Annotated in this window: 84 protein-coding genes and 2 pseudogenes (1 of these 86 cut by a window edge); 51 read left to right on the plus strand and 35 right to left on the minus strand. The window is 71.0% G+C overall.

The annotated features are described in order from the left end of the window. Together ACZ58V_RS24285 and ACZ58V_RS24290 are read left to right on the plus strand one after the other, a co-directional pair. Positions 1 to 531 carry the 3' portion of a PadR family transcriptional regulator gene (locus tag ACZ58V_RS24285; RefSeq protein WP_468198654.1) on the plus strand. 39 nt of this gene lie to the left of the window's left edge, so only the last 531 of its 570 coding nucleotides appear in the window; its start codon lies beyond the left edge, outside the window; it ends in the stop codon at positions 529 to 531. An 85-nt stretch (positions 532 to 616) separates the two neighbouring features. Continuing rightward, complete coding sequence (locus ACZ58V_RS24290) at positions 617 to 1,159, plus strand: bacterial proteasome activator family protein (protein ID WP_189727119.1); 543 nt, start codon at positions 617 to 619, stop codon at positions 1,157 to 1,159. Between the two features lie 80 nt (positions 1,160 to 1,239). On the opposite strand, the gene ACZ58V_RS24295 is transcribed toward ACZ58V_RS24290, so the two are convergent. Further along, positions 1,240 to 2,886, minus strand: a complete 1,647-nt coding sequence (locus tag ACZ58V_RS24295; protein ID WP_471292179.1) for a protein kinase domain-containing protein — start codon at positions 2,884 to 2,886, stop codon at positions 1,240 to 1,242. A 355-nt stretch (positions 2,887 to 3,241) separates the two neighbouring features. On the opposite strand from ACZ58V_RS24295, the gene ACZ58V_RS24300 reads away from it, so the two are divergent. From ACZ58V_RS24300 to ACZ58V_RS24315, 4 genes are all read left to right on the plus strand, one after another. Further along, entirely contained in the window at positions 3,242 to 4,828 is a 1,587-nt protein-coding gene (locus ACZ58V_RS24300; RefSeq protein ID WP_471292181.1) for a protein kinase domain-containing protein, read from the plus strand. A 430-nt stretch (positions 4,829 to 5,258) separates the two neighbouring features. Then, the gene (gene pdhA / locus ACZ58V_RS24305) at positions 5,259 to 6,461 is read left to right on the plus strand and encodes a pyruvate dehydrogenase (acetyl-transferring) E1 component subunit alpha (protein WP_468198662.1); all 1,203 of its coding nucleotides are present in this window, start codon (positions 5,259 to 5,261) and stop codon (positions 6,459 to 6,461) included. A 1-nt stretch (position 6,462) separates the two neighbouring features. Next, the gene (locus ACZ58V_RS24310; protein WP_468198664.1) at positions 6,463 to 7,440 is read left to right on the plus strand and encodes an alpha-ketoacid dehydrogenase subunit beta; all 978 of its coding nucleotides are present in this window, start codon (positions 6,463 to 6,465) and stop codon (positions 7,438 to 7,440) included. Between the two features lie 10 nt (positions 7,441 to 7,450). Then, complete coding sequence (locus ACZ58V_RS24315) at positions 7,451 to 8,854, plus strand: dihydrolipoamide acetyltransferase family protein (RefSeq protein WP_468198666.1); 1,404 nt, start codon at positions 7,451 to 7,453, stop codon at positions 8,852 to 8,854. 161 nt (positions 8,855 to 9,015) lie between these two features. Here ACZ58V_RS24315 and ACZ58V_RS24320 read toward each other — a convergent pair whose 3' ends face one another. After that, positions 9,016 to 9,915: a D-alanyl-D-alanine carboxypeptidase family protein gene (locus ACZ58V_RS24320; protein WP_468198668.1), complete on the minus strand. Its 900-nt coding sequence runs from the start codon at positions 9,913 to 9,915 to the stop codon at positions 9,016 to 9,018. A gap of 218 nt (positions 9,916 to 10,133) precedes the next feature. Here ACZ58V_RS24320 and ACZ58V_RS24325 point away from each other — a divergent pair, with 218 nt between their 5' ends. Both ACZ58V_RS24325 and ACZ58V_RS24330 read left to right on the plus strand, forming a co-directional pair. After that, positions 10,134 to 10,784, plus strand: a complete 651-nt coding sequence (locus ACZ58V_RS24325) for a GntR family transcriptional regulator (protein WP_468198671.1) — start codon at positions 10,134 to 10,136, stop codon at positions 10,782 to 10,784. Continuing rightward, positions 10,781 to 12,076, plus strand: a complete 1,296-nt coding sequence (locus tag ACZ58V_RS24330) for an MFS transporter (RefSeq protein WP_471292186.1) — start codon at positions 10,781 to 10,783, stop codon at positions 12,074 to 12,076. Before ACZ58V_RS24325 ends, ACZ58V_RS24330 begins: the two co-directional genes overlap by 4 nt. A gap of 6 nt (positions 12,077 to 12,082) precedes the next feature. On the opposite strand, the gene ACZ58V_RS24335 is transcribed toward ACZ58V_RS24330, so the two are convergent. Both ACZ58V_RS24335 and ACZ58V_RS24340 read right to left on the minus strand, forming a co-directional pair. Then, complete coding sequence (locus ACZ58V_RS24335) at positions 12,083 to 12,820, minus strand: SAM-dependent methyltransferase (RefSeq protein ID WP_471292189.1); 738 nt, start codon at positions 12,818 to 12,820, stop codon at positions 12,083 to 12,085. Between the two features lie 221 nt (positions 12,821 to 13,041). Next, a complete protein-coding gene (locus ACZ58V_RS24340; RefSeq protein WP_468198679.1) occupies positions 13,042 to 13,866 on the minus strand; it encodes a maleylpyruvate isomerase family mycothiol-dependent enzyme in 825 nt (274 codons plus the stop codon). A gap of 193 nt (positions 13,867 to 14,059) precedes the next feature. On the opposite strand from ACZ58V_RS24340, the gene ACZ58V_RS24345 reads away from it, so the two are divergent. Next, a complete protein-coding gene (locus ACZ58V_RS24345; RefSeq protein WP_468198681.1) occupies positions 14,060 to 14,857 on the plus strand; it encodes a carbon-nitrogen family hydrolase in 798 nt (265 codons plus the stop codon). A 27-nt stretch (positions 14,858 to 14,884) separates the two neighbouring features. Here ACZ58V_RS24345 and ACZ58V_RS24350 read toward each other — a convergent pair whose 3' ends face one another. Together ACZ58V_RS24350 and ACZ58V_RS24355 are read right to left on the minus strand one after the other, a co-directional pair. Further along, entirely contained in the window at positions 14,885 to 15,376 is a 492-nt protein-coding gene (locus ACZ58V_RS24350) for an LURP-one-related/scramblase family protein (protein ID WP_471292193.1), read from the minus strand. After that, on the minus strand, positions 15,373 to 16,365 hold the full coding sequence (locus tag ACZ58V_RS24355; RefSeq protein ID WP_468198685.1) for a GlxA family transcriptional regulator: 993 nt from the start codon (positions 16,363 to 16,365) through the stop codon (positions 15,373 to 15,375). The genes ACZ58V_RS24350 and ACZ58V_RS24355 overlap by 4 nt, the downstream gene beginning before the upstream one ends. Positions 16,366 to 16,417: 52 nt before the next feature. On the opposite strand from ACZ58V_RS24355, the gene ACZ58V_RS24360 reads away from it, so the two are divergent. Together ACZ58V_RS24360 and ACZ58V_RS24365 are read left to right on the plus strand one after the other, a co-directional pair. Then, complete coding sequence (locus tag ACZ58V_RS24360; protein ID WP_468198688.1) at positions 16,418 to 16,810, plus strand: cupin domain-containing protein; 393 nt, start codon at positions 16,418 to 16,420, stop codon at positions 16,808 to 16,810. Between the two features lie 29 nt (positions 16,811 to 16,839). Further along, complete coding sequence (locus ACZ58V_RS24365) at positions 16,840 to 18,657, plus strand: NHL domain-containing thioredoxin family protein (RefSeq protein WP_471292196.1); 1,818 nt, start codon at positions 16,840 to 16,842, stop codon at positions 18,655 to 18,657. A 12-nt stretch (positions 18,658 to 18,669) separates the two neighbouring features. Here the strand turns inward: ACZ58V_RS24365 and ACZ58V_RS24370 are convergent, their stop codons facing one another. The 3 genes from ACZ58V_RS24370 to ACZ58V_RS24380 all read right to left on the minus strand — a co-directional run bounded on the left by ACZ58V_RS24370 (position 18,670) and on the right by ACZ58V_RS24380 (position 22,264). After that, positions 18,670 to 18,924, minus strand: a complete 255-nt coding sequence (locus tag ACZ58V_RS24370) for a DUF6458 family protein (protein ID WP_189727104.1) — start codon at positions 18,922 to 18,924, stop codon at positions 18,670 to 18,672. An 87-nt stretch (positions 18,925 to 19,011) separates the two neighbouring features. Then, on the minus strand, positions 19,012 to 20,361 hold the full coding sequence (locus tag ACZ58V_RS24375) for a M18 family aminopeptidase (RefSeq protein WP_468198693.1): 1,350 nt from the start codon (positions 20,359 to 20,361) through the stop codon (positions 19,012 to 19,014). Positions 20,362 to 20,437: 76 nt separating this feature from the next. Beyond that, a complete protein-coding gene (locus ACZ58V_RS24380; protein ID WP_468198695.1) occupies positions 20,438 to 22,264 on the minus strand; it encodes an acyl-CoA dehydrogenase in 1,827 nt (608 codons plus the stop codon). Between the two features lie 191 nt (positions 22,265 to 22,455). Here ACZ58V_RS24380 and ACZ58V_RS24385 point away from each other — a divergent pair, with 191 nt between their 5' ends. Beyond that, a complete protein-coding gene (locus ACZ58V_RS24385) occupies positions 22,456 to 22,923 on the plus strand; it encodes an SseB family protein (RefSeq protein ID WP_189727101.1) in 468 nt (155 codons plus the stop codon). Between the two features lie 12 nt (positions 22,924 to 22,935). Here the strand turns inward: ACZ58V_RS24385 and ACZ58V_RS24390 are convergent, their stop codons facing one another. Then, positions 22,936 to 23,673, minus strand: coding sequence for a TetR/AcrR family transcriptional regulator C-terminal domain-containing protein (locus ACZ58V_RS24390; protein ID WP_471292201.1), 738 nt, complete (start codon positions 23,671 to 23,673; stop codon positions 22,936 to 22,938). A 145-nt stretch (positions 23,674 to 23,818) separates the two neighbouring features. On the opposite strand from ACZ58V_RS24390, the gene ACZ58V_RS24395 reads away from it, so the two are divergent. Both ACZ58V_RS24395 and ACZ58V_RS24400 read left to right on the plus strand, forming a co-directional pair. Beyond that, positions 23,819 to 25,318 (plus strand): MFS transporter, encoded by a 1,500-nt coding sequence (locus tag ACZ58V_RS24395; RefSeq protein ID WP_471292203.1) that lies wholly within the window; start codon positions 23,819 to 23,821, stop codon positions 25,316 to 25,318. Between the two features lie 170 nt (positions 25,319 to 25,488). After that, positions 25,489 to 26,460, plus strand: a complete 972-nt coding sequence (locus ACZ58V_RS24400) for a pirin family protein (RefSeq protein ID WP_471292206.1) — start codon at positions 25,489 to 25,491, stop codon at positions 26,458 to 26,460. A gap of 108 nt (positions 26,461 to 26,568) precedes the next feature. Here the strand turns inward: ACZ58V_RS24400 and ACZ58V_RS24405 are convergent, their stop codons facing one another. After that, a complete protein-coding gene (locus ACZ58V_RS24405; protein ID WP_471292209.1) occupies positions 26,569 to 27,837 on the minus strand; it encodes an ATP-binding protein in 1,269 nt (422 codons plus the stop codon). 309 nt (positions 27,838 to 28,146) lie between these two features. On the opposite strand from ACZ58V_RS24405, the gene ACZ58V_RS24410 reads away from it, so the two are divergent. Continuing rightward, complete coding sequence (locus ACZ58V_RS24410) at positions 28,147 to 29,241, plus strand: AI-2E family transporter (RefSeq protein ID WP_468198706.1); 1,095 nt, start codon at positions 28,147 to 28,149, stop codon at positions 29,239 to 29,241. On the opposite strand, the gene ACZ58V_RS24415 is transcribed toward ACZ58V_RS24410, so the two are convergent. Next, complete coding sequence (locus tag ACZ58V_RS24415) at positions 29,196 to 31,334, minus strand: SpoIIE family protein phosphatase (protein ID WP_471292212.1); 2,139 nt, start codon at positions 31,332 to 31,334, stop codon at positions 29,196 to 29,198. The two genes, ACZ58V_RS24410 and ACZ58V_RS24415, sit on opposite strands and share 46 nt — an antisense overlap. Before the next feature lie 157 nt (positions 31,335 to 31,491). On the opposite strand from ACZ58V_RS24415, the gene aspS reads away from it, so the two are divergent. From aspS to ACZ58V_RS24430, 3 genes are all read left to right on the plus strand, one after another. Next, on the plus strand, positions 31,492 to 33,255 hold the full coding sequence (aspS, locus tag ACZ58V_RS24420) for an aspartate--tRNA ligase (protein WP_468198710.1): 1,764 nt from the start codon (positions 31,492 to 31,494) through the stop codon (positions 33,253 to 33,255). 123 nt (positions 33,256 to 33,378) lie between these two features. Next, positions 33,379 to 34,341, plus strand: coding sequence for an intradiol ring-cleavage dioxygenase (locus tag ACZ58V_RS24425; protein ID WP_471292215.1), 963 nt, complete (start codon positions 33,379 to 33,381; stop codon positions 34,339 to 34,341). A gap of 174 nt (positions 34,342 to 34,515) precedes the next feature. Then, positions 34,516 to 35,865: an MFS transporter gene (locus ACZ58V_RS24430; RefSeq protein ID WP_468198713.1), complete on the plus strand. Its 1,350-nt coding sequence runs from the start codon at positions 34,516 to 34,518 to the stop codon at positions 35,863 to 35,865. Positions 35,866 to 35,937: 72 nt separating this feature from the next. Here the strand turns inward: ACZ58V_RS24430 and ACZ58V_RS24435 are convergent. Beyond that, positions 35,938 to 36,573 (minus strand): annotated as a pseudogene (locus ACZ58V_RS24435) (helix-turn-helix domain-containing protein); the annotation flags it as partial. Between the two features lie 143 nt (positions 36,574 to 36,716). Here ACZ58V_RS24435 and ACZ58V_RS24440 point away from each other — a divergent pair. Together ACZ58V_RS24440 and ACZ58V_RS24445 are read left to right on the plus strand one after the other, a co-directional pair. Next, positions 36,717 to 36,845 (plus strand): annotated as a pseudogene (locus ACZ58V_RS24440) (transcriptional regulator); the annotation flags it as partial. 2 nt (positions 36,846 to 36,847) lie between these two features. Then, positions 36,848 to 37,057: a DUF397 domain-containing protein gene (locus ACZ58V_RS24445; RefSeq protein ID WP_468198820.1), complete on the plus strand. Its 210-nt coding sequence runs from the start codon at positions 36,848 to 36,850 to the stop codon at positions 37,055 to 37,057. Here ACZ58V_RS24445 and ACZ58V_RS24450 read toward each other — a convergent pair. The 5 genes from ACZ58V_RS24450 to ACZ58V_RS24470 all read right to left on the minus strand — a co-directional run bounded on the left by ACZ58V_RS24450 (position 37,054) and on the right by ACZ58V_RS24470 (position 42,899). Continuing rightward, entirely contained in the window at positions 37,054 to 37,419 is a 366-nt protein-coding gene (locus tag ACZ58V_RS24450; RefSeq protein WP_399021967.1) for a PH domain-containing protein, read from the minus strand. The two genes, ACZ58V_RS24445 and ACZ58V_RS24450, sit on opposite strands and share 4 nt — an antisense overlap. Before the next feature lie 22 nt (positions 37,420 to 37,441). Then, on the minus strand, positions 37,442 to 37,882 hold the full coding sequence (locus ACZ58V_RS24455; RefSeq protein WP_468198716.1) for a hypothetical protein: 441 nt from the start codon (positions 37,880 to 37,882) through the stop codon (positions 37,442 to 37,444). A 13-nt stretch (positions 37,883 to 37,895) separates the two neighbouring features. After that, entirely contained in the window at positions 37,896 to 38,825 is a 930-nt protein-coding gene (locus ACZ58V_RS24460) for a hypothetical protein (protein ID WP_468198718.1), read from the minus strand. A 230-nt stretch (positions 38,826 to 39,055) separates the two neighbouring features. Next, on the minus strand, positions 39,056 to 40,771 hold the full coding sequence (gene metG, locus ACZ58V_RS24465; RefSeq protein ID WP_468198720.1) for a methionine--tRNA ligase: 1,716 nt from the start codon (positions 40,769 to 40,771) through the stop codon (positions 39,056 to 39,058). 148 nt (positions 40,772 to 40,919) lie between these two features. Then, a complete protein-coding gene (locus ACZ58V_RS24470) occupies positions 40,920 to 42,899 on the minus strand; it encodes a VWA domain-containing protein (RefSeq protein ID WP_471292220.1) in 1,980 nt (659 codons plus the stop codon). Between the two features lie 279 nt (positions 42,900 to 43,178). Here ACZ58V_RS24470 and ACZ58V_RS24475 point away from each other — a divergent pair, with 279 nt between their 5' ends. Beyond that, positions 43,179 to 45,266, plus strand: a complete 2,088-nt coding sequence (locus ACZ58V_RS24475) for a PhoX family protein (RefSeq protein ID WP_471292222.1) — start codon at positions 43,179 to 43,181, stop codon at positions 45,264 to 45,266. 21 nt (positions 45,267 to 45,287) lie between these two features. Here ACZ58V_RS24475 and ACZ58V_RS24480 read toward each other — a convergent pair whose 3' ends face one another. Beyond that, positions 45,288 to 46,274: a LysR family transcriptional regulator gene (locus ACZ58V_RS24480; protein WP_471292225.1), complete on the minus strand. Its 987-nt coding sequence runs from the start codon at positions 46,272 to 46,274 to the stop codon at positions 45,288 to 45,290. A 173-nt stretch (positions 46,275 to 46,447) separates the two neighbouring features. Between ACZ58V_RS24480 and snpA the strand changes: the two genes are divergently transcribed. Next, entirely contained in the window at positions 46,448 to 47,122 is a 675-nt protein-coding gene (snpA, locus tag ACZ58V_RS24485; RefSeq protein WP_471292228.1) for a snapalysin, read from the plus strand. Here snpA and ACZ58V_RS24490 read toward each other — a convergent pair. Continuing rightward, positions 47,098 to 48,111 (minus strand): endonuclease/exonuclease/phosphatase family protein, encoded by a 1,014-nt coding sequence (locus ACZ58V_RS24490; protein WP_471292230.1) that lies wholly within the window; start codon positions 48,109 to 48,111, stop codon positions 47,098 to 47,100. The genes snpA and ACZ58V_RS24490 overlap by 25 nt on opposite strands. Positions 48,112 to 48,154: 43 nt before the next feature. Next, the gene (locus tag ACZ58V_RS24495) at positions 48,155 to 48,982 is read right to left on the minus strand and encodes an alpha/beta fold hydrolase (protein ID WP_471292232.1); all 828 of its coding nucleotides are present in this window, start codon (positions 48,980 to 48,982) and stop codon (positions 48,155 to 48,157) included. A gap of 78 nt (positions 48,983 to 49,060) precedes the next feature. Between ACZ58V_RS24495 and ACZ58V_RS24500 the strand changes: the two genes are divergently transcribed. After that, positions 49,061 to 50,416: an aminotransferase-like domain-containing protein gene (locus tag ACZ58V_RS24500; protein WP_471292235.1), complete on the plus strand. Its 1,356-nt coding sequence runs from the start codon at positions 49,061 to 49,063 to the stop codon at positions 50,414 to 50,416. A 137-nt stretch (positions 50,417 to 50,553) separates the two neighbouring features. On the opposite strand, the gene ACZ58V_RS24505 is transcribed toward ACZ58V_RS24500, so the two are convergent. Both ACZ58V_RS24505 and ACZ58V_RS24510 read right to left on the minus strand, forming a co-directional pair. After that, complete coding sequence (locus tag ACZ58V_RS24505) at positions 50,554 to 51,513, minus strand: hypothetical protein (RefSeq protein WP_471292238.1); 960 nt, start codon at positions 51,511 to 51,513, stop codon at positions 50,554 to 50,556. 94 nt (positions 51,514 to 51,607) lie between these two features. After that, positions 51,608 to 52,057 (minus strand): hypothetical protein, encoded by a 450-nt coding sequence (locus ACZ58V_RS24510; RefSeq protein WP_468198739.1) that lies wholly within the window; start codon positions 52,055 to 52,057, stop codon positions 51,608 to 51,610. Positions 52,058 to 52,229: 172 nt separating this feature from the next. On the opposite strand from ACZ58V_RS24510, the gene ACZ58V_RS24515 reads away from it, so the two are divergent. The 5 genes from ACZ58V_RS24515 (at position 52,230) to ACZ58V_RS24535 (ending at position 58,384) form a co-directional block, all read left to right on the plus strand. Then, complete coding sequence (locus ACZ58V_RS24515; RefSeq protein ID WP_468198741.1) at positions 52,230 to 53,291, plus strand: hypothetical protein; 1,062 nt, start codon at positions 52,230 to 52,232, stop codon at positions 53,289 to 53,291. Positions 53,292 to 53,414: 123 nt separating this feature from the next. Further along, a complete protein-coding gene (locus ACZ58V_RS24520; protein WP_468198743.1) occupies positions 53,415 to 53,750 on the plus strand; it encodes a hypothetical protein in 336 nt (111 codons plus the stop codon). Between the two features lie 4 nt (positions 53,751 to 53,754). Continuing rightward, on the plus strand, positions 53,755 to 56,394 hold the full coding sequence (locus ACZ58V_RS24525; protein ID WP_471292241.1) for a substrate-binding domain-containing protein: 2,640 nt from the start codon (positions 53,755 to 53,757) through the stop codon (positions 56,392 to 56,394). Further along, on the plus strand, positions 56,394 to 57,797 hold the full coding sequence (locus ACZ58V_RS24530) for an extracellular solute-binding protein (RefSeq protein ID WP_468198822.1): 1,404 nt from the start codon (positions 56,394 to 56,396) through the stop codon (positions 57,795 to 57,797). Before ACZ58V_RS24525 ends, ACZ58V_RS24530 begins: the two co-directional genes overlap by 1 nt. 155 nt (positions 57,798 to 57,952) lie before the next feature. Continuing rightward, positions 57,953 to 58,384, plus strand: coding sequence for a hypothetical protein (locus ACZ58V_RS24535; protein ID WP_468198748.1), 432 nt, complete (start codon positions 57,953 to 57,955; stop codon positions 58,382 to 58,384). A 406-nt stretch (positions 58,385 to 58,790) separates the two neighbouring features. On the opposite strand, the gene ACZ58V_RS24540 is transcribed toward ACZ58V_RS24535, so the two are convergent. Further along, complete coding sequence (locus ACZ58V_RS24540; protein WP_471292244.1) at positions 58,791 to 59,408, minus strand: TetR/AcrR family transcriptional regulator; 618 nt, start codon at positions 59,406 to 59,408, stop codon at positions 58,791 to 58,793. Between the two features lie 122 nt (positions 59,409 to 59,530). Between ACZ58V_RS24540 and ACZ58V_RS24545 the strand changes: the two genes are divergently transcribed. Both ACZ58V_RS24545 and ACZ58V_RS24550 read left to right on the plus strand, forming a co-directional pair. Beyond that, on the plus strand, positions 59,531 to 59,935 hold the full coding sequence (locus tag ACZ58V_RS24545; protein ID WP_471292247.1) for a Dabb family protein: 405 nt from the start codon (positions 59,531 to 59,533) through the stop codon (positions 59,933 to 59,935). A gap of 28 nt (positions 59,936 to 59,963) precedes the next feature. After that, positions 59,964 to 60,866, plus strand: coding sequence for an SDR family oxidoreductase (locus ACZ58V_RS24550; protein ID WP_471292249.1), 903 nt, complete (start codon positions 59,964 to 59,966; stop codon positions 60,864 to 60,866). Positions 60,867 to 60,968: 102 nt separating this feature from the next. Here ACZ58V_RS24550 and ACZ58V_RS24555 read toward each other — a convergent pair whose 3' ends face one another. Further along, a complete protein-coding gene (locus ACZ58V_RS24555; RefSeq protein WP_468198755.1) occupies positions 60,969 to 61,121 on the minus strand; it encodes a hypothetical protein in 153 nt (50 codons plus the stop codon). A gap of 134 nt (positions 61,122 to 61,255) precedes the next feature. Here ACZ58V_RS24555 and ACZ58V_RS24560 point away from each other — a divergent pair, with 134 nt between their 5' ends. Next, the gene (locus ACZ58V_RS24560) at positions 61,256 to 62,599 is read left to right on the plus strand and encodes a helix-turn-helix domain-containing protein (protein ID WP_471292252.1); all 1,344 of its coding nucleotides are present in this window, start codon (positions 61,256 to 61,258) and stop codon (positions 62,597 to 62,599) included. Positions 62,600 to 62,637: 38 nt separating this feature from the next. Continuing rightward, positions 62,638 to 62,793, plus strand: coding sequence for a hypothetical protein (locus ACZ58V_RS24565; RefSeq protein WP_471292254.1), 156 nt, complete (start codon positions 62,638 to 62,640; stop codon positions 62,791 to 62,793). 24 nt (positions 62,794 to 62,817) lie between these two features. On the opposite strand, the gene ACZ58V_RS24570 is transcribed toward ACZ58V_RS24565, so the two are convergent. After that, positions 62,818 to 63,486, minus strand: a complete 669-nt coding sequence (locus ACZ58V_RS24570; protein ID WP_471292256.1) for a GntR family transcriptional regulator — start codon at positions 63,484 to 63,486, stop codon at positions 62,818 to 62,820. 110 nt (positions 63,487 to 63,596) lie between these two features. On the opposite strand from ACZ58V_RS24570, the gene ACZ58V_RS24575 reads away from it, so the two are divergent. The 7 genes from ACZ58V_RS24575 to ACZ58V_RS24605 all read left to right on the plus strand — a co-directional run bounded on the left by ACZ58V_RS24575 (position 63,597) and on the right by ACZ58V_RS24605 (position 68,131). Next, positions 63,597 to 64,028: a VOC family protein gene (locus ACZ58V_RS24575; protein ID WP_471292259.1), complete on the plus strand. Its 432-nt coding sequence runs from the start codon at positions 63,597 to 63,599 to the stop codon at positions 64,026 to 64,028. 52 nt (positions 64,029 to 64,080) lie between these two features. Further along, positions 64,081 to 64,731 (plus strand): NAD(P)H-binding protein, encoded by a 651-nt coding sequence (locus tag ACZ58V_RS24580; RefSeq protein ID WP_468198766.1) that lies wholly within the window; start codon positions 64,081 to 64,083, stop codon positions 64,729 to 64,731. Between the two features lie 52 nt (positions 64,732 to 64,783). Beyond that, positions 64,784 to 65,185: a RidA family protein gene (locus ACZ58V_RS24585; RefSeq protein ID WP_468198768.1), complete on the plus strand. Its 402-nt coding sequence runs from the start codon at positions 64,784 to 64,786 to the stop codon at positions 65,183 to 65,185. Beyond that, on the plus strand, positions 65,185 to 65,619 hold the full coding sequence (locus ACZ58V_RS24590; RefSeq protein ID WP_471292262.1) for an SRPBCC family protein: 435 nt from the start codon (positions 65,185 to 65,187) through the stop codon (positions 65,617 to 65,619). Before ACZ58V_RS24585 ends, ACZ58V_RS24590 begins: the two co-directional genes overlap by 1 nt. A 63-nt stretch (positions 65,620 to 65,682) precedes the next feature. Then, complete coding sequence (locus tag ACZ58V_RS24595) at positions 65,683 to 66,792, plus strand: NADH:flavin oxidoreductase/NADH oxidase (protein WP_468198772.1); 1,110 nt, start codon at positions 65,683 to 65,685, stop codon at positions 66,790 to 66,792. Between the two features lie 78 nt (positions 66,793 to 66,870). Beyond that, a complete protein-coding gene (locus tag ACZ58V_RS24600; RefSeq protein ID WP_471292265.1) occupies positions 66,871 to 67,614 on the plus strand; it encodes an SDR family oxidoreductase in 744 nt (247 codons plus the stop codon). Positions 67,615 to 67,744: 130 nt separating this feature from the next. Next, positions 67,745 to 68,131 carry a site-specific integrase gene (locus ACZ58V_RS24605; protein WP_468198824.1) on the plus strand — a complete coding sequence of 129 codons (387 nt, stop codon included), beginning with the start codon at positions 67,745 to 67,747 and terminating at the stop codon, positions 68,129 to 68,131. Positions 68,132 to 68,201: 70 nt separating this feature from the next. On the opposite strand, the gene ACZ58V_RS24610 is transcribed toward ACZ58V_RS24605, so the two are convergent. After that, the gene (locus ACZ58V_RS24610; protein ID WP_471292267.1) at positions 68,202 to 68,657 is read right to left on the minus strand and encodes a nuclear transport factor 2 family protein; all 456 of its coding nucleotides are present in this window, start codon (positions 68,655 to 68,657) and stop codon (positions 68,202 to 68,204) included. Between the two features lie 14 nt (positions 68,658 to 68,671). On the opposite strand from ACZ58V_RS24610, the gene ACZ58V_RS24615 reads away from it, so the two are divergent. The 4 genes from ACZ58V_RS24615 (at position 68,672) to ACZ58V_RS24630 (ending at position 70,903) form a co-directional block, all read left to right on the plus strand. Then, positions 68,672 to 69,472 (plus strand): helix-turn-helix domain-containing protein, encoded by an 801-nt coding sequence (locus tag ACZ58V_RS24615; RefSeq protein ID WP_468198779.1) that lies wholly within the window; start codon positions 68,672 to 68,674, stop codon positions 69,470 to 69,472. 102 nt (positions 69,473 to 69,574) lie between these two features. After that, positions 69,575 to 69,748 carry a hypothetical protein gene (locus ACZ58V_RS24620; protein ID WP_468198825.1) on the plus strand — a complete coding sequence of 58 codons (174 nt, stop codon included), beginning with the start codon at positions 69,575 to 69,577 and terminating at the stop codon, positions 69,746 to 69,748. After that, positions 69,745 to 70,053: a hypothetical protein gene (locus ACZ58V_RS24625; RefSeq protein ID WP_471292694.1), complete on the plus strand. Its 309-nt coding sequence runs from the start codon at positions 69,745 to 69,747 to the stop codon at positions 70,051 to 70,053. Before ACZ58V_RS24620 ends, ACZ58V_RS24625 begins: the two co-directional genes overlap by 4 nt. Before the next feature lie 82 nt (positions 70,054 to 70,135). Continuing rightward, complete coding sequence (locus tag ACZ58V_RS24630; protein WP_468198782.1) at positions 70,136 to 70,903, plus strand: GAF and ANTAR domain-containing protein; 768 nt, start codon at positions 70,136 to 70,138, stop codon at positions 70,901 to 70,903. A 68-nt stretch (positions 70,904 to 70,971) separates the two neighbouring features. On the opposite strand, the gene ACZ58V_RS24635 is transcribed toward ACZ58V_RS24630, so the two are convergent. Continuing rightward, complete coding sequence (locus ACZ58V_RS24635; RefSeq protein ID WP_468198828.1) at positions 70,972 to 71,757, minus strand: hypothetical protein; 786 nt, start codon at positions 71,755 to 71,757, stop codon at positions 70,972 to 70,974. Between the two features lie 423 nt (positions 71,758 to 72,180). Here ACZ58V_RS24635 and thrS point away from each other — a divergent pair, with 423 nt between their 5' ends. Next, positions 72,181 to 73,410: a threonine--tRNA ligase gene (thrS, locus tag ACZ58V_RS24640; RefSeq protein ID WP_468198785.1), complete on the plus strand. Its 1,230-nt coding sequence runs from the start codon at positions 72,181 to 72,183 to the stop codon at positions 73,408 to 73,410. A gap of 7 nt (positions 73,411 to 73,417) precedes the next feature. On the opposite strand, the gene ACZ58V_RS24645 is transcribed toward thrS, so the two are convergent. Next, a complete protein-coding gene (locus ACZ58V_RS24645) occupies positions 73,418 to 73,975 on the minus strand; it encodes a pyridoxamine 5'-phosphate oxidase family protein (protein WP_471292272.1) in 558 nt (185 codons plus the stop codon). 159 nt (positions 73,976 to 74,134) lie between these two features. Between ACZ58V_RS24645 and ACZ58V_RS24650 the strand changes: the two genes are divergently transcribed. Both ACZ58V_RS24650 and ACZ58V_RS24655 read left to right on the plus strand, forming a co-directional pair. After that, complete coding sequence (locus ACZ58V_RS24650) at positions 74,135 to 75,091, plus strand: nucleoside hydrolase (protein ID WP_468198789.1); 957 nt, start codon at positions 74,135 to 74,137, stop codon at positions 75,089 to 75,091. A gap of 134 nt (positions 75,092 to 75,225) precedes the next feature. Continuing rightward, positions 75,226 to 75,450 (plus strand): hypothetical protein, encoded by a 225-nt coding sequence (locus tag ACZ58V_RS24655; protein WP_471292275.1) that lies wholly within the window; start codon positions 75,226 to 75,228, stop codon positions 75,448 to 75,450. Positions 75,451 to 75,586: 136 nt separating this feature from the next. On the opposite strand, the gene ACZ58V_RS24660 is transcribed toward ACZ58V_RS24655, so the two are convergent. Continuing rightward, the gene (locus tag ACZ58V_RS24660; RefSeq protein WP_468198794.1) at positions 75,587 to 76,534 is read right to left on the minus strand and encodes an LAETG motif-containing sortase-dependent surface protein; all 948 of its coding nucleotides are present in this window, start codon (positions 76,532 to 76,534) and stop codon (positions 75,587 to 75,589) included. 306 nt (positions 76,535 to 76,840) lie between these two features. Between ACZ58V_RS24660 and ACZ58V_RS24665 the strand changes: the two genes are divergently transcribed. Next, positions 76,841 to 78,502, plus strand: a complete 1,662-nt coding sequence (locus ACZ58V_RS24665) for a glycoside hydrolase family 13 protein (RefSeq protein WP_471292276.1) — start codon at positions 76,841 to 76,843, stop codon at positions 78,500 to 78,502. A 188-nt stretch (positions 78,503 to 78,690) separates the two neighbouring features. After that, complete coding sequence (locus ACZ58V_RS24670; protein ID WP_471292279.1) at positions 78,691 to 79,515, plus strand: Ig-like domain-containing protein; 825 nt, start codon at positions 78,691 to 78,693, stop codon at positions 79,513 to 79,515. A gap of 35 nt (positions 79,516 to 79,550) precedes the next feature. Here ACZ58V_RS24670 and ACZ58V_RS24675 read toward each other — a convergent pair whose 3' ends face one another. Together ACZ58V_RS24675 and ACZ58V_RS24680 are read right to left on the minus strand one after the other, a co-directional pair. After that, a complete protein-coding gene (locus ACZ58V_RS24675) occupies positions 79,551 to 80,039 on the minus strand; it encodes a hypothetical protein (RefSeq protein ID WP_468198802.1) in 489 nt (162 codons plus the stop codon). Positions 80,040 to 80,087: 48 nt separating this feature from the next. Next, positions 80,088 to 80,462 (minus strand): DUF6479 family protein, encoded by a 375-nt coding sequence (locus ACZ58V_RS24680; RefSeq protein ID WP_468198804.1) that lies wholly within the window; start codon positions 80,460 to 80,462, stop codon positions 80,088 to 80,090. A 128-nt stretch (positions 80,463 to 80,590) separates the two neighbouring features. Between ACZ58V_RS24680 and ACZ58V_RS24685 the strand changes: the two genes are divergently transcribed. Both ACZ58V_RS24685 and ACZ58V_RS24690 read left to right on the plus strand, forming a co-directional pair. Further along, complete coding sequence (locus ACZ58V_RS24685; protein WP_471292281.1) at positions 80,591 to 81,442, plus strand: hypothetical protein; 852 nt, start codon at positions 80,591 to 80,593, stop codon at positions 81,440 to 81,442. 141 nt (positions 81,443 to 81,583) lie between these two features. Then, entirely contained in the window at positions 81,584 to 81,997 is a 414-nt protein-coding gene (locus tag ACZ58V_RS24690) for a DUF5994 family protein (RefSeq protein WP_471292284.1), read from the plus strand. A 31-nt stretch (positions 81,998 to 82,028) separates the two neighbouring features. On the opposite strand, the gene ACZ58V_RS24695 is transcribed toward ACZ58V_RS24690, so the two are convergent. From ACZ58V_RS24695 to ACZ58V_RS24705, 3 genes are all read right to left on the minus strand, one after another. Continuing rightward, a complete protein-coding gene (locus tag ACZ58V_RS24695) occupies positions 82,029 to 82,391 on the minus strand; it encodes a DUF1304 domain-containing protein (protein ID WP_468198810.1) in 363 nt (120 codons plus the stop codon). Between the two features lie 229 nt (positions 82,392 to 82,620). Further along, entirely contained in the window at positions 82,621 to 84,015 is a 1,395-nt protein-coding gene (locus ACZ58V_RS24700) for a glycoside hydrolase family 43 protein (RefSeq protein ID WP_471292288.1), read from the minus strand. A gap of 153 nt (positions 84,016 to 84,168) precedes the next feature. Then, positions 84,169 to 84,744, minus strand: a complete 576-nt coding sequence (locus tag ACZ58V_RS24705; RefSeq protein ID WP_471292290.1) for a TetR/AcrR family transcriptional regulator — start codon at positions 84,742 to 84,744, stop codon at positions 84,169 to 84,171. A 74-nt stretch (positions 84,745 to 84,818) separates the two neighbouring features. Between ACZ58V_RS24705 and ACZ58V_RS24710 the strand changes: the two genes are divergently transcribed. Then, positions 84,819 to 86,627 carry an ABC transporter ATP-binding protein gene (locus ACZ58V_RS24710; protein ID WP_471292293.1) on the plus strand — a complete coding sequence of 603 codons (1,809 nt, stop codon included), beginning with the start codon at positions 84,819 to 84,821 and terminating at the stop codon, positions 86,625 to 86,627. The last annotated feature ends 252 nt before the right edge of the window (positions 86,628 to 86,879 follow it).

Consider the following 86,879-nt stretch of genomic DNA (forward strand, 5'->3'; position numbering starts at 1 on the left):
GGCCCCCGCTACGGGTCACGCCTGCGCACCGACTTCGAGGCCCGCACCGGCGGGACCTGGCCGCTGAACATCGGGCAGGTCTACACGACGCTGGGCCGCCTCGAACGGGACGGCCTGGTGGCCCAGGAGGGCGTCGACGAGGCGGGGCGGGCGCTGTACGCGCTCACCGAGGCCGGCCGGGCCGAGCTGCGCGCCTGGTACGCCCGCCCTGTCGAACGCGCGAGCCCGCCGCGCGACGAGTTGGCCATCAAGCTGGTGATGGCCGTCGGAGCGGACGGCGTCGACGTACGGGAGGTCGTCGAGGCCCAGCGCCGGCACGTGACGCAGGCGCTCCACGACCACGTCCGGCAGCGGGCCGAGGCCCTGGCCCGCGCACCCGGGCACCCCCACGAGATGGCCCGGCTGCTCGTCCTGGAACAGCTCGTCTTCCAGGCCGAGGCCGAGGTCCGGTGGCTGGACCACTGCGAAGCCCGACTGCTGCGCCTCACCCGTGAGGTGGAACCCCCCTCCGGGGAGCAACCCGGGCCCTGACCGATACGTCTGTCGAAACAGGGTGGATCAGCTTCCCGTGGGGGCACCACGGAGGTGAGGTGCAGGCGTGCGAGAGAATGGCGACATGGAGATGCCGAGAAACGAACGGTCGCCGGAGAGCCCGCAGATCCTGGTCGTGGGCCAGGACGGCATGGCGCTCGGGGGCGGCAGCGGAGACGAGGACTCCCGCGAGATCCCGGTCACGGAACAGGTCGAGCAGCCCGCCAAGGTCATGCGGATCGGCAGCATGATCAAGCAGCTGCTCGAGGAAGTGCGCGTGGCGCCCCTGGACGAGGCCAGCCGGGTCCGCCTCAAGGAGATCCACGCCAGCTCGGTGAAGGAGCTGGAGGACGGTCTGGCGCCCGAGCTGGTCGAGGAGCTGGAGCGGCTCTCCCTGCCCTTCACGGACGAGACGACCCCCAGCGACGCGGAACTGCGCATCGCGCAGGCCCAGCTGGTCGGCTGGCTCGAGGGACTCTTCCACGGGATCCAGACGACGCTGTTCGCCCAGCAGATGGCGGCCCGCGCCCAGCTGGAGTCGATGCGCCGCGCCCTCCCGCCGGGCGTCGGTCACGAGGGCCTCGACGAGCAGCACCCGGGCGCCCGTTCCGGCGGGCCGTACCTGTAGGCCCGCTACAGACCTCCCTGAACAGAAACAGGAAGGGCCCCGCGGCCGAAGCCGCGGGGCCCTTCCTCGTGTCCGGGGCGTCAGGACGGCGGGTTGCCCGTCGAGACGTTGAGCTCGATGATCGGCATGTCGTCCGGGTCGACATCGGTGCCCTTGGACGGGAACTGGTTCATGACCGTGCCCTGGCCGTAGGTGTTCTCGTCCACGTTCTTGGTGCTGACCTGCCAGCCGGCCGCCTGGGCGCAGGACTTGACCGACGCGATGTTCATGAACTTGAAGTCCGGGATCTGGATCTTGTCGGGGTCGTTGTACGACTCCTCCGGCTCCGTGCACTCCTCGGAGTCGATCGTCTTCGACGTGTCCGGCCCGCGGTAGCCGGCCTTCTTGGAGGCCGAGGCCGAGGCGCTCGCGCCGCTGCCCCCGCCGCCCTTGTCGTCCTCGCTTCCGCCGTTCATCAGCAGGGCCGCGACCAGCCCGCCGACGGCCACGACGGACACGATGACGGAACCGATGATCACCGGCTTGTTGCTCTTGCCACCGCCCTGCGAGCCGGGCGCGGTCTGCGGCGTGAGGTTGTACGGCGGCGGGGTCGACGGGCCCGGCTGCGGGGAGTACCCGGCCGGGTGCGGCGTCTGGTAGCCGCCCTGCTGCGGATAGCCGTACGCCGGGGACGGCGCCGACGGGGCGGGGGTGCCGTACGGGTTCGGGGGCGGGGTCGGCTGGTACGGCGTCTGGACCTGGCCCGAGGCGGCCGGGGGCGCCTGGTCGACCGGCGGGAACACGGCCGAGCCGACACCCGCGCCGCTCGGCGCCTGCGTGCCCGGGACGATGCTCGGCGGGGCGGCGTGGAAGGACGCCGCCACGCGCAGGCACTCGTCGCGCATGGCCTCGGAGCTGGGGAAACGCTCGTTGGGGTTCTTCTTCAGCGCCCGGGCGATCAGCGCGTCCACGGCCGGCGGCAGCGCCCGGTTGATCGTGGACGGAACCGGCGGCTCCTCCTGGACGTGTGCATACGCGATGGCCAGCGGCGAGTCCGCCTCGAACGGCAGCCGCCCGGTGACCAGTTGGAACAGCATGACGCCGACCGAGTACAGGTCGGAGCGGGCGTCCACGCCACGGCCGAGGGCCTGTTCCGGTGAGAGGTACTGCGGAGTGCCGACGACCATGCCGGTCTGCGTCATCGACGTCACACCGGACTGCATGGCGCGGGCGATGCCGAAGTCCATGACCTTGACCACGCCGCGCTTGGTCATCATCACGTTGCCCGGCTTGATGTCGCGGTGGACCAGGCCCATCTCGTGGCTGATCTCCAGCGCGGCCAGCACATCCGCGGTGATCTTCAGCGCCTTGTCGGCGGGCATCGCGCCCTGCTGCCGTACGTCCTCGTCGAGGACCGAGCCGAGCGGGCGGCCCTCGACGTACTCCATGACGATGTACGGCGTCGTCATGGAGTCGAGGGTGTCCTCGCCGGTGTCGAAGACCGAGACGATGTTGGTGTGCGTGAGCTTGGCCACGGACTGGGCCTCGCGGCGGAACCGCTCGCGGAAGGCCTGCTCCCGGCCGAGCTCGGTGTGAAGTGTCTTGATCGCGACCTGTCGGTCGAGCACGCTGTCGTACGCGAGGTGCACCGAGGCCATGCCGCCCTGGCCGAGGAGGTCACGCAGCTGATAGCGGCCACTGGCGAGCGCCCGCCCCGTGTACTGCCCCTGTGCGCCGTCCTGGCTCATGTTCCGTGTCCCCCGTAGCTCCCCTGGGAGCTGCCGACTGCCGCTGATCCGTCTGATCCGTCGTTGATCCAAACCGCCATTCCCGGCCAAGTCTGCCCCAGGGCACGGACACGTCAAGCTCGGTGCCCGTTCCGTGACCGTACGCGAAAGAAGCGTCGCGGAAGCGTTACCGGGGGTGTGCGGCCGGTACGCAGAATTTGCACGAGAGTGCTGAGTAAAGGTTTCATGGCGCGTCCGTCCCGTGCCGGTCCTGGCACCCGTCTCGGACCGGCGGCTTGCGCGGAGGCTGTAGCGTGGCCGACGGAGACCGTAACAACACCGCGCGCACCGCGGGCAGAAACGACGGCGAGGACTGATGGCACAGCAGCAGCGCGCTCAGGGCCCGTCCGAACCCGAGGCGACTGGCGGCGGCATGTCGGACGCGCCGGAGGTCTGGGGTAACGGCGGGTTGGTCGGGGACGGCCGGTACCGGCTGACCCACAGACTCGGCCGGGGCGGCATGGCCGAGGTGTTCGCAGCCGAGGACGTCCGCCTCGGACGCACCGTGGCCGTCAAGCTGCTCCGCTCCGACCTCGCCGAGGACCCGGTGTCCAAGGCGCGCTTCACGCGCGAGGCCCAGTCGGTGGCCGGCCTCAACCACCACGCGATCGTCGCCGTGTACGACTCCGGCGAGGACATCGTCGGCGGCCAGCCGCTCCCCTACATCGTCATGGAGCTGGTCGAGGGCCGCACCATCCGCGACCTCCTGCTGAACGCCGAGGCACCGGGCCCCGAACAGGCCCTGATCATCGTCTCGGGCGTCCTGGAGGCGCTCGCCTACTCGCACCAGCACGGCATCGTGCACCGCGACATCAAGCCCGCCAACGTCATCATCACGCACAACGGCGCGGTGAAGGTGATGGACTTCGGCATCGCCCGCGCCCTGCACGGCGCGCAGTCCACGATGACGCAGACCGGCATGGTCATGGGCACCCCGCAGTACCTGTCCCCGGAGCAGGCGCTCGGCAAGGCCGTCGACCACCGCTCCGACCTGTACGCCACGGGCTGCCTGCTCTACGAACTCCTCTCGTTGCGCCCGCCGTTCACCGGCGAGACCCCGCTGTCGGTGGTCTACCAGCACGTCCAGGACATCCCGACGCCGCCGTCCGAGGCCTCCGACGTCTGTCCGCCGGAGCTGGACGGCATGGTCATGCGCTCCCTCGCCAAGGAGCCCGACGACCGTTTCCAGACGGCCGAGGAGATGCGCGGGCTGGTCCAGTACGCGCTCCAGATGCTCTACGACCAGGGCGGCCACACCGGCACCTGGAACACCGGCCCGGTCGACATGCACGAGGGCCGGCACACCCCGTCGGGCGGCTTCGCCCACACGGCCGTGATGGGCCACCCCGGCGATGTCTCCGGCACCGCGCAGATCCCCTCGCCGATACTTCCCGCCGGCTATGGCGGCGGGGACGACGGCGGCTTCGAGGGCCGCGGCAACAAGGGCAGCGGCCGCGGCAAGCTGTGGATCCTCGCCGTGCTCGCGGTGATCGCCGTGGCGGCGGGTGTCGCCCTGGCGCTGCAGAACACCGGCGGCGACACGAAGGGGCCCACCGACAACAAGAAGTCGCCGACCACCTCACAGACGGAAGACAAGAAGACTCCGAGCGAGACGCCGAGCGACGAGGCGACGGACGAGCCGACCGACACGTCGACGGACGACGGCACCGGCACGAGCTCCGGCGGCGGCGGATGGACCCCGTCGTACACCCCGTCCTACACGCCGTCCCCGAGCACTCCCGAGACGCCGACGGACCAGCCGACGGACCAGCCGACCACCGCGGAGCCGACCGGCGAGCCGACGGACGAGGAGCCCTCGGACCCGGAGACTCCTCCGGAGGAGGAGACGGGCGGTGCCGACGGCGGCGCCACGGGCAGCGTCGTCGGAGGCGCGGGCGGCTGACCGACCTGCTCGGACGGCCGAATCGGACCGCCGAATCGGACAGCCGAAGAAGAACACATCACGCGCGCGTGGGACCCGGAAACGGGATCCACGCGCGCGTGCCGTTTCGCCGCGCCGACAAGTTGGCTCTTCCCGTGACCTGGGTCACCGGGTTAACGTGCGGTTGCTCCGGCCTCCTGCAAGGCTGTGACCAGGGCCCCTTTCCCGCCTTCCCGATTTACTTGGAAATCCAAGCAAAATCGCAGGTCAGATGGGGTTTCACAGAAATGTGGAGCACTGGGTAACGTGCTTGTTGCAGGGCGCTCGCCGGGGCACCTGTCACGCCTGTTCCCGGCCGAGTGGCACCCACCCCGTGCCCCGGTGGCCGAGAACAGGTGAGCCGCACTGGCCTACCGGCAACCCCGGGGGCCGGACCGACGGAGGAGCACACGTGACCGTGGAGAGCACTGCCGCGCGCACATCGCGACGCAGCGCCGGAAGCAAGGCCGGCACCACCGGCACCAAGGGCACCACCCGCACGCCTGCGAAGAAGGCAGCCGCGAAGAAGGCCGCCGAACCCCAGCTCGTGCAGCTGCTGACGCCCGAGGGCAAGCGCGTCAAGAACGCCGAGTACGACAAGTACGTCGCCGGTGTCACCCCGGAAGAGCTCCGCGGCCTGTACCGCGACATGGTGCTCACCCGCCGCTTCGACGCCGAGGCCACCTCCCTGCAGCGCCAGGGCGAGCTGGGCCTGTGGGCCTCGCTGCTCGGCCAGGAGGCCGCCCAGATCGGCTCGGGCCGGGCCCTGCGCGACGACGACTACGTCTTCCCCACCTATCGCGAGCACGGCGTCGCCTGGTGCCGCGGGGTGGACCCGACCAACCTGCTCGGCATGTTCCGCGGCGTGAACAACGGCGGCTGGGACCCGAACAGCAACAACTTCCAGCTCTACACGATCGTCATCGGCTCCCAGACGCTGCACGCCACGGGCTACGCGATGGGCGTCGCCAAGGACGGCGCCGACAGCGCGGTGATCGCCTACTTCGGCGACGGCGCCTCCAGCCAGGGCGACGTCGCCGAGTCGTTCACCTTCTCCGCGGTCTACAACGCCCCGGTCGTGTTCTTCTGCCAGAACAACCAGTGGGCCATCTCCGAGCCGACCGAGAAGCAGTCCCGCGTCCCGATCTACCAGCGCGCGCAGGGCTTCGGCTTCCCGGGCGTACGGGTGGACGGCAACGACGTGCTCGCCTGCCTCGCGGTCACCCGCTGGGCCCTGGAGCGGGCCCGCTCCGGCGAGGGCCCGACCCTCGTCGAGGCGTTCACCTACCGCATGGGCGCCCACACCACCTCCGACGACCCGACCCGCTACCGGGGCGACGAGGAGCGCCAGGCCTGGGAGGCCAAGGACCCGATCCTGCGCCTTCGCCGGTTCCTGGAGACCTCAAACCACGCGGACGAGGGATTCTTCGAGGAACTGGAGGCCGAGTCCGAGGCGTTGGGTAAACGAGTGCGCGAGGCGGTCCGTGCCATGCCGGACCCGGACCACTTCGCGATCTTCGAGAACGTCTACGCGGACGGACACGCGCTCGTCGACGAGGAGCGCGCCCAGTTCGCCGCGTACCAGGCGTCGTTCGCCGATGAGGGGGGCAACTGACATGGCCGACAAGATGGCACTCGCCAAAGCGATCAACGAGTCGCTGCGCCACGCCCTGGAGGCCGACCCCAAGGTCCTGATCATGGGCGAGGACGTCGGCAAGCTCGGCGGCGTCTTCCGGGTGACGGACGGTCTGCAGAAGGACTTCGGCGAGAGCCGCGTCATCGACACCCCGCTGGCCGAGTCGGGCATCGTCGGCACGGCGATCGGCCTGGCCCTGCGCGGCTACCGCCCGGTGGTGGAGATCCAGTTCGACGGCTTCGTCTTCCCGGCGTACGACCAGATCGTCACCCAGCTCGCGAAGATGCACGCCCGCTCCCTGGGCAAGGTCAAGCTCCCGGTCGTCGTGCGCATCCCCTACGGCGGCGGCATCGGCGCGGTGGAGCACCACTCGGAGTCCCCCGAGGCGCTCTTCGCGCACGTCTCGGGCCTGAAGGTCGTCAGCCCGTCCAACTCCTCGGACGCGTACTGGATGATGCAGCAGGCCATCCAGAGCGACGACCCGGTGATCTTCTTCGAGCCCAAGCGCCGCTACTGGGACAAGGCCGAGGTCGCCACGGAGGCGATCCCGGGCCCGCTGCACAAGGCCCAGGTGGTCCGCGAGGGCACCGACCTCACCCTCGCCGCCTACGGCCCGATGGTGAAGCTCTGTCAGGAGGTCGCGGACGCGGCCGCCGAGGAGGGCAGGAACCTCGAGGTCCTGGACCTGCGCTCGGTCTCCCCGCTCGACTTCGACTCCATCCAGGCGTCGGTGGAGAAGACGCGCCGGCTGGTCGTGGTCCACGAGGCCCCGGTGTTCTTCGGCTCCGGCGCGGAGATCGCCGCGCGGATCACGGAGCGCTGCTTCTACCACCTGGAGGCCCCGGTGCTCCGTGTCGGCGGCTACCACGCGCCGTACCCGCCGGCCCGCCTGGAGGAGGAGTACCTGCCGAACCTGGACCGGGTGCTGGATGCCGTCGACCGCTCGCTGGCGTACTGAGGAGAGGGTCGTGACGACGATGACGGAAGCGTCCGTACGCGAGTTCAAGATGCCGGACGTGGGTGAGGGGCTCACCGAGGCCGAGATCCTCAAGTGGTTCGTCCAGCCCGGCGACAAGGTCACCGACGGCCAGGTGGTGTGCGAGGTCGAGACGGCGAAGGCGGCCGTCGAGCTGCCCATCCCGTACGACGGCGTGGTCAGGGATCTGCACTTCCCCGAGGGCACCACGGTCGACGTGGGCACGTCGATCATCGCGGTCGACGTGAGCGGAGGGGCCGCGCCGGCCGAGCCGCGGGCGGAAGCCCCCCAGGCCGCTGAAGAACCGAAGGCGGAGGGCTCGGGCCGCCAGCCGGTCCTGGTCGGCTACGGGGTGGCGACCTCGTCCACCCGCCGTCGCCCCCGCAAGGGCCCGGAGGTCCCGGTACAGCAGGCCTCGACCGCGGTCCAGACCGAGCTGAACGGCCACGGTGCGGCGCCCTCGGCCGCCCCCGCCGTCAAGGAACGCCCGCTGGCCAAGCCCCCGGTCCGCAAGCTGGCCAAGGATCTGGGCGTCGACCTGACGACGGTCGTCCCGACCGGTCCGGACGGCATCATCACCCGCGAGGACGTGCACGCGGCGGTGGCCCCGCCGCAGGCACCGCGGCCGGAGGTCCCCGCGGTCCCCGCGACCGCCGCCCCGGCGCCCGCGCCGGCGGCGGTGTCGTACGACACCGCCCGCGAGACCCGCATCCCGATCAAGGGCGTCCGCAAGGCGACGGCGGCGGCGATGGTGGGCTCGGCGTTCACGGCGCCGCATGTCACGGAGTTCGTGACGGTCGACGTGACGCGCACGATGAAGCTGGTCGAGGAGCTGAAGGAGGACAAGGAGTTCGCGGGCCTGCGCGTGAACCCCCTCCTGCTGATCGCCAAGGCCCTGCTCGTCGCGATCAGGCGCAACCCGGACGTCAACGCGTCCTGGGACGAGGCCGCCCAGGAGATCGTGGTCAAGCACTACGTGAACCTGGGCATCGCGGCCGCGACCCCGCGCGGCCTGATCGTCCCGAACATCAAGGACGCCCACGCCAAGACGCTGCCGCAGCTCGCCGAGTCGCTGGGCGAGCTGGTGTCGACCGCCCGGGACGGCAAGACGTCCCCGGCGGACATGCAGAACGGCACGGTGACGATCACCAACGTCGGTGTCTTCGGCGTCGACACGGGCACGCCGATCCTCAACCCCGGCGAGTCCGCGATCCTCGCGGTCGGTGCGATCAAGCTCCAGCCGTGGGTCCACAAGGGCAAGGTGAAGCCCCGCCAGGTCACCACCCTGGCCCTGTCCTTCGACCACCGCCTGGTCGACGGCGAGCTGGGCTCGAAGGTCCTGGCGGACGTGGCGGCGATCCTGGAGCAGCCGAAGCGTCTGATCACCTGGGCGTGAGCCGACCGCGGCGGCCCCTTGCCCTCGGGCGGGGGGCCGCCGGCGTCTGTCCGGAGAGTTGGCCGACCGTGTGCCGAAGCCCGTCCGGGCTGGTCTCAAAGCGAAGGGGGCTCACCGCCGTCGGCGGTGAGCCCCCTTCGTAGTGCCTGTTCTGCCTTGTCCTACTTGGCGAAGCCGTAGTTCAGCAGCTTCGTCGCGTCGGACTTGCGGGTGGGCCCGTCGGTCGAGGCGAGAACCGTGCCGATGACCGTCTTGCCGTTCCGCGTGGCCGCGAAGACCAGGCAGTACTTGGCCTCCGGGCCGGAACCGGTCTTCACGCCGATCGCGCCGGTGTAGCTCGCGAGCAGCGGGTTGGTGTTCTCCCACGCGGCCATCGTCCGCGTGCCGCCGGACTTCGTGGTCGTCTTCGCCGTGTACTTCTTCGTCTTGACGACCGTGCGGAACGTGGAGTTCTTCATGGCGTTGCTGGCGAGCTTCGTCAGGTCGCGCGGCGTGGAGTAGTTGCTGCCCTTGCCGATGCCGTCGAACGAGTCGAAGTGGGTGTTCTTCAGACCCAGGTTCTTGGCGGTCGTGTTCATCTTGCCGATGAACGACTTCACGCGCGCCGCCCGCGTCGAGCCCGAGCCGAACTTGTCGGCGAGCGCGTACGCCGCGTCGCAGCCGGACGGCAGCATCAGCCCGTACAGCAGCTGGCGGACGGTGACCTTGTCGCCGACGATCAGCTTGGCGTTCGACGCCCAGTTGTTGTCGACGATGTAGTCGCTGTACGCCTTCTGGATCGTGACCTTGCTGTCCAGGTTGAGGTTCGACTGCTTCAGCACCACCAGAGCGGTCATGATCTTGGTGGTCGAGCCGGTCGAGCGACGCGTGTCGGCAGCCTTGGTGTAGAGCGACTTGCCGGTCGCGTTGTTCATCACGTAGCCGCCCTTGGCGACGATCGTGGGCGCCGTGGCGGCCTGCGCCGGCGCAACGGTGAGGGCTCCGGTCGCGAGCATGGCGCCGGTGGTGACGGCGACGGCCGCGGCTCTACGGAGACGGGTGCCCTTAATGCCGGTTATCAAGTGAAGTACCCCGATTGCGTTGAATGCCCCAGGCGTGCGGCCGAATTGAGGACGAGGGGAAAGGAGCCGCACGTGTCTGACTTGTAACTAGCACAGTTGGTTGTGCCGTTGCCGAGGGGGACCCGCCCTTTGCCACAGACGTGTGACATTTGAGCCCGCGTGAGTCCGCATCCTGGACGGATACATCCATGCGTACCTGATGTATCTATGCTGTCGGCATGACCCTGGCCGTGAAGCACCCTCCCGCCGCCGACCGTGTGTACACCCACGTCAAGCAGGGCGTCCTGGAGCGTCGCTACGAGGGCGGGACCCTGCTCACCGAGGGCGAACTCGCCGAGGCCGTCGGCGTTTCCCGCACGCCGGTGCGCGAGGCGCTGCTCCGGCTGGAGGTCGAGGGGCTGATCAGGCTCTACCCGAAGAAGGGCGCCCTCGTGCTGCCCGTCTCCGCGCAGGAGATCGCCGACGTCGTGGAGACCCGGCTGCTCGTCGAGGAACACGCGGCGCGCAAGGCCGTGCCCGCGCCCCCCGGGCTCATCGAGCGCCTCGAAGCGCTCCTCACCCGGCAGAAGGAGCAGGCCGCCGCCGGAGACCTGGCCGCGGCCGCCGTCACCGACCGCTGTTTCCACGCCGAGATCGTCCGCAGCGGCGGCAACGAGATCCTCTCCCGCCTCTACGACCAGCTGCGCGACCGCCAGCTGCGCATGGGCGTCGCCGTCCTGCACTCCCACCCCGACCGGATCGCCAAGACCCTCACCGAACACGAGGAGATCCTCGAAGCGCTGCGCTCCGGGGACGCCGAGGCGGCCGTCGGGCTCGTCCACCGCCACGTCGGCTGGTTCTCGCACCTGGCGCGGGGGGAGGTCCGATGAGCGTCGGCATACTGCCGGGCGATCCACCGGGCGGCCGGCGGGCCCTGGCCGTCTGGGGCACCGGCGTCTCGGTCTACTTCGTCGCGGTCATCTTCCGCACGTCCCTGGGCGTGGCCGGCCTCGACGCCGCCGACCGCTTCCACGTCAACGCCTCCGCCCTGTCCACCTTCTCCATCCTCCAGCTGCTGGTCTACGCGGGCATGCAGATACCCGTCGGCCTGCTCGTGGACCGGCTCGGCACCAAGAAGGTGCTGGCGCTGGGGGCGGTGCTGTTCACCGCCGGGCAGCTGGGCTTCGCGTTCTCCCCGTCGTACGGCATGGCGCTCGCCTCCCGGGCGCTGCTCGGCTGCGGCGACGCGCTGACGTTCATCAGCGTGCTGCGGCTGGGCACCCGGTGGTTCCCGGCCCGGCGCGGGCCGCTCGTCGCCCAGTTCTCGGGCCTGGTGGGCATGGCCGGCAACCTCGTCTCCACGCTCGTCCTGGCCCGGCTGCTGCACGGCATCGGCTGGACGGCGGCGTTCGCGGGCAGCGCGGTCGCCGGGGCCGTGGTGCTCGTGCTGGTGCTGCTGTTCCTGAAGGACCACCCGGAGGGCCACGAGCCGGCACCCCTCCCGCACCAGGGCGCGGCCTACGTACGGCGCCAGATCGCCGCCTCCTGGCGGGAGCCGGGGACCCGGCTCGGGATGTGGGTGCACTTCACGACCCAGTTCCCGGCGATGGTCTTCCTGCTGCTGTGGGGCCTGCCGTTCCTGGTCGAGGCGCAGGGGCTGTCCCGCGCCACAGCCGGTGAACTCCTCACGCTCGTCGTGCTGTCGAACATGGGCGTCGGCATGGTCTACGGCCAGATCGTCGCCCGGCACCACGAGGCGCGGCTGCCCATCGCGCTCGGCACGGTCGGCACGACGGCGGTCCTGTGGGCGGCGACGCTGGCCTACCCCGGCGAGCACGCCCCGATGTGGCTGCTGATCGTGCTGTGCACGGTCCTCGGGGCGTGCGGGCCCGCGTCGATGATCGGCTTCGACTTCGCCCGCCCGGCGAACCCGCCAGAGCGGCAGGGCACCGCCTCCGGCATCACCAACATGGGCGGCTTCGTGGCCTCCATGACCACGCTGTTCGCCGTCGGTGTCCTGCTGGACGCCACCGGCGACGACTACGGCATCGCCTTCTCGGCGGTGTTCGTGCTCCAGGCCCTCGGCGTCAGCCAGATCCTGCGCCTGCGCAAGCGTGCCGCCCGGCGCGAGCGCGAACGCCTGGTGGCGAGCCGGGTGGAGACGGTGCACGTACCGGCGTGACGGGTGTCAGGCGGCCGGTACGAGGGTGAGGTAGGCCAGCCCCAGGACACCGCGGTACGTCAGCCACCGGGCACGGTGCCGGTCCGCGCGCTCCCTGGTCTCGGCCGCGAGCGGGTGCCCGGGATGCTCGGCGAGCCACACCTCGACGTCCGCCAGGTACGCCGACTCGAACTCCTCCCACTCGTCGAGGCTCGCGGTCTCCGTCCACTCCGGCCTGAACCCGGCCTCGATCGCCAGGTCCACGAGGGTCGCGAGGTCGGGGTGGTCGGTCACGGCGGCGTCCGGCCACATGCCGGACAGTTCGGCCGGGGTCGGGGTGCGCTGCCAGAACCCCTCACCGAGCAGTACCCGACCGCCGTCGGCGACGCGTAGGCGGAGTTCCTTCAGTGCCTCGGGGAGCCGGTCGCCGAGGGCCTGGCTCGCGCCCAGGCACAGGACGAGGTCGGCCGGCTCGTGGGCGGTCTCGGTGGCGGACCCCTCGACGAGACGGACCCGCTCGGCCAGGCCGCGCGCCCTGGCGGCCTCGCGGCCCCGGGCCAGGGCTTCCGTGTCGATGTCCATGCCGGTGCCGGTGGCGTCCGGGGCTGCGGTCAGGACGCGGAGCATGAGCTCGGCCCAGCCGCAGCCGATGTCCAGGACGGTGGTGGGGGTGTTGGCGGCCAGGCGTGCGACGAGTCGGTCGGCTCGTGTTTCGGACAGCGGGCCGTGGAAGGTGAGTCGGGTGTGGCGGGGTGGGGTGGTCATGGGCGGGACGCTACGTGGGGCGGTGGGCTCGCGGCATGGGGTTTTCGGGGCCCGGGGGTTGGTGCTGGGGCCGGGTGGGTGCGCGGCTCGGCGCGACGAGGTGCCTCCCCCACTCTCGGCTTCGCTCGAGCGGGGGACCCCCACCGCCCACCCGTGCCGCCCTGGGGGGACCTCCCAGGCCCTTGAGGCACTGGGGGAGGCACGCATGCCCGCAGCTACGGCTACTGCGTCACCGTGAAGTTCCGCAGGATCGCCGCCGTCAGGTCCGGGTCACCCTCCGTCTTGAGGCGGTCGGACACCGCCTCCGGCGTCACGCGGCCGCAGGCCAGGCGGACGTAGGTCTCCCAGTCGAGGGTGAGGGTCGCGGCGGGGCCCAGGGCGGGGGCCGTCTCGAGGGTGCCGCGGCCCTGGATGTCGACGCGGATCGTGCGCAGGAACTCGACGGGGCCGTGCACGTCGAAGACGACGGCCGAGCTGCGCGGCGCCTCGGCGTTCTCGGCGACCACGCGCGGGAGTTCGGAGAGCAGCACGTCACGGGCGACGTGCGCGCCGGGGGAGTCGAGGTTGCCGGGCCGGCCGAGGGCCGTGCGCAGGTCCTGCTCGTGCGTCCACACGTCGAAGGCGTGCCGGCGCATGGACTCCTCGAGCGTCAGCTCCGTGCCGAGCGGGCCGCGCACCTTCGTGCCCGGGTCACGCGACTCGTTCCGCAGCTGGCGGTTGCGGCGGATGATCACGTACTCCAGCTCGGAGGTCATCTCCGGTGCCGTGTGGTGGCGGCGGACGTCGACCTGCATCTCCATGTAGCGCTGGTGGTCGTTCGTCACGTGGAAGAGGTCGCGCGGGAGCGTGTGGATGGGGCGCGGGTCGCCGAGCATCTCGCAGTCCAGGCCGATGACATGGGAGACCACGTCCCGCACCGACCACCCGGGGCACGGCGTCCGCCGGTTCCACTCGGCCTCCGCGAGCGGCTGGAGCAGCTCGGATATCGCATCGATGGAGTGGGTCCAGGCGTCGGCGTAGGGCTGGAGGGTGGGATGCAGACTCACGGAACGGGACCCCTCGGCGGTCGGTGCACGGGCAGGTGGTGGCGGCGTTGCCAGTGGGAGGTGGCGGCTGTCGGCGGGTGTCTTGGCAGCTAAGTTACGCTGCTGTGAGGCACCCCGGCAGTGCTTTCGTGTGACGATCGTAGGCCCGGGGGGAAGCCCTTGTGGACGGGTCGAATGCCAGGACGGTGGTAGTGTGCGCGCCTCTGTGATCCAGATCGCCGTAGATGAGGGCGAATCGGTCGAATCGCGCCGACGGCGGGTGGCGTCGCTCGTCCGGGAGCAGGCCGGTGCCGATCTCGTCGTCCTGCCGGAGCTGTGGACCACGGGTGCCTTCGCCTACGAGGAGTTCGGGCGCGAGGCCGAGCCGCTCGAAGGGCCGACGTACGAGGCGATGGCGAAGGCCGCGAGCGACGCGGGCGTGTGGCTGCACGCGGGATCCATCCCGGAACGGGACCCCGACGGACCGCTCTACAACACCTCCCTCGTCTTCTCCCCCTCCGGCGACCTGGCCGCCGCCTACCGCAAGATCCACCGCTTCGGCTTCGACAAGGGCGAGGCCGTGCTGATGGGCGCGGGTGCCGAGCTGGTGACGGTGCGTCTGCCGCAGACCGTCCTGGGGCTGAGCACCTGTTACGACCTCCGTTTCCCCGAACTCTTCCGCGGTCTCGTCGACGCCGGTGCCGAGACGCTCGTGGTGTCGGCGGGCTGGCCGGAGCGCCGCCGGTCCCACTGGACGCTGCTGGCCCAGGCGCGGGCCGTCGAGAACCAGTCGTTCGTCGTCGCGTGTGGAACGGCCGGGACGCATGCCGGAGTTCCGCAGGCCGGTCACTCGATCGTGGTCGATCCCTGGGGCGAGGTGCTGGCCCGGGCCGGCGCCGACGAGGAGGTCCTCACCGTGGAGTTCGACCCGGGGAAGGTCGCGACGACGCGGGAGCAGTTCCCGGCGCTGAAGGACCGGCTGCTGGGGCTGGAGCCCCCGCGCAGGCCGTGAACTGCCCCTCTTCGCCCTCCCCCGCGCTCAGTCCTCGCGCTCCTTCTCCGCCAGGTGGATGACACACACCGCCACGGCGATCAGCAGCGCCGGATCCGCGTCCTCACGGACGACGTCCACGCCGTAGGTGTCCCGCAGGGTCAGCCAGCGCCGGGAGATCACCGCCAGCAGCTCCCCGTCGTACTCGACGGCGAACTCCCGGTCGAGGATCTTGCCGCTGACATCCAGTTCGTTGCCGTCGGCCAGGGACACCCGGTAGTGGTTGCGCAGCAGGGACAGCCGTTTCCTGCGGATCGTCGCCAGCGGCTCCCCGGCCCGCTGGAGCACCATCGTGTCGCGCAGGGCGAGCATCTTCTGGTGGATGTCGACGAGGACGCGCCCCTGGGTGTCCTTCAGCTCCCAGGTGTCCCGCAGCCGCAGGGCCTTGCCGTCGACGAGGAACACCTTGCTGCCGTGCTCGTCCTCGATCCAGTAGTCGTCACCGAAGCCGAGGAGCCGGTCGTACACGAGGAATCTCATGACACCAGGGCTTCCCCGCCGCCCGTTCCGAAACGCCGCCGATAGGCCGACGGGCTGAGTCCCGTCGCCCGCCGCAGGCGCGTGCGCAGATTGGCGGCCGTACCGAGCCCGCTCCGGGCCGCCACCACGTCCAGCCGTTCCTCGCCCCGCTCGATCAGCCGGCAGGCCAGCGCGACGCGCTCCCCGATCAGCCAGGCGAGTGGTGTCGTCCCCAACTGGGAGCGGAAGCGGCGGTGGAGCGTGGCGGGGCTGACCCGCGCGTGTGCGGCCAGGTCCGCCACCGCCAGCGGCTCGCCCAGCCGCTCCTGCGCCCACGCCAGCAGCGGGGCCAGCGACTCGTCCCGCACCTCCGGCACCGGCCGCTCCACGAACTGCCGCTGCCCGCCGTCCCGGTGCGCGGCGAACACCAGCCGCCGGGAGACGTGGTTGGCGATCTCGGCGCCGTGGTCACGCCGTACGACGTGCAGCCCCAGGTCCAGCGCCGAGGCGCTGCCCGACGCGGTCAGGATGTCGCCGTCGTCCACGAACAGCACGTCCGGCTCCAGCCCGACCTGCGGGAACCGCGCCCGGAACGACTCCGCCCACATCCAGTGGCAGGCCGCACGGCGCCCGTCCAGCAGCCCGGCCTCCGCCAGCGTGAACGCACCCGAGCAGAACCCGACGAGTCGCGCGCCACGCGCGTGTGCCCGTCGTACGACGTCCAGGACGCGCGGCGCGCGGGGGGTGCCGGTGTCCGGCCGGTTCGGCACGATCAGGGTGTCCGCGTCCTCGGCGGCCTCCAGCCCGGCCACCCCGGTCAGGGTGAAGAAGCCGTCCCGCATGCGCGTGTGCGGAGCGGCGGCACACAGCCGGAAGTCGTACAGCTCCCGCCCGAGCTCCGGCCTGGACAGCCCGAAGATCTCGATGGCGCAGCTCATCTCGAAGGGGTTCGAGTTCTCGTCCACCAGCAGGACGACTCGGTGAGGGCGATGCGAGGATCCTTGCGGCATGTGCGATTCCTAGCACTCGCGCGGGACGTACGGCACCCCGGAGGATCCCCTCATGACCCAGGAACCCGTCTCTCTCGCCCGCGCCCTGGCCTCCTTCTCCGAGCGGTGGAGCCCCCGCATCATCACCGCCGTCAACGACTACGACGTCCGCGTCGCGAAGGTCGGGGGCGAGCACGTCTGGCACGTCCACGAGCACACCGACGAGTTCTTCCTCGTGCTCGACGGCGAACTGCGCATCGGCCTGCGCGAGGCGGCCGGGGAGCGCACGGTCGTGCTTCCCAAGGGCAGCGTCTTCACGGTCCCGCGCGGCACCGAGCACAAGCCGTACGCGCCCGTCCCGACGGCGATCCTCATGTTCGAACCCACCGGCACCCTCACGGTCGGCGACCGCCACGACGACGTCCCGGACCATGTGGACGCCACGACAGGGCATGCCCTGAGCTGACTGTCAGTGACGGATGGCACCCTGGGGGCATGGACCACTCCGCACCCCGACGCGCCCGCGTCCGTGCCCCCGAGCTGATCGGCAAGGGCGGCTGGCTGAACACGGGCGGGCAGCAGTACACCCTCGCCGACCTGCGGGGACGCATCGTCGTCCTGGATTTCTGGACATTTTGTTGCGTGAACTGCCTGCACGTCCTGGACGAGCTCCGAGAGCTCGAGGAGAAGCACCGGGACACGGTCGTCGTCATCGGGGTGCACTCGCCGAAGTTCGTGCACGAGGCCGAGCATCAGGCGGTCGTCGACGCCGTGGAGCGGTACGGGGTGGAGCATCCGGTGCTCGACGACCCGGAGCTCGCGACCTGGAAGCAGTACGCCGTGCGGGCCTGGCCGACGCTCGTCGTGATCGACCCCGAGGGGTACGTGGTCGCGCAGCACGCCGGTGAGGGGCATGTGCACGCCATCGAGCGGCTGGTGGCGGAGCTGGAGACCGAGCACGCGGCGAAGGGGACGCTGCGGCGGGGCGACGGGCCGTACGTGGCGCCGGAGCCGGAGCCGACGGTGCTGCGGTTCCCGGGCAAGGCCCTCCTGCTGCCGAGCGGGAACTTCCTGGTGAGCGACACGACCCGGCATCAGCTGGTGGAGCTGGCGGAGGACGGGGAGAGTGTGGTGCGCAGGATCGGCTCCGGCGCGCGCGGGTTCGCCGACGGGCACGCCTCGACCGTCACCTTCAACGAGCCGCAGGGGCTCGCCCTTCTCGACGACGACTCCGTGGTCGTCGCCGACACCGTCAACCACGCGTTGCGGCGGCTGGACCTCACCACCGGCGAGGTCACCACCCTGGCCGGCACGGGCCGGCAGTGGTGGCAGGGCTCACCCACCTCGGGCCCGGCCCGCGAGGTCGACCTCTCGTCCCCCTGGGACGTCGCCTGGTGGCAGGGCAGGGTGTGGATCGCCATGGCCGGTGTGCATCAGCTGTGGACGTACGACCCCGCCGACGGCACGGTCGCGGTCACGGCCGGGACCACCAACGAGGGCCTCGTCGACGGGCCGGGGACCGAGGCCTGGTTCGCCCAGCCGTCCGGGCTCGCCGCCACGCCCGAGCGGCTCTGGCTCGCCGACTCGGAGACGTCCGCGCTGCGCTGGGTGGAGCCCGACGGCTCCGTCCACACAGCCGTCGGCACCGGCCTGTTCGACTTCGGCCACCGGGACGGCGCCGCCGACCAGGCCCTGCTCCAGCATCCGTTGGGTGTCACCGCCCTGCCGGACGGGTCCGTCGCCGTCGCCGACACCTACAACCACGCCCTGCGCCGCTTCGATCCCGCGACCGGCGAGGTGACGACCCTCGCCACGGACCTGCGCGAGCCCAGCGACGCCGTGCTCGTCGGCGACGACATCGTGGTGGTGGAGTCGGCCCGGCACCGGCTGACCCGGCTGCGGCTGCCGGAGGAGGCCGTGAAGGTCGCCGAGGTCGCTCACCGCACCCAGCGCGAAGCCACCGAAGTCGCCCCGGGGCGGCTCCGGCTGGACGTGATCTTCCAGGCACCGGCAGGACAGAAGCTGGACAGCCGCTACGGGCCTTCCACTCGCCTGCTCGTCTCGTCCACCCCGCCGGAGCTGCTGAGCACCGGCGAGGGCGCGGGAACAGACCTGTCCCGCGCCCTCGAACTCGACCCCTCCGTACCGGAGGGCGTGCTGCACGTCTCCGCGATGGCCGCCTCCTGCGACGACGATCCGGACAACGAGTACCCGGCCTGCCACGTTCACCAGCAGGACTGGGGCGTCCCCGTCCGCCTCACCGGGGCGGGGACGGACCGGCTTCCCCTGGTGCTGGCCGGGATGGACGCCTGATCGTCGGAGGCGTCACACCCCGTATCCGTCGCTGTATCCGTCACGGCGGTGGTGGGTCGCCGGGTCCTCGACGACGCCGGGCGTCGTGGGGGGCACCACCACGCGCCGGCGCCTCGCGATGCTGCTGAACGTCGTGACGCCGATCAGTCCGACGATCATCAGGATGATGCCGACCAGGTCGAGGTTGACCCCCTGCATGTCCCAGTCGGTCGCGAACGTGAGGATGGCTCCCACGGCGATGAGGATGATGCATCCGCCGAGGCCCATGATGTGTCGCCTCCCTGTACGGTCCGGTCCTTCCGGTCCGCAGCCCGGGTACCCCGGTGGGGAACACCCATGCGGTGACGGCCTGTTCTACCTCTCCAGAAACGCGGTGAGCGCGTTCGCCAGGAGGAACGGGTCGTCGGCGCCGCACAGTTCACGCGCGCTGTGCATCGACAGGATGGCCACGCCGATGTCGACGGTCCTGATGCCGTGCCGGGCGGCGGTGATCGGGCCGATCGTGGTGCCGCAGGGCATGGAGTTGTTGGAGACGAAGGACTGGAAGGGCACGCCCGCCTGCTCGCAGGCCGCCGCGAACTCGGCGCGGCCCGAACCGTCCGTGGCGTAGCGGTTGTTGACGTTGACCTTGAGGATCGGGCCGCCGTTGACACGTGGGTGGTGCGTCGGGTCGTGCCGCTCCGCGTAGTTGGGGTGGACGGCGTGACCCGTGTCGGAGGAGAGGCAGACCGTGCCGGCGAAGGCGCGGGCCCGGTCCTCGTAGGAGCCGCCGCGGGCGAACACCGAACGCTCCAGCACGTTGCCGAGCAGCGGCCCGTCCGCGCCGGTGTCGGACTGGGAGCCGTTCTCCTCGTGGTCGAAGGCGGCCAGGACCGGGATGGACGCCGGATGCGACGCGCCGGAGGCCACGGCCACGAGGGCCGCCGTGCCGGCGTGCACCGAGAGCAGGTTGTCCATGCGCGGGCCGGCCAGCAGTTCGCGGTCGCGGCCCAGGTAGGCGGGCTTCTCCACGGAGTGCGTCATCAGGTCCCAGCCGGTGACCTCGCCCGCGGGGAGGCCGGCCGTCTCCTCCAGGAAGGCGATCAGGTCGCCGTCGCGCACGTCGTTGCCCAGGCCCCAGACCGGCTGCAGGTGCCGTTGCTTGTCGAGCTTGAGCCCGTCCGCCGTCACCGAGCGGTCCAGGTGGATGGCGAGCTGCGGGACGCGCAGCAGCGGCCGGTCGACGTTGACCAGGCGCGTCGAGCCGTCGCGCAGGGTCAGCCGGCCGGCGAGGCCCAGGTCGCGGTCCAGCCAGGAGTTGAGCAGCGGTCCGCCGTAGATCTCCACGGCCACCTGGCGCCAGCCGTGCGCCCCGCTGTCGGGCTGCGGCTTGACGCGCAGGTTGGGGGAGTCGGTGTGGGCGCCGACGATCCGGAACGGCGTGTGGGGCGCGGCGCCCTCCGGCACGTACCAGGCGACGATCGCACCACCGCGCAGCACGTACTTGCCGCCGCTCGTCCCGTCCCACGCGTCCGTCTCCGCGACCTGCTTGAAGCCGGCCTTCTCCAGTCGCTCGGCGGCTGTGGCCACGGCGTGGTACGGCGTGGGGCTCGCCGCCAGGAAGGTCATGAGGTCGTCGGTGTGGCCGCGGTCGAAAGTAAGAGGTGCGCGCGAAGCGCTCGCTGCAAGGGCGGCGGTGGGAGACGGGCGGGCTGGTTCGGTCATGGGTTCACCTTAACGACGGACGAGGGCCCGTTCCCGGCGTAGGGGAACAGGCCCTCGAACAGAGGACGTGAGGGATCTAGAACGCGTCCTCGTCCAGCTCCATCAGGTCCAGCTCGACGCCCTCGGCGACCTTGCGGGCCAGGGTGACGCCGGGCAGGACGTTGGCCGCGAAGAACTTCGCCGCGGCGATCTTGCCGGTGTAGAAGGCCTTGTCCTTGCCGGCGCCGGTCTCCAGCTTCTCGGCGGCGACCGAGGCGCCCTTGAGCAGCAGGTAGCCGACGATCACGTCACCGGAGGCCATCAGCAGGCGGGTCGTGTTGAGCCCGACCTTGTAGATGTTCTTGACGTCCTGCTCGGTGGCCGCGAGGTCGGTGAGCATCAGGCCGACGATGGCCTCCAGCTCGACGGCGGCCTTGGCGAGGTGCTCGCGGGCACCGGCCAGTTCCTCGCCGCCCGTGCCGAGGGCCAGGAACTTCTTGATGTCCTCGGCGAGGGAGTTCAGCGCGGCGCCCTGGTTGCGGACGATCTTCCGGAAGAAGAAGTCCTGGCCCTGGATCGCCGTGGTGCCCTCGTACAGGGTGTCGATCTTGGAGTCCCGGATGTACTGCTCGATCGGGTACTCCTGGAGGAAGCCGGAGCCGCCGAAGGTCTGCAGCGACTGGGCGAGCTGCTCGTAGCCCTTCTCGGAGCCGTAGCCCTTGACGATGGGCAGGAGCAGGTCGTTCAGCGCGTGCTCGGTGGAGGCGTCCTCGCCGGCGGTCTCCTTGATGGCGATGGAGTCCTGGACGGAGGCCGTGTAGAGCACCAGGGCGCGCATGCCCTCCGCGTACGCCTTCTGCGTCATGAGGGAGCGGCGCACGTCGGGGTGGTGGGTGACGGTGACCTTGGGCGCGGTCTTGTCCATGAAGTTCGCCAGGTCGGGGCCCTGGACGCGCTCCTTGGCGTACTCCAGCGCGTTCAGGTAGCCCGTGGAGAGCGTGGAGATCGCCTTCGTGCCGACCATCATGCGGGCGAACTCGATGATGCGGAACATCTGGCGGATGCCGTCGTGCTTGTCGCCGATCAGCCAGCCCTTGGCGGGGTGCCGGTCGCCGAAGGTCATCTCGCAGGTGTTGGAGGCCTTCAGGCCCATCTTGTGCTCGACGTTGGTGGCGTAGGCGCCGTTGCGCTCGCCCAGCTCGCCGGTCTCGAAGTCGAAGAGGTACTTCGGGACGAGGAAGAGCGACAGGCCCTTGGTGCCGGGGCCGGCGCCCTCGGGGCGGGCCAGCACGTAGTGGAGGATGTTCTCCGACATGTCGTGCTCACCGGACGTGATGAAGCGCTTCACGCCCTCGATGTGCCAGGAGCCGTCCTCCTGCTGCACGGCCTTGGTGCGGCCGGCGCCCACGTCGGAGCCCGCGTCGGGCTCGGTGAGCACCATCGTGGAGCCCCACTGCTTCTCCGTGGCGAACTTGGCTATGTGCTTCTGGACCTCGTTGCCCTCCTCGAAGAGGATGCCGGCGAAGGCCGGGCCCGAGGAGTACATCCACACGGCCGGGTTGGCGCCCAGGATGAGCTCGGCGTACGCCCAGATCAGGGAGCGGGGCGAGGTGGTGCCGCCGATCTCCTCGGGCAGGCCGAGGCGCCAGTACTCGGAGTCCATGAAGGCCTGGTAGCTCTTCTTGAAGGACGCCGGGACCGGCGCGGTGTTGGTCTCCGGGTCGAAGACCGGCGGGTTGCGGTCGGCGTCGATGAAGGATTCCGCCAGCTCGTTCTCCGAGAGACGGGTCAGCTCCTCCAGGATGCTCTTCGCGGTCTCGACGTCCATCTCCTCGAACGGGCCGGTGCCGTACACCTTGTCGCGCCCGAGTACTTCGAAGAGGTTGAACTCGATGTCGCGGAGATTCGACTTGTAGTGCCCCATGGCGACGGCTCCCGGCTCCGTAGAGAGATCGGCGAGGCACTGGATCCTCGCGCTAGTTCACGTACCAACAAGTAGCTACGATGATGCTACCCGTCGGTAATAAGAAGCAACCCCGAACCGGTCATCTGTGACGCGTGGCTCATACCGGCATCGTGGAGGCACGGAGCCTCGCTCTCGGTACGCTTGCGCCCATGTACGGCTACGACCAGACAGCGGGCCCGCAAGCGCAGTACGCCCCTCCGCAGCAGCCGATGTCCGGCGGGTACGGGCAGCAGCCGCCGCTGTACCCCGAGCCGTCCCCGCCCTCCCTCACGGACGCGGTGCGCGCGTTCACGACCGGGCAGATGGCCGCCGAGGACTTCCAGCAGGCCTTCGCGACGTCGAAGGTCTACTGCCCGCGCGGCGACAACCCCGGCTTCCTCGCGCTGCACAACACGCAGCAGCCGGTGATCCCGATGTTCAGCACGCTCAAGGAACTGCGCCGGTACGCGGGCAAGGAGTCCAAGTACTTCGTGATCACCGGTTCCGAGGTGCTGGACCTGCTGCCGACCGGCTACGGGTTCGTCCTCGACATGGAGGGCGAGCACCGGATGGTCTTCGACGCGAAGGCCGTCGAGCAGATGGTCGAGTTCGCGATGCGCCGGATGTACGGCGGCTGAGACCGGCCGTTCTCACTTCGGCAGGCGCAGTGCCAGGCCGTCCAGGACGACCTCCAGGCCGTAGGTGAACTTGTCGTCCCGGATCCGGGCGGGGTCGACGGCCTGGTCCGCGGTCCTGGCGTCGGCGGCCGCCAGGTGGTCGTAGCCGGCGGAGACCTCCCGGGCCGTGGGCAGCAGCCGCGCGACGAACTCCGGCTCGGTCTCGCCGGAGCGGGCGACGGTCGTGAGCCAGGCGGCCTCCGTGGTGCTCATGCCGATGACGTACGAGAAGACCGCGTCGATCGCGCGGCTCGGCTCGGGGAACCCCGCCGCCGTGAACAGCGCAGCGAGCCGCTCGGAGAAGGTCATGTAGTTGGGCCCGAGGTAGGCGAGCCCGGCCTGGCCCAGGACCAGGGGCAGCCAGGGGTGCCGTAGCGCCGTCGTACGGAAGGACCCCGCGGCCTCGGTCACCGCCGCGCGCCAGTCGGGGCCGCCGGCCGGCGGGACGTGGATCTCGGCGGCGACCTCGTCCACCGCGAGCTCCATCAGCTCGTCCTTCGTGGCCACGTGCCGGTACAGGGACGTCGCGCCGGCGTTCAGACGGGCGCCGAGCTTGCGCATGCTGAGCGCCTCGATGCCGTCGGCGTCGAGCATCGCGATCGCCTCCCGCACGATCGCGTCCCTGCTGAGCGCGGGCTGGTCGGGGCGGCGCTGCTCACGGGTCCATACGGACGGGATCGGGTTCTTCTCCGTCGTCTTGCTCCGGCTCATGGATGCTCCTCCTGCTGGACCTTCGGCACCTTCGTGCGAACAGCGTGCGCATTCAGCGTACAGAACTCAAGGGTTGCGCACGCTGTTCCGCTGTGCGTACAGTGTGCGCATCGAAGGAACGGTGTTCGCGGGAGGGGAAACTGACATGGACGCTCGTAATCCACGCCGCTGGTGGATCCTGGTGGTGCTCTGCCTCAGCACGCTCGTGCTGGTCGTCGACAACATGGCGCTGACGGTGGCGGTGCCCACGCTGACCGAGGACATCGGCGCGAGCACCCAGGACATGCAGTGGATCCTCGACTCCTACACCCTGGTCTTCGCCGGACTGCTGCTGACCTCGGGAAGCCTGGGGGACCGGTTCGGGCGCCGGAAGGTGATGCTGATCGGGCTGCTGCTGTTCGGGGCGGCCTCGCTGGGGGCGGTGTTCTGCTCCACCCCGGGTGAGCTGATCGCGGTGCGGATCGCGATGGGGGTCGGCGGGGCGCTGATCATGCCGTCGACGCTGTCGATCCTGATCACCGTCTTCGACGAGGACGAGCGGCCCAAGGCGATGGCGGCCTGGGGCTCGGTGTCCATGCTGGGGCTGGTCGGCAGCCCGGTCCTCGGCGGTGTGCTGATCGACCACTTCGCCTGGCAGGCCATCTTCCTGATCAACGTGCCGATCGTCGCGCTGGCGCTGCTGGCCGGTGTGCTGCTGATGCCGGAGTCCAAGGCGCCGTGGCAGAAGCCGGACCCGCTGGGCGCGGTGCTGTCGGCCGTGGGCATGACCGCCCTGGTGTGGTGGATCATCGAGATCCCGCAGCACGGCGCGTTCGAAGGCCGTTCCCTCATCGTCCTGGCCGTCGCGGTGGTCGCCCTGGCCGGCTTCGTGATCTGGGAGAACGTCACCCGCTCGCCGATGGTCCCGCTGGTCCTCTTCAGGAACCGCAACTTCAGCGGGGGCTCGCTCTCCCTGTCGCTCGTCCAGATCGGCAACGCCGGCCTGCTGCTGGTCCTGACCCAGTACCTCCAGTTCGTGCTCGGCTACTCCGCCGTCAAGGCGGGCCTGGCCTTCCTGCCGCTGGCCGTGGCCGCGCTGGCCGGCAACGCCGCCGGGGCCCAGCTCGCCGTGAAGGCCGGGAACCGGATCGTCATCCTCGCCGGGATGCTGCTGATGGCCGCCTCCTTCGGGCTGCTGACCACGCTCAGCGCCGACAGCGGGTTCACGGTCCCGGCCGTGGCGCTGGGGATCCTGGGCCTCGGTGCGGGCCTCGCCATGCCGGCCGCGGTGGCCGCGCTGATGGGCACCATCCCCGAGGACAAGGCGGGCGTCGGCTCGGCCCTCAACGACACCATCCAGCAGTCCGGCACCGCCCTCGGCATCGCGATCCTCGGCTCCCTGCTCTCCAGCGGCTACGCCGACGCGATGCCGGCCGGCGCTCCCGGGCAGGCGAAGGAGTCCATCGGCGGGGCCCTGGCCGTGGCCGGCGGCGACACGGGCCTGGTCCGGGCGGCTCGCGAGGCCTTCACCGCCTCGATGTCGACGACCTTCACGATCAGCGCGATCGGTGTCCTGGCGGCGGCCGTGGTGGCCACGCTGGTGATGCGGGACCGCAAGGCCGAGCCCACCGGGGCCGAGAACGAGGAGCACCGGCTGGCCGCCTGACGCCGCGGACTCGAGGCCGGCACCCCGCGAGGGGGTGCCGGCCTTCCGTCATGTCGGTGCCGGGTGGTTCGGGCGGTCCTCCGCTGGGAATGCCCTCCCGGTTTTCTCTGTTGGGGGTAGCAGGAAGTTCAACGCTCAACTAAACTGGGCGTACACGAGGAGGAACCGACATGCCTGCAGTGACCGTCGAGAACCCGTTGACGCTGCCCCGCGTGACCGCGCCGACCGACGCCGTGGCACGTCCCGTGCTCGCCGTCACGACCGCTCCGAGCGGTTTCGAGGGCGAGGGCTTCCCGGTGCGCCGGGCGTTCGCGGGGATCAACTACCGTCATCTCGACCCGTTCATCATGATGGACCAGATGGGCGAGGTGGAGTACGCGCCGGGTGAGCCGAAGGGCACGCCCTGGCACCCGCACCGCGGTTTCGAGACCGTCACGTACATCATCGACGGGATCTTCGACCACCAGGACAGCCAGGGCGGTGGCGGCACCATCACCAACGGCGACACCCAGTGGATGACCGCGGGCTCGGGTCTGCTGCACATCGAGGCCCCACCGGAGCATCTCGTCATGTCCGGCGGGCTCTTCCACGGCCTCCAGCTGTGGGTGAACCTCCCGGCCAAGGACAAGATGATGGCCCCGCGCTACCAGGACATCCGCGGCGGCTCGGTCCAGCTGCTCTCCACCCCCGACGGTGGCGCGCTGCTGCGGATCATCGCCGGTGAGCTGGACGGGCACGCGGGCCCGGGCATCACGCACACCCCGATCACGATGGTCCACGCGACGCTGGCGCCGGGTGCGGAGCTCACGCTGCCGTGGCGCGAGGACTTCAACGGCCTTGCGTACGTCCTCGCCGGCCGGGGCAGCGTCGGCGCCGACCGCCGCCCGGTCCACACGGGCCAGACGGCCGTCTTCGGCGCGGGCTCCTCGCTGACCGTCCGCGCGGACGAGAAGCAGGACTCGAACACACCGGACATGGAGGTCGTACTGCTCGGCGGACAGCCGATCCGTGAACCCATGGCCCACTACGGCCCGTTCGTGATGAACACCAGGGAAGAGCTCCAGCAGGCGTTCGACGACTTCCAGAAGGGACGGCTGGGCACGATCCCGGCCGTGCACGGGATGTCCGAGGGCGGCCTCTAGGGCTCGCCGAGGCCACACGTGGACGAGTCCGGCCCGGACACGGGCGGGACTCGTCCGTGTCTGCCGGCCGGTTCGGTCCCTCGGGACCGGCTCCCTTCGGCCCGGATGCTAGATGCGGGCGAACCTCTCCGTCTGCTGGGTGAATTCCTTGGCCATGGCGGCGCTGACCGTGGGCTGGGTGTCGTGGATCGTGTCGAGGTAGTCGCCGGTGGTGGCGGCGGTCCGGGTCCCGGTGTCGAAGGTGCGCTCGAACTGAGCCTGGGAGACGGTTCGCGCCGCGTGCGCGATGTCGGCGGGCGTGAACCCTTCGCTGGCCGACGCGAGTGCCTCGCTGTCGGCCTTCGCGTCCGCTCGGGCCAGATAGCTCTCCCACAGCGCGGTCCTCGCGGTGCGGTCGGGAGGGCCGATGGGCAGCACGTAGTCGAAGCGGCCGTGCCGAAGGAAGGCCGGGTCGAGCGTGATCACGTTGTTCGTGGCGCAGACGAGCAGCCGCCCTTCCTGACGCCGGAACCGGACGATCGCCTTGAGCAGCTCGTTGACGACGCCGACCGCGGTCGCGTCCGCACCGCTGCGTGTCCCGGCGACCTCCTCGACCTCGTCGATGAAGACCAGGACGTGGTCGAGCCGGGTGATCTCGTCGAAGCGCCGGTTCAGCCCGCTCGCCAGGCCGTACTCGGCGGCCAGACGTGCGGGGAACAGTTCGAGGAAGGGCCACCCCAGGCGGCTGGCGATCGCGTGTGCGAACGTGCTCTTGCCGGTCCCGGGCGGGCCGAACAGCATCACCGCCCGTGGCAGCTCGACTCCGTGCTGGGCGGCCAGTTCGGGGTGGGCCAGTGGCAGGACCAGACGCCGCTCGATGAGCCGCTTCTCGTGCTGCATGCCCGCGACCTTCTGCCACAGTCCCCCTGGCGGCAGCTCCGCTCCGAGCGAGGAGAGCGTACCGGCCGACTGCGGGGTCACCGGCCCGCGCTTCTCGAAGAAGACCAGCCCGGGGCGGGCGTCGAAGTCGCAGTTGCGCAGAGCGGTGGCACCGGTCTCGCCCTCGGGCAGGGCGGCGTGCACCGCCCGGACGCCGTCGGCGAAGAGCCGTTGCTCAAGAGCGGTGATCAGGTCACTGCCCAGCCCGCGCTGCCGCCAGCCGGGCGCAAGGCAGATGCGAAGGATCCATGCCCGGTCGCCCTCCACCCGGCTCACCGCGGCGCCGATCAGGACGTCGTCCGCCGTGGCCACGACAGCCGGCTGGCGGGCCTGGAGGGCTGTCACGGTGTCCGCGAGCGGGAAGAACGGCGACTCCTCGGTCGTGCCGCTCTCCGCGTCGACGCGGACCACCGCCTCGAGATCGTCCGGGGAGTAGTCCCTGACCTGCCAACCCGTCATGATCAGCTCCATGTGTTCGGCCGTACTCCCATCATCGGCCGCCGGCCGGAGGAAGCGCGCGACAGACGGCGGCCCTGACGCCGGGCATTCCCGGTCCGGGCGGTCCCGCGGCGCGGGGGACCGCGAGGTCGCTGCCGATGCCGACGGCGGGTCTCCTCGTTCCGGTCGCCCCGGCGGGCGGAGGCCGCGCGGTCCGTGCCGGCGGCGACGTGACCTGAACCGGCGATCGGGGCTGCGGCGCTGACGCCCCGTCACCCGGGCGGGCCGTTCCGGCGGGACGGGGCGTTCGGGGCGTGGTCGGGTGGAGGAGTGCGGGACTCCGATCCGAACGCGGCCGGGTCCGGGACGCTTCTCCCGGACCCCCTCCGGCGCCTGGCCGCCTGGTGCGCGCTGATCCTGCTCGTCTCCGGGGTCGTCTACGTCGGGATCCGGCTGTGTGACGAGTTCCGGACCGCTGTCGTGCCCGTGCTGCTCGCGCTGCTGGGGACGGCGCTGCTCGGGCCGTTGCACCGGCGGCTCGTGAAGGCCGGGGTGCAGCGGTCGGTCGCGGCCGGGCTCACGTGTGTCGCCGTGGTCGCCGTGGTGGGCGGGGCCGTGTACATCGTGGTCGCCGCGCTTATCGACACGGGGGACGAGATCGTCGCCTCGCTCAAACAGGCCGCCCGGGGTGTCTCCGAGCACTTCGGGGCCGCCGGGACCTCGCTGGACGACCTCGCCTCCAACGCGCGGGAGCTGCTGGGCAAGTTCGGCGGCACCGCCGCCTCCGGTGTGATCAGCGGGGTCAGTGTCGTCGGCGAGTCCCTCGCCATCGCCGTGCTCGCGCTGCTGCTCGTCTTCTTCTTCCTGCGCGACTCCGACAAGGCCACCGGAACCCTGCGGGCCCTCGCTCCCCGGGGTTCGGCCGACACCCTGGAGGCCATGGCGCGGCGGGCCTTCCACGCCGTCGAGGGGTTCATGCGCGGCACGACGTTCATCGCGCTCATCGACGCCCTCTGCATCACCGTCGGACTGCTCGTCCTCGACGTGCCGGGCGCGGCGGGACTGGGCGCGCTGGTCTTCGTCGGGGCGTACATCCCCTACCTGGGCGCCTTCATCTCCGGCGCCGTCGCCGTGCTGGTCGCGCTCGCCGACCGGGGGTTCGTCATCGCGCTGTGGGTGCTGGGAGTGGTGCTCGCGGTGCAGGTGCTGGAGGGGCATGTGCTCCAGCCGGTGATCCAGAGCCGGACCGTGCAGATGCACCCGGCGGTGGTGATGGTGGCGATCACGGCCGGCGCGTCCGTCGCAGGGGTGCTCGGCATGCTGCTCGCCGTGCCGCTCACCGCGGCCGCCTTCGGCGTCCTCCAGGAACTGCGCACCCGCTACGGCGACCAGGAGCCGTCGCCCGAGCCGTCCACGGACTCGTAGAGCTCGAACCAGATGGACTTGCCCTCGCCCCGCGGGTCCACCCCCCAGGCGTGCGCGAGCAGTTCGATCAGCACCAGGCCGCGGCCGGAGGACGCCAGCTCGCCGGGTCTGCGCTTGTGCGGCAGGTCGTCACCGCCGTCGGTGACCTCGATCCGCAGCCGCCGCTCCCCCACCGCGCCGGTGATCTCGGCCACGAGCAGCGCGTCGGAGTCGGTGTGCACGAGGACGTTCGTCAGCAGCTCGGACAGCAGCAGCACCGCCGAGTCGACCTGGTCCGTGGAGGACCAGTCGTACAGCAGCTCGCGCAGCTGCTGCCGGGCCGCCGCGACGCGCTCGGGCTCGGCCTGCGCGACCGTCAGCACCGTGCGCCGTACCGGGCGCTCACCGGTCATGGTGTCGCCGTACCCGCGGCCGTCGCCCTCCCGGCTGAGCAGCAGCACGGCGATGTCATCCTCGCGGCGGTCGGCCAGCGGGCCGGTGGTGTGGTGCGACGACGGCCCGTGCACGGCCTGCACCAGAGTGTCGGCGAGTTCCTCCAGATCGCCCTTGTGCTCCTCCAGGATCACGCGCAGCCGCCGCCAGCCGGTGTCCAGGTCGTGGCCGCCCGTCTCGATCAGGCCGTCCGTGCAGATCAGCATGGTCTCGCCGGGTTCCAGCGCGAGCCGGGTCGTGGGGTAGTCGGCGTCCGGGTCGATGCCCAGGGGCAGGCCGCCCGACGTCGGCCGGGTCAGCACCGTGCCGTCGGCCATCCGGAACGCCGGGTCCGGGTGCCCGGCACGCGCGATGTCCAGCACCCCCGTCGCCGGGTCGACCTCGACGTACACGCAGGTCGCGAAGCGCGGGTCGGACGAGTCCTCGTCGCTGATGCCGTGCAGGAAGCGGGCGGCACGGGACAGCACCGCGTCCGGCCGGTGGCCCTCCGAGGCGTAGGCCCGCAGGGCGATCCGCAGCTGGCCCATCAGGCCCGCCGCGTGTACGTCGTGCCCCTGGACGTCGCCGATGACCAGCGCGAACCGCCCGTTCGGCAGTGGGATCACGTCGTACCAGTCGCCGCCGACCTGGAGTCCGCCGCCGGTGGGGACGTAGCGGGCGGCGACGCTCATGCCCGGGATGCGCTGCGAACCGAGCCTCGGCAGCATCGTGCGCTGGAGCCCGTCGGTCAGCGCCCGTTCGCTCTCGGCCACGCCCGCCCGGGTCAGGGCCTGCGCCAGCATCCGCGCCACCGTCGCCAGCACGGACCGCTCGTCCGGCGTGAAGGCGACCGGGTAGGTGAAGGCGGCCATCCACGCGCCCATCGTGCGGCCGGCCACGGTCAGCGGCAGGAAGGCCCAGGACCGGCGGCCGAAGCGCTCGGCGAGCGGCCAGGTCAGCGGATAGCGGGCCTTGTACTGCTCGGGGGAGGACAGATACACCGCCCGGCCGGTGCGCGCCGCCTCGGCGGCCGGATAGTCCGTGTCCAGCGGCATCTCCGAGAACGGGCTCTCGTCGCCCATCTGTTGCCCGTGGTGGCCGATGATCGTCAGCCGGTCGCCCGCCACGCCGAACACCGCCAGCCCGTCCGGCGAGAACCCCGGCATCGACAGATTGGCCGTGACCCGCAGCACCTCCTGCGTGGAGCGCGCCTCGGCCAGCGCCCGGCCCGCGTCCAGCAGGAACGCCTCCCGCGAGCGCCGCCAGTCACCGGTGACCGCGCTGCGCCCGGCCACGGTGCCCGGCGTCGGCTCCGTCACCTCCTGGAGGGTGCCGATCAGCCGGTACGCCTTGTGGACCCGGTCGAAGGACGGCTTGGAGCGGCTGCGGACGATCCGGACGATCCGGCCCTGCTCGTCCATGACGCGGACCCGCACCTCGGCGAGGGTGCCCTCGGCGACGGCGAGCTGGACCACGCCGGTGATCTCGTTCCAGTCGACCGGGTGCAGCCGGGCCCGGGCCTGAGCCTCGGTGAGGCTGACCTGCTCGGCGGGCAGCCCGAGCAGCCGAGCCGCCTCGGCGTCGACCGTGACCAGCCCGGTAGCGGTGTCCCAGTGCCATAGGCCGGTCGCGAGGGCGGCGAGGGCCTCCCCCACGGCGGGCAGGGGCTCGCCAGTGCGCATTGCCCTACTTTAAGAAGAGGGGATCGAAGACTGCCACCGAAGACCGAAGTGTGCTCGATCGTTAACTGTGGAGAGCCGATCTTGCCCTGCCCGGTACGCTGGGGACCAGTTTCACGTGAAACACAGACCCCGATCAGCGAAGACTGGATGAACGACGATGCATCGGTACAGGTCCCACACCTGCGGCGAGCTCCGCGCCTCTGACGTCGGCACCGACGTCCGGCTGAGCGGCTGGCTGCACAATCGGCGCGACCTGGGCGGCATCCTCTTCATCGATCTGCGCGACCACTACGGCATCACGCAGCTCGTCGCCCGCCCCGGCACCCCCTCCTACGAGGCTCTCGACAAGCTCTCCAAGGAGTCGACCGTCCGCATCGACGGCAAGGTCGTCTCCCGTGGCGCGGAGAACATCAACCCCGAGCTGCCGACCGGTGAGGTCGAGGTCGAGGTCGGCGACGTCGAACTGCTCGGCGCGGCCGCCCCGCTGCCCTTCACCATCAACGCCGAGGACGGGGTCAACGAGGAGCGGCGCCTGGAGTACCGCTTCCTGGACCTGCGCCGCGAGCGCATGCACCGCAACATCATGCTGCGCACGGCGGTCATCTCGGCGATCCGGCACAAGATGACGGCGCTGGGCTTCAACGAGATGGCGACGCCGATCCTGTCCGCGACCTCCCCCGAGGGCGCCCGCGACTTCGTCGTCCCGTCCCGTCTGCACCCGGGCAAGTTCTACGCCCTTCCCCAGGCGCCCCAGCAGTTCAAGCAGCTGCTGATGATCTCCGGCTTCGACCGCTACTTCCAGATCGCGCCCTGCTTCCGTGACGAGGACGCCCGCGCGGACCGCTCGCCCGGCGAGTTCTACCAGCTCGACGTCGAGATGAGCTTCGTCGAGCAGGAGGACGTCTTCCAGCCGGTCGAGAAGCTGATGACCGAGCTGTTCGAGGAGTTCGGCGGCGGACGCCACGTCACCTCGCCGTTCCCGCGGATCCCGTTCCGCGAGGCGATGCTGAAGTACGGCTCCGACAAGCCGGACCTGCGCGCCCAGCTCGAACTCGTCGACATCACCGACGTCTTCGAGGGCTCGGAGTTCAAGGCGTTCGCCGGCAAGCACGTGCGTGCCCTGGCGGTGCCGGACGTCTCGGCGCAGCCCCGCAAGTTCTTCGACCAGCTCGGTGACTACGCCGTCACGCAGGGCGCCAAGGGCCTGGCCTGGGTCCGCGTCGCCGAGGACGGCTCGCTGTCCGGCCCGATCGCGAAGTTCCTCACCGAGGAGAACGTCGCCGAGCTGACCAAGCGCCTGTCCCTGGCCGCCGGTCACGCCGTGTTCTTCGGCGCGGGCGAGTTCGACGAGGTCTCGAAGATCATGGGCGCGGTGCGGGTCGAGGCCGCCAAGCGTGCCGGGCACTTCGAGGAGAACGTCTTCCGCTTCTGCTGGATCGTCGACTTCCCGATGTACGAGAAGGACGAGGAGACCGGCGCGATCGACTTCTCGCACAACCCCTTCTCCATGCCGCAGGGCGGTCTTGAGGCCCTGGAGACCCAGGACCCGCTGGACATCCTGGGCTGGCAGTACGACATCGTCTGCAACGGCGTCGAGCTGTCCTCCGGCGCGATCCGGAACCACGAGCCGGAGATCATGCTCAAGGCCTTCGAGATCGCCGGGTACGACCGCGAGACGGTCGAGGAGAAGTTCGCCGGCATGCTGCGCGCCTTCCGCTTCGGCGCCCCGCCGCACGGCGGCATCGCCCCGGGCGTCGACCGCATCGTCATGCTGCTCGCCGACGAGCCCAACATCCGCGAGACCATCTCCTTCCCGCTCAACGGCAACGCCCAGGACCTGATGATGGGCGCGCCGACGGAGCTGGAGGAGGCGCGGCTGAGGGAGCTGCACCTGTCGGTGCGCAAGCCGCAGCCGAAGTAGGCCTTCGGTACAGCAGGGGGGTGGCTCGGAACCGGCGTCGGTTCCGAGCCACTTTCGTACCCAGGGCATTTACCCAGCTCTTGCCCAGGTTCCTGACAGACGCGCTCCCTAGCTTCCCTTCCCATGACGGGACAGGAAACGGCCCAAGGGCCGAAACACAAACGGGATCTGACACGCCGTAAGGTCGTCGCCGCGGGCGCCGGTGCGGTGGTGGCGGCGGGCGTCGGCGGTACGTTCGCGGCGGGCGCGTTCGCCGGGGAGGAGCCGAGGGCCGCCAAGGGAACGGCCGCCGCCGGCTCGGGCGAGGCCTGCTACAAGCTGACCTCCGAGACCACCGAGGGCCCCTACTACATCGACGCGGACAAGCTCCGCCGGGACGTCACCGAGGACCAGGAGGGCATCCCGCTCACCCTGCGCCTCAAGGTGATCGACTCCGAGACCTGCAAGCCCCTCGCGAACGCGGCCGTCGACATCTGGCACTGCAACGCGCTGGGCGTGTACTCGGGTTACGAGGACATGGGCAGCGGTGGCGGCGGTACGCCGCCCTCCGGTGCGCCGACCGGGACGCCCACGGGGCCGCCGCCGGACGGGGGTGGCGGCGGAGGCGGGGGCCATCAGGAGCCGACCGACGACGAGCGCTATCTGCGCGGCACCTGGCGGACGGACAAGCGGGGTTTCGTCGAGTTCCGTACGGTCTTCCCCGGCTGGTACCAGGGTCGGTGTGTGCACATCCACACCAAGGTGCACGTCAACGGCACCTGGACCGACGCCGGTTACGAGGGCGGCACCACCTGCCACACCGGCCAGCTCTTCTTCGACGAGGAGTCCGTGCTGGCCTCCGCCGAGACCGAGCCGTACTCCACCAACACCACGACCCGCACCACCCTCGACGAGGACACCATCTACCCCGGCAACGGGACCGAGGGCGGGCTGCTGGAGCTCAAGTACCGGAAGAACGCCATCGTCAAGGGCGTCGTCGGCACCCTCACCCTGGGCGTCGACCCCGAGGCGACGCACGACGGCACGGATGACGCGGTCCAGCCGGGCGCGTCGGCGTCGGCGTCTGCGTCGGCTTCCGCGAGCTGACGTAGCTGACGGACTGGGGTGCGTTGGGGCGGACGCCTGCGAGACGTCCGCCCCACATTCACATACATGTACTTCTGCTCAATCCGTTGACCCGGAAGGCGGGCCTCCATAAGGTCCCTTCGAGAACGCGTACGTGATTGCTGTTCACGTATGTGCACATCGAGGGAGACAACGATGTCAGAAGCCGCGACCGCCATACCCGAGGCCGAGCAACGAGCGGTGAGCAAGTTCCTGCGCCGCATGCTGCCGATCCTGGTCCTGATGCTGCTGGTCAACCAGATGGACCGGACGAACGTGGGCTTCGTCCAGAACGAACTGCGGGCCGACGTCGGAGTCAGCGCCACCGCCTACGGCCTCGGAGCGGGCCTGTTCTTCATCGGATACGCCCTGTTCGAAGTGCCGAGCAACATGCTCCTGGAGCGGCTCGGCGCCCGGGTCTGGCTGACCCGGATCATGATCACCTGGGGCGCGGTGATCGTGGCGATGTGCTTCATCCACAACGTGTGGATGTTCTACTCGCTGCGCTTCCTGCTCGGTGTCGCGGAGGCCGGCTTCTTCCCCGGCGTGCTCCTGTACTTCACCCAGTGGCTGCCGGACTCCAGCCGGGGCCGGGCCAGTGCGATCTTCCTGGGCGGCTCGGCGACGGCGTACATCGTGACGGGCCCGATCACGGGCGCGCTGCTCGAACTGCACGGCGCGGGCGGCATCGCCGGCTGGCGCTGGATGTTCGCCCTCGAAGGAGCCTTCTCCATCCTGGTCGGCTTCATCGCCGGGTTCTTCCTCGTCTCCCGGATCCAGGACGCCAAGTGGCTCACGCAGGAGGAGAAGGACGCGCTGAGCGATGCGGTGGCCCGGGACAAGGAGGCGCGGGACCGTGCCCCCTCGGTGTCACGTATGAAACTGATCTTCCACCCGCAGGTCGCCGTCCTGACCGCCGTCTTCTTCGCGATGGCCCTCACCGGCTACGCGATCACCTTCTGGCTGCCGAGCCTGGTGGAGGAGATCGGCGGACTGTCGCCCTTCCAGATCGGCCTGTTGTCGGCGATCCCGTGGGTCTGTGCCGTCATCGCGATGTACACGATGAGCCACTTCACCGACCGCGCCCCGGACCGCCGCCCCTACCTCGCGATCGCCCTGGTCCTCTCCGCCATCGGCACCTTCCTCGCCACCCTCGGCTCGCCCTGGTTCGGCCTCATCGCCCTCACGCTGGCCGCGGTCGGCGGCAAGTGCGCGGCCACCCTGTTCTGGCCGATGGCCCAGTCGGGCCTCGACCTGAAGATCGCGGCGCCGGGTCTGGCGTTGGTCAACTCGATCGGAAACCTGGGCGGTTTCGTGTCCCCCACGCTCTTCGGCTACCTGAAGGACACGACGGGCAGCACGAACGGGGGGCTGTACACGCTGTCGGCGGCGTCGATTCTGGCGGTGGTGGGGGTGGCGTTCGTGCGGCATACGAACCGGGGGACTCAGGCGGGGCCTGGTGGTAAGGCGGTGGCGGCGGAGCCGGTTGCGGGGGAGGCACGCTGACCTGAGCGGATCCAGGGCCCGTCCCCTTGCCGGGGCGGGCCCGTGCTTTTGGGGCGCCGTGGTGGTCGTCAGGCAGTCGCCGCAGCGGCCGGGGGTCGGAGCGCGGAAGGCCCGGTCGCAGCCGTCGCAGTTCTGGAGGGGATACCGGGCGGCCGGTGGCTGCTCGGGCGTGCGGAACGGTGGCAGGGGTGGGAGCTGGGCGGTGAGGCGGTGGGCCAGGAGGGCGGCCGGGCGGCGCAGGGGCTCCGGTGGCAGGTCGCTGGTCAGGGCGTGGCGTACGGCGGTGGGGGTGAGGTCCCGTTCCAGCCAAGCGGCGACACCCGGCGCGAGGTGTTCGGCGTCGGTGGCGGAGAGATGCAGGCGGAGGTCCGTGCGGCGGAGGTCGGCGAGGACTTCGGTGGCTGTCTGGAGGAGGGCAGGGGAGCTGTACGCGGGCTTCGGTACGGCGGGGAGGGCCCGGGGGCGGGTGGGTTTCGGGTGCGGGGTGGGGGCCGCCGGGCGAGCGGGGGGGGGCTTGGGCGGGGCCGCTCCGGGAGCGTCGCGGTGACGGTGGCGGCCGGGCTGGTTGCGGGAGACGGTGCGGGTGATGATCCGGCCGGTCGGCGTGCGTTCGCGGGTGCGGTGCAGGTAGCCGTGGGTCTCCAGCTCGCGCAGGGCGGCGGCGATGCGGGTGGTGCCCTCGGGGAAGCGGTCGGCGAGGGCCTCGACGAGGAGGAGGCCTTGTCCTGACTCGGCGTCGGGGGTTGGTGGGCGGTGGCGGGGCAGGTCGTCAGCGCGGGTGTCCATGACCTCGATGCGGAGGGGCGCGGGGTCGCTCAGTAGCACGAGACGGAAGTCGCGTCCGGGGAGGCGTCCGTGGTCGGCCGATTTCCGAACTCAAACACCTGCGCGTCCTTGAGTTGCGGTATGGCACCATCCGGGCTCAGGCGCTCTCTCCGCGGGAGTCGCTGGCCTTCATCGAGCAACTGCTGGGAGAGACAAGATCCGCAAGAGCACTGGCGGGGGCGCCTCCGAGCTGGCGTGGTTCAAGAGCAGCTACAGCGGTGGCAACGACGGCAACTCCTGTGTGGAGCTCGCCGTCGCCCCTGGCACCGTGCACGTCCGCGACTCCAAGGTCCTCGATGGACCCCGTCTCTCGATCGCGCCCGGCGCCTGGGCGGACTTCGTGCCCTACGTCGTGGAAGGCCGTTAGCGCGCCACGAACTGGGTCAGGATTGCCTGGACCTCGTAGATGTCGACGCCCTTGGTGAAGGTCTTCTCGATGGGGGCCGGAGTGCCGGAGATCCAGATCTTCAGTTCGGCGTCCAGGTCGAACGTGCCGGCCGTCTCCACCGCGAAGTGGGTGATGCTGCGGTAGGGGACCGAGTGGTACTCGACCTTCTTGCCGGTGATGCCCTGCTTGTCGATCAGGATCAGGCGGCGGTCGGTGAAGAGGATGGTGTCGCGGATCAGCAGGAACGCGGCGTGGACCTGCTCGCCGTGGCCGAGGAGGCGGGCGTAGTCCTGCTGGGCGGACTGCGGGTCCACGGTGTGTGCGTTGCCGAACAGTGCCATCGTTCTCTCCCTCGTGTGCCGCTCAGGGGGCGGTCGGCTGGGTGTGGTCGGGCTCCGGGGTGAACAGTTCCTCCGGTGTGTCCACCGTGATGGCGCGGTCGAGACAGCGAGTGAGGGTGTCCGGGTCCGGACACAAGTGGAGGGGGCGGAAGACCTCCTTGGGTACCTCTATGTCACGCATCTCCAAGAGCCGTAGGACCGCTCCGGCCCACGCTGCTGTGTATCCGGCGGTGTACCCCCTGACCCATTCCTCGTCCTCGTGTTCGTCATCGGGCCGCTTGTCCACCTTGGCCCGGATGCGGGCCATGTCCTGGAGAGAGAGGGAGCCTTGTTGTCTCAGTTTCTCCAGCCCGGAACGGAAGTCGCCGACCACTCGCTCCGGCGGAATGCCCAAGCCCATGGACGTCAGGGCGAACCGGAGCAAGTCGTGTAGTTCGGGTGTGGTGCCCGGATCGTCGATCATGATCGCCCCGTGGTCAGGTCTCGGTCCGGTCCGCGGCGGGCCCCGCGTCCTCGGCGAAGAGCTCGTCGACGCTCTCCACGTGGGGCGTCCGGTCCAGCCAGCGGTTGAGGAGGTCGAGGTCGGTGCAGCCGGCGATGCGGTCCCGGGCCTCCTGGGGGACGGAGACGCCCCGTGCTCCGAGGAAGCGGAGGATGGCCTTGGCTTCGCCTCTGGCCTCGCCCTTGGCCTCGCCCTTGGCTTCGCCCTCGAGGTAGGCCTTCTCCATCACCGTGCCCCGGCCGGGGAAGTAGTTGACGAACGTCACGATGTCCCTCCATTTGTCTCCGGCGGGGGTGTCCCCCAAAGCCGAGTCGAGAAACTGAAAGAAGTAGCTGGCGGCGTTCCAGTCCATCCCTGCGAGGGCACGGCCCAGTGCGTCCAGTATGGCGTCGATGTGGGGGCTGTTGGCGTGAGCCAGAGCGGAGAACACGGCCATCGCCGGCTTCTCCGCCGCGGTTCTCGGATCGGTGATCACTGGGAGGTTGTCCGGTCCGACGACCAAGGGGTACGTCATCTGGGCGGTCCACCCACGCGTGCCACAGGAGAAGGGACCGGTCGCCCATTTGGTCGTGGCCCGGTCGCGGCAGACGACGAGCAGGAGAACTGGCAGGCCGTACTTTGCCTGGAGGTAGGAGACGTAGTACGGCCAGCTCGATTCCTTCTTGGTGTCCCGTCTCTCCTGCGCCTCGACGGCGAGCAGGAAGTCCTCCCCGTCGGACGGGCCGATGCGCAGCACGGTGTCGATGTGGCGCGCCAGGGGTCTGGCTTCCGTCACGTCGGTGCCGATGGCGTAGACGGCCGCCTTCTCGGGGAACGCGATGCCCAGCACCCCGAAGACCGGGGAAAGGATCTCAGGCCGCTCCTGGAAGATCCGGTGCATGCCTTCATGGGCTGATGTGACCATGTGGGCTATGTAAGTGGGTGGAAGGCCGTGTTTCCGGCGGACGGAAGGCGTTCACTCTTTCGAGGGCCGGAGAAACGTTCGCGCCCTGCCCGCGGTGAGAACCGGGGGCAGGGCGCGTTGCCGTATGGGTCGCGGGTTACGCGGTCGGCTTCTCCTCCAGGCGAGGGAAGAGGATCCGGCGAGCGGGCTGGTCAGTCTGCACTGCGAGAGATCAACCAGTACGCCCGGGCCTATTCGGGCTCGCCGCCGAAGCGCTCCTTGTACGACTCCAGGTCCTCGTCCGTGAGCTTGGCGAAGAGGACCGGCGGGATGGTGAACGGGGTGCCGGCGGGGACCGAGGACAGGGACTTCGCCTCGTCCCGGGTGACCCAGGTCGCGGTGTCGTTCTCCAGGGAGAACGCCTCGCGCATCGTCTTCGCCGAGGTCGGGATGAACGGCTCGGAGACCACGGAGTAGAGGTGGATCAGGTTCATCGCCGTACGGAGGGTGAGGGCGGCGCCCTCCGGGTTGGTCTTGATCTCCAGCCAGGGGGCCTTCTCCTCCAGGTAGGAGTTGCCCGCTGACCACAGGGCGCGCAGCGCGGCCGCGGCCTTGCGGAACTGGATGGCCTCCATCTGGGCCTCGTACTCCGCGAGCAGGCGGGCGACCTCCTCGCCCAGCTTCGCCTCCGCCTCGCCCGGCTCGGCGCCTGCCGGGACCTCTTCGCCGAAGCGCTTCTTGGAGAAGGACAGGACGCGGTTGACGAAGTTGCCGAGGGTGTCGGCCAGGTCCTTGTTCACCGTGGCCGTGAAGTGCTCCCAGGTGAAGGACGAGTCGTCCGACTCGGGGGCGTTCGCCATCATGAAGTAGCGCCAGTAGTCGGCGGGCAGGATTTCGAGGGCGTCGTGTGTGAAGACGCCTCGGCGCTGCGACGTCGAGAACTTGCCGCCGTAGTAGTTCAGCCAGTTGAAGGCCTTGATGACGTCGACCTTCTTCCACGGGGAGCGGGTGCCCAGCAGGGTCGCGGGGAACATCACGCTGTGGAAGGGGACGTTGTCCTTGCCCATGAACTGCGTGTAGTGGACGTCCGCGTCCGACTCCCACCACCAGGAGCGCCAGTCACGGTTCTCCGGGTCCTGGTCCGCCCACTCCTTCGTGGAGCCGATGTACTCGATCGGGGCGTCGAACCAGACGTAGAAGACCTTGCCCTCGGCCGCCAGGTCGGGCCAGGTGTCGGCCGGGACCGGGACGCCCCAGTCCAGGTCACGCGTGATCGCGCGGTCGTGCAGGCCCTCGGTGAGCCACTTGCGGGCGATGGAGGAGGCCAGCACCGGCCAGTTGTCGGCGCGCTCGTCGACCCATGCCTCGACCTCGCCGGCCAGCACCGACTGGAGGAGGAAGAGGTGCTTGGTCTCGCGGACCTCCAGGTCGCTGCTGCCGCTGATCGCCGAGCGGGCGTCGATCAGGTCGGTCGGGTCCAGGACGCGGGTGCAGTTCTCGCACTGGTCGCCGCGGGCCTTGTCGTAGCCGCAGTGCGGGCAGGTGCCGATGATGTAGCGGTCGGGCAGGAAACGGCCGTCGGCGTTCGAGTAGACCTGGCGGATCGAGCGTTCCTCGATGAAGCCGTTGGTCTTGAGCTCGCGGGCGATCTCCTGCGTGATCTCGTGGTTCTGCGGCGAGGAGCTGCGGCCGAAGTAGTCGAAGGCCAGGTTGAAGCCGTCGTAGATCGCCTTCTGCTGGTCGTGGGCCTGGGCGCAGAACTCGTCCACGGGGATGCCCTGCTCCTTGGCGGCGAGCTCTGCCGGGGTGCCGTGCTCGTCCGTGGCGCAGATGTACAGGACCTCGTGGCCGCGCTGGCGCAGATACCGTGAGTAGACGTCTGCCGGGAGCATGGACCCCACCATGTTGCCCAGGTGCTTGATCCCGTTGATGTACGGAAGGGCGCTGGTGATGAGGTGTCGAGCCATCGCGGGCTGCTCCCAAGTCGCTACGCGGGGTGACGATCTCGTGGTCTCGGTCGTCTACGAACCTTGAAATCGTAGCTGACATGGGTACGCCGCCCGCCTCCCCTTTTACGGGGTGAGAAGCGGGCGGCGTCGGTGGAGCGCGGAGGGGCTACGGGCGCCAGTTCGCCAGTACGCCCTCGTAGAGCTCCTTGTCCGTGAGCTCGCGGGGGGTTTCGCCGGCGAGGAAATGGGACGTGTTGGGGGTCTTGAGCTTGCGGAGGTAGTCGAAGGCCTTGTTCTCCGGGTCGCCGAAGGCGACGAAGGAGAAGAAGACGGCGGGGTGGGACTTGGCCGCGTCCGTGAGGGACTGGGTGGCGGGGGTCTTGGCGTCGGGGGCGCCGTCCGTCTGGAAGATCACCAGGGCCGGGGTGTCGGTCGCCGCTTCCTTGCTGTGGTGGGCGAGGACTGCCTCCACTGCCGCGTGGTAGCTGGTGCGGCCCATGCGGCCGAGGCTCGCGTGCAGGGTGTCGATCTTGTTCTCGTGGTCGGTGAGGGTGATCTCGCCGGTTCCGTCGAGTTCGGTGGAGAAGAAGACGACCTGGACCGTGGCCTCGGGGTCGAGGTGGGCGGCGAGGGCGAGGGTCTGTTCGGCGAGGGCCTGGGCGGAGCCGTCCTTGTAGTACGGGCGCATGGAGGCGGAGCGGTCGAGGACGAGGTAGACCTTGGCTCGGGTGCCGGTGAGGTTGTGGTGCTTGAGGGTGGTGGTGGCGGCCTTGTAGGCGGTGGTGAGGCCGGGGGCGGCGGACTTTACGCGGGTGAGGGGGAGGGCGGGGGTTGCGTCGCCCTCGGTGTCGGCTTCGGGTTCGGTGTCGGCCTCGGCTTCGCCTTCGGCCGAGTCGTTCCCACCCGCACCACCCGTGCGGTCATCGTTGTCGGGTGCGGGTGGCCCCTGTGGGGCGGAATCGCCGTCGGCGGGTGCGGGTGCCTCAGCCTCCGGCTGCGGGGTCGCTTCCGGCTCCGGCTGTGCTGGGGCGGGCTCGGGCTCGACGGCGGCCTGGGTGTCAGCGTCGGTGTCGGGCTCGGCCTCCGGCTTCGCCTCGGCCTCCTGGTTCGCCTCCGGCTTCGCTTCTTCCGGGGCTGACTCGGGCTCGACAGCCGCCGGCGTCTCGGCAGTGGTCGGCGCTGCGGCTTCCGCCTCATCGGCAGCAGGCGGCTGCTCCTCGACGACTGCCGACTCTTCGACGGCGGCGGGCTCCTCCGCGGCCTCCGGGACCACCGGCTTCTCGGTGCCCTCGGGCTCCTCGACGACCGTCGGCTCCTCCGTGGCCGCCGCCTTCTCTGCGGCTTCCGCGACCGCCGGTTCCTCGGTGCCCTCGGGCTTCTCGGCGACGGCAGATTCCTCGGCGGCCGTCGGCTCCTCCACGACCGCCGCCTTCTCCGAGGCCTCCGCGGCCACCGGCTTCTCGGTGCCCTCGGGCTCCTCGACGACCGTCGGTTTCTCGGCGGCCGTCGGCTCCTCCACGACCGCCGCCTTCTCCGCGGGCTCCGCGGCCACCGGCTTCTCGGTGCCCTCGGGCTCCTCGACGACCGTCGGCTCCTCGGCGGCCGTCGGCTCCTCCACGACCGCCGCCTTCTCCGAGGCCTCCGCGCCCACCGGCTCCTCGGCGCCCTCGGGCTCCTCCGCACCCACCGGTTCCTCGACGACCGTCGGCTTCTCAACGACCGCCGGTTCCTCCACAACCGCAGCCTTCTCCGCGACCGCCGACTCGTCGACAGCCGTCGGCTCCTCGACAGCCGCCGCCTCAGGCGTCTCCCCCGCCCGAGCCTCCACCTCGTCGGTCTCCGCAGACCGCGTCGGCCGAGGAACCCCCGCCACGTTGTCGAAGGCCGCGGAGACCAGGTCGTGTTCGTCGGGGGAGGAGGTGCGGGGTTCGGGGACGTTCGCCGTGGGGGAGGGGGTCTGGCGTTCGCCGGAGGCGGTCGGGGGCTCCTGGGCGGGTACCTGGGCCCGGGGCGTCGATGTGCCGGCCGGCGGCGTTGCCGTCGGTTCCTCCGTGGTCGTCGTCGGCCGCGCCGCACCCTCCGCCTCGGCGGTCCGTGACTTGCGTGACCGTCCGAACGCGTTCCGCAAGAGAGTGAGAATGCCCATGTGCGCGCAACCCTTCGCGTGAGTTGAAGCCCGTCAATCCCTGGCCAGGACGGACACGTAAGGTTAGCGGCCCTCCTGTGTGATCTTGGGCAGGGTCGGGTGTGCGAGGCACAGACTGTCAAGGGGACATCCGGCCTGCGACGGTGTCGCCCTGCTGAATCGAAGCAACTGCCGCACGGACGCCGCAGGTTCACCCGTAGTTCATCCAGGCGCCCGGCTCCCGCACGTATGTGCTCCTACGGTCACGCTGACACCAAGGGCATCCAAGGAGAGAGCAAAGTGCGAAAGCTGCTGCCGTTGATCGGAACGCCGTCCGGTTCGCACCCTGGCGGCCGGTCCGCCATGACCTGTCGTTTCCGGTGTGGTGACGCCTGCTTCCACGAGGTGCCCAACACCAGCTCCAACGAGTACGTCGGTGATGTGATCGCCGGCGCCCTCAGTCGCCGGTCGATGATGCGGGCCGCGGCCGTGGTGACCGTGGCCGCCGCGGGTGCGGGGGCCGTGGGCGTCGGGCAGGCGCAGCCTGCCGGTGCGGCACCGGCGACCGCGGCGGACGCCGCCGCCACGGCCGCCCGGCGTAAACACAAGGGCGCGCGCGGGCTGCGCTTCGCGCCCGTCGCGCCCAACACCACCGACGCCGTGACCGTGCCGGACGGGTACGGGCAGAACGTCGTCATCCGCTGGGGCGAGCCCATCCTGCGCGGGGCGCCCGCCTTCGACCCGGAGAAGCAGACCGCCAAGGCGCAGGCCGGGCAGTTCGGGTACAACTGCGACTTTCTCGCCCTTCTCCCGCTGCCGGGTGAGCGGGGCAGGCAGCTGCTCGTCGCCAATCACGAGTACACCGACGAGATCCTGATGTTCCGGGGGTACGACGCCGCCAACCCCACCCGTGAGCAGGCCGAGATCGCCTGGGCCGCGCACGGGCTGTCCGCCGTTGTCGTGGAGGGGGACCGGAAGACGGGGAAGCTGACCGCCGTCTCCCGGCATCAGCTCAACCGGCGCGTCACCGTCACCACCGAGTTCCGGCTGACCGGGCCCGTCGCCGGGTCGAAGCTCGTGCGGACCTCCGCAGACCCGAACGGCACCAAGGTGTTCGGCACCCTCAACAACTGCTCGGGCGGTGTCACCCCGTGGGGCACGACCCTGCACGGCGAGGAGAACTTCAACCAGTACTTCGGCAACGCGAGCCGGGACACCGACAAGCGGTACGGGGTCGGGACCGGTGCGACCGAGCGGAAGTGGGAGCGGTTCGACAAACGGTTCGATGTCGCCCAGGAGCCGAACGAGGTGCACCGGTTCGGGTATGTCGTCGAGTTCGATCCGTACGACCCGGACTCGACCCCGCGCAAGCACACCGCGCTCGGGCGGTTCAAGCACGAGGCCGCGACCGTGCGGCTCACGCAGGACGGGCGGCCCGTCGTCTACTCCGGCGACGACGAGCGGTTCGACTACTTCTACAAGTTCGTCGGCAGCAAGCGGATGCGCCACGGGTCCTCGCGTGCCGTGCGCGAGCACAACCTCTCGCTGCTCGACGAGGGGACGCTGTACGTCGCCAAGCTCACCGGTGACTCCCCCGCCATCGAGATCGACGGCACGGGCAAGCTGCCCAAGGACGGGGAGTTCGACGGGAGCGGGCAGTGGATTCCGCTGGCCACCGCCACCGCGAAGGGTGCCGTCTCGCACGTGGACGGGATGACCGCGGAGGAGGTGTTCGTCTTCACCCGGCTCGCCGGTGACAAGGTGGGCGCCACCAAGATGGACCGGCCCGAGGACATCGAGCCCAACCCGGTGACCGGCAAGGTGTACGTCGCCCTGACCAACAACACCAACCGCGGTGTCGGCTCCAACGCCAAGGCGGACGAGGCCAACCCGCGCCACGCCAACAAGCACGGGCACGTGCTGGAGCTCACCGAGCGCTGGAACCGGCCGGAGAGCACGAAGTTCGCCTGGTCGCTGTTCCTGGTCGCCGGTGACCCGGACGACCCGGCGACGTACTTCGCCGGGTTCCCGAAGGACGGCGTCAGCCCGATCTCCTGCCCGGACAACGTCGCCTTCGACCCCTACGGCAACCTGTGGATGTCCACCGACGGCGCCCAGCTCGGCTCGCACGACGGCCTGTTCGGCGTGGCGACCCGGGGTGAGCGGCGCGGTGAGCTCAAGCAGTTCCTGACCGTGCCGAAGGGCGCCGAGACCTGCGGTCCGATCATCCAGGACCGGCGCGTCCTCGTCGCCGTGCAGCACCCGGGCGAGATCGACGGCGCGTCCGTGGAGAAGCCGGCCAGCACCTGGCCCGACGGGCCCGGGAAGTACGTCCGGCCGGCGGTCGTGGCGGTGTGGCGCGCGGACGGCTCCGACATCGGCGTCTGAGCGGCCGCGCCTTCAGCGGGATCAGGGCAGGGCCGGACTCGGCGGTCTGTGCGGGCCGTCGGGTACCGGCCGTGCCCCGAGCCGCGCCGTGCCATGAGGCGCTCGGTCCAGCCAGTCCCGGTACGCCGGTGCCTGCCGCGCCACCTCCCCGTACGCCTCCTCCAGCGCGGGGTAGACGTCGGCCAGGGCCGTCTCCGTACGAGCCGCGACGAGCAGCCGTACGCCGAGCGGGTCTCCTCTGAGGCGGCGTACGGCCATGTCGGGGCGGGGGGTGCGGGTCGGCTGGCACACGGTGACCACCTCGCCGGTCGCGACCAGCGCGTCGGCCGTGTGGTAGTCGCCGTGCAGCACGTGCGGGCTGACGTCGGCGGCGCGGAACATCCGCTGGACGGCGTCCCATTCGCCGTCGACCGTGGGGTCGATCATCCAGCGGTCGCCGGCCAGGTCGCTCAGGTCGACCTCGGGTTTCGCGGCGGCCGGATGGTCGACGGGCAGCGATACGCACTGCGGCTCGCGTTCGACCAGGACGCGCAGCCGGAGTTCCGGAGGGATACGCAGCGGGCAGCCTTCCACCTCGTGCACGAAGGCGACGTCGAGCTGGCCGTCGACGACCATGCGGAGCAGGGCGTTCGCGGAGACGTTCATATGGAGGGTGGGATTCTGGCCGTGGGCGCGCAGTCGGCGCAGCCAGCCCGCCAGGGCCTTGCTCGCGGTCGAGCCGACACGGAGCTCGGTGCCGCCGGCCGCCGCCGCCCTGGCCTCGACCACCAGCAGGTGCATCTCGCCCAGCAGCGGACGGGCGCGGCTGAGGACCAGGCGGCCCAGCGGGGTGGGGCGGCAGCCGGTGTGGGCACGCAGGAACAGCGGGCCGCCCAGTTCCTGTTCGATACGGCGCAGTTGTGTGCTCAACGATGGCTGGGCAACGCCCAGGTGCCGGGCGGCGCGGTGCAGACTGCCGGTGTCGGCTATGGCGCACAGCGCGCGGAGGTGCCTCACCTCGAGCTCCATGCTCTGTGAGGCTAAAGCGGAATCGCGCCTATAACCAGCCACATAATTCACCGCTAAAGCATGTGAATTGGGCAGCCAATAGTTCTGTCCTATCGCTGGTTGCCATCATCACAGGCGCCGCACAGGCATCGAGACTCACCGGTGACGACTCAATCCCCCACCAAGGAGTCTCGATGCGAAAGTCCATGTCCGCGCTGGCGGTTCTCGGTCTCGGCCTTGCGACGGTCGGCTTCGGTACGGCGGTTCCCGCCGCGGCGGCCCCGGCCCCGCACGCCGGGTACGTCGCCAAGTCCGCAGAACCGGACGCGAGCAAGGCCTTCTTCCAGGCCGTCCTGAAGTCCGTCGCCGAGAAGCGTGCCGCGAACCCGAGTGCCACCGCCGCAGTCACCGTCGTCTACGACGCGTCCCGCGCCCCGACGTTCAGCTCCCAGATAGCGCGCAGCACCCAGATATGGAACAGCTCGGTGTCGAACGTGAGACTCCAGTCGGGGTCCGCGTCCTCCGCCGACTTCAGCTATCGGGAGGGCAATGACTCCCGTGGCTCGTACGCCTCCACCGACGGGCACGGCAGCGGCTACATCTTCCTCGACTACAGGCAGAACCAGCAGTACGACTCCACGCGGGTCACCGCCCACGAGACCGGTCACGTCCTCGGTCTGCCCGACCACTACACGGGTCCGTGCAGCGAGCTGATGTCCGGTGGCGGGCCCGGCACGTCCTGCACCAACGCCATTCCGAACGCCAACGAGCGGTCCCGGGTGAACCAGCTGTGGGCCAACGGCTTCGCGGCGGCGATGGACAAGGCTCTGGAGAAGTCCGGCCGTCAGGACTCGCCCTCAGGCCGCTGATGGAGCGTCAGGTCGGTGATCACCGACCGGTGGTCCGTGTCGGCCAGGTCCAGGACGCGGGTGTCGCGGGCCGCGAGGTCCCGCGACACCAGCACATGGTCGATCTGGGCGCCGAGCGTCGGGGCGGTCCGGGCCGGCCAGGTGGCCGTGCGGTCGGCGCCGTCCAGGCGGGCGGCGTCGCGCAGGCCGGTGTCGAGGATGCGGCGGAAGGCGGCGTGGTCCTGGGAGGCGTTGAAGTCGCCGGCCAGGACGAGCGGGGTGTCGCGGTCGGTGACGGCCGCGGCGCGCACGGCCCCGAGTTCCCGCTTCCAGAGGTCCACCTGCCCGGGCAGCGGGGGCATGGGGTGGGCGAGCTGGAGCCGTACGGCGTGCCCGTCCACGTCGGCGACCGCCCCGGGCATGCCCATGGTGCCGGGGACCCCGTCGGTGGGCCGGAGCGCGAAGCGGCTGAGGATGACGGAGCCCTCGGAGCCGCCGCCCTCGACGGCGCTGCGGTGCGGATAGCCCTGGGAGAGGTCCTTCTTCAGCCGCGCGTCACAGTCGTAGTCGCACTCCTGCACGAAGACGATGTCCGGTTTCTCGCGGCGGACGGCGGCGACCAGGGAGCCGGTGCCCTGCCCGAACTCGACGTTCGAGGTCAGCACGCGCAGGTCGGCGACCGGGCGGCCCGCGGGGTCGTCGACCTTGCCGTACGGCTCGATGAACCAGGCCAGCAGGCCGAGCACGGCGACTCCCCAGACCGTTCCGAGCCACCAGCGGGAGCGCAGGGTGAGCAGCAGCGCCAGGCCGGTGGGCGCGAGCAGCCAGGGGAGGAAGGCGAGGAGCTGCGGGACGGGTGTGATGCCGTCGCTGTCGGCGGTCCGGAAGCCCACGACCACGCTCACACCCGCGAGCAGCAGGAACGCGAACCCCGCGCCGAACCGCCGCCCGGGCGGGCGGTGCTCCGGCCCGTCGTCCGTGGCGGTCCATTCGGCAGCGGCGGTGTTCACAGGCCGGCCTTCCGTTCGCGGGGTGGTTCGCCCGCATCCTCCCTCAAGGACGGGGTGGGGCGGAGGAAGGTTGCCGTGCGTCGACGCGGGCCAGGAACTCCCCCAGCGCCTGGTCGAACACGTCCGGGCGTTCCAGGTTCGGCATGTGGGCCGCGCCGTCGATGATGTGCAGCGCCGCGTCCGGGAGGGCCGCGTGCATGGCCAGGGCGTCGGAGACCGGTGTGAAGGTGTCGTCCGCTCCCACGACGACCAGGGCCGGGACGGAGACGCGGGCCAGCAGATCGTCGTAGCCGGGGCGCCGGGCGCGGGCGCGCAGGGCCGCGGCGGCGCCCTCGGGGGCGGTGGCCGTCATCATGCCGTGGACGTGGGCCTTGACCCCGTCGGGGGCGTAGGGGGCGACCATCCGCTCCAGGACCTCGTCGGCGTAGCCGCCCATGCCCTCCGCCAGGAGGCGGTCCGCCATGGCGTCGCGGGTACGGACGCCCTGAGGGGTCTCCGCCGACGGGAAGGTGTCCGCGAGGACCAGGCCGCTCACCCGCTCGGGGAACAGGCGGTAGCAGTCCATCGCGATCTGGCCGCCCATCGACAGGCCCGCGAGGACGAACGACTCCACCTTCAGCTCGTCCAGCAGGGCCTCGATGTCCCGGGCGAATCCGGAGAAGTCCGTGACGGCGGGGGTGACCGGAGAGGCGCCGTAGCCGCGCAGGTCGGGGGCGATGACCCGGCGGTCCGCCGAGAACGTCCCGATCTGCGGGGCCCACATCGTGCGGTCGAAGGGGTGGCCGTGGACGAGAACGAGGGGGACCTTGGGGACAAGGGGCTGCCGGGAGGAGTCGGGTCCTTTGTCCTCGTATGCGAGGAAGGGTGCCATGGGGACGACCCTAGGCCGCCCAACTACTCGGTGCAATAAGATCTTTGCTCTCGGTGCAATGCAAGGGGAGGCCGACCGATGGGTGACTACCGGCGTATCGCCGACAGGATCGCCGACGACATCGCCACCGGACGGATTCGGCCCGGTCAACGGCTGCCTCCGCAGCGGGCGTTCGCGCGGCGGCGCGGGATCGCCCCGTCTACGGCCGGCCGGGTGTACAGCGAACTCGTGCGGCGCGGGCTGGTCGTCGGCGAGGTGGGGCGCGGCACCTTCGTACGGGCCGGACCGACGGGACCGGCGGGGCAGGCGCTCGCCGAGCCCGGCCCGGCCGACGTCCCCGTCAACCTGGAGCTCAACTACCCGAGCGCGCCCGGCCAGCCGGAGCTGCTCGCCCCCGTCCTCGCGCCCCTGCTGCGCCCCGATGTGCTGGCCGAGGCCCTGCTGCCGGCGGCCGCCACCGGCACCCCGGAAGCGCGGGAGGCCGCGGCCGCCCTCCTCACCACGCCCGGCTGGCGCCCTGCCCCGGACCGGCTGCTGTTCACCGGCAACGCCCGCCAGGCCATCGCCGCCGTCCTGGCCTCCCTGGTCCGGCCGGGCGGCCGGGTCGGCGTGGAGCAGCTGACGTATCCGCTGGTCAAGGAGATCGCGGCCCGGCTGGGCATCACCCTGGTGCCGTTGGCCGGCGACCCGGCCGGGCTGCTCCCGGAGGCCGTCGCGGCCGCGCACCGCACGGCACCCCTGTCCGCCCTGTACGTGCAGCCGACGCTGCACAATCCGACGTCCCTGACGACGAGCCGGACGCGGCGGCTGCAGCTCGCCCAGCTGATCCACCACTTGAGCCTTCCGATCGTGGAGGACCGCATCTGGTCCTTCCTGCACGGGTCGGGTGAGCGGCACGGGGCCGGTGATCCCCTCGCCGCCCATGCCCCGGCCCTCGCCCATGTCGTCGACGGGCTCTCCAAGCGGGTCGCCCCCGGGCTCACCGTCGGGTTCCTCGTCGTGCCGCCGCAACGGGTCGCGGCCGTGGCCGACGCCGTGCGGTCGGGCGGCTGGAACGCGGGCCGGTTCGCGCTGGAGGCGGCCGTGCGCTGGGCGTCGGAGGGGACGGTGGCGCGGCTGGTGGAGGCCAAGCGGGCGGACGCGGTGCGGCGGCAGCGGATCCTCGCCGAGGAACTCGCCGGCTTCGCCGTGCGCTCCGATCCGCGCGCCTATTTCGCCTGGTGGGAGCTGCCGTCCCCGTGGCGCGCCGACACCTTCACGGCCGCCGCCGCGGCGCACGGCATCGCCGTCACGCCCGGCCCCGCCTTCGCCGTCGCCCCCGGCCACACGCCCGACGCCGTCAGGCTTGGGCTCGCGTCGGCTTCGGAGGGGGGTCTGCGGCGGGCGCTGTGGATGCTCGGCCGTGTTGCCGCGCGGCGCGGTGGCGGCCTGTGAGTCACGAGTGGAACGTCGGCGTCAGGCTTGGGCTCGCGTCGGTTTCGGAGGGGGGTCTGCGGCGGGCGCTGTGGATGCTCGGCCGTGTTGCCGCGCGGCGCGGTGGCGGCCTGTGAGTCACGAGTGGAACGTCGGCGTCAGGCTTGGGCTCGCGTCGGTTCCGGAGGGGGGTCTGCGGCGGGCGCTGCGGACGCTCGGCCGTGTTGCCGCGCGGCGAGGAACCGGCCTGTGAGCCACGAGCCGAGCGCCACCGTCAGGCCGAGGACGAGCAGCAGCCAGGACACCGTGCGCAGGGTGGTCGTGAGGGCGTCGTAGACCGCGCCCACGGCCGGGCGGTGGAGGGCGTCGGGCAGGTCGGCCAGGGTGAGGCGGCGGCCGATCGCGACAGCGAGGACCAGCAGCCCGCCGCCCAGGGCCGTGCCGAGGCCGAGGGCGGTGACCGCGCGGCGGCGGCAGGCGGCGACGGCGATCCCGGCGACGGCCAGGACGGCGGCGGAGAGCGGCAGCCAGAAGGCGGCGGTGTCCAGCACGTGGTATCCCCTGCGCAGTCGGTCCACGTCCCCGGCCGGGAGCACCGGGACCCGGGCGTGTGCGACCGGGATGCGGTGGGCGAACGACACGTGGTCGTCTTCGAGTTGGCGTTTGACCCGGGCGACGACCGGGGCGAGGTCGACGGTGACCGCGGTCGCGTGCGCCTCGTCGTCGCGCAGGGCGCGCAGCACGGCGGCGTGGACGGCCTGGTTCGCCGCGTCCCAGGCGGCGCGGAACGCCTCGGTGCGGGTGAAGGAGCGGGCCGCGTCGTGCACGAAGGGCCCGACCGCGCCGCGCAGGGAACCGGTGTCGAGGTCGTGCCCGGCCTCCCGCATGATGCCGTCCCCGACGGCGTCCGCGACCGCCCGCTGCACGTCCGGGTCGGCGGCGAGCGGCGCCATCGCAGCGACGTAGCGGCCGGTGTCGGTCAGCCCGTGCGCCGCCCAGGACGCGAGCGCCCCGAACGGCACGAGCAGGCACGCGAGGGCCAGCAGAACGGCCGACAGGGCGTTCCGTAGTCGTGGGGGCGCCTTCTCGGGTACGGGCGCCCGGTCGCGCTCGGGCACCCTCCCAGGCAAGCCGCCCCGGGCCCGCTCCGCGCGCGGAGTGACTGCAATCGGCCGCACAGGTCGAGCCGAACGGGTCGGGCCGGTCAGCCGGTCAGTCGATGCGGTGGCCGGTGGCGTCCTCGCGCGTGTAGTAGCGGTAGAACATGGTCAGGAAAACGCCTGCCCCGGCCGCCAGGCCCAGCCACATGGACCACAGCACGGACTCGCCGGACTGGCTGATGAGGAAGCCGGTCGCGCAGCCCGTGAAGGCGAACCAGAGCGCCGCGTGCAGTTCGCGTCGCAGCCTCGGGCCGAAGTGCCACACGGCGGCGAACAGCACGGCGAACACGAGCGCGGTGAGGAAGCCGAACAGCAGGTTCCAGCCCGTGATGGGCCCCCCGTAGCGCCGGTTGGCCGCGGCCCAGTAGCCGTAGACGAGCCCGGCGGCGACGGGCACCGCGATCTTCGCCAGGGCGTGGGCGCGCGGGCTGAGGACATCGGGTGTACGGCGCTGCGTGAGTTGCCGGGCCACCTCGCGTGAGGCGGGTGCCGCATGAGCCATGAGAGTGCTCCTCTCTCCCTGCCCCTGCCTACCAGGGCACACCTGCGGGGGTCTGCCGGCAAGTCGGGGGGCGAACCACCCGAAGGCGGACGTTTGCGGTCCTGGCCGCCCCCCTTTGCAGCCGCAGAGGTTACGGTGCTGCCGTACGTGATCGACCGGGGGAGGGGAAGAGATGCCCGGAACCGTGCTGCTGCTGGCGGCCTCGCCGCTGGGCAAGGGGCGCCTGGTGGACGCCGCCTCCGTGCTCCCCGTCCTCGCCGCCGTGCCGCCCGCCGTGCTGTCCGGCACGGACACCGCGAACGTCGTCGAACTGGCCGACCCGCTGGAGCCGCAGGCCGTCCTGACCCGGCTCCGCGCCGCCGCCACGGCCCCCGGCCCGCTCACGGTGTACGTCACCGGACAGCTCCAGCTCGACCGCAAGCAGCGCCTGCCGCATCTCGCGCTGGCCCGCACCACCGCCCCGACCGTGCGCTACACGGCCTTCCCCTGGCACTGGTTCCGGGAGGAGCTGCGGCTCAGACCCGCCGGGGCCACCACACTCGTGCTCGACCTGCACACGGACGCCGAGGCCTGGGAGCTGCTGCGGAGCACCCCCCTGGACTCGGGGCGCGGCACCGCCGTCCACGGGCGCATCGCACCACCGCCGTCCCGGCGCACGGTGGCGGCGCCGGCGTACATGAAGGCCGTGGCGACGATCCTGCGCAGCGGGTTCCGCCCGCCGCCGGAGCAGTTGCACCAGCAGGCGCTGGCCCGGATCGCGCAGGAGAGCGCCGGGCGGGACATCGTGATCAGCGAGCGGGGGCCGGTGAGCGGCGATCCGCACACCGCCATCACCGCCGCCGTCCAGTCCGGCCGGCACCAGGAGGCGGACGCGCTCGCCGCCCGGCACGAGCAGGCCGCCGTGGCCGCGCACGGACCCGCCTCCGAAGAGGCCCTGCACTGGTCCGAGGTCCGGGCCGACCTGGCGATGTTCGCCGGGGACGCGGCCCGCAGCTGCCGCACCTGGCTCTCGGTGGCCACCGCCCGGCTGAACGCCGGGCAGGCGGTGGACGCGCCCGCCGTCGAGTCGGCCGTCGATCGGGCCCACCACCAGTGGGGACAGATATCCGACTCCGCCCAGGCACGTGAACTGGGGTTCGGACTCGCCGAGTTGCGCGGCCGGGTGCCCGGGCGGCGCGAGGGGGCCCTGGACCACGTCCAGCGGCAGCTGCGCCAGCTCCAGACCCAGGGCTGAGCACCCGTGCGCCGGGTGCGCGTGGCGTGAAAGGGCGTGCGATCGCTTGCGCGGTTCGCGTCAAAGGTCTGCCCCGTGGCCTGACCCGGTGTCATGATGTCGGGTATGACAGAGGGGGACGAAGTGGCTGTCTTAGGCGTACGCGTCCGGCTGGGTGACGGCGCGACCGTGGACGATGTCAGAGCCCTGCGGGCGTGGCTGGAGCGGGACGAGCCCTTGGAGCAGTTGCTCTCCGCCGGGCAGCTGCGCATCGAGGAGCGGACCAGCACGGACGGGCCCAAGGGGCGGCTGGGGCCCGACATCGAGCTCGTCCTCCAACTGCTCGGTGACCTCGCGACGGTCGTGGCGCTGACCGAGTTCACCAACCGCGCGGTGAAGACCTGGAAGAACAACCGCCGCAGGCTCCAGGGCGGCGAACCCGATTCGGAGATCCGTCCGCTGGGCTCCGACGGCGAGTAGCCCGGTGAGCCGCTTCGATCCGCGCGGCCGAGCCAACCGTGCGCTGCTCGTCGGCGTGTCCGAATACGACCACACGGCGCCGGATCCGCAGGGCGTGACCGGCCTGCTCCCCGCCGTGCGGCACAACCGGAAGACACTCGACGACGCCCTGCACCGGGGCGGGGTGTTCGGCGCGGGCGAGATCAGGGTGCTGGCCTCGCCGTCCCAGGAGGACTTCACCGCCGCGCTGCGCCACGCCGTGCGCGAGGCCGAGGGCCTGCTGCTGCTCTACTTCGCCGGGCACGCCGTCGTGTCCACGTCCGGCGGCGAGCTGCATCTGCAGATGCGCACCGCGCGGGTGGTCGCCGGCGAGTTGCCCGGAGCGGTGAGTTTCGCCCAGGTGCTGGGCGAGATCTGCGTCGCCGAGGGCCGCGCCGAGAAGGTGCTGGTGATCCTGGACTGCTGCTACGCGGGCCACGCCGCGGGGATCTGGCACCGCTTCGCCGATCCGGAGGGGAACAAGGAGAAGGTCCTCCTCCTGATGAGCGTCCAGCCCAACCGCTGCATCCTGGGCGGGGACGCCGACATCGCGACGCCCTTCACCCGTGAGCTGGCGGAGGTTCTCGACGAGGGCGGGGAGGTGTGGCTCTCCGAGCTGTATCCCACGCTCAAGCAGCGGATGGACGAGGCGGGTTACCGGGCGGAGGAGAACGACCCGCAGATACCGCAGGCACTGGCTCCTCCGTGGGACCCGGACGCGGACGTTCTGCTGGCGGCGCGGCCGGTGCCGTCGCGTGCCCCCACGCCTCCGGTGGATCCGGCGCCGGTGCCGGTGCCGGTGCCGGATCCGTCCTCGTCGCCGACGTCTGGCCCTCCGTCGCCGACGTCTGGCCCTCTGCCGCCGACGTCCGGCCTCCCGTCCCGCCCTCGCCGGTCACGCCTGTTCGGACGCGCCGCCGACAGCGTCCGCTCCGTCGCCGACCGGCTCGGCCGGACCCTGCTCACCCTCCTGCTGGCCCTGCTCGCCACCGGCGCCGGCGGCTACGGGATCTTCGCCCTGATCGGCGATTCCGCGGTCTGCGCGCCGTCCCTGGAGCTGCGCGTGCTGACCGACCCCGACCTGGAGCCGGCGATGCAGGCCGCCGCGGACGCCTACTTCGCCTCGGACGCGAACACCAAGGACGACGGCTGCCGGCGCGGCGGCGTCACCGTCTACAGCGCCGGTGCCGCCGCCGTGGTGAGCGCGCTGGGCAAGCGGACCGACGCCTGGCAGCAGCCGCGCGAGGACGACAACCCGCAGCGGGACATCGGCCCGCAGCCGGACGTGTGGATTCCCGCGACCGGCGCCGACGTCGGCCGGGTCACCGCCGCGCAGGAGGACCGGGTCTTCGCCCGACTGCAGCCGGACGCCGGGCCGTTCGCGTACTCGCCGGTCGTGCTGGCTGTCCCGCAGGACCTCGCCCACACTCTCGGGAAGCCCACCGGGCGGTCGCTGTCGGAGCTGGTCGACGCCCTGGAAGCAGCACCCGGAACCGCCGAAGTGCACCGCCCCGACCCCGCCCTGACCGGCTCGGCGCTGCTGGCGACCTCGGGCCTGTACGGCGACGGGGACGACGCGCGCGGTGCCGAGCTGCGCTTCACCCGGCCCGAGCGGCCCGAGCCCTCGGCCGTCAAACTGCTGTGCACGCTGCCCGACGACGACGCCGTGGACGACCGCGGCGCGGCCCTGGTCCCGGAGTTCCTGCTCAGGAGCGGGGTCGGCTGCCGCCCGGCCACCCGCGTGCCGCGCACCGCCGCCTATCCCGACGACGTACCCGCCCTGGAACCGACGTTCGTGCGGGTGCGCTGGGATCACGGCGACCTGGACGCCGACGCCCGCGACGACGAGGCGAACCGCTTCCGCACCTGGCTGACCGGTGCGGAAGGCAGGGCGGCGCTCGGCGAGCAGGGCTTCAGGTCCGCGAGCGGTGACCACCCTCTGCTCGACGCCGGATCGGCGGATTCCGCCGGTCTGACCGACACCGTCCGCCCGGGGGAGTCCGCCGACGCGTCGGATCTGGACAGGGCACTGGAGCGGTACGGCAACGCGCACGGCCCCGGCCGGGTCCTCTTCCTGCTCGACAGCTCCGGCTCGATGGCCGGCCTGTGGGACGGCCCCAGCGGCGGCCCCGGCATCCTGAAGCAGACCCTGCCCGGGCTCGGCGGGGAGGACGAGTACGGGATCTGGGCCGTGCACGGCCTCAGGGGCCGTACGCACACCGAGTTGCTGCCCTTCGGCACCCACCCCCGCAAGGACGCCGAGGGGGCCCTCGACACCGGCAAGGTGCGGGACGCGGAGGCCGATCCGCCCGCCGCCCTGCTGGACGCCCTGGAGTTCATGCGGGAACGCGGCACCGACGACGAGAGGCCGCAGCTGATCGTGTACCTCACCGACGGCGAGGACGACACCCGCCTGACCGGCGACCGGCTGAAACAGGTGCTCGACCGGGCCGGGGCCGCGGGCGTGCCGGTGGCGATGGCGACCCTGAACAGCGGCGCCTGCGACAGCGGCCGCCCCGGCACGCTCATCGCCGACGCCGGCCGCGGCCGCTGCCTGGACGCCCGGGACGACCTGGTCCCCGCCCTGCACGACGAGGTCGCCCGCATCGGAACGGGAGAGGAATGATGGCCCGCCGCCTGCCCGCCGCCGCGCTGTCCCTGCTGTCGCTGCTCGCCCTCGCCTCCTGCACCGGCGGCGAGCGGCAGAAACAGCCGCAGGGCGCCGACGTCTCCACCCGGATCGTGGTGGCCAGCGGCCAGGACGTCACCGGCAAGAACGGCATCCGCCAGCAGCTCATCGACGCCTGGAACACCAAGGAGGGCAGCCACGGCTACCAGGCCCGCCTGGTGGAACTGCCCGGCTCAGCCGACCAGCAGCGCAGCCAGCTGCTCGGCGCCCTCCAGTCGGGCAGCGCCGACTACGACGTGGTGAACCTCGACGTGACCTGGATCCCGGAGTTCGCCGAGTCCGGCCTGATCCGCCCGCTGACGGACGCGGCCGTCGAGTCCCCGAAGGACCTCATCCCGTCCGTGAACAGCACGTCGTACTGGGACGGCGAGCGGTACGCGGTCCCCTTCAACAGCGACGCGGGCCTGCTGTACTACCGCAAGGACCACCTGCACACAGCCAGTGCCTCCCGCACCGAACTCAGCGACGGGGTCACCTGGGAGGAGCTGCGGGATCTGATCGACGCCGTCGACCCCACAGGCGACAACGGGGGCTGGACCACCCAGCTCGCCGCGTACGAGGGCCGTACCGTCAACGCGATCGAGGCGTTCGCCTCGGCCGTACCCGGCTTCCGGCTGACCGACCGCGACGGCACGTACGTGGCGACCAGGGAACAGCTGACGGCGGGAGTGACGGAACTGCGTGCGCGTACGGCGAGGGCCTACATGCTCAGGGAGGCCACCGAGTCCCGCGAGGCCGAGTCGCTGAGCGCCTTCGCGGAAGGCCGCACCACCTTCCTGCGGCACTGGCCGTACGTCTATCCCACCCTCTACGAGACCTTCAAGGGCAAGCTCGGCGTGGCCCGGCTGCCCGGCAAGGCGGTGCTCGGCGGCCAGAACCTCGCCGTCACCTCGTCCATGTCCGGGAAACGGGCCGCGAAGGCCGAGGAACTCATCGCGTTCCTGACCGACCCGGACAGCGAACGCTGCCTGCTGCGCGCCGGGTTCGCCGCGACCCGCGCCTCCGCCTACGAGGAGTCCGGCACCGCACCCGACTGCCGGCACGCCCCCGCGTACGCGGAGACGCCCTCGGCGTCCCCCACCGGCGAGAGCACGGTCCGTACGCCCCCCGACCGCTTCGCCGACGGCACCAGCTACTCAAGCGAGATCCTGTACCCGGCCCTCAAAGAGGCCGTGCACCGCCCGGTCACGCCCCTGTACGGCGCGGTGAACCGCACCCTCATCACCGAACTCGACGCCCTGTACGACCCTCCTCCGCGGGGTCCGGGGGGAAGCGGGCCCGGTGACGCGGAGATAGCGAAAAACCTTGACGAGGCGTTGAGAGAAGTTTTACCCGGTTGAATCTCCTCCCAATGATGTTCACAACTCCTCCATTGCGTACGTGTGTCCCCGTGGGTAGCCTCAATTTCGCACTGACCATGCAACAATTTAAGAAAACGGGGACGGACTTCGTGAGCGTACGAAGCAAGGGAATATCTTCCGTAATCGCCTTCGCCATGACCGGCGCGCTGTGTGCCGTCGGAGCGCAGACGGCACAGGCGGCTCCGGCGCAGCCGGAACTGCGCGCCGGAGCGGACGAGATCTGCGCGGTCCTGGGGATCGGCAGCGGCGCGGCGGGCCTCACCAAGGCCCTGGCCAAGGGCGCCTCGTGGGTCGGGATCGGCGCCAGCATCGGGTGCTACGCCTACACGAAGGCGAAGGAGGCCACACCCGCGGAGAGGCGAGCGGCCATGATCGCCTCCTACAAGAAGTACCAGGCCATGAGTGACATCAAGAAGCTCGACGCACTCGGCTACTACTGCCGCAAGAAGGACACCGGCGGTGGCGGCGGAACGGATGTCGCTCCCACCAACCCGACCGTGAAGGTGGGGTACCGCGACATCAGGATGAAGGGCGTGACGTACAAGTGCACGGCGACCGGGGACTGACCGGCCGCCGCGGCCCGGGCTATGGAGAACGCCTGCTGTTCTCCATAGCGCTGGTCGTGGTGAGTCTGCTGTGGATTACGCGGGACATGGCCGTGTGGGCGACGGCGACCTGTGCCGTCGGAGCGGCCGTAGGGGCTCTCGGAGTTTTCTACTTCGGCTGGCGTTATATTCGCGCACGCGGAAATTCGCACTAACCGAATTTCTTCATCGCCTTACGGCTTCACATCGCATTCGAACCAGACGGTTTTCCCGGGCCGGTCGGGCAGCGGATCCCACATGGTCAGCCGGGCATTACGGTGGGACACGAAGACCTCCGTGCGGTGTGTTCCTAGACAGCTCCACCACATCGGAGGTCTTCGCCATGTTCAAGACCCGCCAGTGTCAACAACGCTCGTGATCAATACACCTAGCTGCTCGCCGGTCGACCGTTCGCCGGCGTCTCGGTTCGCCAGCCGAGGAGGATCGTGCGAAGTGCCTGTTCGGCGAGGTAGCGGGCGCGATCGTTGCCGACGCTGCCGAGGTAACTGAGCGACGCGATGCCGTACAGCGTGCCCCAGAGGATCTCGCAAGCCTGGTCGAAATCGGCCAGGACCACGTCGTGTGCAGCCGACCAGGTGGTGAGCAGCTCCTTGAGGACGTCGATGACCGGTTCCGCGACGCGCCGGCGTTCGTCCGCGTCGACCATCGGGTCGTTCATGACCTGGAAGAGGTGGGGGTGCTCGCCGGCGAACCGGACGTACTGCGACGCAATGCGCGTCATGCGCCGGTCCGTATCGGGCTCCTGCGCGGCTCGGCGGAACTCGCTCAGCATCAGGCGGTGACCGTGCGCGACCAGCTCCAGTACGAGCGCGTCCTTGTTGGCGAAGTGCTGGTAGACGACGGGCGCGGAATATTCGACGTCGGTGGCGATGCGCCGGATCGTCAGGGCCGCGACGCCCTCGGTCTCGAGGACGTGCAGCGCGGCCTCGATGATCCGCTCCCGGGTGTTCGCCCGTTCGCGGGCCCGTCTCGTGCTGGTCGACATGGTCCGTCACTTCGCTTCGATGGTGTCCTCGAACACTAGTCACCGCCTTGACCGGGCCGACGACGCGCGCCATAGTTAACGCCGTTAGAAAATCTAACGGCGTTAAGAACGGGTGGAAAGTCATGATTTACCACATCAACAGAGTCACGATGAAGGCCACTGCGACGCCTGAGCAGATCGAGGGGGTGCTGGAGAGCTGGCGCAATCAGGGCCGGTCGAACCCCGCCGTCAAGTCCTTCGTCGTCGGCCGCGACCACGGCGGCGACTACACGTACGGCGCGGTGTTCGTCGTCGAACATCTCGACGGGCTCCTCGCCTACCTGACGCACCCGACCACCTACCAGACCGACCACCTCGGGCTGCACCTGGTCGAACGGCTGGAGATCTTCGACGTCAGTGACGACGACGACCCTGACCTGAACGCCAAGATCCAGGAACTGCACCGCCGCCGCAACGAGCTCAACCCGCAGATCGCCGGCATGCTCGCCGAGATGCCCACCTATACCGGCTCCGGCGTGGACGACTGACCGATACCCCGGAGAAGGAGAAACCGTCATGGCCAAGCACGTCATCATCGGTGCCGGTTCCATCGGTACCAACGTCGCTCGTCTGCTCGCCGAGCGCGGCGAGAGCGTCCGGATCGTCACCCGCAGCGGCTCCGGCCCCGAGCACCCGCTGGTCGACCGGGTCGCCGCGGACGCGTCCGACCCGTCCCGCATGACCGAGCTGTCCCGCGGTGCGGAAGTGATCTACCACTGCGCCAATCCACCCTCATACACGGTGTGGGAGAGCCTGTTGCCGCCCCTGCAGACGGCGGCCATCACCGCCGCCAAGGCGAACGACGCCGTCCTCGCGCTGACCGGCAGCCTCTACGCCTACGGTCCGCAGCCCGGTGGCCGGATGAACGAACACACCCCCATGGCCGCCACCGGGCACAAGGGCCGCCTGCGCAGACGCATGTGGGAACAGGCCCTCGCCGGGGGGATCCGCACCGTCGAGGTCCGCGGCTCCGACTACATCGGCAAGGACGCCAACGGCATCTACTCCCTGCTCATCAAGTCGGCCCTGCAGAAGGGGAAAGCGGCCTGGATCACCGGCCACCTGGACATGCCGCACACCTTCACCTTCAACGGCGACATGGCACAGGCCCTCATCACGCTGGCCTCGGAAGAACGCGCGTGGGGCCGGCCCTGGCACGTGCCGTCCGCGCCGGCCGTCACCATTCGCGAGCTGGCGCGGCGCTACGCCGTCGCGGCAGGCCGACCACCGGTCAAACTGATCCAGATACCGCGCTCCGTGACGCGTACGGCCGGGCTGATCGTGCCGATCGCCCGCGAGATGGCCGAGATGGACTACCAGTGGTACGCGCCGTTCCACATGGACGCGACGGAGACCGCCGAGACCTTCGGCCTGACCGCCACCGACCTCGACACCGCCGTCCGCAACGAGGTCAGCTGAACTCCCACCGCCACACCGGCACGTCGACGGCAGGTCCGCCGACACCGTGAACGTTCGTGGTCACGGCACTAGCTGCCGCCCCGCCTGTTCAGACGCAAGCCGTCACCTGGCGTGGGCGACGGTCCGCGGGCCGTGTTGTGGCTCCTCGGCTCTCGCCGGCCCCGCGTTCGCCGCGAGCAGCAGTGTCGCGACGGCGACGACGGCCGCGGTGAGACCTCTGGTGTAGCGCTCGGCGGTGCGTGTGCGTTCGAGCACGGCGACCTCGCAACTGGGGCGGTGGCGGTGGCTACGGCGGCAGCGTATTAAGCGGGTACGACAATTCGGCTTAACACTCCGTTTAACCTAGGGGCTGTTCGCGGCGAACGGCAAGAGGGGCAGGGGGAGTTGGCATGGGGGAGCGTGACGATCCAGGGACGATCGGGCGCCGGGTGCAGCGGTTGCGTGTCGAACGCGGGCTGACGCAGCGGCAATTGGCGGAACCTGTGTACACACCGGCCTATGTCTCCACCCTGGAGTCGGGCCGGGTGCGGCCCTCCGACGACGCTCTGCGGCATCTCGCCGAGCGGCTCGGCGTCGCCTTCGACGAGCTGGCCACCGGGCGTTCGGCGCGGCTCGTGACCGAGCTGCGGCTGCGGCTGACCGAGGCCCAGCGGACCTTCGCCGTCGGCGAGGCCGAACCGGCGGCGGAGCAGTACGCCGAGCTGCTCGTCGAGGCCGAGGCCCACGGACTGCCGGGGGAGCAGGCTGCCGCGCTGCTCGGGCTCGGTGAGTGCGCGGTGGAGACGGGCGAGCTGGTGGCCGGGCGGCAGTACTTCGAGCGGGCCGAGGCCTGTCTGGCCGGGGCGCCGCTGCCCGCCCGGGTTCCGGCCCTGCGCGGCCGGGCCGTCGCGCACTACCTCGCCGGGGAGCTCCGGTACGCCGTCTACCTGCTGGAGTCCGCCCTCGACGAACTGAACCGCGGCGGCCTGCACGACCCCGACGCCCTGCTGCTGCTCTACGCCAGCGTCATCGGGCCGTACATGGACATGGGCGCGCACGCGCGGGCCGCCCAGGCCGCCGAGTTCGCCCTGGCGCTCGCCCCGCAGTCCGGCGATCCGGCCCTGGTCGCCCGGATGCACCGGTCCGTCGCCCGCACCCTGGTCGCCGAGGGCCGCCTCGCCGAGGCCGATGCCTCGCTGGCCAAGGCCGCCGAGCTGTACCGCGGCCTGCAGATCCGCACCGAACTCGCCAACTGCCACTGGATGCGCGGCTATGTGTATGCCCAGGACGGGCAACTGGAGCGTGCGGAAGGCGAGTTGAGGGAGGCCCTCGGCATGCTGTCGGCCAAGCGCGCCGCCCTCTACAGCAGCCAGGTCGCCGTCGAGCTGGCCGATGTGCTCCATCGGCGCGGCAAGTCCGAGGAGGCCGCCGCGCTGCTGCACGGGGTGATCGACGACCTCTCCTCCGAGCGCGGCGCCGTCCACTCCGCCGCCGCGCACCGGCTGCTCGGCATCATCGCCGAGGACTCCCGCCGCACCGAGGACGCCGAGGAGCACTACGTCCGTGCCCTGAGCCTGCTGGAGCGGGCCGGTGCGGCCGGGGACCTGGCCGACCTGTGCCGGCTGCTGGGGGATCTGCTGCGGCGGACGGGCCGGGTCGAGGCGGCCCTGGACGCGTACCGGACCGGGCTCGGACACCGTACGGCCCCCGGTACGACCACCCTCGGACCCGCGCCCGCACAGCCTCCTCAGTGAGGAGAGCGCCCCCTCACAGCCTCCTCGGCCCTGTACTCGTGAAGCTGCCGTTACCGAAGGTACCGGCCGAGGAGTGGGCGGCGTACGCCTGGCAGGGCCGGGCGATCACCCGGCACCGTACCGAGATCCGTACGGCTTTCGGGTTCCGTGCGGGCACCGAGGAGGATCAGGAGCGCCTGACGGAGGCCGACTGACTGCGGGCGGCCGGCCCGAGGCACTCAGTTCGGGTCGGTGTGCCCGGCCACCACGTCGACGGCGTGGCGACGGTGTGCGGCGAAGAGAGCGAGCGCGGTTTCGGTGTCGCGGGAGCGCAGCGCGGTCACGAGTCCGTGGTGTTCGCGCGGGATGCAGCCGAGGTACCCGTCGGTGCTGAGGTTGATCCGGGTCAGCAGGAACAAGTGGACCTGGCACCGGATGCCGTCCCAGGCGTCGGCGAGGCGCTGGTGGCCGGCGGCGGCGAAGACGGCGTCGTGGAAGGCGATGTCCAGTCGGACCATCTCGTGGGCGTCCGTTGCGTGCTTCATGACCTCGGCTGCCTTGGCAAGGGACGCGAGGTCCTCGTCCGAGGCGCGCGTGATCACTTGGCGGACAGCCAGGTCTTCCAGGGCGCCACGCAGGCTGTCGAGCTCCGCGACATCCTCAGCAGACACCGTCGTCACTGTCGTCCCGCGGTGCCACGCGCAGTGCACCAGCCCCTCGCGCTCCAGGACGCGCAGTGCTTCCCGTACCGGGCCGCGGCTGACGTCCATCGTGGCGGACAGTTCCACCTCTCGGAGCTGGGCGCCGGGGGCGTAGACCCCGCTGAAGATGGCCTCCCGGATCCGGTCTGCGACCTCGTCCGACAGGCCACGGCGGCGGGCCGGGGACACCTTGCCGTGATCACTCATGTCCGGTTTGCACCTCCTCAGGCTACGTCCTAATGTTAACATCAACGAGTTGTCTCATTGTTAACATTAGGACAACGAAGCGTTGGACCCACTCTCGGAAAGGCAGGACCGTGACTGTCCTCGACTCCCCGATCCCCCGGTTCCACCTGGCCGTGCCGGTCGATGACCTGTCCGCTGCGCGTCGCTTCTACGGCGATGTGCTGGGGCTGGAGCAGGGCCGCAGTGCCGACACCTGGGTGGACTGGAATCTGCACGGCCACCAGTTCGTCACGCATCTCGCACCGGAGCGCGCGCATCGCGTACACAACCCGGTCGACGGTCACGACGTCCCGGTGCCGCACTTCGGGGTGATCCTTTCGATCCCCGAGTTCCAAGTCCTCGCCGACCGGCTGCGTGCGGCGGGCACCGAGTTCGTCATCGAGCCCTACGTCCGCTTCGAGGGCCAGCAGGGCGAACAGCACACGATGTTCCTCCTCGACCCGGCCGGCAACGCCCTGGAGTTCAAGGCGTTCGCCGACGACTCCCAGGTGTTCGCCGCCTGACGGGCGGACACGGCACCCCCTCTACTCACCACTCGAAAGACGGGATGAACTCATGAAGGTGTTCCAGATCGGCGCGGCCGGTGGAGTCGGCCGCCGCCTCACGCAACTCCTCGCCGCTCGCGGGGACTCGGTGACCGGCATGCATCGCGGGCCCGCTCAGGGCGAGAGCGTGCGAGAAGCCGGCGGGACACCGGTGATCGGTGATCTCATCACCGATACGGTTGACGACCTCGCGCAGAAGATGCGGGGCCATGAGGCGGTGGTCTTCTCGGCCGGCGCGCACGGCACCGGCATGGACAAGACGACGCTGATCGACGGCAAGGGTCTTCAGAAGGCCGCCGACGCGGCCGTGCTCGCCGGGGTGTCGCGGTTCGTCCTGGTCTCGGTGTTCCCCGACGCGCTGCGCGGCGGCGAGGCCGGTGAGGGCTTCGAGCATTACATCAAGGTCAAGAAGAGTGCCGACGTGTACCTGACGCGCGCGGATCTCGACTGGCTGATCGTCCGTCCCGGAACCCTGCTGGACACCCCCGGCAGCGGCCGGGTCACCGCCGGGCCCGCTGTCGAGTACGGCGACGTGCACCGCGACGATGTCGCCGCGTTCATCGACGCCGCCCTGCACGAGCCGCGCCTGAGCCGCGTCATCGTCGAGCTGACCTCTGGCGACACCGCCGTTGCGGACGCGGTCGCCCGCCTGGCCACCTGAGCCCGGCGCCCCCACTCACCCCTGCATCTACCACCAGAGAAGGACAACCACTATGACTGCGATCGATTCCTACAGCCACGGCGTCTCCGGCGAGCGCGAGTTCGGCTTCGCCCAGGCCATCAAGGTCGACCACACGATCTACGTCTCGGGCCAGCTCTCCCACGACGACGAGGGCAACTTCCTGTACCCGGGCGACTTCGAGGCCCAGACTGCCCAGGTCTTCGCCAACTTCGAGAAGGTCCTCGCCCACTACGGCGTCACCCGCAACCAGGTCGTCTCCGAGACCCAGTACATCGTGGACCTGCCGAAGTACAACAACGCGATGGCGGCCGCCAACCTGTCCTACTTCGGCGACCACCGCCCCACCAGCAGCACCATCGGAGTGGCTTCGCTGTTCTTCCCCGGTCAGCTCATCGAGACCAACTTCGTCCTCGACACCCGTCTGCCCGCCTGATGGCACAGGCGTACTGGAGCTCAGTTTTCACCAGCTCCGCAGACCAGATATGGGCCGTCGTCCGGCGGTTCAACGGCCTGCCCGACTGGCATCCGGCCATCTCGGCGAGCGAGATCATCGGGGGTGGCGACGGGCTCACCCCCGGTGCGGTCCGCCTCCTCACCGGGGCGGATGGCAGCACCTACCGGGAACGGCTCGTGGCGCTGGACGACGACGCCCGGAAGCTGACGTACGAGATTGTCGAGGCACCGCTGCCGGTCCGCGGTTACCGCTCGACGCTGCACGTCCAGCCCGTCACCGACACCGGCGGTGCCTTCCTCAGCTGGCACGCAGCCTTCGATCCGGCCGAGGGCACCACCGCCCAGGAAGCCGCCACGGTCCTCGAAGCGGCCTACGCCCCGGCCGTCGCGGGCCTCCACACGATCATCGCCTGACATCGGACGGCGCCGACCCCCGCGCTGTCATCGACCACCGATCACGAAAGAAGCACCACCCGCATGAGCGCCCTGTTCACCCCCCTCACCCTGCGTTCGCTTCAGATACCCAACCGGGTCTGGATGTCCCCGATGTGCATGTACTCCGCCGCCCCCGAAGGCCCGGACACCGGTGTGCCGACCGACTTCCACCTCACCCACCTGGCCTCCCGCGCCGCCGGCGGTGCCGGTCTGGTCATGGCCGAAGCTACCGGCGTACGCCCCGACGGGCGCATCAGCCCCTGGGACCTGGGCCTGTGGAACGACCGCCAGCAGGAAGCGTTCACCCGCATCACCGCGGCCATCAAGGCCCACGGCGCCGTCCCGGCCATCCAGCTCGCCCACGCCGGCCGCAAAGCGTCCGTCGACAAGCCGTGGCTGTCCGACCGCTACCTGAGCGAGTCCGAAGGCGGGTGGCAGCCCGTCGCCCCCAGCCCGGTCGCGTACGACGGACTCGCCGTCCCGCACGAGCTGACCGTGGAGGAGATTCAGCAGCTCGTACGCGACTTCGTCGACTCCGCCCGGCGCGCTCTGGCCGCCGGCTTCCAGGTCGCCGAGATCCACGGCGCCCACGGCTACCTGATCAACTCCTTCCTCTCCCCTGCCTCCAATCAGCGCACCGACGCCTACGGCGGCAGCTTCGAGAACCGCATCCGCTTCGCCCTGGAAGTCGTCGACGCCGTCCGCGCCGTGTGGCCCGAGGACCTGCCGGTGTTCTTCCGCACCTCGGCCACCGACTGGCTGACCGAGAACCCCGAGGACACCCGCAAGGGCTGGACCGGGGACGACACCGTGCGCCTCGCGAAGGAACTGCAAGCCCGCGGCGTCGACCTGCTCGACGTATCCACCGGCGGCATGGTCCGCGACGCCAAGATCGTCGCCGGACCGAATTACCAGGTTCCCTTCGCTGACCAGGCCCGCAACCAGGCTGGTATCCCTACTGCCGCCGTCGGCATCATCACCGAGCCGCAGCAGGCCGAGGACATCATCACCAGCGGGCAGGCCGACGCCGTCTTCCTCGGCCGCGAACTGCTCCGCAACCCTTACTGGGCCCAGCACGCCGCGCTCGCGCTCGACACCGAGCCGACCTGGCCGGACCAGTACGCCTACGTCGTCAAGCGCCGCAAGCGCTGACCTGCCCACCCGTACAGCCTCCGCCGTGCTGCCCCCAACCAGGGAAGGCGCGCTGAAGCACCGCGCTTGGAGATCCCCATGAACCACCTGCAGGACAAGGTCGTCGTCATCACCGGCGCCTCTTCCGGCATCGGCGCCGTCAGCGCCAAGGTCCTCGCCGCCCGCGGCGCCAAGATCGTCGCCGCCGCCCGCGGCCAGGAAGACCTCGACCAGTTGGTCGCCGACATCGAGAAGGCCGACGGCATCGCGGCCGCCCGGCTCACCGACGTCACCGACGCCGCAGACATGCAGGCGCTGGCCGACTTCGCCATCGCCACCTACGGGCGTATCGACGTCCTCGTCAACAACGCCGGCCTGATGCTCTTCTCGTACTGGAAGGACATCGCGCTCGACGACTGGAACCGGATGCTCGACGTGAACATCCGCGGCTACCTCAACGGTGTCCACGCCGTCCTGCCCGTGATGCTCCGCCAGAAGTCCGGTCACATCCTCAACATGGACTCGGTGGCCGGGCACCAGGTCGGCGACGGCGCCGGTGTCTACAGCGCGACGAAGTTCTTCGTGCAGGCCATGACCGAGTCCATGCGCAAGGAACTAGGCGTCCGCGAGGGCATCAAGGCGTCCACGATCAGCCCCGGCGTCATCGACACCGGCTGGGCCGACAAGGTCACCGACCCCGCCGGACGCAAGGCCGCCCAGGAGCTCAACGCCATCGCCATCAGCCCCGAGTCCATCGCCGATGCCGTCGTCTACGCGCTTGACCAGCCCGCCGACGTCACCGTCAACGACCTCGTCGTCTCCCCCACCCGTCAGAACTGGTAGGTAACACCCCGGGGCCCCGAACGAGGACCCCTGCGACGGCGGACGACCCTCGGCGGGTCCACCCGGGGTCCGCTTCTTTCAGGCGAATCTGGCCGCGCCGTGGAACAGCAACGCCAACCGGGCCCGAGCACTGGCCCGGTTCTTCACGTTCCTGCACACCGCGCGCGGCGGGAAGTCGTGGCGGGCTGCCACGGAGGCGGATCATCTGGCGTTCCACCAGTGGCGCCGTCGGGATGAGGCAGGGCCGCATGTCGAGGGCGGAACCTGGAACCAGGAGGTGTCGCTGGTCAACCAGTTCTACGAGTGGGCTGTCCGGCAACGCTACGTCGCGGCGGTCCCGATCCCGCACCGCGCCCGCCGTCCCCCGCCCATGGGCTCGGTCGCGCCCGATCAGGCCGCGTGGTCTGATGCCGTGCATCGCAAGGCGCCGAGAGCCCTGGATGGGGGAGGAGCTGCCTGGGCTTTTCGGCAACGCGGCGAGGTGCGGTGCCAGGCCGCGCGACCCGGGCGCTCATAGTGCAGGGACCCCTTAGGGAGAATTGCACCCTCACCCGCTCGTCGTTCGAGAGCGGAAGCGATACGACTGGTCAGCGCCCAGCGGGCTCCCACCACACCAGATTGGCGGCCGCCTGGGCCACCGGCTCGATGATCTCCCAAGCCTCGGCGATCAGCCCCTCGTCGATCCGCCAGATATCGACGACCGCGATCTCCGGCCCGGCATCGGGGAGCTGTCGCCGCGAGTGCATCACGACGTGATCACCGTCGGCCAGCAGGTGGTGGACCTCGACCCGCATATCGGCGAGCGGGGTGAGTGCCGCCTGTACGGCGGCGAGCCATTCCGCTTTGGTCGAGGAAGTCGAGTCCGGCCTGTGGTGGACGAAGTCATCGCTCAGCAACGGTTCGAGCGCGTCGACGCTGCCCGTCTCGATCAGTTCCGCCAGTGCCCGTTGAACGACGCTCTTGTTGTCTGTGGTCATGGACGCAGTGTTTCCGCGGTCGCAACGGTTGTCGATGAAGTCGGATTTCATGGCGTGCGGCTCCACGATGAGTACTCTCGATGACCATGCATACGGTTGGGGAGCTCTTGCGGCAGTGGCGGCATCGCCGACGACTCAGCCAACTCGATCTTGCGATCGCGGCCGACGTCTCGGCTCGTCACGTCAGCCTGGTCGAGACGGGCAAGTCCAACCCGAGCGCCGACATGGTCCTCCGGCTCGCGGACCAGCTCGATGTGCCGTTGCGTGATCGCAACCGGCTGTTGCTCGCTGCCGGCTTCGCACCCCGGTACGCCGAGCGGCCACTCGATGACGGTGCGCTGTCGGCGGCCCGGGACGCGGTCGAGAGGGTGCTCCGTGCGCATGAGCCGTACCCGGCGGTGGCCTTCGATCGCCGGTGGAACATCGTGATGACCAATCGCGCGATCGAGCCGTTCTTCGCGGACGTCGACCCCGACCTGCTACAGCCGCCGATCAACCTGGTGCGGCTGGGGCTGGACCCGCGTGGGTTCGCCCCTCTGGTCGTCAATCTGGCCGACGTGCGTGTGGTGTTCCGCTCCCGAATCAGGCGTCAGCTCGCCGTTGCTCCCGACGCTGAGCTCACCGCGCTCTACGAGGAACTGCTGGAGCCCAACTCCGAGGACGCATCGAGCCGATCGGTCGAATCCGATGTCCTGATCCCGATGATCCTTCGCTTCAACGGACGAGAGCTGCGGCTGTTCTCGACCATCACCACGTTCGGCACTCCGATGGACATCACGCTGGACGAGGTCGCGATCGAGTCGTACTACCCGGCGGACGCAGAGAGCGCCGCCTACTTCGAGGAGTCCAACGGTGACGTTCGAGCAGCTGCCTCCCCCTGATCGGTGAGGATCGGATGGCCACTGACCTGGTCAGATTCGCAAGGCTGCCCCATCGGCCGGGTGGGTCCTGTGGGGCTGACCCTGGCTATCGTGGCTCGTGAGGTGGGATTGGTACCCGGCACGCTCATGCAGCGGTTCGGATCCAAGCGCGGGCTGCTTCTGGCACTCGCCGAGCAGTCCGCGGCGGCTTCCCGGCGCTGCCGTCCGGGAACCCCCTCGACCTCACCCTCGCAGAGTTCGGCTCCCGGGCGGTCTACGACAGCAGCCGCTCGCTGAAGGGACGTACGGTCCGGCTCACCGGCTTCGTCACCCGCGACGACGACGGCACCTGGTACGTCACCCGCCTCCTCGTCTCCTGCCGCGCCGCCGACGCCACGACCGGCAAGGCCGAGGTGCGCGGCGCCGACGCCCCGCCCGTCGACACCTGGGTCACGGTCACCGGCACCTGGCACCCCCGGGGTGGGCTCGGCCGCCGCCTGGCCGCCGGTCCTCGACGTCACCTCCGTACGGCGGGTGCCGCAGCCGGACAGCCCGTACGAGAAGCGCTGAGCGGGGCGTTTCGCCCCATCTGTGACGGGTAGTCGGGGCACGATTCCGGGAGGTCTTCGGAGCGCGAGGGTGTCGGTCGCCAGGCGTCCGGGGTGATCGAAGGAGGCGGTTGGCGTGCGGCCCAGGGACGACCCCGGTGGTGACCGCGGCGGTGACCCCGGTGGTGACCTGGACCTGGACGGGACACGGGCCGCCGACGTGATCGCCGAGGGCGTGCGGGGTGCCGAGCCCGGTGAGGTTCCGGCGCGGCTGTGCGAGGTCGCGGTCGAGCTGCTGCCGGTGGTCGGCGCGAGCGTGTCGCTGCGCAGCGACGGCATGCCCGTGCAGCTCAGCGCCAGCAACGCGCGGGCCGCGCACCTGGCGCAGATCCAGGCGACGCTGGGCGACGGGCCCTGCCAGAGCGCGCTGGAGGACGGCGCGCCCGTGCTCGCCTGCGACCTGGCGACGGGCCGTGACGCCGGACGCTGGCCGGTCTTCGCCCAGGAGGCGACGGCGGCCGGGGTGCGCGCGGTGTACGCGGTTCCGCTGGGCAGCGACACGGTCTACGTGGGCACCCTCGACCTGTACCGCGACAGCCCGGGCGGGCTCACCGCACGCCAGCTGCACGTGGCCCGGCTCGTGGCCGGTGTCATGACGGTGGCCCTCATGGCGCTGGCGCGCGCGGACGAGCCCGAGGCGCGGGACGGGGAGGCCTGGCTGAGCGGGCTGGCCGCGGACCACGACGAGGTCTATCAGGCCGTCGGCATGATCATGGCCCAGCTCGGCGTCGGCGCCGACGACGCGCTCGCGCGGCTGCGGGCGGACGCCTTCGCTCGCGGGCGCACGGCCCTCGACGTGGCACACGACGTGCTCGCCCACCGCACGCGCTTCGAACGGGACTGACGGGACCGACGGGATGACTGACGGGACCGACGGGATGACCGACGGGACCGACAGGACCAGGGGAGCGGTCAGATCTGCGCCCGGCCCTGCTTCCTGAGATCGGTCAGCCGCTGCACCCCGAGCCGCACGGTCTGCTGCGTGACCTCCGCGTGCACCTCGTCGAGACCGGCGTTGGTGACGGTGATGGCCTCCTCACCGACGCGCGCGGCGGCGAGGTCCATGGTGAGGTACGTCAGCTCCCCCTCCTCCGTCTCGCCGGCCAGCGTCACCCGCAGGGCCTGGCGGGCGTTCCCCACCGGAGGCAGCGGCATCCTGCTGACCTCGACGGTCTGGATGCCGCCGCGCGTGGTCGCGGCCATGAACTGGCCGCACTCGCCCGGCAGCGACTTCATCCAGGTGAGGGCGCGGTCGACGTCCGCCGGGGGGTGGGCGGCGACCTGGTAGCGCAACTGGGCGTCGGTGTCGGCGTCGTCGAGCGCGGACACCGCGTGCGGGCCCTTCGGGGGGCCGAAGAGGTCCTCGGCGTAGAGGGCGTCGAGCAGCCGTTGGCAGTCCGGCTTCTCCGTGGTCGCCTTGAGCAGCCCGTCCCGCCAGGTCCTGGCACCTCGCGTCGGCCCCCACGGCTCGCCCAGGTCGGCCTCGGTGATCAGCGCGGCCTGGGCCTGGGCCTGGGTGAGGGCGGCCCCGGAGCCGGCGGGCTGCTCGACGGCGGGCGAGGCGGCCGAGGCGGGGGCGGAGGCGGAGAACCACCGGGGCCGTGGCTCCTCGACGGAACAGGCTGCCATGGTCAGCAGTCCGGTCACGGACAGCGCGGAGGCGAGGAGGACACGGGCGGTGGCCGGAGGGTGGGTCATCGGGGGCGCCTCCTGCACGGGGCTCGTCATGGAGGCGCCTTCTGGCGGGCGGGCTCTCCGAGATCGGGTCTGAGATCGGGTCTGAGATCGGCTCTGAGATCGCATCTGTGATCGCGTCTGTGCTCATACGGCACCACCGCGACGGGCGGCACACCAGTGCGACGGGCTGTTCGGGTGAGGGCAGGCCGGGTGAGGACAGGGTGACCGGATGCCGGGGCGGAAAGTCCGTCGCCCGGGCGCCGACGCCCTGTTACTGTCACGCCCATGCAGCGCGCCCAGCCGTTCCCGTCTCTCACGACGACGCCGGAGAGTGTCCCGGCGCGCTGACAGCTGACCCAGATGTCCGAAGCCCCGGGGCGAGTGCCCCGGGGCTTCGTCGCGCGGTGCTCGCCCCGGATCCCGAAGATCCCGAGGGAGACCACCATGCACGACCACCGCCGGCTCGGCCGGGAACTGAACCTCTTCGACACCGACCCGCTGATGGGTGCCGGGCTGCCGTACTGGCTGCCCGACGGGGCGATCGTGCGGCACACCCTGGAGGAGTACATCCGCGAGGCGGAACGGCGGGCCGGCTACCGGCACGTGTACTCGCCCGCCCTCGGCAAACGCGAGCTGTACGAGATCTCCGGGCACTGGGACCACTACGGCGACGACATGTTCCCGCCGATGGACCTGGGCGCGGAACAGGTCCTGCTGCGCCCCAGCCTCTGCCCCCACCATGCCCTCATCTACCGTTCCCGCTCCCACAGTTACCGCGAACTCCCGCTCCGCATGGCCGAGTTGGGAGGCATGTACCGCTCGGAGCTGTCCGGTGTCCTCGGCGGGCTGACCCGGGTACGGGCCATCACTCTCAACGACGCGCACATCTTCTGCACCCTGGAACAGGCCGTCGAGGAGGCGCGAGCCGCGCTGGAGCTGATCGGCCGCGCCTACGCCGACCTGGGCATCCGCGCGTCCCGCCACCGTCTCTCGCTGCCCGGAGAGGGCGGCAAGTACGTGGCCGACCCGGACCTGTGGCGGCGGGCCACCGCCCTGCTCAGGGAGGTCCTGGACGGCTCCGGCATCCCCTACGAGGCCGCCGAGGGCGAGGCGGCCTTCTACGGCCCCAAGATCGACGTGCAGATCACCGACCCGGCCGGCCGCGAGACCACCCTGTCCACCGTCCAGATCGACTTCCACCAGCCCGAACGCTTCGACCTGCACTACATCGGCGCGGACGGGGCGAAGCACCGCCCGGTCATGGTGCACCGCAGCATCATCGGCAGTGTGGAACGCGCGGTGGCACATCTCCTGGAGACCCACGGCGGCGCGTTCCCGGCGTGGCTGGCGCCGGTGCAGCTGGTCGTCCTGCCGGTCGCGGAGGACCAGGCGGACGCCGCCCACGCCCTGGCCCGCCGGGCCCGTGAACTCGGCCTGCGCGCCGAGGTGTCGGGCCCCGAACAGGGCACCCTCGGCGCCCGCGTCCGAGCCGCCCGGCTGGTCCCGTACCAGGCGGTGATCGGACAACGGGAGGCGGCGGCGGACCTCGCGTCCCCGCGTCTGCGGGACGGCCACCAGCCCTCCGCCCTCCCCACCGCCGAACTGCTGCGGCGGATCGCCGAGCGGGTGGCGTCCCGGGGCACCGACCTGTGGGACGAGCCGGACGGATCGTAGGGCGGGCTCAGAACGACCAACGCGTATGGGAGTAGACCCCGTTGTCCCGCCCGAAGCCGTACGCCGTGTCCGGGGCCACCGCGTACACGACGTCGTCGCCCCGGCGGAACGCGTCGCCGATGCCGTGGAAGGTGCCCTCGGGGGAGGTGATGTGCGGCCCGTACTGCTCCTCGTACGCCGCGATGACCTCCTCCAGCAGCGCCGGGTCGGTGACCGGCCGCGCTCTGCCCTCGACCACGAGGTCGAAGCCCTCGGTGAGGGAGTCGGCCCCGGTGGTCAGCGCGCAGTGGGCGTCCCGCGCGAGGTTCTTCGCCTTCTGCTCCTGCCGGCCGGTGGAGAAGTACAGCACCCCGTCGTGCCAGGCGGCGATGACGGGCGTGACGTGCAGCCTGCCGTCGGGACGGACCGTGGACACCCAGAAGATCTCGGCGGCCGCCAGCCGCCGCTGCGCCTCGTCCCACTCGGTGGCGGTGACGCCCGAGGCGCCCGGGCGGGGGTTGAGGGCGGAGCTGTAGCGGGGGTCGAGCTCGGTGGTGGGCTGCTGCGCGGGACCTGGTGCCGGCATGGCGTCTCTCCTGTCGTCTCTGCCGTCTCTGCTGTCGTACTCCCGGTGGTCTTCCTACGTCCTTCCCGTGTGTGCCCCGGCGTCGGTTCGCCCGTTCGAGGGGCGCGTAAGGTCGCTCGTACGGAGCCCAGCCCGGGACCAGTGGAAGGAGCCCTCGCCGTGACGGACGGTCAGCCCATCCCGGTGATCATCGACTGTGACACCGGCGTCGACGACGCCCTCGCCCTGCTGTTCGCCGTACGGCACCCCGCGCTCGACGTGCGCGCGATCACCTGCGTGGCCGGGAACACGGACGTGGACGGGGTCGTCCGCAACACGCTGACCGTGCTGGAGGTGGCCGGTGCCGGTGACATCCCCGTGGCCCGGGGCGCCGAGCGGCCGCTGATCGAGCCCGTGCGGACGGCGCGGCATGTGCACGGGGAGGACGGCATGGGGGATCTGGGGCTGCCCGCGCCGACCCGGGTGCCGGTCGACGTGGACGCGGTGACGCTGCTGCGCCGCGAGATCCTCGCCTCGCCGAGGCCGGTCACGCTCATTCCCACCGCGCCCCTGACGAACATCGCGCTGCTGCTGCGGACGCACCCCGAGGTGACCCGCAACATCGAGCGGATCGTGTTCATGGGCGGCGCGGTGGCGACCGGGAACGCCACGCCGGTCGCGGAGTTCAACGTGTGGCACGACCCGGAGGCCGCCGCGGTGCTGCTCACGGCGGGGGTGCCGATCACGATGTACGGCCTGGACGTGTTCAAGCGGGTCCTGGTGCCCGCCGGGGAGGTGCAGCGGCTGCGGACGAGCGCGGAACCGAGCCTGCGGCTGGCCGGTGAGCTGCTCGCCCACCGCGACCCGGCGACCTCCGGCGACCCCACGCCGATGGGTGGTCTCGGCGACGCGGGCGCGATCTGCGCGGTCGTCGACCCGAAGGGCATCACCACCGAGGCCCTGCCGGTCGAGGTCGTCCTCGCCCCCGGCCCGGCCCGCGGCCAGACGATCGTCGACCGCCGCCCGCGCCCCGGCGAGTCCGAGATCCACGAGGGCACGCGCGAACAGCCTTTGGTGGACGTGGCGTTGGACGTGGACGTGGAGCGGTACGTCAACCTGTACCTGGAGACTCTGTAGCGCGGGAAGCAGCAGACGAATCGATTGACTTTCGATCGATATCGATCGAGAATCGGTAGGCGAATGGCTTCCGCATCGCCGCACTCCGAGCCGGTATCGCCTTCGCCGTCCTGGTCGGGCTCTTCGGGCAGTTCGTGGTCGTACCGACGGCGGCGGCCGACCTGGTGCTCGGGGTCGCCGGGCATCTGACCGTCGCCGAGATCCCCTCTCCCGGCGACGGCGTGGACGCCGAGAGCGCCCTGGTCGCCGCGACGGCGGGAGTCGCCGTGGGGGCGGCCTTCGCGATGCTGATGGTCGTCATGCGGAGTCTGCTGCGCAAGGCGACCAGTCTGCAGAGCGAGATGGCCGAGGTCGTCTGACGACGACGAACCCCGCCCTGCCGCAGGCTTGGAGGGGTGACGGCAGGGCGGGGGGCAGGGGGGCCTGGCTCAGAGTCGGTGGCCCTGCCCTGCCCTGCCGTGGTGGCGGGGCAGGGCTTCACTGGAGCCGCCTCGCTCAGGCGCCCGAGGCGTTTCGCTTGGCCGTGCGGCGGCGGGTGACGATCATCATGGCCGCGCCGCCCGCCAGCAGGGCCGCCGCGCCGAAGGCGATCGGGCCGGTGCTGCTGTTGGCGCCGGTCTCGGCGAGGTCGCCGCCACCGCCGTTCGGCTTGGGGGCCGGGGGCGTCGAGGACTCGGACTCGGACGGGGTGGGCGTGTCCGTGTCCGTCGCCGGCGGGGACGAGGGCTCGGACGGCTCCGACGGGGCCGGCGGCGTCGTCTGCTCGGCCGGCGGCTCCGAGGGGCTGGCGGGCGGGCTGGACGGGGGCGGCGTCTCCGCAGGCGGAGGCGTCTTCGTGCAGTCTTCCGTGCCGCCGTTCCAGGCCGCGATCAGCTTGTCCTTGATGACCGGGCGGTCCGGGCCCTTGGGCAGCTCGCCGTGCTCGAAGCCGTCCTTCGCGTCCAGCTTGCCGTCGAACTTCACCGCACCCCGGTAGAGGTCGATCTGCCCGAAGCAGCCCTTGTCCGGGATGGCGATGTCGAGCGAGTCGGTGCCGCCCGGCTTGACCGTCACCGTGTCGAAGTCGACGAACACCTGCTCGCCCGAGGTCCCGAAGGTCGCGCCGTGGGCGAGGTAGGAGGCGAGGGAGGCCGTGCAGGTCGCCGCGTCACCGGCGGTGCGGACCTTGATGTGGACCTTGCCGTCCTCGGTCGGCTTCAGGTTCTGGTCGTCGACCTTCACCGAGTCGTGGAAGTTCGTGCCGTCGAGTGAGAACTGGCAGCGGTCGGTGCCGGTCTCCGTCCCCGCGCCCGTCCCGGGCTTGTAGCTGCCGCCGGACGACCAGCCGTCGCCACCCGGCGTACCCTGCGCGAAGGCGGTGGTGGCGGAGGCGGCGCAGAGGGCGAGGGCCGCGGCGCCCGTCCCCAGCAGGCGTCGCGCGGTGACACGTCTCGCTATGGACATGCGATCCCATTTCTTGGCGTGTGCCGGAACCCGGGTGACGGCAGCAGGGCAGCGCGAGGCGGCCGGCCGTACCGGGGTGAGTGGTGTGAGAAACACTGGGCTCATTGGTCACATGCGCCACAGTGTGACCTCATCGTGGCGGCGCCGCAGCACGCTGTCAACCTGCGGGTATGCAAAGGGAGTTACTCCTCCATCACACTTTCATCACAGCAGGAATGGATCACTCCGACCTCCCCGATGTTTCCTTTTTCCGGCATTCTGGACAGATTCAATGCTGTCGCCCGTTTGCCCCGCGAAGGAGACCGCGTGACCGATCGCTCCACTCTCGACCTGTCGTCCCGGGATCCCGACTGGTGGCGGCAGGCCGTCGTCTACCAGGTCTATCCCCGCAGCTTCGCCGACGCCGACGGCGACGGACTCGGAGATCTGCGCGGCATCACCCGCCGCCTCACCCACCTCGCCGCCCTGGGCGTGGACGCCCTGTGGATGAGCCCCTTCTACCCGTCCGAGCTCGCCGACGGCGGCTACGACGTCGCCGACCCCAGGGACGTCGACCCGCGCCTGGGCACCCTCGACGACTTCGACGCCCTGGCCGCCGAGGCCCACCGCCTCGGTCTGAAGGTCATCGTCGACATCGTGCCCAACCACTCCTCGCACCAGCACGTCTGGTTCCAGGAGGCCCTCACCGCCGACCCCGGCTCGGCGGCCCGCGACCGGTACGTCTTCCGCGACGGCCGCGGCGAGCACGGCGAACTCCCGCCCACCGACTGGCAGTCCGTCTTCGGCGGCAGCGCCTGGAAGCGCGTCGCCGACGGGCAGTGGTACCTGCACCTGTTCGCCCCCGAGCAGCCCGACCTCAACTGGGAGAACCAGGAGGTCCGCGCCGACTACCGCACCACCCTGCGCTTCTGGTCCGACCGCGGGGTCGACGGCTTCCGCATCGACGTCGCCCACGCCCTGGTCAAGGACCTGAGCGAACCGCTGCGCGACCTCGGCACGCACGCGTCGGGCGGTGAGGAGGCGCTCGCCGGTCTGCCGCCGGGCACACACCCCCTCTACGACCGTGACGACGTGCACGAGATCTACCGCGACTGGCGCAAGATCCTCGACGCCTACCGTCCGCCGCGCATGGCCGTCGCCGAGGCCTGGGTGCCGGGTGCCCGGCGTGCGCTCTACGCCCGTCCGGACGAGCTGGGGCAGGCCTTCAACTTCGAGTATCTGGAGGCCGGCTGGGACGCCGGCGAGCTGAGGCAGGTCATCACCGACTCGCTCGCCACCGCCCGGGCCGCCGGCGCCTCGGCCACCTGGGTGCTGTCCAACCACGACGTCGTACGCCACGCCTCCCGGCTGATGCTGCCGCCCGGCACCGACCTCAACGCCTGGCTCCTCTCCGGCGGCCATGCCCCGGCCGTCGACCCGGCGGCCGGTCTGCGCCGGGCCCGGGCGGCCACCCTGCTGATGCTGGCGCTGCCCGGCTCGGCGTACCTCTACCAGGGCGAGGAACTCGGCCTGCCCGAGGTCGCCGACCTGCCCACCGAGGTGCTCCAGGACCCGATCTGGGAGCAGACGGGCCATGTCCGCAAGGGGCGTGACGGCTGCCGGGTGCCGCTGCCGTGGACGGCGGCCGGACCGTCGTACGGCTTCGGGGCCGGCGGTGCCTGGCTGCCGCAGCCGTCCGGCTTCGCCGCGTACGCCGTCTCGGCCCAGGACGGGGCCGAGGGTTCCACCCTGGAGCTGTACCGCACGGCCCTCAGGCTGCGCCGCAAACTCCTCGCCGGAGAGGAGCTGACGTGGGCCTCGGACGCCCCGGACGGGGTGCTCGGGTTCGACCGCGATGAGGGGTGGCGGTGCGTGACGAACCTGTCCGGTACGGCCGTGCCGCTGCCGGCCGGTGAGGTGCTGCTGAGCAGCGCGCCGCTGGAGGACGGGCGGCTCGGGCCGGACACGACGGTGTGGCTGGGGCGCTGAGCGCTCCGCGGGTGGTGCGGGTGGGTCGTCTTTTGTGTGCGGCGGCGTCGTGGCTGGTCGCGCAGTTCCCCGCGCCCCTTTCGGGGCGTGGGCCACCCGGGCGGCGGATCAGCGCGGGTTGGCTGCTGGGGTGGCCGGGAGGATGGGTGGCGGAGTGCCGTCGACGTCCGCACAGGGAGTCCCGCCCGATGAACAGGTACAGCAGGACAGCAGCCGTGGCGGGGGTTGTGGTCGTGGGGGTGTTCGCGGTTCCGGGGGCGCCCGCGGTCGCCGAGGGGGGCGGGCTGTGGGGTGCGGCGGTCATCGCGCCCGGGCGGGAGGGCATCGTCGAGGTCGCCGGGTACCCGGGGTCGGCGCCGGGCGCGGGGGCCACGCTGACGCTGACCGCGCCCCGTGGGGCCCGGGTGACGGACACCCCGCTCGACGCGTCCGGCTACCGCGGCTCGGTCGCCGCCGACGGCCGCAGCGGGACGTACAGGGTCACCGGCGCCGCGACCGGACCGTCCTGGCGGGGCCGTACGTTCCCGTTCGTGCTGGCGGTGCCCGCGGGCGCCGTGCCCGGCACCCGGCTGCGGGGCTGTGAACTGCGGATCACCGACGCGCGCGGCGTGCGGCGGGCAGCCGGCCGGTGTGCCGTCACCGTGGGCCTGGCCGGGCCGACGCTGACCCGTCCGCTGTCCGGCGTACCGCTGCACGCCCGGCCGGAGATCGCCGGCCAGGCGCACCCGGGCGCCCAGGTCACCGTCCGTGACAAGGACGACCGCGAGGCCTGCGCGACGACGGCCGCCCACGACGGCACCTGGGCGTGCACCCCGGGGCCTGCCCTGTCGGCCGGGGCCAATCGCCTCCAGGCGGTCGCCACCCTGAACGGGGTGAGCGCCATGAGCGAGCAGATCGACATCGCGGTGCGGGAGTCCGGTGCCGGTTGGTGGCGCGCGGTGTCTGGGTTACTTCTGCTCGGACCGCGGCGGGATGTGGGCGTGTGCCCTGGCCTTGGTGGGGGCCGTGCGTGAGCCTGGTCGGTCGCGGTGCGGGAGTCCGGTGCCGGTCAGTAGCGAACGGCTCGGGCCACCTCCGCCCGGACGTCGCCGGAGACGTCGTGTGTGCCGCGGGCGGTGGCTGTGGCGGAGTGGCCCGCCTGCACGTTGTTCACCGTGACGATGACGGTGTCGATCAGCTGGTTCCCGGCGTCGGTGAAGTTGATCTGGACGGCGAAGGACCGGGCCGCGTCGTCGGTGTTGTCGACGGTGACCTCGGACCGGGCCCGGCCGTCGGAGCCGATGGTGGGCGGGGCGGCCTTCACGTCGCCTTTGACGTCGATGCCGTCCTGGATGTCGTCGAGCCGGCGCTGGGCCTCCGCCGTGGCCGACTCGATCGCCTCGGAGGCCCCCGAGGCGATCGACCCGACCGCCGACTCCGCCTTGCTCGCGGTGTCGGCGGGACTGCCGTCGCCGCTGCAGCCGGTGAGCGCGGCGGCCAGGGCGAGCGCCACCGCCGCCCCGCCCGTCGCCCAGCGCGTCCGGTGGCGGACAGCCATAAAGCCTCCCGGGGGGAGCCGTCGGCCCGCAGGGCCCGGCCTACGGCGTCACGTGCGTCCGAGGCCGCCGCCGCCGAAGGATCCGCTGGATCCGGGCGACCAGCGGCGCGGATTCTGGTCCTTGCCCGTCCTGGTGCTCGCGTGGTGGAGGTCGTGGGGCAGGATCCGGTCGCCGTCCTTCGTCGTGATCGGCATCTCGTCGGGCTCGCGCCTCTCGCGCATCTCGTGGACCGGCCCGCCGTCCGGGACGTGTGGTTGTTCCTCCAGGCCGGGGTGGTGGGTGTCCTTGTCCATGACCCGCATCCCGACCCGTACGCCCCAGATCAGCGCGCAGGCCACGATCAGCCCGCAGACGAAGGCGATGGCCACGGCGATCGCGTGATCCGACGACGCCGCCAGCAGTTCATACGTGGCCGTTTTCATACTCCGATTATCGCCGACGGATTGCCATAAAGCGCCCGGAATGTCCGACGGCGGGAATCGGGGCAACCTATGCCGCGCCGGCGACGACCTCACGGTGATACCCCGTCCCCCACACGAGGGAGATCACCATGCGCAGACATCTCGCGCGACTGATCACCGTGTTCGCCGTGTTAGCCGCGGTCTTCGCCACGCCCGGCATGGCGAACGGCAAGGCGCAGGCCGCCGACGAGTGGAACCCGCCCGCGAACCTCGTCCAGCCCCTGAACGAGGTCTGGCGGCACGTCGAGACGACCTACCCGAACCTGTACGGCTTCCGGAACTACGGCTGGGACCAGGTCATGGCCAACCGGGGCAGCGTCAACTACTGCGTCCGCTGGGAGTCCGACGCCCCGGTCAGCGCCGCCCTGCGTGACCGGATCCACGCGGCGCTGAAGAAGCAGTTCGGCAAGTGGATGACCGCCATGACCGAGAACGGCAAGGGGCACAACGCCTGGCCGTACACCAACGTCCCGGTCAACATCGTCGGCTGGGCCGTCAAGAACCGCTCCACCCTCCAGTGGACCGACAACTCCGTCGACATCTACACCGGCAATCTCGACGGCGGCGGCGCCCCGCAGTGCGCCCCGGACTGCGGCCGCTTCTTCCACCAGGACGGCAACTACTCGAAGTGTCCGGGCGGTGCCGCCCGCCACTACGACCAGTCACTGTGGCTGACCAAGGGCTTCGGCGGCGGCGCGGGCGGCGACTGGGGCCAGCGCATGGGCCAGGAGTACTTCACCGGCGCCCTCAACCAGGAGAACATCCACATCTACCTGCACGAGGTCGGCCACACCTTCGGCCTCGACGACTTCTACGACTGGTCGCCGACCGGCCAGTGCTGCTTCCTGATGAAGGCGGGCAGCGCCGCGCAGATCACCGAGTTCGACAAGTGGATGGCGCGTGACTTCTGGCGCCATCTGAAGAACCGCTACGGCCTCTGACCGGCACCCGGTGGGCGGTGCGGGTGGTCCCCGGCTCCCGCACCGCTCTGCGGCGTACGGTGGAGAGACCGGGGGTATGTCGCAACCACCGGTGGCTGAACGGTCTCCTGGCCACGTCCCCCATTCCCAGCAGGAGCCCCGATGACGTCCGCCTCCTCGTCCCCGCCGCCGCTCCCCGCACCGCGGGAGGTCCGGCTGCGGCTCGCCGAGCCCTCGCGCTTCGGCCGCACGGCACGCCGGATCGACGGGGCGTGGTGGCCCCGCTCTGACGACCTGGCGGAGGAGCTGGCCGGGCTGCTGGGCGTGCTGCCGCGTGCCTGGGGGCGCATCAGCAGCGTCCTGGTCCACGGCGACACCTGGCCGGACTGCCCGGAGCAGATGGTCATCGCCGGGCAGACGGTGCACGTCGGTCACACCGACTCGCCCACCGCCCCCCACACCGTCTGCCTGCTCGCGCCAGGCCGGGGCCGCTACGACCTGCTGGTGGTGCCGCCCGCGACGGCCCGGGCGGAGGCGGAGCGGCTCATGGAGCGGGCCGTCACGCAGGGCGCGTGAGGCCGGGGCGCGTGACGCCCGGCCCCGCCACTCAGTGCGCCAGCAGTACCAGAGCGAGGGCGACCAGCGCCGGGACGGTCTGCACGAAGAGGATCTTCCGGCTGGCGGTGGCCGCGCCGTAGACCCCCGCGACCGCCACGCACACCAGGAAGAACACCGAGACCTGGAAGCCCACCGGGTCGGACGCCACCGCGCCCCACAGCAGGCCGGCCGCGAGGAAGCCGTTGTAGAGGCCCTGATTCGCGGCCAGGGCCTTCGTCTCGGCCGCGAACTCGGCGGTGGTGCCGAAGGCGGCGCGGGCGCGTGGAGTGGTCCACAGGAACATCTCCAGCACCAGGATGTAGGCGTGGAGGACGGCGAGAGCCAGCACCGCGAGGGTGGCGAGGATCGTCATGCACGCATCATCCCAGGCGCGCTCCGCCGTCCTCGCCCGACCAGCCTCGCTCCACCGTCCTCGCCGCCGTCCTCGCTCCGCCGTCCTCGTTCGGGCCTCCCCGGGAGGCGGCGGGCGGTGCCGGGTGGCAGATTGCGGGCAGTGGAAGGCCGGTCCGGGCCGACGCGTCCCCGCGTGTGCCGCTCGGGAGCCCGGCCCGGCCTTCCCGCCTTCCCCGCTCGACCGCGGGTCAGTAGCCGATACGGAACGTCGCGTCCGCCCGGTCCGTGGCGGTGGAGACGGGGTCGATGCGCAGGGCGTAGTCGGCGTGGCGGAGGTAGCGCGTCGGGTTGTTGTACGAGCGGAACGACGTCCACGAGGCGTCCGCGAGCCCCGCGACCTTGTGGAACGTGGCGTCCCCGGCGAACGCCGAGGTGCCGTCGTTGACGTCGAGCCGCAGTGCGTAGTTGTAGTGCCGCAGGTACCGCTGCGGGTAGTTGACCGACTGGAAGGACACCCCCGACGCGTCGGCGAGGCCGGGGACGAGCTTCCACTGTGCGTCGGTGTACGGGTCGAAGGGGTAGGGGTCGATCCGGCCCGCGAACCCGGCGTGGCGGACGTAGCGGTCCGGGTGGTTGTACGACTTCAGCCGGTTCCAGGCCGGGGCTCCCCAGTGCGCGAGGAGGTTGTCGTACTGCGTGCCCGTGAGCGGCGCGACGCTGCCGTGCTTGGAGTTCACCGGCTGGGTGTAGCGGCGCTGGTCGACCGGGGTCCAGGTGCCGGAGGCCAGGTCGGTGGTCTGCCAGGCGTAGAAGACGCCGTTGGGCGTGTAGGTGTCGCCCCAGAGGTACCAGGTGCCGGTCGACTGCGACCGCACCAGGATCGGCGCCTCGGTGCCGCCGTGGGCCACGGGCGTGCTGAAGACCTGCCAGCTGCCCGGGGCGAGGGTCGCGGACCGGGCGCCGACCAGGGTCTGCTTCGAACTGTCCTTGAAGTACATGTAGTTCGTGCCGCCGACGCCCAGGGCGAAGCTGCCGTCGATCACGTCGTAGCCCGGGTCGAAGAAGACCTGGGGCGCGGACACCGTACGGAAGTCGGTCGTGTAGTTGACCATCAGCACGTTGTGGCCGCTCGCGTTGACCGACGAGTAGACGACCCCGTACTGCCCGCGCGAGGCGTCCCAGAAGGCCTCCGGTGCCCAGCTGTGCGTGGTCATGTCGTGCAGCTTCAGCAGGCGGTAGCCGGTGAGGGAGCGCAGGTCGGCGGAGTCCCAGACGTGGATGTACTGGCTGTTGCGGCTCCAGTCGGTGCCCTTCAGATCGGTGGCCAGCACGACGAACGTGCCGTCCTGCTTGCGCAGGACGAACGGGTCGCGCAGGCCGCCGGCGCCCTGGGTGGGCGTGACCACCGGCCTGTTCTGGTTCAGCGGCGTCCACTCCAGGCCGTCGAGGCTGACGGCGAGATGCAGGCCGTAGCCAGTGCCGAGCCCGTTCGGGGACTCGGTGAACGAGGCCATCACATACGCCGGGCCCGTCGCCGCGCCCGCCCCGCCGGCGCCCAGGGCCAGGTCGGTGGTCAGAGCGAGCGGCAGGGTCGCGGCCATGCCGAGGACATGGCGGCGGGAGGGTCTGCGGGGGGAGGTCATGGCGGCTCGGCCTTCCGTCGGGGGGTACGGAGTGCAGCATGTTCGCGTTCGAGATTGCGAACGAAGTTCGGCAATTCGGCCAGACGGTAGGGCCGGGAGTCGTGTGCCGTCAATGAGTCGGACGCGACGAGGAAATCCCCAACGCGGCGGGATCTACGGGGCGATGGCCTTCCGCAGGGTGTGCAGGCACAGCGTCATGGCGGAGTGCTTCGAGGCGCCGGCGGTGCGGGTGTGCGCCCAGGCCGAGTACAGCAGGGACCAGACCAGGTTGCGGACCCACTCGTCGTCCAGCTCGGAGTCGATGCTGCCGTCCGTGTGCCCGCGCCGGACCGTGCTCAGGAAGTGCTGGTCGGCCGTGGTCTCCTCGTCCCAGCCGGACCAGGTCGCCAGCTGCGGCGTCTCGAACATCAGCGTGAGGCCGTCGCCGAGTTCGAAGTACTCCTGGCAGAGCCGCTCCAGGGCCTTGGCGGCCGGGCCGTCGTCGAGCCGGGCGCGCCCGGTCGCCGCCTCGACCTTCTCCAGGATGTCCGTGCCGATGGCAGTGAGGAGGTCGGAGCGCTCGGGGAAGTAGCGGTGGACGGTCGTACGCCCCACACCCGCCGCCGCGGCGACATCGCCGAGTGAAGCGGTCGGGTCACCGGCCAGCAGGCCGATGGCGGCGTCGATGATGGCGCGCCGCGTGCGTGCCCGTGTCCCGCTCCCGGCCGCCCCGCTGCGCTCCTCAACCATGCGCATACGGTAGCGCGTCCTCCATGATGAAAATTCCTTGACCATTATGGAACATCGATGTTCCACTCAGCGGCATGACTGTTCCGGATGGCACGTCTCCCAAAGTGTCCGTTCCGCGGCTGCGGATCCTCTGGTCGTTCGCCCGGCCGCACCGGCGCTCCCTGGCCCTGGCCCTCGTCCTCGCCCTGGTGGGGTCCGGGATGGGGCTGGCCACCCCGATGGTCACCAAGGGCGTGCTCGACGCCCTCGGCGGCTCCGACTCACTGCGGGGGCCGCTGCTGGCCCTGCTCGTCCTGCTGGTGGTCGGCAGTGTCGTCATGTACTGGCAGTGGACGCTGCTCGGCGCGCTGGGCGAGCGTGTGGTGCTCCGGGCCCGTGAGTCGATGGTGCGGCGTTTCCTGCGGGCCACCGTCCCCGCCGTCACCCGGCGCCCGCCCGGCGAACTCGTCACCCGCGTCACCTCCGACACGGTCCTGCTGCACCAGGCCGCCACCGGCGCCCCGGTCGGCCTGATCAACGCGGTGGTCATGCTCCTCGGGACCCTGGTCCTCATGGGCGTCCTCGACCTGGTGCTGCTGGGCACGGTCGCCGTGGCGGTGGCGGTGGTCGCCGTCCTGTTCGGCGTCCTCATGCCCGGGATCGCGACCGCGCAGCAGCGCGCCCAGGACCACCTCGGACGGCTCGGCGGCAATCTGGAGGGCGCGCTGCGCGCGATCCGCACGGTGAAGGCCGGCCGGGCCGAGGACCGTACGGCCGAGCGCATCGTGGCCGACGCGCGCATATCCGCCGAGCACGGCGTCCGCGCGAACCGCCGCGAGGCCCTGGCCTGGACGATCGCGCTGGCCGGCATCCAGCTGGCGATCATCCTGGTCCTGGGCGTGGGTGCCTGGCGGGTCGCCGAGGGGGACCTCGAGGTCTCCAGCCTCATCGCGTTCCTGCTCTACGCGTTCGGGCTGATGGACCCGATCAGTGAACTCAGCCAGAACATCACCACGCTCCAGTCCGGGATCGCGGCGGCGGAGCGGATCCGGGAGACGGACGACCTGGACTCGGAGGAGGGGGCGGTGCGCGAGGGTCCGGTCCAGGAGGCCGTCGTCGTGGAGAAGACGTCCGTACCGGACACCCCCGTACTGGAACTGAGGGACGTCACCGCGGCCTACGGCCCCGACGCGAAACCGGCGGTGCGCGGTGTCGACCTGGTCGTCCCGCGGCACGGGCACACCGCGATCGTCGGACCCTCGGGCGCGGGCAAGACGACCCTGTTCTCCCTGGTGCTGCGCTTCCTGGAGCCGACCGGCGGCGAACTGCTCCTGGACGGCCGTCCCTACCGGGAGCACAGTCACGACGCGATCCGGTCGCGCCTGGCGTACGTCGAGCAGGACACCCCGGTCGTGCCCGGGACGATCCGCGAGAACCTGCTGCTGTCCCGCCCGGACGCGACGGACGCGGAACTGCGCCGGGTCCTGGACGAGGTACGGCTGGCCGAGAAGGTCGACGCCCTGGACGACGGACTGGACACGCCCCTGTCCGGCGCGGTCGTGTCGGGCGGCGAGCGGCAGCGCATCGCCCTGGCCCGGGCCCTGTTGCGCACGCCGGACATACTGCTTCTGGACGAGGCGACGGCCCAGCTGGACGGGCTGACCGAGGCAGCCGTGCAGAGCTGCGTCCGCGCCCGCGCGGCCACCGGTGCCGTGGTCACGATCGCCCACCGGCTGTCGACCGTGATCGACGCGGACACCATCGTGGTGATGGAGGCGGGCCGGGTCCGTGCCCGGGGGAGCCACGGGGAACTGCTCGCCACGGACACGCTGTACCGGGAGCTGGTGGAGGCCCTGCGCATCGCGGCCCCCGCCGACTGTCCGGAATCAACCATTCTCGGTTGACCAACAGCCTTAGGTTTGATCAGCTGTCCCACCAGTCTTGTTCGATTCTGATCGAGCGTTTTCGGGCTCCCTGGGGGGGAGCTTGTGACAAGTGGGGGAGTTCCCTTGACGCATCACGATGCCGTTGTGGCGGGGGGGGGGGGGGGGGGGTGGGGGGGGGGGGGGGGGGTGGGTTTTTTTTGGGGGTTGTGGTAGGGACGCCTTTTTTAGGCTCTACATGGGCCTCCTTCCTCTCTCCCAACGGACGAACGT

This window comes from Streptomyces sp. NPDC040589, from assembly GCF_055594445.1.

Coding starts and splice junctions, on each gene's coding strand:
- ACZ58V_RS24400 (WP_471292206.1), top strand. CDS start 25,489: ATGCCTGCAGTGACCGTCGAGAACCCGTTGACGCTGCCCCGCGTGACC.
- ACZ58V_RS24460 (WP_468198718.1), bottom strand. CDS start 38,825: ATGGTCACATCAGCCCATGAAGGCATGCACCGGATCTTCCAGGAGCGG.
- ACZ58V_RS24590 (WP_471292262.1), top strand. CDS start 65,185: ATGGCACAGGCGTACTGGAGCTCAGTTTTCACCAGCTCCGCAGACCAG.
- ACZ58V_RS24380 (WP_468198695.1), bottom strand. CDS start 22,264: ATGGGGCACTACAAGTCGAATCTCCGCGACATCGAGTTCAACCTCTTC.
- ACZ58V_RS24290 (WP_189727119.1), top strand. CDS start 617: ATGGAGATGCCGAGAAACGAACGGTCGCCGGAGAGCCCGCAGATCCTG.
- ACZ58V_RS24415 (WP_471292212.1), bottom strand. CDS start 31,334: ATGCGCACTGGCGAGCCCCTGCCCGCCGTGGGGGAGGCCCTCGCCGCC.
- ACZ58V_RS24600 (WP_471292265.1), top strand. CDS start 66,871: ATGAACCACCTGCAGGACAAGGTCGTCGTCATCACCGGCGCCTCTTCC.
- ACZ58V_RS24310 (WP_468198664.1), top strand. CDS start 6,463: ATGGCCGACAAGATGGCACTCGCCAAAGCGATCAACGAGTCGCTGCGC.
- ACZ58V_RS24510 (WP_468198739.1), bottom strand. CDS start 52,057: ATGGCTCATGCGGCACCCGCCTCACGCGAGGTGGCCCGGCAACTCACG.
- ACZ58V_RS24375 (WP_468198693.1), bottom strand. CDS start 20,361: ATGACCGAACCAGCCCGCCCGTCTCCCACCGCCGCCCTTGCAGCGAGC.
- ACZ58V_RS24675 (WP_468198802.1), bottom strand. CDS start 80,039: ATGGCTGTCCGCCACCGGACGCGCTGGGCGACGGGCGGGGCGGCGGTG.
- ACZ58V_RS24560 (WP_471292252.1), top strand. CDS start 61,256: ATGGGGGAGCGTGACGATCCAGGGACGATCGGGCGCCGGGTGCAGCGG.
- aspS (WP_468198710.1), top strand. CDS start 31,492: ATGCATCGGTACAGGTCCCACACCTGCGGCGAGCTCCGCGCCTCTGAC.
- metG (WP_468198720.1), bottom strand. CDS start 40,771: ATGGCTCGACACCTCATCACCAGCGCCCTTCCGTACATCAACGGGATC.
- ACZ58V_RS24530 (WP_468198822.1), top strand. CDS start 56,394: ATGGCCCGCCGCCTGCCCGCCGCCGCGCTGTCCCTGCTGTCGCTGCTC.
- ACZ58V_RS24585 (WP_468198768.1), top strand. CDS start 64,784: ATGACTGCGATCGATTCCTACAGCCACGGCGTCTCCGGCGAGCGCGAG.
- thrS (WP_468198785.1), top strand. CDS start 72,181: ATGCACGACCACCGCCGGCTCGGCCGGGAACTGAACCTCTTCGACACC.
- ACZ58V_RS24690 (WP_471292284.1), top strand. CDS start 81,584: ATGACGTCCGCCTCCTCGTCCCCGCCGCCGCTCCCCGCACCGCGGGAG.
- ACZ58V_RS24295 (WP_471292179.1), bottom strand. CDS start 2,886: ATGAGCCAGGACGGCGCACAGGGGCAGTACACGGGGCGGGCGCTCGCC.
- ACZ58V_RS24645 (WP_471292272.1), bottom strand. CDS start 73,975: ATGCCGGCACCAGGTCCCGCGCAGCAGCCCACCACCGAGCTCGACCCC.
- ACZ58V_RS24535 (WP_468198748.1), top strand. CDS start 57,953: ATGACCGGCGCGCTGTGTGCCGTCGGAGCGCAGACGGCACAGGCGGCT.
- ACZ58V_RS24330 (WP_471292186.1), top strand. CDS start 10,781: ATGAGCGTCGGCATACTGCCGGGCGATCCACCGGGCGGCCGGCGGGCC.
- ACZ58V_RS24495 (WP_471292232.1), bottom strand. CDS start 48,982: ATGGCACCCTTCCTCGCATACGAGGACAAAGGACCCGACTCCTCCCGG.
- ACZ58V_RS24430 (WP_468198713.1), top strand. CDS start 34,516: ATGTCAGAAGCCGCGACCGCCATACCCGAGGCCGAGCAACGAGCGGTG.
- ACZ58V_RS24455 (WP_468198716.1), bottom strand. CDS start 37,882: ATGATCGACGATCCGGGCACCACACCCGAACTACACGACTTGCTCCGG.
- snpA (WP_471292228.1), top strand. CDS start 46,448: ATGCGAAAGTCCATGTCCGCGCTGGCGGTTCTCGGTCTCGGCCTTGCG.
- ACZ58V_RS24365 (WP_471292196.1), top strand. CDS start 16,840: ATGGACCACTCCGCACCCCGACGCGCCCGCGTCCGTGCCCCCGAGCTG.
- ACZ58V_RS24570 (WP_471292256.1), bottom strand. CDS start 63,486: ATGAGTGATCACGGCAAGGTGTCCCCGGCCCGCCGCCGTGGCCTGTCG.
- ACZ58V_RS24545 (WP_471292247.1), top strand. CDS start 59,531: ATGATTTACCACATCAACAGAGTCACGATGAAGGCCACTGCGACGCCT.
- ACZ58V_RS24515 (WP_468198741.1), top strand. CDS start 52,230: ATGCCCGGAACCGTGCTGCTGCTGGCGGCCTCGCCGCTGGGCAAGGGG.
- ACZ58V_RS24685 (WP_471292281.1), top strand. CDS start 80,591: ATGCGCAGACATCTCGCGCGACTGATCACCGTGTTCGCCGTGTTAGCC.
- ACZ58V_RS24710 (WP_471292293.1), top strand. CDS start 84,819: ATGACTGTTCCGGATGGCACGTCTCCCAAAGTGTCCGTTCCGCGGCTG.
- ACZ58V_RS24390 (WP_471292201.1), bottom strand. CDS start 23,673: ATGAGCCGGAGCAAGACGACGGAGAAGAACCCGATCCCGTCCGTATGG.
- ACZ58V_RS24370 (WP_189727104.1), bottom strand. CDS start 18,924: ATGGGCCTCGGCGGATGCATCATCCTCATCGCCGTGGGAGCCATCCTC.
- ACZ58V_RS24480 (WP_471292225.1), bottom strand. CDS start 46,274: ATGGAGCTCGAGGTGAGGCACCTCCGCGCGCTGTGCGCCATAGCCGAC.
- ACZ58V_RS24595 (WP_468198772.1), top strand. CDS start 65,683: ATGAGCGCCCTGTTCACCCCCCTCACCCTGCGTTCGCTTCAGATACCC.
- ACZ58V_RS24425 (WP_471292215.1), top strand. CDS start 33,379: ATGACGGGACAGGAAACGGCCCAAGGGCCGAAACACAAACGGGATCTG.
- ACZ58V_RS24300 (WP_471292181.1), top strand. CDS start 3,242: ATGGCACAGCAGCAGCGCGCTCAGGGCCCGTCCGAACCCGAGGCGACT.
- ACZ58V_RS24705 (WP_471292290.1), bottom strand. CDS start 84,744: ATGGTTGAGGAGCGCAGCGGGGCGGCCGGGAGCGGGACACGGGCACGC.
- ACZ58V_RS24500 (WP_471292235.1), top strand. CDS start 49,061: ATGGGTGACTACCGGCGTATCGCCGACAGGATCGCCGACGACATCGCC.
- ACZ58V_RS24335 (WP_471292189.1), bottom strand. CDS start 12,820: ATGACCACCCCACCCCGCCACACCCGACTCACCTTCCACGGCCCGCTG.
- ACZ58V_RS24540 (WP_471292244.1), bottom strand. CDS start 59,408: ATGTCGACCAGCACGAGACGGGCCCGCGAACGGGCGAACACCCGGGAG.
- ACZ58V_RS24580 (WP_468198766.1), top strand. CDS start 64,081: ATGAAGGTGTTCCAGATCGGCGCGGCCGGTGGAGTCGGCCGCCGCCTC.
- ACZ58V_RS24615 (WP_468198779.1), top strand. CDS start 68,672: ATGACCATGCATACGGTTGGGGAGCTCTTGCGGCAGTGGCGGCATCGC.
- ACZ58V_RS24670 (WP_471292279.1), top strand. CDS start 78,691: ATGAACAGGTACAGCAGGACAGCAGCCGTGGCGGGGGTTGTGGTCGTG.
- ACZ58V_RS24350 (WP_471292193.1), bottom strand. CDS start 15,376: ATGAGATTCCTCGTGTACGACCGGCTCCTCGGCTTCGGTGACGACTAC.
- ACZ58V_RS24695 (WP_468198810.1), bottom strand. CDS start 82,391: ATGACGATCCTCGCCACCCTCGCGGTGCTGGCTCTCGCCGTCCTCCAC.
- ACZ58V_RS24385 (WP_189727101.1), top strand. CDS start 22,456: ATGTACGGCTACGACCAGACAGCGGGCCCGCAAGCGCAGTACGCCCCT.
- ACZ58V_RS24700 (WP_471292288.1), bottom strand. CDS start 84,015: ATGACCTCCCCCCGCAGACCCTCCCGCCGCCATGTCCTCGGCATGGCC.
- ACZ58V_RS24395 (WP_471292203.1), top strand. CDS start 23,819: ATGGACGCTCGTAATCCACGCCGCTGGTGGATCCTGGTGGTGCTCTGC.
- ACZ58V_RS24450 (WP_399021967.1), bottom strand. CDS start 37,419: ATGGCACTGTTCGGCAACGCACACACCGTGGACCCGCAGTCCGCCCAG.
- ACZ58V_RS24680 (WP_468198804.1), bottom strand. CDS start 80,462: ATGAAAACGGCCACGTATGAACTGCTGGCGGCGTCGTCGGATCACGCG.
- ACZ58V_RS24325 (WP_468198671.1), top strand. CDS start 10,134: ATGACCCTGGCCGTGAAGCACCCTCCCGCCGCCGACCGTGTGTACACC.
- ACZ58V_RS24405 (WP_471292209.1), bottom strand. CDS start 27,837: ATGACGGGTTGGCAGGTCAGGGACTACTCCCCGGACGATCTCGAGGCG.
- ACZ58V_RS24470 (WP_471292220.1), bottom strand. CDS start 42,899: ATGGGCATTCTCACTCTCTTGCGGAACGCGTTCGGACGGTCACGCAAG.
- ACZ58V_RS24635 (WP_468198828.1), bottom strand. CDS start 71,757: ATGACCCACCCTCCGGCCACCGCCCGTGTCCTCCTCGCCTCCGCGCTG.
- ACZ58V_RS24550 (WP_471292249.1), top strand. CDS start 59,964: ATGGCCAAGCACGTCATCATCGGTGCCGGTTCCATCGGTACCAACGTC.
- ACZ58V_RS24355 (WP_468198685.1), bottom strand. CDS start 16,365: ATGCCGCAAGGATCCTCGCATCGCCCTCACCGAGTCGTCCTGCTGGTG.
- ACZ58V_RS24360 (WP_468198688.1), top strand. CDS start 16,418: ATGACCCAGGAACCCGTCTCTCTCGCCCGCGCCCTGGCCTCCTTCTCC.
- ACZ58V_RS24660 (WP_468198794.1), bottom strand. CDS start 76,534: ATGTCCATAGCGAGACGTGTCACCGCGCGACGCCTGCTGGGGACGGGC.